Source organism: Pseudomonas sp. 1176_21, from assembly GCF_052850635.1.
The window spans coordinates 1-114,070 of record NZ_VXCV01000004.1; the positions used below are offsets into that span (position 1 = coordinate 1).

Annotated in this window: 100 protein-coding genes, 5 tRNA genes, 2 pseudogenes and 1 riboswitch (1 of these 108 cut by a window edge); of the genes and pseudogenes, 41 read left to right on the forward strand and 66 right to left on the reverse strand. The window is 63.8% G+C overall.

Annotated elements, in window-relative coordinates; genetic code table 11:
* Positions 1-56: 56 nt before the first annotated feature.
* From FW760_RS10755 to phnN, 3 genes are all read right to left on the reverse strand, one after another.
* On the reverse strand, positions 57-485 hold the full coding sequence (locus tag FW760_RS10755; RefSeq protein WP_054916581.1) for a GNAT family N-acetyltransferase: 429 nt from the start codon (positions 483-485) through the stop codon (positions 57-59).
* Between the two features lie 228 nt (positions 486-713).
* Positions 714-790: transfer RNA gene (locus tag FW760_RS10760), tRNA-Arg, on the reverse strand.
* A gap of 109 nt (positions 791-899) precedes the next feature.
* Entirely contained in the window at positions 900-1,490 is a 591-nt protein-coding gene (gene phnN, locus FW760_RS10765; protein WP_116053201.1) for a phosphonate metabolism protein/1,5-bisphosphokinase (PRPP-forming) PhnN, read from the reverse strand.
* Positions 1,491-1,834: 344 nt separating this feature from the next.
* Between phnN and FW760_RS10770 the strand changes: the two genes are divergently transcribed.
* Positions 1,835-2,161, forward strand: coding sequence for an Arc family DNA-binding protein (locus FW760_RS10770; RefSeq protein WP_003254499.1), 327 nt, complete (start codon positions 1,835-1,837; stop codon positions 2,159-2,161).
* 56 nt (positions 2,162-2,217) lie between these two features.
* Here FW760_RS10770 and mgtE read toward each other — a convergent pair whose 3' ends face one another.
* From mgtE to alaS, 8 genes are all read right to left on the reverse strand, one after another.
* Entirely contained in the window at positions 2,218-3,660 is a 1,443-nt protein-coding gene (gene mgtE / locus FW760_RS10775) for a magnesium transporter (protein WP_043860297.1), read from the reverse strand.
* A 382-nt stretch (positions 3,661-4,042) separates the two neighbouring features.
* Positions 4,043-4,119 (reverse strand) — tRNA-Arg (locus tag FW760_RS10780).
* Between the two features lie 77 nt (positions 4,120-4,196).
* Positions 4,197-4,273, reverse strand: a tRNA-Arg gene (locus FW760_RS10785).
* Between the two features lie 77 nt (positions 4,274-4,350).
* Positions 4,351-4,427: transfer RNA gene (locus tag FW760_RS10790), tRNA-Arg, on the reverse strand.
* A 108-nt stretch (positions 4,428-4,535) separates the two neighbouring features.
* Positions 4,536-4,626, reverse strand: a tRNA-Ser gene (locus tag FW760_RS10795).
* Between the two features lie 72 nt (positions 4,627-4,698).
* On the reverse strand, positions 4,699-4,887 hold the full coding sequence (gene csrA / locus FW760_RS10800; RefSeq protein WP_010226667.1) for a carbon storage regulator CsrA: 189 nt from the start codon (positions 4,885-4,887) through the stop codon (positions 4,699-4,701).
* Positions 4,888-5,070: 183 nt separating this feature from the next.
* A complete protein-coding gene (locus tag FW760_RS10805; RefSeq protein ID WP_043860296.1) occupies positions 5,071-6,306 on the reverse strand; it encodes an aspartate kinase in 1,236 nt (411 codons plus the stop codon).
* Positions 6,307-6,396: 90 nt separating this feature from the next.
* Positions 6,397-9,015, reverse strand: a complete 2,619-nt coding sequence (gene alaS / locus FW760_RS10810) for an alanine--tRNA ligase (RefSeq protein WP_043860295.1) — start codon at positions 9,013-9,015, stop codon at positions 6,397-6,399.
* Between the two features lie 213 nt (positions 9,016-9,228).
* Positions 9,229-9,380: riboswitch (FMN riboswitch) on the forward strand.
* A 93-nt stretch (positions 9,381-9,473) separates the two neighbouring features.
* Here alaS and FW760_RS10815 point away from each other — a divergent pair.
* Positions 9,474-9,980: a 6,7-dimethyl-8-ribityllumazine synthase gene (locus FW760_RS10815; RefSeq protein WP_043860294.1), complete on the forward strand. Its 507-nt coding sequence runs from the start codon at positions 9,474-9,476 to the stop codon at positions 9,978-9,980.
* An 89-nt stretch (positions 9,981-10,069) separates the two neighbouring features.
* On the opposite strand, the gene astE is transcribed toward FW760_RS10815, so the two are convergent.
* The 13 genes from astE to acs all read right to left on the reverse strand — a co-directional run bounded on the left by astE (position 10,070) and on the right by acs (position 24,686).
* Positions 10,070-11,080: a succinylglutamate desuccinylase gene (astE, locus tag FW760_RS10820; RefSeq protein ID WP_058540770.1), complete on the reverse strand. Its 1,011-nt coding sequence runs from the start codon at positions 11,078-11,080 to the stop codon at positions 10,070-10,072.
* Between the two features lie 12 nt (positions 11,081-11,092).
* Positions 11,093-11,383, reverse strand: a complete 291-nt coding sequence (locus FW760_RS10825; protein WP_043860292.1) for a hypothetical protein — start codon at positions 11,381-11,383, stop codon at positions 11,093-11,095.
* 14 nt (positions 11,384-11,397) lie between these two features.
* Entirely contained in the window at positions 11,398-12,747 is a 1,350-nt protein-coding gene (astB, locus tag FW760_RS10830; RefSeq protein ID WP_043860291.1) for an N-succinylarginine dihydrolase, read from the reverse strand.
* Between the two features lie 25 nt (positions 12,748-12,772).
* A complete protein-coding gene (gene astD, locus FW760_RS10835) occupies positions 12,773-14,239 on the reverse strand; it encodes a succinylglutamate-semialdehyde dehydrogenase (protein ID WP_178083073.1) in 1,467 nt (488 codons plus the stop codon).
* On the reverse strand, positions 14,236-15,264 hold the full coding sequence (astA, locus tag FW760_RS10840) for an arginine N-succinyltransferase (protein ID WP_043860289.1): 1,029 nt from the start codon (positions 15,262-15,264) through the stop codon (positions 14,236-14,238). Before astA ends, astD begins: the two co-directional genes overlap by 4 nt.
* Positions 15,265-15,326: 62 nt before the next feature.
* Positions 15,327-16,346: an arginine/ornithine succinyltransferase subunit alpha gene (gene aruF / locus FW760_RS10845; RefSeq protein WP_043860288.1), complete on the reverse strand. Its 1,020-nt coding sequence runs from the start codon at positions 16,344-16,346 to the stop codon at positions 15,327-15,329.
* A gap of 128 nt (positions 16,347-16,474) precedes the next feature.
* Positions 16,475-17,695, reverse strand: coding sequence for an aspartate aminotransferase family protein (locus FW760_RS10850; protein ID WP_043860287.1), 1,221 nt, complete (start codon positions 17,693-17,695; stop codon positions 16,475-16,477).
* Between the two features lie 318 nt (positions 17,696-18,013).
* Positions 18,014-18,994, reverse strand: coding sequence for a transcriptional regulator ArgR (argR, locus tag FW760_RS10855; protein WP_043860286.1), 981 nt, complete (start codon positions 18,992-18,994; stop codon positions 18,014-18,016).
* 107 nt (positions 18,995-19,101) lie between these two features.
* Positions 19,102-19,866, reverse strand: a complete 765-nt coding sequence (locus FW760_RS10860) for an ABC transporter ATP-binding protein (protein ID WP_043860285.1) — start codon at positions 19,864-19,866, stop codon at positions 19,102-19,104.
* Positions 19,867-19,931: 65 nt separating this feature from the next.
* Complete coding sequence (locus tag FW760_RS10865; protein WP_054916584.1) at positions 19,932-20,630, reverse strand: ABC transporter permease; 699 nt, start codon at positions 20,628-20,630, stop codon at positions 19,932-19,934.
* Complete coding sequence (locus FW760_RS10870) at positions 20,627-21,316, reverse strand: ABC transporter permease (protein WP_054916585.1); 690 nt, start codon at positions 21,314-21,316, stop codon at positions 20,627-20,629. Before FW760_RS10870 ends, FW760_RS10865 begins: the two co-directional genes overlap by 4 nt.
* A 90-nt stretch (positions 21,317-21,406) precedes the next feature.
* Positions 21,407-22,189: an ABC transporter substrate-binding protein gene (locus tag FW760_RS10875; RefSeq protein WP_043860283.1), complete on the reverse strand. Its 783-nt coding sequence runs from the start codon at positions 22,187-22,189 to the stop codon at positions 21,407-21,409.
* 535 nt (positions 22,190-22,724) lie between these two features.
* Positions 22,725-24,686: an acetate--CoA ligase gene (acs, locus tag FW760_RS10880; protein WP_043860282.1), complete on the reverse strand. Its 1,962-nt coding sequence runs from the start codon at positions 24,684-24,686 to the stop codon at positions 22,725-22,727.
* Between the two features lie 414 nt (positions 24,687-25,100).
* Between acs and FW760_RS10885 the strand changes: the two genes are divergently transcribed.
* Positions 25,101-25,361 (forward strand): DUF2790 domain-containing protein, encoded by a 261-nt coding sequence (locus FW760_RS10885; protein WP_043860281.1) that lies wholly within the window; start codon positions 25,101-25,103, stop codon positions 25,359-25,361.
* Between the two features lie 87 nt (positions 25,362-25,448).
* Here FW760_RS10885 and FW760_RS10890 read toward each other — a convergent pair whose 3' ends face one another.
* Positions 25,449-27,008, reverse strand: a complete 1,560-nt coding sequence (locus tag FW760_RS10890; protein WP_043860280.1) for a sigma-54-dependent phenylalanine hydroxylase transcriptional regulator PhhR — start codon at positions 27,006-27,008, stop codon at positions 25,449-25,451.
* A gap of 272 nt (positions 27,009-27,280) precedes the next feature.
* Here FW760_RS10890 and phhA point away from each other — a divergent pair, with 272 nt between their 5' ends.
* The 5 genes from phhA to FW760_RS10915 all read left to right on the forward strand — a co-directional run bounded on the left by phhA (position 27,281) and on the right by FW760_RS10915 (position 31,337).
* Complete coding sequence (gene phhA / locus FW760_RS10895) at positions 27,281-28,069, forward strand: phenylalanine 4-monooxygenase (protein WP_043860279.1); 789 nt, start codon at positions 27,281-27,283, stop codon at positions 28,067-28,069.
* Positions 28,070-28,113: 44 nt separating this feature from the next.
* Entirely contained in the window at positions 28,114-28,470 is a 357-nt protein-coding gene (locus FW760_RS10900) for a 4a-hydroxytetrahydrobiopterin dehydratase (RefSeq protein WP_036994257.1), read from the forward strand.
* The gene (locus FW760_RS10905; protein ID WP_116053193.1) at positions 28,470-29,663 is read left to right on the forward strand and encodes an amino acid aminotransferase; all 1,194 of its coding nucleotides are present in this window, start codon (positions 28,470-28,472) and stop codon (positions 29,661-29,663) included. Before FW760_RS10900 ends, FW760_RS10905 begins: the two co-directional genes overlap by 1 nt.
* A gap of 205 nt (positions 29,664-29,868) precedes the next feature.
* Positions 29,869-30,000 carry a hypothetical protein gene (locus tag FW760_RS10910; RefSeq protein ID WP_255002693.1) on the forward strand — a complete coding sequence of 44 codons (132 nt, stop codon included), beginning with the start codon at positions 29,869-29,871 and terminating at the stop codon, positions 29,998-30,000.
* 137 nt (positions 30,001-30,137) lie between these two features.
* Positions 30,138-31,337 carry an MFS transporter gene (locus tag FW760_RS10915; RefSeq protein ID WP_058540765.1) on the forward strand — a complete coding sequence of 400 codons (1,200 nt, stop codon included), beginning with the start codon at positions 30,138-30,140 and terminating at the stop codon, positions 31,335-31,337.
* Here FW760_RS10915 and arfB read toward each other — a convergent pair.
* The 7 genes from arfB to FW760_RS10950 all read right to left on the reverse strand — a co-directional run bounded on the left by arfB (position 31,331) and on the right by FW760_RS10950 (position 38,304).
* Positions 31,331-31,744 carry an alternative ribosome rescue aminoacyl-tRNA hydrolase ArfB gene (gene arfB, locus FW760_RS10920; RefSeq protein WP_043864296.1) on the reverse strand — a complete coding sequence of 138 codons (414 nt, stop codon included), beginning with the start codon at positions 31,742-31,744 and terminating at the stop codon, positions 31,331-31,333. The two genes, FW760_RS10915 and arfB, sit on opposite strands and share 7 nt — an antisense overlap.
* A gap of 100 nt (positions 31,745-31,844) precedes the next feature.
* On the reverse strand, positions 31,845-33,266 hold the full coding sequence (locus FW760_RS10925; protein ID WP_043864106.1) for an amino acid permease: 1,422 nt from the start codon (positions 33,264-33,266) through the stop codon (positions 31,845-31,847).
* A 703-nt stretch (positions 33,267-33,969) separates the two neighbouring features.
* Positions 33,970-35,034, reverse strand: coding sequence for a 23S rRNA pseudouridine(2605) synthase RluB (gene rluB, locus FW760_RS10930; protein WP_054916588.1), 1,065 nt, complete (start codon positions 35,032-35,034; stop codon positions 33,970-33,972).
* A gap of 153 nt (positions 35,035-35,187) precedes the next feature.
* Complete coding sequence (scpB, locus tag FW760_RS10935; RefSeq protein ID WP_116053190.1) at positions 35,188-35,952, reverse strand: SMC-Scp complex subunit ScpB; 765 nt, start codon at positions 35,950-35,952, stop codon at positions 35,188-35,190.
* 18 nt (positions 35,953-35,970) lie between these two features.
* Positions 35,971-36,669 carry a segregation and condensation protein A gene (locus FW760_RS10940; RefSeq protein ID WP_162484885.1) on the reverse strand — a complete coding sequence of 233 codons (699 nt, stop codon included), beginning with the start codon at positions 36,667-36,669 and terminating at the stop codon, positions 35,971-35,973.
* A gap of 128 nt (positions 36,670-36,797) precedes the next feature.
* Positions 36,798-37,427: an L-threonylcarbamoyladenylate synthase gene (locus FW760_RS10945; RefSeq protein WP_116055308.1), complete on the reverse strand. Its 630-nt coding sequence runs from the start codon at positions 37,425-37,427 to the stop codon at positions 36,798-36,800.
* Positions 37,428-37,440: 13 nt separating this feature from the next.
* Positions 37,441-38,304: a PHP domain-containing protein gene (locus FW760_RS10950; RefSeq protein ID WP_043864110.1), complete on the reverse strand. Its 864-nt coding sequence runs from the start codon at positions 38,302-38,304 to the stop codon at positions 37,441-37,443.
* A 66-nt stretch (positions 38,305-38,370) separates the two neighbouring features.
* Between FW760_RS10950 and FW760_RS10955 the strand changes: the two genes are divergently transcribed.
* The 6 genes from FW760_RS10955 to FW760_RS10980 all read left to right on the forward strand — a co-directional run bounded on the left by FW760_RS10955 (position 38,371) and on the right by FW760_RS10980 (position 42,532).
* On the forward strand, positions 38,371-38,967 hold the full coding sequence (locus tag FW760_RS10955; RefSeq protein ID WP_043864111.1) for a septation protein A: 597 nt from the start codon (positions 38,371-38,373) through the stop codon (positions 38,965-38,967).
* A 1-nt stretch (position 38,968) separates the two neighbouring features.
* The gene (locus tag FW760_RS10960; RefSeq protein ID WP_043864112.1) at positions 38,969-39,268 is read left to right on the forward strand and encodes a YciI family protein; all 300 of its coding nucleotides are present in this window, start codon (positions 38,969-38,971) and stop codon (positions 39,266-39,268) included.
* Between the two features lie 202 nt (positions 39,269-39,470).
* The gene (locus FW760_RS10965; protein ID WP_116053187.1) at positions 39,471-39,872 is read left to right on the forward strand and encodes a translation initiation factor 2; all 402 of its coding nucleotides are present in this window, start codon (positions 39,471-39,473) and stop codon (positions 39,870-39,872) included.
* A 7-nt stretch (positions 39,873-39,879) separates the two neighbouring features.
* Positions 39,880-40,557, forward strand: coding sequence for a response regulator transcription factor (locus tag FW760_RS10970; RefSeq protein ID WP_043864114.1), 678 nt, complete (start codon positions 39,880-39,882; stop codon positions 40,555-40,557).
* A 163-nt stretch (positions 40,558-40,720) separates the two neighbouring features.
* Positions 40,721-41,137: a Spy/CpxP family protein refolding chaperone gene (locus tag FW760_RS10975; RefSeq protein WP_043864115.1), complete on the forward strand. Its 417-nt coding sequence runs from the start codon at positions 40,721-40,723 to the stop codon at positions 41,135-41,137.
* 57 nt (positions 41,138-41,194) lie between these two features.
* The gene (locus FW760_RS10980; protein WP_043864116.1) at positions 41,195-42,532 is read left to right on the forward strand and encodes a sensor histidine kinase; all 1,338 of its coding nucleotides are present in this window, start codon (positions 41,195-41,197) and stop codon (positions 42,530-42,532) included.
* A 128-nt stretch (positions 42,533-42,660) separates the two neighbouring features.
* Here the strand turns inward: FW760_RS10980 and FW760_RS10985 are convergent, their stop codons facing one another.
* A complete protein-coding gene (locus FW760_RS10985) occupies positions 42,661-43,224 on the reverse strand; it encodes a nitroreductase family protein (protein ID WP_100634667.1) in 564 nt (187 codons plus the stop codon).
* A gap of 100 nt (positions 43,225-43,324) precedes the next feature.
* On the opposite strand from FW760_RS10985, the gene FW760_RS10990 reads away from it, so the two are divergent.
* Positions 43,325-44,779: a TrkH family potassium uptake protein gene (locus tag FW760_RS10990; protein WP_043864118.1), complete on the forward strand. Its 1,455-nt coding sequence runs from the start codon at positions 43,325-43,327 to the stop codon at positions 44,777-44,779.
* Here the strand turns inward: FW760_RS10990 and FW760_RS10995 are convergent.
* Positions 44,736-45,821: an AraC family transcriptional regulator gene (locus tag FW760_RS10995; protein WP_088514518.1), complete on the reverse strand. Its 1,086-nt coding sequence runs from the start codon at positions 45,819-45,821 to the stop codon at positions 44,736-44,738. The two genes, FW760_RS10990 and FW760_RS10995, sit on opposite strands and share 44 nt — an antisense overlap.
* A gap of 159 nt (positions 45,822-45,980) precedes the next feature.
* Here FW760_RS10995 and FW760_RS11000 point away from each other — a divergent pair, with 159 nt between their 5' ends.
* Positions 45,981-46,292, forward strand: coding sequence for a DUF962 domain-containing protein (locus FW760_RS11000; RefSeq protein ID WP_043864120.1), 312 nt, complete (start codon positions 45,981-45,983; stop codon positions 46,290-46,292).
* A 25-nt stretch (positions 46,293-46,317) separates the two neighbouring features.
* Here the strand turns inward: FW760_RS11000 and FW760_RS11005 are convergent, their stop codons facing one another.
* The gene (locus tag FW760_RS11005; RefSeq protein ID WP_054916590.1) at positions 46,318-47,136 is read right to left on the reverse strand and encodes a UDP-2,3-diacylglucosamine diphosphatase; all 819 of its coding nucleotides are present in this window, start codon (positions 47,134-47,136) and stop codon (positions 46,318-46,320) included.
* 139 nt (positions 47,137-47,275) lie between these two features.
* Here FW760_RS11005 and FW760_RS11010 point away from each other — a divergent pair, with 139 nt between their 5' ends.
* Positions 47,276-48,160 (forward strand): DMT family transporter, encoded by an 885-nt coding sequence (locus FW760_RS11010; RefSeq protein WP_116053184.1) that lies wholly within the window; start codon positions 47,276-47,278, stop codon positions 48,158-48,160.
* 1 nt (position 48,161) lies between these two features.
* Here the strand turns inward: FW760_RS11010 and FW760_RS11015 are convergent, their stop codons facing one another.
* Positions 48,162-48,446 (reverse strand): SelT/SelW/SelH family protein, encoded by a 285-nt coding sequence (locus tag FW760_RS11015; RefSeq protein ID WP_054916592.1) that lies wholly within the window; start codon positions 48,444-48,446, stop codon positions 48,162-48,164.
* Between the two features lie 70 nt (positions 48,447-48,516).
* On the opposite strand from FW760_RS11015, the gene FW760_RS11020 reads away from it, so the two are divergent.
* Positions 48,517-50,706 (forward strand): patatin-like phospholipase family protein, encoded by a 2,190-nt coding sequence (locus tag FW760_RS11020; RefSeq protein ID WP_043864124.1) that lies wholly within the window; start codon positions 48,517-48,519, stop codon positions 50,704-50,706.
* Here FW760_RS11020 and FW760_RS11025 read toward each other — a convergent pair.
* A complete protein-coding gene (locus FW760_RS11025) occupies positions 50,703-51,137 on the reverse strand; it encodes a MarR family transcriptional regulator (protein ID WP_043864125.1) in 435 nt (144 codons plus the stop codon). The genes FW760_RS11020 and FW760_RS11025 overlap by 4 nt on opposite strands.
* Before the next feature lie 118 nt (positions 51,138-51,255).
* Entirely contained in the window at positions 51,256-53,388 is a 2,133-nt protein-coding gene (gene recQ / locus FW760_RS11030) for a DNA helicase RecQ (protein ID WP_043864126.1), read from the reverse strand.
* A 245-nt stretch (positions 53,389-53,633) separates the two neighbouring features.
* Between recQ and FW760_RS11035 the strand changes: the two genes are divergently transcribed.
* Together FW760_RS11035 and FW760_RS11040 are read left to right on the forward strand one after the other, a co-directional pair.
* Positions 53,634-54,221: a UPF0149 family protein gene (locus tag FW760_RS11035; protein WP_054916593.1), complete on the forward strand. Its 588-nt coding sequence runs from the start codon at positions 53,634-53,636 to the stop codon at positions 54,219-54,221.
* Positions 54,175-54,597, forward strand: a complete 423-nt coding sequence (locus tag FW760_RS11040) for a YbaN family protein (RefSeq protein WP_370409172.1) — start codon at positions 54,175-54,177, stop codon at positions 54,595-54,597. Before FW760_RS11035 ends, FW760_RS11040 begins: the two co-directional genes overlap by 47 nt.
* Before the next feature lie 124 nt (positions 54,598-54,721).
* Here FW760_RS11040 and FW760_RS11045 read toward each other — a convergent pair whose 3' ends face one another.
* Entirely contained in the window at positions 54,722-61,843 is a 7,122-nt protein-coding gene (locus FW760_RS11045; RefSeq protein WP_446443788.1) for a retention module-containing protein, read from the reverse strand.
* Positions 61,844-62,353: 510 nt separating this feature from the next.
* Between FW760_RS11045 and FW760_RS11050 the strand changes: the two genes are divergently transcribed.
* The 3 genes from FW760_RS11050 to FW760_RS11060 are packed head-to-tail and all read left to right on the forward strand — an operon-like array spanning position 62,354 to position 67,276.
* On the forward strand, positions 62,354-63,727 hold the full coding sequence (locus FW760_RS11050; protein WP_043864130.1) for a TolC family outer membrane protein: 1,374 nt from the start codon (positions 62,354-62,356) through the stop codon (positions 63,725-63,727).
* Between the two features lie 28 nt (positions 63,728-63,755).
* Positions 63,756-65,909, forward strand: coding sequence for a type I secretion system permease/ATPase (locus FW760_RS11055; RefSeq protein ID WP_043864131.1), 2,154 nt, complete (start codon positions 63,756-63,758; stop codon positions 65,907-65,909).
* Positions 65,910-65,920: 11 nt separating this feature from the next.
* Entirely contained in the window at positions 65,921-67,276 is a 1,356-nt protein-coding gene (locus FW760_RS11060) for an HlyD family type I secretion periplasmic adaptor subunit (RefSeq protein ID WP_078481616.1), read from the forward strand.
* Between the two features lie 6 nt (positions 67,277-67,282).
* Here the strand turns inward: FW760_RS11060 and FW760_RS11065 are convergent, their stop codons facing one another.
* From FW760_RS11065 to FW760_RS11080, 4 genes and pseudogenes are all read right to left on the reverse strand, one after another.
* Entirely contained in the window at positions 67,283-67,876 is a 594-nt protein-coding gene (locus tag FW760_RS11065; protein ID WP_058541545.1) for a tRNA-uridine aminocarboxypropyltransferase, read from the reverse strand.
* Positions 67,877-67,952: 76 nt separating this feature from the next.
* A pseudogene (locus FW760_RS11070) lies at positions 67,953-68,450 on the reverse strand (methyl-accepting chemotaxis protein); the annotation flags it as partial.
* A 786-nt stretch (positions 68,451-69,236) separates the two neighbouring features.
* Positions 69,237-69,518, reverse strand: a pseudogene (locus FW760_RS11075) (PAS domain-containing protein); the annotation flags it as partial.
* 136 nt (positions 69,519-69,654) lie between these two features.
* Complete coding sequence (locus tag FW760_RS11080; protein ID WP_043864135.1) at positions 69,655-70,548, reverse strand: LysR family transcriptional regulator; 894 nt, start codon at positions 70,546-70,548, stop codon at positions 69,655-69,657.
* Between the two features lie 223 nt (positions 70,549-70,771).
* Here FW760_RS11080 and speB point away from each other — a divergent pair, with 223 nt between their 5' ends.
* Positions 70,772-71,722: an agmatinase gene (speB, locus tag FW760_RS11085; protein WP_043864136.1), complete on the forward strand. Its 951-nt coding sequence runs from the start codon at positions 70,772-70,774 to the stop codon at positions 71,720-71,722.
* Between the two features lie 138 nt (positions 71,723-71,860).
* Positions 71,861-73,240: a sodium:solute symporter gene (locus FW760_RS11090; RefSeq protein ID WP_116053176.1), complete on the forward strand. Its 1,380-nt coding sequence runs from the start codon at positions 71,861-71,863 to the stop codon at positions 73,238-73,240.
* A 388-nt stretch (positions 73,241-73,628) separates the two neighbouring features.
* Here FW760_RS11090 and FW760_RS11095 read toward each other — a convergent pair whose 3' ends face one another.
* From FW760_RS11095 to ptrR, 3 genes are all read right to left on the reverse strand, one after another.
* Positions 73,629-73,793, reverse strand: a complete 165-nt coding sequence (locus FW760_RS11095) for a hypothetical protein (RefSeq protein ID WP_446443789.1) — start codon at positions 73,791-73,793, stop codon at positions 73,629-73,631.
* Positions 73,794-73,814: 21 nt separating this feature from the next.
* Positions 73,815-73,940, reverse strand: coding sequence for a PA1414 family protein (locus FW760_RS11100; protein WP_446443790.1), 126 nt, complete (start codon positions 73,938-73,940; stop codon positions 73,815-73,817).
* Positions 73,941-74,051: 111 nt separating this feature from the next.
* Positions 74,052-74,951, reverse strand: a complete 900-nt coding sequence (gene ptrR, locus FW760_RS11105) for a putrescine utilization regulator PtrR (protein ID WP_116053174.1) — start codon at positions 74,949-74,951, stop codon at positions 74,052-74,054.
* 104 nt (positions 74,952-75,055) lie between these two features.
* Between ptrR and FW760_RS11110 the strand changes: the two genes are divergently transcribed.
* Complete coding sequence (locus FW760_RS11110; protein WP_116053171.1) at positions 75,056-76,231, forward strand: MFS transporter; 1,176 nt, start codon at positions 75,056-75,058, stop codon at positions 76,229-76,231.
* On the opposite strand, the gene FW760_RS11115 is transcribed toward FW760_RS11110, so the two are convergent.
* Positions 76,179-77,063, reverse strand: coding sequence for a DMT family transporter (locus tag FW760_RS11115; RefSeq protein ID WP_370409175.1), 885 nt, complete (start codon positions 77,061-77,063; stop codon positions 76,179-76,181). The two genes, FW760_RS11110 and FW760_RS11115, sit on opposite strands and share 53 nt — an antisense overlap.
* Before the next feature lie 143 nt (positions 77,064-77,206).
* Positions 77,207-77,602, reverse strand: a complete 396-nt coding sequence (locus FW760_RS11120) for a hypothetical protein (RefSeq protein WP_043864142.1) — start codon at positions 77,600-77,602, stop codon at positions 77,207-77,209.
* A 128-nt stretch (positions 77,603-77,730) separates the two neighbouring features.
* Here FW760_RS11120 and FW760_RS11125 point away from each other — a divergent pair, with 128 nt between their 5' ends.
* Positions 77,731-78,000, forward strand: a complete 270-nt coding sequence (locus FW760_RS11125) for a hypothetical protein (protein ID WP_043864143.1) — start codon at positions 77,731-77,733, stop codon at positions 77,998-78,000.
* Positions 78,001-78,074: 74 nt separating this feature from the next.
* Here the strand turns inward: FW760_RS11125 and FW760_RS11130 are convergent, their stop codons facing one another.
* On the reverse strand, positions 78,075-79,403 hold the full coding sequence (locus FW760_RS11130) for a DEAD/DEAH box helicase (protein WP_043864144.1): 1,329 nt from the start codon (positions 79,401-79,403) through the stop codon (positions 78,075-78,077).
* A gap of 142 nt (positions 79,404-79,545) precedes the next feature.
* On the opposite strand from FW760_RS11130, the gene FW760_RS11135 reads away from it, so the two are divergent.
* Entirely contained in the window at positions 79,546-80,847 is a 1,302-nt protein-coding gene (locus FW760_RS11135) for a mechanosensitive ion channel family protein (protein WP_058541541.1), read from the forward strand.
* Here FW760_RS11135 and FW760_RS11140 read toward each other — a convergent pair.
* The 5 genes from FW760_RS11140 to FW760_RS11160 form a co-directional block, all read right to left on the reverse strand.
* Positions 80,788-81,666 carry a carboxylate/amino acid/amine transporter gene (locus FW760_RS11140; RefSeq protein WP_116053168.1) on the reverse strand — a complete coding sequence of 293 codons (879 nt, stop codon included), beginning with the start codon at positions 81,664-81,666 and terminating at the stop codon, positions 80,788-80,790. The genes FW760_RS11135 and FW760_RS11140 overlap by 60 nt on opposite strands.
* Positions 81,667-81,759: 93 nt before the next feature.
* Positions 81,760-82,698 carry a hypothetical protein gene (locus tag FW760_RS11145; protein ID WP_054914938.1) on the reverse strand — a complete coding sequence of 313 codons (939 nt, stop codon included), beginning with the start codon at positions 82,696-82,698 and terminating at the stop codon, positions 81,760-81,762.
* Positions 82,699-82,743: 45 nt separating this feature from the next.
* A complete protein-coding gene (locus FW760_RS11150; protein WP_147303859.1) occupies positions 82,744-83,565 on the reverse strand; it encodes a hypothetical protein in 822 nt (273 codons plus the stop codon).
* 249 nt (positions 83,566-83,814) lie between these two features.
* Complete coding sequence (locus tag FW760_RS11155) at positions 83,815-84,414, reverse strand: FMN-dependent NADH-azoreductase (RefSeq protein WP_088514508.1); 600 nt, start codon at positions 84,412-84,414, stop codon at positions 83,815-83,817.
* A 107-nt stretch (positions 84,415-84,521) separates the two neighbouring features.
* A complete protein-coding gene (locus tag FW760_RS11160) occupies positions 84,522-84,836 on the reverse strand; it encodes a hypothetical protein (RefSeq protein WP_043864149.1) in 315 nt (104 codons plus the stop codon).
* A 50-nt stretch (positions 84,837-84,886) separates the two neighbouring features.
* On the opposite strand from FW760_RS11160, the gene FW760_RS11165 reads away from it, so the two are divergent.
* The 4 genes from FW760_RS11165 (at position 84,887) to FW760_RS11180 (ending at position 89,087) form a co-directional block, all read left to right on the forward strand.
* Positions 84,887-85,810 carry a LysR family transcriptional regulator gene (locus FW760_RS11165; protein ID WP_043864150.1) on the forward strand — a complete coding sequence of 308 codons (924 nt, stop codon included), beginning with the start codon at positions 84,887-84,889 and terminating at the stop codon, positions 85,808-85,810.
* Between the two features lie 12 nt (positions 85,811-85,822).
* Entirely contained in the window at positions 85,823-86,638 is an 816-nt protein-coding gene (locus FW760_RS11170; RefSeq protein ID WP_116053165.1) for an alpha/beta fold hydrolase, read from the forward strand.
* Positions 86,632-87,189 carry a peptidylprolyl isomerase gene (locus FW760_RS11175; protein WP_043864152.1) on the forward strand — a complete coding sequence of 186 codons (558 nt, stop codon included), beginning with the start codon at positions 86,632-86,634 and terminating at the stop codon, positions 87,187-87,189. Before FW760_RS11170 ends, FW760_RS11175 begins: the two co-directional genes overlap by 7 nt.
* A gap of 68 nt (positions 87,190-87,257) precedes the next feature.
* Entirely contained in the window at positions 87,258-89,087 is a 1,830-nt protein-coding gene (locus tag FW760_RS11180; RefSeq protein WP_116053162.1) for an ABC transporter ATP-binding protein, read from the forward strand.
* Positions 89,088-89,164: 77 nt separating this feature from the next.
* On the opposite strand, the gene FW760_RS11185 is transcribed toward FW760_RS11180, so the two are convergent.
* The 6 genes from FW760_RS11185 to hrpA form a co-directional block, all read right to left on the reverse strand.
* Positions 89,165-90,289, reverse strand: a complete 1,125-nt coding sequence (locus tag FW760_RS11185) for a GNAT family N-acetyltransferase (protein WP_088514506.1) — start codon at positions 90,287-90,289, stop codon at positions 89,165-89,167.
* A 94-nt stretch (positions 90,290-90,383) separates the two neighbouring features.
* Positions 90,384-91,697, reverse strand: coding sequence for an OprO/OprP family phosphate-selective porin (locus FW760_RS11190; RefSeq protein WP_043864155.1), 1,314 nt, complete (start codon positions 91,695-91,697; stop codon positions 90,384-90,386).
* A gap of 206 nt (positions 91,698-91,903) precedes the next feature.
* On the reverse strand, positions 91,904-92,137 hold the full coding sequence (locus FW760_RS11195) for an anti-sigma factor family protein (RefSeq protein WP_446443791.1): 234 nt from the start codon (positions 92,135-92,137) through the stop codon (positions 91,904-91,906).
* Positions 92,131-92,739: an RNA polymerase sigma factor gene (locus tag FW760_RS11200; RefSeq protein ID WP_116053160.1), complete on the reverse strand. Its 609-nt coding sequence runs from the start codon at positions 92,737-92,739 to the stop codon at positions 92,131-92,133. The genes FW760_RS11195 and FW760_RS11200 overlap by 7 nt, the downstream gene beginning before the upstream one ends.
* A gap of 12 nt (positions 92,740-92,751) precedes the next feature.
* Positions 92,752-93,873: a beta-ketoacyl-ACP synthase III gene (locus FW760_RS11205; protein ID WP_043864158.1), complete on the reverse strand. Its 1,122-nt coding sequence runs from the start codon at positions 93,871-93,873 to the stop codon at positions 92,752-92,754.
* Positions 93,874-94,067: 194 nt separating this feature from the next.
* Complete coding sequence (gene hrpA, locus FW760_RS11210; RefSeq protein WP_100634637.1) at positions 94,068-97,979, reverse strand: ATP-dependent RNA helicase HrpA; 3,912 nt, start codon at positions 97,977-97,979, stop codon at positions 94,068-94,070.
* A gap of 443 nt (positions 97,980-98,422) precedes the next feature.
* On the opposite strand from hrpA, the gene FW760_RS11215 reads away from it, so the two are divergent.
* Together FW760_RS11215 and FW760_RS11220 are read left to right on the forward strand one after the other, a co-directional pair.
* Positions 98,423-99,787, forward strand: a complete 1,365-nt coding sequence (locus FW760_RS11215) for a glutamine synthetase family protein (RefSeq protein ID WP_058541534.1) — start codon at positions 98,423-98,425, stop codon at positions 99,785-99,787.
* 27 nt (positions 99,788-99,814) lie between these two features.
* A complete protein-coding gene (locus tag FW760_RS11220) occupies positions 99,815-101,122 on the forward strand; it encodes an NAD(P)/FAD-dependent oxidoreductase (RefSeq protein WP_116053156.1) in 1,308 nt (435 codons plus the stop codon).
* Positions 101,123-101,212: 90 nt separating this feature from the next.
* On the opposite strand, the gene fadD1 is transcribed toward FW760_RS11220, so the two are convergent.
* Positions 101,213-102,910 (reverse strand): long-chain-fatty-acid--CoA ligase FadD1, encoded by a 1,698-nt coding sequence (fadD1, locus tag FW760_RS11225; RefSeq protein ID WP_043864162.1) that lies wholly within the window; start codon positions 102,908-102,910, stop codon positions 101,213-101,215.
* 283 nt (positions 102,911-103,193) lie between these two features.
* Positions 103,194-104,882: a long-chain-fatty-acid--CoA ligase FadD2 gene (gene fadD2 / locus FW760_RS11230; RefSeq protein ID WP_116053153.1), complete on the reverse strand. Its 1,689-nt coding sequence runs from the start codon at positions 104,880-104,882 to the stop codon at positions 103,194-103,196.
* Positions 104,883-105,083: 201 nt separating this feature from the next.
* On the opposite strand from fadD2, the gene FW760_RS11235 reads away from it, so the two are divergent.
* From FW760_RS11235 to FW760_RS11245, 3 genes are read left to right on the forward strand one after another with little or no spacing between them, the layout of a single operon-like run.
* A complete protein-coding gene (locus FW760_RS11235) occupies positions 105,084-106,028 on the forward strand; it encodes an alpha/beta hydrolase (RefSeq protein WP_088514503.1) in 945 nt (314 codons plus the stop codon).
* Positions 106,029-106,070: 42 nt separating this feature from the next.
* On the forward strand, positions 106,071-106,541 hold the full coding sequence (locus tag FW760_RS11240; protein ID WP_043864165.1) for a MaoC family dehydratase: 471 nt from the start codon (positions 106,071-106,073) through the stop codon (positions 106,539-106,541).
* 9 nt (positions 106,542-106,550) lie between these two features.
* Positions 106,551-107,330 (forward strand): helix-turn-helix domain-containing protein, encoded by a 780-nt coding sequence (locus tag FW760_RS11245; RefSeq protein WP_116053151.1) that lies wholly within the window; start codon positions 106,551-106,553, stop codon positions 107,328-107,330.
* 193 nt (positions 107,331-107,523) lie between these two features.
* Here FW760_RS11245 and FW760_RS11250 read toward each other — a convergent pair whose 3' ends face one another.
* Complete coding sequence (locus tag FW760_RS11250; RefSeq protein WP_116053148.1) at positions 107,524-108,183, reverse strand: LysE family translocator; 660 nt, start codon at positions 108,181-108,183, stop codon at positions 107,524-107,526.
* An 85-nt stretch (positions 108,184-108,268) separates the two neighbouring features.
* Positions 108,269-109,240 (reverse strand): threonine dehydratase, encoded by a 972-nt coding sequence (locus tag FW760_RS11255; protein ID WP_104572192.1) that lies wholly within the window; start codon positions 109,238-109,240, stop codon positions 108,269-108,271.
* Between the two features lie 88 nt (positions 109,241-109,328).
* On the opposite strand from FW760_RS11255, the gene FW760_RS11260 reads away from it, so the two are divergent.
* From FW760_RS11260 to ada, 3 genes are all read left to right on the forward strand, one after another.
* Positions 109,329-110,654: an aminotransferase-like domain-containing protein gene (locus FW760_RS11260; RefSeq protein ID WP_116053145.1), complete on the forward strand. Its 1,326-nt coding sequence runs from the start codon at positions 109,329-109,331 to the stop codon at positions 110,652-110,654.
* A 152-nt stretch (positions 110,655-110,806) separates the two neighbouring features.
* On the forward strand, positions 110,807-111,430 hold the full coding sequence (locus tag FW760_RS11265) for a DNA-3-methyladenine glycosylase family protein (RefSeq protein ID WP_054914952.1): 624 nt from the start codon (positions 110,807-110,809) through the stop codon (positions 111,428-111,430).
* Between the two features lie 93 nt (positions 111,431-111,523).
* A complete protein-coding gene (gene ada / locus FW760_RS11270) occupies positions 111,524-112,594 on the forward strand; it encodes a bifunctional DNA-binding transcriptional regulator/O6-methylguanine-DNA methyltransferase Ada (protein ID WP_043864172.1) in 1,071 nt (356 codons plus the stop codon).
* Between the two features lie 3 nt (positions 112,595-112,597).
* Here the strand turns inward: ada and FW760_RS11275 are convergent, their stop codons facing one another.
* Positions 112,598-112,855 (reverse strand): DUF2790 domain-containing protein, encoded by a 258-nt coding sequence (locus tag FW760_RS11275; RefSeq protein WP_043864173.1) that lies wholly within the window; start codon positions 112,853-112,855, stop codon positions 112,598-112,600.
* 282 nt (positions 112,856-113,137) lie between these two features.
* On the opposite strand from FW760_RS11275, the gene FW760_RS11280 reads away from it, so the two are divergent.
* Positions 113,138-113,590, forward strand: coding sequence for a GNAT family N-acetyltransferase (locus FW760_RS11280; protein WP_043864174.1), 453 nt, complete (start codon positions 113,138-113,140; stop codon positions 113,588-113,590).
* Here FW760_RS11280 and def read toward each other — a convergent pair.
* On the reverse strand, positions 113,542-114,070 hold the 3' portion of the coding sequence (def, locus tag FW760_RS11285) for a peptide deformylase (protein ID WP_043864175.1). Its footprint extends 11 nt past the window's final position; 529 of the gene's 540 nt are visible here — the last part of the coding sequence; its start codon lies off the right edge, out of view; its stop codon occupies positions 113,542-113,544. The genes FW760_RS11280 and def overlap by 49 nt on opposite strands.

The following is a 114,070-nucleotide window of genomic DNA, read 5'->3' on the forward strand; positions in this document are numbered from 1 at the left end:
TGTGCGTCAAGGGTTTATTTCAAAATAACCTCGGCACATAGGTCAGCATGAGCATTTCAAGACTGAAGCGTCTTTTTCAGGTAGTAGCGCTGATAACCAGGCGGGCAATCCTCCAGCATCCCCATGATGTGGTATCCCTGCTTCTGGTAGAAGTCAGGGGCCTGGAAGCTATAGGTATAAAGAAACAAACCGGTGCAGCCCCGCGCCCGCGCCTCCTCTTCGGCTCGCATCAGCAGTTCGCTGCCCAACCCATGACCGCGTGCGGCATCGCTCAACCAGAAGTAGTCGATATAGAGCCAACCCATTGCGAAATGACCGAACAGCCCACCTCTCACCTGGCCCCCGCCATCGCGGGCATACAGCTGGAAATCTTCATAGGTGTAAGGGCCGATCTGTTCGATGTTGAAGCGGCGCAGCCCTTCACGCACCACTGCCATGGCATCGGCGTCAGCGCCCAGGGTGAATCGGTAAGGGGCATCTGTCATAAGCTCTCCTGTGCGGCATTGGACTACATGAGTACGCTGCGAGCCTGCAGGCGCCGGCTCGCAGCGGATGTTAAATCGGATTTCGGGTTCACAGGTAGAAGGAGGCTCGCCAGGGGGCAGCACGAACGTCAGCCAAGGTAGCGAATCATGCGCAGAAACGAGGAGGGATGGATGGAGCAGAAGAAGAGAAGGTAAAGCGCAGGAAGCAGCCAGCCCTCGAACGAAGGATGGTGTCCCAGGCAGGGTTCGAACCTGCAACCTTCCCCTTAGGAGGGGGATGCTCTATCCAATTGAGCTACTGAGACATGCGTCTGGCGTACATGGCCCGCCATACGGAACGGCGAGCATGTTACCCAGCGAGCCAGGATTTGTCATGTCGTCTCTGCGCTTTTTACCAGTAGGTGGTTTCCAGCCTCAGGCACGTACGCCTGCCTCCTGCAAAACCATCAGCAGGCGGCGCACTGCATCGTCAAGACTGGTCGAGTTGTCCACCCGCCGGACCCGATCATCAACCTGTGTCATGGACTGTTGGTTGCGCGCCATTCGCTGCTCGATCTCGTGCTGCCCCTCCCTGCCCCGTTGAAGCAATCGCCCGCGCAATACCTGCGGATTCACACAAAGCAATATGGGCAACAGGTCCGGGTACTTCGCCTGCGCCACCGGCAGGTGCGCGCGCGACCCGTTGACCATCACGTGCCAGCCTTCGGCAAGCCACGCATCTATATAAGCAGGAACCCCATAAGCCAACCCATTGGCGCGCCACTGCAGGGCAAATTCGCCACGGTCAGCCATCTGCTCGTACTGCTGGACCGATACGGCGACTGCGTCCTCCCCCACCGCCTCGGCGGAGCGAGTGATGACACGCTTAGGAATGCGCACCTGGCTTGCCAGCAAAAGCTCACGCGCCGCATCCAGAAGACTGTCCTTGCCGGCACCGGACGGCCCCATCAAATAGATCACCCTGCCCGCCCCCGCCAAGGGAACGTCGCTTGCGTCATACTGCATAGCCACTATGCTCAGAGAAAGGAAAGCTCGCGCATTTTAGGCGCATTGCACGGTCTTTGCGCCTTTGCCGGTGATGAAAAGTCGAGCCGCCGAGGTGGCCAGGCCGAGCGCCAAATGAAAACTTTTCAAACCAGTGCGCATTTCTGATAATTGGTACTGGCATAACGCCTTTACCCAGTTCAATATTTGTCACAGAATTGACGCCAAGGAACTGGCGACACTGAGGCATGATGAAGACCTCATTCGTACTCCAGGTTGAACATTTTGTCTTAACGATGGTCGTAACACTCATCGTGCGGCCGATTTCGAGAACCGCTTCCCCCTGAACTAAACCGGTCAATTATATGCGCCCAATGAAACAGGCTATCTACTCAAGCCGCACCGCTGACAAATTTGTCGTCCGCCTGCCAGACGGAATGCGTGAGCGCATTGCCGAGGTTGCGCGTAACCACCACCGCAGCATGAACTCCGAGATCATTGCACGCCTGGAGCAGAGCCTTATTCAGGAAGGTGCACTGGGCGACGAGCTGAGCATGCGCCTGGACAGCCCAGAGCTGTCACTGCACGAACGTGAACTGCTGCAACGCTTCCGCCAGCTGTCCCATCGCCAGCAAAATGCTCTGGTCGCACTGATCGCCCATGACGTCGAGATGGCCGCAGACGCTTCCTGATTCCACCCACGCACAAAAAAGCCAGCTTTCGCTGGCTTTTTTTATGCCTTGCCTTTTTACAGCAAGAAGATCGTAGCAAGGCCCAGGAAGATGAAGAACCCGCCACTGTCGGTCATGGCAGTGATCATCACACTTGCGCCCATCGCAGGATCGCGCCCCATTCGAGCAAGCGTCATCGGGATAAGAACGCCCATCAGGGCCGCCAACAGCAGGTTCAGGGTCATCGCCGCAGTCATCACTACCCCCAGCGACCAGCTGCCATAGAGCAGGTAGGCCACAACGCCGATCACGCCCCCCCACACCAGGCCATTGATCAAGGCCACCGCAAGCTCCTTGCGCATCAATCGCGCAGTATTGCCCGGGCTGACCTGATCGAGCGCCATGGCACGTACGATCATGGTAATGGTCTGGTTGCCGGAGTTGCCCCCGATACCGGCCACGATGGGCATCAGTGCAGCCAACGCCACCAGCTTCTCGATCGACCCCTCGAACAGGCCGATCACTCGCGAAGCGACAAAGGCCGTGATCAGGTTGATTGCCAGCCATGCCCAACGGTTGCGAAGCGAACGCCAGACCGAGGCGAAGATGTCTTCCTCCTCACGCAGACCCGCCATGTTGAGGACTTCGTTCTCGCTTTCCTCACGGATCAGGTCGACCATTTCGTCGATGGTCAAACGGCCGATCAGGCGATCGCTCTTGTCCACCACCGGTGCCGAAATCAGGTCATAGCGCTCAAAGGCCTGTGCCGCATCGTAGGCGTCTTCATCGGGATGAAAACTGACCGGGTCACTGGCCATCACCTCGGCAACCTGCTTGTCGGGGTCGTTCACCAGCAGCCGCTTGATGGGCAACACACCCTTGAGCTTGCCGTCGTAATCGACCACGAACAGTTTGTCGGTATGGCTTGGCAGCTCCTTGAGCCGGCGCAGGTAACGCAACACCACCTCAAGGCTGACGTCCTCGCGGATGGTCACCATCTCGAAGTCCATCAAGGCACCGACCTGGTCCTCGTCATAGCTCAACGCGGAGCGTACGCGCTCACGCTGCTGGGCATCGAGGGTTTCCATCAGCTCATGCACGACGTCGCGCGGCAGCTCCGGCGCAAGGTCGGCCAGCTCGTCGGCGTCCATCTCCTTGGCAGCGGCAAGCAGCTCGTGATCGTCCATGTCGGCGATCAGGGTTTCCCGAACCGAATCGGATACCTCGAGCAGGATGTCACCATCACGCTCGGCCTTGACCAGTTGCCAGACCGTCAGACGATCATCCAGCGGCAGGGCTTCGAGAATGTAGGCAACGTCAGCGGAGTGCAGATCATCGAGCTTGCGTTGCAGCTCGACCAGATTCTGGCGGTGTACGAGATTTTCGACCCGATCGTTATGGTGCCCTTCCTGACGATGTGTCAGGTCTTCGACCACTCGTTGGCGCTGCAGCAATTCGACCACCTGGGCCAGGCGATCCTGCAGGCTTTCTTGCGATTTTTTTACTTCACTTTCGGTCATACGCGTACTCCACTCCCAGCAGCGGAGCACGCCAGGAGAATCAATCAGTCAGATCGTGATTGGCAAAACAAGCTATTGAGTAACTACTGGGTAAGTCCATGGTGGTATTCCACAAGCCCCGGCGGAGCTGACGGGCGCAATCATACACGGCTTGGGCTGCTCGGGCTGAAAATATTGGCCAGAACAATCGCTTGCGAGATAAAGCTGTGACAACGTACAGCTCTGACAGTGCGACGGCTGGCACACCCCAAAGAACACATTGAAGACGCAAAAGTTAGCAGAGGCCGGTAAACGCATCGATGACAGTTTATTCATCGCGCCTTACGGAAAAGTGAAAAGCCGAAAAGCAGAAGGCCCGCTTAAAAGCGGGCCTTCTGTTGTATGGTGCACTCGACAGGATTCGAACCTGTGACCGCTCGGTTCGTAGCCGAGTACTCTATCCAGCTGAGCTACGAGTGCAGGGTTGGCGCTTGATAGACCAGATCACCTCTGGTTGAAGCTGAAACAACTTCCAGACTGGAAACTGCTTCGTCGTATGGTGCACTCGACAGGATTCGAACCTGTGACCGCTCGGTTCGTAGCCGAGTACTCTATCCAGCTGAGCTACGAGTGCAGGGTTGGTACTTCATGGACCAGATCACCTCTGGTTGAAACTGAGGCAACTTCCAGACTGGAAACTACTTCGTCGTATGGTGCACTCGACAGGATTCGAACCTGTGACCGCTCGGTTCGTAGCCGAGTACTCTATCCAGCTGAGCTACGAGTGCATTTGTTGCCGCGCATTATAGACCGCTTAATCGATTTGCCAACCACTTTTTCGTTTAATTTCAACTACTTAGCGATTCAAGCAAGATTACAGCGCCCTACATGAATAATGGCGGAGAAGGGGGGATTCGAACCCCCGATACCCTTGTGAGGTATACTCCCTTAGCAGGGGAGCGCCTTCGGCCACTCGGCCACCTCTCCGCAACACGGGGCGTATAATAACCAGAGCCTTCCCCGTTTGCAAACCCTTTTTTGAAAAAATATCGATAAAAATTAATGGGTTGGTTCTTCGTCCTTCTCTTTCTTGATCCGCAGGTAGATTTCCTCACGGTGCACGGCCACTTCCTTGGGCGCGTTCACCCCAATCCGTACCTGGTTTCCTTTGACGCCGAGCACGGTCACGGTGATTTCGCCGTCGCCAATTATCAGGCTCTCTGCGCACCGACGAGTCAGAATCAACATACCTTTCTCCTCACGCAATTCAGTTCAGGGATAACAGTCTGCAAAAAAAGGGCTTCAACCCGCCGCCAGAACAGCGGCGGACCTACGCCTGAACGTTGACCGACACCCGACAACCCACAGGTTTCTTGTGCCGTTCAAAAACACGAAGGGCGCGGCCAGGCCGCGCCCCAGTGAGCACAACGCTTACTCGCCCTGACGGGAAGGCGCGTCGAGTTCGAAAGCGGTGTGCAAGGCACGCACAGCCAGTTCCAGGTACTTCTCTTCGATAACCACCGACACCTTGATTTCCGAAGTGGAGATCATCTGGATGTTGATGCTCTCCTTGGCCAGCGATTCGAACATGCGGCTGGCAACGCCCGCATGCGAGCGCATGCCCACACCCACGATCGATACCTTGGCGATCTTGGTATCACCCACCACTTCGCGGGCATTGAGCTTCAGGGCGGTTTCACCCAGTACCTTCTGCGCCTTTTCGTAATCGTTGCGGTGTACGGTGAAGGTGAAGTCGGTAGTGTTATCGTGCGAAACGTTCTGCACGATCATGTCGACTTCGATATTGGCTGCACTGATGGGGCCCAGAATCCCGAATGCCACGCCCGGGGTATCCGGCACACCGCGAATGGTCAGCTTGGCTTCATCGCGATTGAAGGCGATGCCGGAAATGATCGGCTGTTCCATGGATTCCTCTTCATCAATAGTAATGAGGGTACCCGGACCCTCCTGAAAACTGTGCAGTACACGCAGCGGTACGTTGTACTTGCCGGCAAACTCCACGGCCCGAATCTGCAGCACCTTGGACCCGAGGCTGGCCATTTCCAGCATCTCTTCGAAAGTGATCTTGTCCAGCCGCTGCGCCTGGGACACCACGCGCGGGTCGGTGGTATAGACACCATCGACGTCGGTGTAGATCTGGCACTCGTCAGCCTTCAATGCAGCCGCCAAAGCCACGCCGGTGGTATCGGAACCGCCACGCCCCAGCGTGGTGATGCTGCCGTGCTCGTCAACGCCCTGGAAACCGGCTACCACGACCACGCGACCTGCCTTGAGGTCGGCACGAATCTTCTGATCATCGATCTGCAGGATGCGCGCCTTGTTGTGCGCACTGTCGGTGAGAATACGCACCTGGTTGCCGGTGTAGGACACCGCAGGCACACCCCGCTTGATCAGCGCCATGGCCAGCAACGCGATGGTCACCTGCTCGCCGGTGGACACGATCACGTCCAGCTCGCGCGGAACCGGCTGATCGCTGATTTGCCTCGCCAGCTCGATCAGACGATTGGTTTCCCCGCTCATTGCCGACAGCACGACCACCAGGTCGTCGCCAGCCTCGCGGAACTTCTTCACCTTGTCGGCAACCTGTTCGATGCGCTCGACCGTGCCCACCGAGGTGCCGCCAAATTTCTGTACGATCAACGCCATTTCAAAGCCGCCTCAGCCCGTGAAGGGCACCCAATAAACACAATTACCCAACGCCAGGGCCCGCCATCGGATGGCGGGCCACCGGGCGCTTCAGACACCCTGTTCTACGAATGGCACGGTCAGAGCCAGTGCACCGTCCAGCGCTGCGGCATCCACGCCACCGCCTTGCGCCATGTCCGGACGACCACCGCCTTTGCCGCCCACCGCTGCAGCGGCTTGCTTCATCAGATCACCGGCTTTGAGTTGGCCGGTCAGGTCCTTGGTCACGCCTGCGACCAGTACGACCTTTTCTTCGTGGACACTGCCGAGCAGGATCACTGCGCGGCCGAGTTTGTTCTTCAACTGGTCGACCAGGGCCAGCAAGGCTTTGCCGTCCTGCCCGTCCAGACGTGCGGCCAGCACTTTGACGCCCTTGACGTCGACTGCGCTGGCAGACAGGTCATCGCCGGCAGCACTGGCGGCCTTGGCCTGCAGTTGCTCCAGTTGCTTTTCCAGCTGACGGTTGCGCTCGAGCACCGCCGACAGCTTGTCGACCAGGTTCTCGCGGCTGCCCTTGACCAGCTGGGCAGCTTCCTTGAGCTGCTCTTCGGCAGCGTTCAGGTAGGCCAGTGCGGCGGCGCCAGTGACCGCTTCGATACGACGCACCCCGGAGGCCACACCGCCTTCGCTGATGATCTTGAGCAGACCGATATCGCCGGTGCGCTTGGCATGGATGCCGCCGCACAGCTCGACGGAGAAATCACCGCCCATGCTCAGCACGCGCACGCTGTCGCCATACTTCTCGCCGAACAGCGCCATGGCGCCCTTCTGCTTGGCAGTCTCGATGTCGGTCTCTTCGGTCATGACCTCGGTGTTGTTGCGCACTTCGCGGTTGACGATGTCTTCCAGCGCCTTGAGCTGCTCTGGCTTGACCGCCTCGAAATGGCTGAAGTCAAAACGCAGGCGCTGGCTGTCGACCAGCGAGCCTTTCTGTTGTACGTGCTCGCCCAGCACCTGACGCAATGCCGCGTGCAGCAGGTGGGTGGCCGAGTGATTGAGCGAGGTGGCATGACGAACCTGCGCATCGACCCGGGTTTCAACCTGGGCACCGACGCTCAGCTTGCCGCTGGCAACCACACCGTGGTGCAGGAAGGCACCGCCGGTCTTGGTGGTGTCACGGACATCGAAGCGGACGGCACCGGCCTGCAGGTACCCGCAGTCACCCACCTGGCCGCCGGACTCGGCGTAGAACGGCGTGCGATCGAGGATCACCACACCCTCCTCGCCTTCACCCAGCTGCTCGACGGCCTTGCCGTCCTTGTACAGTGCAACGACGCTGGCAGCGCCTTCGGTGGTGGCATAACCGGTGAATTCGGTGGCCACATCGACCTTGACCAGGGTGTTGTAGTCCAGGCCGAAGGCGCTGGCCGAACGCGCGCGCTCACGCTGCGCCTCCATCTCGCGCTCGAAACCGACTTCGTCGATGGTCAGGCTGCGCTCACGGGCGATGTCGGCCGTCAGGTCCATCGGGAAACCGTAGGTGTCATACAGCTTGAACACCACGTCACCGGGCACCACGCTGCCCTTGAGTTCGGCCAGGTCCTGCTCGAGGATCTTCAGGCCCTGCTCCAGGGTCTTGGCAAACTGCTCTTCCTCGGCCTTGAGCACGCGCTCGATGTTGGCCTGCTGCTGCTTGAGTTCCGGGAACGCCTCGCCCATCTCGGCAACCAGCGCCGCAACGATCTTGTAGAAGAAGCTGCCGGTGGCACCGAGCTTGTTGCCGTGACGGCAGGCACGACGAATGATGCGACGCAGCACGTAGCCACGGCCTTCGTTGGAAGGCAGCACGCCATCAGCAATCAGGAAGCTGCACGAACGAATGTGGTCCGACACTACCTTGAGCGACGACTGGTCTTCGTTGCTGCAGCCGATGGCGGCAGCCGACGCGCTCAGCAGGTTCTTGAACAGGTCGATTTCATAGTTCGAATGCACATGCTGCATCACCGCACTGATGCGCTCCAGGCCCATGCCGGTGTCCACCGACGGTGCAGGCAGCGGGTGCAGCACGCCGTCGGCAGTGCGGTTGAACTGCATGAAGACGTTGTTCCAGATCTCGATGTAACGGTCACCGTCTTCTTCCGGCGAGCCTGGCGGGCCACCCCAGATGTCGGCGCCGTGGTCATAGAAGATCTCGGTGCAGGGGCCGCACGGGCCGGTATCGCCCATGGTCCAGAAGTTGTCCGAGGCGTAGGGCGCGCCCTTGTTGTCGCCAATGCGCACCATGCGCTCGGCCGGCACGCCGATGTGCTGGGTCCAGATGTCGTAGGCCTCGTCATCGGTGGCATACACGGTGACCCAGAGCTTTTCCTTGGGCAGTTGCAGCACGCCGGTGAGGAAGGTCCAGGCGTAGGTGATGGCATCACGCTTGAAATAGTCGCCGAAACTGAAGTTGCCCAGCATTTCGAAGAACGTATGGTGACGCGCGGTATACCCGACGTTTTCCAGGTCGCTGTTCTTGCCGCCGGCGCGCACGCACTTCTGGCTGCTGGTGGCGCGGGTGTACGCGCGCTTTTCCTGGCCAAGGAAGCAGTCCTTGAACTGGTTCATCCCCGCGTTGGTGAACAGCAGGGTCGGGTCGTTGCCCGGGATCAAGGAGCTGGAGGCAACTCGGGTATGGCCCTGCTCTTCGAAGAAGCGAAGGAAGGCTTCACGGATTTCTGCGCTTTTCATAGGTTCTTCCACGGAAACGGCGGCCTGCGTCAAATTGACGAAACGACGGCAAAGGGCCGCATTATATCGAGCCTTAACACGAGGTGCAGTGAGTTTATACATCGCCAACCGCCATTTGAGGATGAAATGACCTTCATCCGGCGCGGTTTGCTTAGCAGGCTATACGTTCTGCCGACATCTATGCTACAACGTGTGCGTCGCCAGCCACTGGCGGCACGTTCTCAGGGCGGGGTGCAATTCCCCACCGGCGGTAATTGCGCCCATTGCGCATAGCCCGCGAGCGCTTGCAGGCAACCCTGCAAGGTCAGCAGACCCGGTGTGATTCCGGGGCCGACGGTCATAGTCCGGATAAAGAGAGAGCGGGATAGGCACGCGAGTGCCTGCGTCTGCACATCTGCGCAACGACAATCCCCTTCGATCCACTGCCCTGTTTCTCATACAAACAGGAGTTCGTTTCAATGCAAGCTACCCCAATCGACAGCAAAGGCCATCACAACGATCGCATCGCCTTCGTCCAGGCCTGCTGGCACAAGGATATTGTTGACCAGAGCCGCAAGGGTTTCGTCGAAGAGATGGCCAAGCAAGGCTATCAGCTGAGCGATATCGACTTCTATGAAGTCGGCGGTGCCTTCGAAATCCCGCTGCACGCCAAGCTGCTGGCCCGCAGCGGCCGTTACGCCGGCATCGTGGCTGCAGGCCTGGTGGTGGACGGCGGCCTGTACCGCCATGAATTCGTCGCCCAGTCGGTGATCAGCGGCCTGATGCAGGTGCAGCTGGAAACCGAAGTGCCGGTGTTCTCGGTGGTACTGACCCCGCATCACTTCCATGCCGGCGACGAGCACCAGAAGTTCTTCTTCGATCACTTCGTGCACAAGGGCGCCGAAGCGGCAGTGACCTGCGCCGACACCCTGCTCAAGCTGCGCTCGCTGCGCCGCAATGAAGTACCGCAGAAGATGGCGGGCTGATTGCACTGCCCCTTTCGCCGGCAGGGCCGGCTGCTACGGGATGCGCGACACCTGTAGCAGCCGGCCTTGCCGGCGAAGGTGTTTCATCTTCAGACCAACTGCTCATCCGACGCAGGCACGATCAGCATCCCCGCACGCAGCCCGTTCTTCACCTTGGGGTTCGGGAAAATGATCCGCGCGCCCTCCTCCTCGACAACCCAGCGCGTCTCGGCCAGGTCCTCGGCCAGCAGATACCCTCTGGAAAGCTCGGAAAAGTTCTCGATATCCGCCGGCAGGTGCAGGTGGAAGCTGTCGCTGTGCTTGATGATCTCGCGCGCGACGCTGAACAGTTGCAGCCCGCCGATCCCTTCATCTTCAGCCGGCTCGTTACCCTCGATGATCGCCCTGAGCCGCGCTTCGAGCTTGCCGAGCTTGATCTCGCCGTTCTGGCCGAACGGCCGCGCCTTGCCCAGCTCGAGGGTGAACGCTTCGGCCCCCAGGGTTTCGTAGGTGAATGCGGTAAAGGTGATCGAAGGCTTGCTCTGCAGCAGCACAGCCTGCATGCCGGCGGCGCGCAAGCGAGCCAGTTCCCGACGCGAGTGCTGACGGCCTTCCTTGTAGGGATACAGCGCAAACTGCTCGATCTTGGAGCCGCGAATGGCGGTGTGCAGGTCATAGTGCAGGCGGGTACGGCCCTCTTTATAGAAAAAAAAGGCCGTTGCCAGACGCTCCAGCGCACAGGCACGCAATGCCTCGACACCACTGGACTGCTCATGACGCCGGTTGAACAGACGGTTGACGTCGTGCTCGATATACCGCGCGCCCGTGCGCATCGCCTCGGGGTTGCCGAACAGGAACAGCACACGCGCCCGCGGCTTGATCTCCCCCCTGGCAATGCCATGCAGGAGTTCGTCGAGCAACTCGATCGGTGCAGTCTCGTTGCCATGAATGCCCGCAGACAGCAGCAGGTCCATGCCATCGTCACGCCCCTCGGGCGGGGTCACTTCAAGCGCCCCCTCGTCGAGCCAGCGCATGCGCACGCCTTCGACAGTCAGCTGGGTCTTCTCTGCCGGTTCACGACCGGCAAGGGTCAGTTCAAGCAGTTTGCCGAGGGCGAGCATGGGCGGTGTTCCTTAGTGGTGATGCCCGCAATCGGGGCCATGGACGTGGTCGTCATCTTCGCCAGCATCGGCCGGCTCCATTTCCAGCTGCAGGCTCACCAGGTTGGTGGCCAGCGGGCGCAGCAGCAGGTTGGCATACTCGGCGTCGCCTTCTTCAACGTCGACACCGATCAGCAGCTGGCCGCGGCCATCCTGCTGAATCCACACTTCCTTGCCTTGCCACAGCACGGCAAAACGGGTGCAGGAAGTTTCCAGCTGGGTGCCATCTTCATCTTCGAGGATCAGCTGCAGGGCGTCGGACATAATCGAGTTCTCTTTCAAGGTTGGAGTTGGAACGGATACACCGAACCCAGCTTGAGGATCTGGGTCAGCTCATCCAGTGCCGTGCGACATTCCAGCAACAGCTGCGGGTCAGCCAGGTCGCGTTCGCTCAGGCTGTCGCGGTAGTGCCTGTCGACCCATTGGGTCAGGGTGTCGTACAGCGGCGCGGTCATGATAACCCCTGGGTTGACGGCCGCCAGTTCCGTTTCGTTGAGCGCCACGCGCAAACGCAGGCACGCGGGGCCGCCGCCATTCTGCATGCTCTGCTTGAGGTCGAAGACCTTGACCTCGGTCACCGGCCCGCCCTGGCCGGTCAAGGCCGACAGATAGGCCCAGACCCGCTCGTTGTTGCGGCATTCCTCCGGCACGATCAGCAGCATCGAACCGTCTTCACGGGACAGCAACTGACTGTTGAACAGATACGAACGCACGGCGTCCTCGACCGTCACCTGGGCCCGCGGCACGCAGATGGCCTTGAACTTGCCGCCACATCCGGCCAGTTTAGCCTGCAGCTCGGCCAGCACCGCTTCGGTGTCGAGGAAGGCATCCTCGTGATAGAACAGCACCTCGCCGTTGCCTACCGCGATCACATCGTTGTGAAACACGCCCTGGTCGATCACGGCAGGGTTCTGCTGAGCATAGACCACGCCGTCGGCACTCAGGCCATGCAGCCGGGCAACCGCCTGGGAAGCCTCCAGGGTCTGGCGGGCCGGGTATTTGTGCGGCGCCGGGTAGCGCGCATCGAATGCACTGCGCCCGAACACGAAGAACTCCACGCCCGGTTCGCCATAGGCACGGCAGAAGCGCGTGTGGTTGGCAGCACCTTCGTCACCGAACTGCGCCACCGCCGGCAACGCGGCATGGTGGGCAAAGTGCTGCGTATTGGCGAACATCGCGCCCAGCACACGACTGGTGGTCGGGTGCTCGATACTGCGGTGGTACTTGCAGTTCAGGTTGGCCGCCGTGAAGTGCACGCGTCCGTCGGCCGTATCGGCGCTCGGACTGACCGTGGCGGCGTTGGCCACCCACATGCTGGACGCAGAGCAACTGGCAACCAGCAACGGCATCGCCTCCCTGGCCGCCCGCTCGATGACCTGCGCATCGCTGCCGCCAAAGCCCAGGCGACGCAGCGCCGCCACATCCGGACGCTCCTGCGGGGCCAGTACGCCCTGCACAAAGCCCATCTCCATCAGCGCCTTCATCTTCGCCAGGCCCTGGCGCGCAGCTTCACGCGGGTTGGATGCCTGCTGGCTGTTGCTCTGCGAAGCAACGTTGCCGTAGGACAGCCCGCCGTAGTTGTGCGTCGGCCCCACCAGGCCATCAAAATTCACTTCAAATGATTTCATCGGCTAAGGCTCCGTGAAGCTGTTGTTATAGGGTGACGCCGGGCGTCAGCGTGGCGGGCAGCACAAGGCTGGATGCCTCCAGCGACGCCACCGGGTAGGCGCAGTAGTCGGCCGCGTAATAGGCGCTCGCCCGATGGTTGCCACTGGCCCCGACACCACCGAACGGTGCGCTGCTGGCGGCACCGGTCAGTTGCTTGTTCCAGTTGACGATACCGGCGCGGCTTTCCAGCCAGAACTGCTGGTAGCGCGCCTCGGAATCGGACAACAGCCCTGCGGCCAGGCCGTACTGGGTGTTGTTGGCTTCGCGGATCGCGGCATCGAAATCGCTGTAGCGGATAACCTGCAGCAGCGGCCCGAAGAACTCCTCGTCCGGGCGCTCGGCCACCGAGGTCACGTCGATGATGCCCGGGGTCAGCAACGCCGCATCGGCCTGTGGCTGGGTCATCGGCAGCAGCGACTGTGCGCCGCTGGCCAGCAAATGGGCCTGGGCATCGAGCAGCGCGCGGGCTGCCCCCAGGGAGATCACCGAGCCCATGAACGGCGCCGGCTGCTGATCGAACGCGCCCACCGAAATGTTCCGGCTGACGGCCACCAGCCGCGCCAGCAGGGTGTCGCCCCATTCGCCTTGGGGTACCAGCAGGCGGCGTGCACAGGTGCAGCGCTGGCCGGCGGAAATGAAGGCCGACTGGATGATGGTGTATACCGCAGCGTCCAGGTCCTGCACCTGATCGACCACCAGGGGGTTGTTGCCCCCCATCTCCAGGGCCAGGATCTTGTCCGGGCGCCCCGAAAACTGCTGGTGCAGCAGGTTGCCGGTGCGGCTGGAGCCGGTGAAGAACAGGCCGTCGATGCCGGGGTTGGCCGCCAGGGCCACGCCGGTTTCCCGCGCCCCCTGCACCAGGTTGAGCACGCCAGCCGGCAGCCCGGCCTCGATCCAGCACCTGAGCGTCAGCTCGGCCACTTTCGGCGTGAGCTCGCTGGGCTTGAACACCACGCTGTTACCGGCCAGCAGCGCCGGCACGATATGCCCGTTGGGCAGGTGGCCCGGGAAGTTGTACGGGCCGAACACCGCCACCACACCGTGGGGCTTGTGCCGCAGTACCGCCGTGGCGTCAGCCAGCGGGCCGCTCTTCTCGCCGGTACGTTCGCGGTAGCTCTGCACCGAAATGGCCACTTTATTGACCATGCTGGTCACTTCGGTGGTGGCCTCCCACAGCGGCTTGCCGGTTTCTTCGCCGATGCAGCGGGCCAGTTCATCGGCGTGGGCCTTGAGGCTCGCGGCAAAGGCTTCGAGCACGCTGATACGCCCCTCCAGCGGTTGGCGAGCCCAGTCAGCAAAGGCTTCACGCGCAGCCTGTACCGCGGCCTCGACCTGCCCCGCGTCGGCGCCCTGGCCCTGCCAGATCACCTGCTGGCTGACCGGGTTCAGCGACTGCAGGGCCTCGCCCTGGCCGGCCTGCCATGTACCGGCAATGTAGTGCGTGGTCATTATTTGGCCTCCCGTGCTGCGGACAGTGGCACCGCACGTACCTGGTCACCGGCGCTCAGGCGCAGGCGCTTGGCCGTAAGCGGGTCGACCACCAGGGTGCCCGCAGCCAAGCGCGCGGGCGCTGCGGTGATACGGCAGTCCTCGCGCTTGCGGTTGTGGATGATGAAAGGGGTGGCATCGTCGCCCGGCGTGCCGATCGCCAGCACCAGGGCCTGGCTGTCGTGCACCGCGCGAATCTTGCTGGTCTGGCACTCGACCGCCGGGCCCGCGTCGAAGATGTCGACGTAGCCCTGATAGCTGAAGCCTTCGCTCTGCAGCATGGCCAGCGCCGGTTCGGTATCGGTGTGCACGCGCCCGATCACATTGCGCGCCGCCTCGGACAGAAAGCAGGTGTACAGCGGGAACTTGGGCATCAGCTCGGCGATGAACGCCTTGTTGCCGACCCCGGTCAGGTAGTCGGCCTGGCTGAACTCCATCTTGAAGAAGTGTCGGCCCAGGCTCTCCCAGAAGGGCGAACGGCCCTGCTCGTCGGACATGCCGCGCATTTCGGCAATGATCTTGTTGCCGAACAGTTCGCTGAATTCGGCAATGAACAGCAGGCGAGCCTTGGCCAGCAGGCGACCATTGAGGCCACTGCGGTAGTCGCTGCGCAGAAACAGGGAGCACAACTCGGAGTTGCCGGTCAGGTCGTTGGCCAGAAACAGCGTGGGGATCTCGCGGTAGATGTCCAGTTCCTGGGACGCGCTGACGGTCAGGCCCACCCGGTAGTTGTACCAGGGTTCACGCAGCCCAACGGCACCGGCGATGGCCGAAATGCCCACCACTTCGCCTTCGTCGTTCTCGAGCACGAACAGGTAGTCGGCATCGCCACGCTCGGCTTCGCCGCGGAAGGTCTTCTCGGCCCAGCCCACCCGGTGGGCCAGGCGCTCTTCGTTGGCCGGCAGAGTGGTCAGGCCGGTGGTGCCGGTGCTGCGCGCCAGCTCGATCAGCGCCGGTAGGTCGCTGCTGCGTACGGGACGAACAATCATGCTATCTCCTCGGGCAGGTGCCTGCTGGCCCCTGCGAAACTCGACCTGGGGTAGCCAGGCAATCAGACCGCGACCAGGCGCACGCTGGCGCCCTCACCCACTCCCAGCGCCTCGGCGGCGGCCAGGTCCAGCTGCACCGGCTTGCCAGGGGCCCAGTCCAGCTCCAGCATCACGGCGCGGTAATCCTGCAACTGGCCGTTGGATACCAGGTACGGGCGCCCACCCTTGACGGCCTGCTCCTGCAGCTTGACCGGCACCAGCCGGCTCTGGGCGATGGAGCGGATGCCGGACACCCGCGCATGCAGGGTCGGCCCACCGTCGAAGATATCGATGTAGTGATCGGTCTCGAAGCCTTCGCGCATCAGGATGTCGAAGGTGATCTGCGCGCGCGGGTGCACCTGGCCCATGGCCTCCTGCGCGGCATCCGGCAGCAGGGGCACATAGATGGGGTAATGCGGCATCAGCTCGGCAAGGAAGGTACGGCTCTTGAGCCCGCACAGGCGCTCGGCGGCAGCGTAGTTGAGGTCGAAGAAGTTGCGCCCGATGGCATCCCAGAACGGCGAGTCGCCGTGCTCGTCGCTGTAGCCGACGATCTCGGTCACCACCGAATCGGCAAACCGCTCCGGGTGCGCTGCCATGAACAGCAGCCGGCCGCGGGAATTGAGCTCGGCCCAGCCGGTGCCCACCAGTTCGGGCAGCACGTAGAAGCTGGTCAGCAGGCTGTTGCCGGTCAGGTCGTGACACTGCGACAGCACATGGATCTTGTTGTGGATCTTCAGCTCGCGCGAGGCGTGCACGAAGGTCTCGTTGCGAAAACTGTAGAACGGCTCGGAATAGCCGGCCGAGGCCACGATGGCCGAACAGCCGACCAGCTTGCCGGTCTCGCTGTCTTCGAGCACGAAGAAGTAGCTCTCCTCGCCATTGAAGCTGACTTCGGCGGCAAAGGAGGTTTCGGACGCGGCGATCTTGTCGCCCAGGCGACCGGCATCATCCGGCAGGGACGTGACACCGATGGGACTGTCCGCGGCCAGACGCTGCACTTCACCCAGGTCAGCCATTTGCGCGGGGCGCATCACCAGCATGGTGTCACTCCTTTAGGGAAAATCGGGCCGACAGCTGCCGGCGCAGAAGAAGCGGCACGTGCCACGGGCACGGGCCACCAGAATCGGTTCGCTGGCCACCGGGGCCAGCGAAGGACCGCAGGCCGGTATCAGGCCTTGGTCAGTGCAGCGGCAGCGCGTTCGAAGCGGTCCAGGCCTTCATCGATGTCGGCATCTTCCACCACCAGGCTGGGGGCGAAACGCACCACGTCCGGGCCGGCCTGCAAAACCATCAGGCCTTCTTTCTCGGCAGCATTGAACACGTCCTTTGCCTTGCCCTTCCAGGCATCGGACAACACGCAACCGATCAGTAGGCCCAGGCCGCGGACCTGGGTGAACAGGCCGTACTGCTGGCCGATCTTCTCCAGGCGCGCCTTGAAGCGCTCGTGCTTGGCCTTGACGCCCGCCAGCACTTCGGGGGTGTTGACCACATCCAGCACCGCAGAGGCCACGGCGCAGCCCAACGGGTTGCCGCCATAGGTGGTGCCGTGGGTGCCCACGGCCAGGTGCTTGGCCAGCGCTTCGGTGGTCAGCATCGCGGCAATCGGGAAGCCGCCGCCCAGGCTCTTGGCGCTGGTCAGGATGTCGGGGGTCACGCCGTAGTGCATGTAGGCGAACAGCTCGCCGGTACGGCCGACGCCGGTCTGCACTTCGTCGAAGATCAGCAGCGCGTTGTGCTTGTCGCACAGCTCGCGCGCGCCTTGCAGATAGGCCTTGTCGGCCGGCACCACGCCGCTCTCGCCCTGGATCGGCTCGATCACCACCGCGCAGGTCTTGTCGCTGATCTGCGCCTTGAGCGCTTCGAGGTCGTTGTACGGCACATGGCTGATGCCGGTGATCTTAGGGCCGAAGCCGTCGGAGTACTTGGGCTGGCCACCGACGCTCACGGTGAACAGGGTGCGACCGTGGAAGCTGTTCACGGTAGCGATGATCTCGTGCTTTTCAGGGCCGAAGCGGTCGTGGGCGACACGACGGGCCAGCTTGAAGGCGGCCTCGTTGGCCTCGGCGCCGGAGTTGCAGAAGAACGCACGCTCGGCAAAGGTGGCGTCGACCAGCTTGTGGGCCAGACGCAGGGCTGGCTCGTTGGTGAACACGTTGGACACGTGCCACAGCTTGTTGGCCTGCTCGGTCAGCGCACCGACCAGCGCCGGGTGGGCGTGCCCCAGGACGTTTACGGCGATGCCGCCAGCGAAATCGATCAGCTCGCGCCCCGCCTGGTCCCATACACGGGAGCCCTGGCCACGCACGGGGATGAAAGCGGCCGGCGCATAGTTGGGGACCATTACCTGGTCGAAATCGGCGCGTTGCACCGGAGCTTGCTCAACGGACATCGGAGTCTCCTGAAGAGGAACGCCTGCCTGGAACTGGCGAGCGATGGGGGGATTGTAAGGACTGATGAACGCCCGGCCTTGCCGCCAAGCGACAACTTCTTATAGCGCCAAACCCTGTTTTGCCAAGGCTTTCGGCAATGCGACAAATAGGGTCGCAAAGGCGCAGTTTAAACGGTGCGCGGTGCTGGCGGGGAGATTGTGTCACGCACGGATTTGCGGGGGCTTCTTCGCTGGCAAGCCAGCGCCCTCGGGCCGGTGCAGCCCCCTTCGACGCTGCGGGCGCTGGTTTGCCGCCGAAGGTCGCGCTGCGCTACCGAATCAGCCGCGCTCGGCAGGCGCCGACGACAACTCGAACGGGCTGTTGCTGCGGCGCTGGTTGCGGTCTTCGCGTGGCGTTGCGCCAAAGAAGTTGCGGTACGCGCTGGAAAAATGCGGCCCCGACGAGAACCCGCACGACAGGCCGATCTGGATGATCGACTTGCTGGTCTGCATCAGCATCTGGCGCGCCTTGTTCAAGCGCAGCTCCAGGTAATACTGGCTGGGCACCCGATTGAGGTACTGCTTGAAGATCCGCTCCAGCTGCCGGCGCGATACGCACACATGCTGGGCAATCTCGTCGGTGGTCAACGGCTCTTCGATATTGGCCTCCATCAGCAGCACCGCCTGGGTCAGCTTCGGATGGCTGGAGCCCAGGCGATTCTGCAGCGGGATGCGCTGACGCTCGCCCCCCTCGCGAATGCGCTCGACCACCAGCTCTTCGGAAACCGCACCGGCAAGCTCGGCGCCATGGTCACGGGCCAGCACGGCCAGCAGCAGGTCCAGTACCGACATGCCACCACAGGCGGTCAGCCGATCGCGATCCCAGTCGAACAGGTGGCTGGTGGCGATGACCTTGGGGAAGCGCTCGGCGAAGTCATCCTGCCAGCGCCAGTGCACCGCGGCGCGATAACCATCCAGCAGGCCCAGCTGGGCCAGCGGATACACACCTGCCGAAAGACCACCCACCACGCACCCCGAGCGCACCAGTTGCTTGAGCGCGCTGCCCAGCGCCGCGCCTACCGCCTGCGGCGGCTCATCGGCCAGCAGAAACAGCTTCTGGCAACCTTCCAGCCGCCCCACCCAGGCTTCGCCAGGCAAGCGCCAGGCGCCCTCCGGCGCAGGTTCGGCCTGCAGGAACAGCAACTCGTAGACCACTTCGGGGTGCACCTTCTGGGCCACCCGCAAGACCTCTTCGGCCAGCGCCAGGGTCAAGGCCTTGGTGCTGGGCCAGAGGAGAAAACCGATTCGCTGGGTGGTCATTGGGTAAGGTCCGAAACCTGAGAGGAGTCTGGGAGAAAAGCCTCGATCGAGGCGCAGCATGCCCTATTCTGGTGCAAAGCGGCAGCCTCGAACTGTAGCACGGTCGATTATTTCAGGCTGCCGGACAGGAACTGCTGCAACCGCTCGGACTGCGGGTTGACCAGCACTTCACGCGGGTTGCCGCTCTCTTCGACCACACCCTTGTGCAGGAACACCAGCTGGTTGGACACCTCGCGGGCGAAGCCCATCTCGTGGGTCACCACCACCATGGTGCGGCCTTCCTGGGCCAGCGCCTGCATCACCTTGAGCACATCGCCCACCAGCTCCGGGTCCAGCGCCGAGGTCGGCTCGTCGAACAGCATCACTTCAGGCTCCATCGCCAGTGCACGGGCAATCGCCACACGCTGCTGCTCACCACCGGACATATGGCCCGGGTAGGCATCCTTGCGATGGGACACACCGACCTTGGCCAGGTAGTGCTCGGCCTTTTCCAGCGCGTCCTTGCGGCTCATGCCCAGCACGTGCACCGGTGCCTCGATGATGTTCTCCAGCGCAGTCATGTGCGACCACAGGTTGAAGTGCTGGAACACCATCGACAGACGCGAGCGCATGCGCTGCAACTGCTTGGGGTCGGCCGCCTTCAGCGCGCCGTCCTTGTTCGCCACCAGCTTCAACTCTTCGTTGTTGAGCAGGATCTTGCCGGCATGCGGCTGCTCGAGCAGGTTGATGCAGCGCAGGAAGGTGCTCTTGCCCGAGCCGCTGGAGCCGATGATGCTGATCACATCGCCCGCCTTGGCCGCCAGGGACACACCCTTGAGCACTTCGTGACTGCCATAGCGTTTGTGCAGGTCTTGGACTTCGAGTTTGTACATGCTGTCGGTTCTCACAAAGCGTCAGTCCCGGGCCTGCGCCCGGGGCGAAAAAGTTGCCGCCGGGCTCAGCCCTTGCGCGGCGCCAGGTAGCCGAGCCAGCGGCGTTCAGCCAGCTTGAACAGGCGCACCAGAATGAAGGTCAGGCACAGGTAGAACACACCGGCGGTGATGTACGCCTCGAACGGCAGGTAGTACTGGGCATTGACCGTGCGCGCCGCACCGGTGATGTCGATCAGGGTCACGATCGACGCCAGGCTGGTGGTCTGCAGCATCATGATCACTTCATTGCTGTACTGCGGCAGCGCCCGGCGCAGGGCCGAGGGCAGCAGGATGCGGCGGTACATCTTGACCCGCGACATGCCCATCGCCTTGGCCGCTTCGATCTCGCCGTGGGGCGTGGCCTTGAGGCTGCCAGCGATGATCTCGGCGGTGTAGGCACTGGTATTGATGGCAAAGGCCAGGCACGCACAGAAGGTCGCACTGGACAGCCACGGCCACAGGAAGCTCTCGCGCACCGCCTCGAACTGGGCCAGCCCGTAATAGATCAGAAACAGCTGCACCAGCATCGGCGTGCCGCGAATCACGTAGGTGTAGAGCCAGGCGCTCATGTTCACCAGCGGCTGCTTGGACACCCGCATCAGGCCCAGCGGCACTGCCACCAGCAAGCCGAACAGCAACGACAGCGCCAGCAGCTTGAGCGTGGTCAGCATGCCGCTCAGGTACAGCGGCATGGCTTCCCAGATGACGTTGTAATCGAAAATCATAGATCAGCCGCCTTTACGCCAACCGAGTAGCGTTTCTCGAGGTAACGCAGGGCCAGCAACGAGACGCTGGTGATCACCAGGTACAACGCCGCGACCGCCAGGAAGAACGTGAACGGCTCGCGGGTCGCGTCCGCCGCCTGCTTGGCCTTGAACATCATGTCTTGCAGGCCCACCACCGAAATCAGTGCGGTGGCCTTGGTCAGTACCAGCCAGTTGTTGGTGAAGCCAGGGATCGCCAGGCGAATCATCTGCGGCACCAGCACCCGGAAGAAGATCTGCAGCCCGCTCATGCCATAGGCCATGCCGGCTTCGGCCTGCCCCTTGGGGATGGCCATGAAAGCGCCGCGGAAGGTTTCGGACAGGTATGCACCAAAGATGAAGCCCAGGGTACCGATACCCGCCATCAGCGGATTGAGGTCGATGTAATCGTCGAAACCGAGCAAGGGTGCGACGCGGTTGAGCAGGTCCTGACCGCCGTAGAAGATCAGCAGGATCAGCACCAGGTCGGGGATCCCGCGGATCACCGTGGCGTACAGGTCGCCCAGCCAGGCCAGCCAGCGCACCGGCGACAGCCGCAGCGCCACGCCGATCAGGCCCAGTACGATGGCCAGGGCCATGGACGACAAGGCGAGCTGTAGCGTCAGCCATGCTCCATCGAGGATGACTGCCCCGTAGCCTTTCAACATGTTGAGGTCCTCGACCTTAGGGATGAAAAAATGGTGCAAACCTCAGCGCTTCTGCTGCTTGCACCATTGAACAGGTGAAACGTCGACGGATTACTGCGCGTCAGGGCCGTAGATGTCGAAGTTGAAATACTTGTCCTGGATCTTCTTGTACTCGCCATTGGCACGGATGCCGTCGATGGCGGTGTTGATCTTGTCCTTCAGGGCGTCGCCCTTGCGCACGGCGATACCGATACCGTCACCGAAGTACTTGGCGTCGGTGAAGGACGGGCCTACGAATGCATAGCCCTTGCCGGCGTCGGTCTTGAGGAAACCGTCTTCGAGCAGGGTCGCATCGGCCACGGTGCCATCCAGACGACCGGCGGCAACGTCCAGGTAGATTTCGTTCTGGGTGCCGTAGGGAACAATGGTGGCGCCTTTGGGGGCCAGCACTTCCTTGGCGAAACGGTCGTGGATCGAGCCACGCTGAACGCCGATCTTCTTGCCCTTGAGTTCGTCCAGGCTGTCGCTGACGGTGGTACCGTCCTTCATCACCAGGCGGGCCGGCGTGAGGTAGTAGCGCTTGGTGAAGTCCACGGACTTCTTGCGATCATCGGTGATCGACATGGACGACAGGATGGCGTCGATCTTGCGCACCTTGAGCGCCGGGATCAGGCCGTCGAATTCCTGCTCGACCCAAACGCACTTGACCTTCATCTCTGCACACAGCGCGTTGCCGATGTCGTAGTCGAAGCCCACGATGCTGCCGTCCGGCGCCTTGGAAGCGAACGGTGGGTAGGCGGCCTCGATGCCGATCTTCAGTGGTTTTTCATCAGCCAGCGATGCCAGGGAAAACACGGACAGCGCCAGGGCGCCAAGCAGTGCGAGTTTCTTCATCTGGGAACTCCATCGGTAAAGGGCAATACGTGACAGGCCGATTGGCCGTCGACGTTGCGAATGGGTACAACGCGAGCTGCGCAGGGCTCGACGAAACAGGGTCGAGGCATCACGAGCGAGTGATTGGCATTTTAGCGACAGCTCCGAACCCGATATTTCTTCAATGCGACAACTAGTTACAGAAGCGCCGGAAGTCAGGGCCGGAGATATTGACAGCTTTCGCGGAATATGCAAAAGCGAGAGACAAATAACCTATCAATCAAGCAATAACCGCGCCCATTATTGGCAAAGCCTTGTAATCCGGCAAGTGCAGCGTGGCAGCCATGCAAAATTGGCGTGGTGGATGCGCCCGGATCGGGCGGCGGCGTTTCCCAATGCCCCGTTTGTGTGCGAAACCGGTGACAGAAAAGGTTACCGATGAAAGTCGGCGTAACAGGCATGAAAAAGCCCCGCAGTGCGGGGCTTTGTGCTGACAGCCAACCGGCCCTATCGCCGGCAGGTCGCCCCCTACAAGGGCCGGCCTGCCGGCGATGACTCAGGCCGACGCCAGGTTCATCGACTTGTGCGTGTCGATCAGGTGCTGCACCACACCCGGGTCGGCCAGCGTCGAGATGTCGCCCAGGCCGTCGTACTCGGCCGTGGCGATCTTGCGCAGGATACGGCGCATGATCTTGCCCGAGCGGGTTTTAGGCAGCCCTGGTGCCCACTGGATCACGTCTGGCGAGGCGATCGGCCCGATCTCCTTGCGCACCCAGTTCTTCAGCTCCAGACGCAATGCTTCGCTCGGCTCCTCGCCACCGTTGAGCGTGACGTAGACATAGATGCCCTGCCCCTTCAGATCATGCGGCACACCGACGACCGCCGCCTCGGCGACCTTCGGGTGCGCAACCATGGCGCTCTCGATCTCGGCGGTCCCCATGCGGTGGCCCGAGACGTTGAGTACGTCGTCGACCCGGCCGGTGATCCAGTAGTAGCCGTCTTCGTCGCGGCGCGCGCCGTCACCGGTGAAGTACATGCCGCGGAAGGTCTTGAAGTAGGTGTCGACGAAACGGTCGTGATCGCCGTACAGCGAACGCGACTGGCCCGGCCACGAATCGAGGATCACCAGGTTGCCCTCGGCGGCGCCGTCGATCAGGTTGCCCAGGTTGTCCACCAGCGCCGGCACCACGCCGAAGAACGGACGGGTGGCCGAGCCCGGCTTGAGCGCAGTGGCGCCCGGCAGCGGGCTGATCAGGATGCCGCCGGTCTCGGTCTGCCACCAGGTGTCGACGATCGGGCAACGCTCCTTGCCCACGGTGGTGTGGTACCAGTTCCAGGCTTCAGGGTTGATCGGCTCGCCCACCGAGCCCAGCAGGCGCAGGCTCGAACCGTCGGCATCCTTCATGGCCGCCTGACCTTCGGCCATCATCGCGCGAATGGCGGTGGGCGCGGTGTAGAGGATGTTGACCTTGTGCTTGTCGACGATCTTCGCCACACGGGTGATGTCCGGGTAGTTCGGCACGCCTTCGAACAGCAGGGTGGTGGCGCCGTTGGCCAGCGGGCCATAGACGATGTAGCTGTGACCGGTTACCCAGCCCACGTCGGCGGTGCACCAGTACACGTCACCAGGGCGATAGTCGAACACGCGCTCATGGGTCAGCGAGGCGTACACCAGGTAGCCGCCAGTGGTGTGCAGCACGCCCTTGGGCTTGCCGGTGGAGCCGGAGGTATAGAGGATGAACAGCGCTTCTTCGGCGCCCATCTCTTTCGGCGCGCAATGGGCAGAAGCCACTTTCATCAGGTCTTCGTACCAGATGTCGCGGTGCTGGTGCCAGGCAATGTCGCCACCGGTGCGCTTGCACACGATGATCTTCTGCACGCTGGCGGTTTCCGGGTTGGTCAGCGCCAGGTCGACGTTGGCCTTGAGTGCGGTACGACGCCCGCCACGCAGCCCTTCGTCGGCGGTGATCACGACCTTGGACTTGCAGTCGATGATGCGCCCGGCCAGCGCCTCGGGCGAGAAGCCGCCGAACACCACCGAGTGGATCGCGCCGATACGCGCGCACGCCAGCATGGCGACCACGGCTTCGGGAATCATCGGCATGTAGATGGTCACCACGTCGCCGCGGTGCACGTCCTGGCCACGCAGGGCGTTGGCGAACTTGCAGACCTGCTCGTGCAGTTCGCGATAGGTGATGTTGCGATGCTCGGAAGGGTCGTCGCCTTCCCAGATGATCGCCAGCTGATCGCCACGCTCGGCCAGGTGACGGTCCAGGCAGTTGTAGGAAACGTTCAGAGTGCCGTCGGCAAACCACTTGATGTCGACATGGTGGTCGTCGAACGAGGTCTGCTTGACCTTGGTGAAGGGCTTGATCCACTCGAGGCGCTGAGCTTGCTCGCGCCAGAAGCCGTCAGGGTTGATCACCGACTGCTGGTACATGGCCTTGTAGGTCGCCTCGTCGGTCAGCGTGTTGGCCGCAACCTCGGGACGCACGGGATACAGGGGAGCCGCACTCATCTTTGTTACCTCGGTGTAATAGTTGTTTTTGTATGACCTCGTTTTAACTGTACCAGAGCGCCAAGGGCCATTCGACGTTGGTAGTAACGGGACCTGCATTTGGTCCAACACTGCGCGTCGACCGCTCTGGCACGGGCGTTCCAGCGCGGCAACAGATAGAAAAATAAATCCCGGGGTGAAATTTCAACTGATTGTTACAGTTTCCGCCAACAGTGTTTATCAAAACGGGCTCTGTTTCGGGGCCCGCCACACTCCTAGAATTCACCTCGCCAGCAACGGCAACGCGAATTAACTGGTAACAGCCCCCACGAAGGCATGTTAATCCCGCGATAACCCTGAAAGTTTCAACTTGCTGCACACGCCGCGCCACAAGCGCAGCGTGACCCCTTACGACCTTAGACAGGTAACTTGAAGATGAAAGCTTTACTGGTATTGGCACTCGGTAGTTTTTGCGCATCGGCCATGGCGGCTGAAGTTGCAGATGTTTCCGCCGAGCAGATTCCGGTTGAACAATACAGTTACTCGCAACATCTGGACATCGCCAAAGTCATTTCCATGACCGAAGTCCCGAACGTCTGCGAAGTGGTTCCGGCCCGCATGACCTACGAGGACTCCCAAGGCCAGAAGCACATTCTCGAATACCGCGTCATGGGTAACGGGTGCTCCAACGGCTGATAGAGCACACTGACGGTAGTTGCGCCTCGGGCCTTGTGTCGACGAGGCGCACCCTCGCTGCAAACAGTAACTTCCCCGCCTTTCAAGTCACTCCACAACTTTGCCGATTGCGTAATCACGCAACTTGTTGGCAATGGTGGTATGCGAAACGCCCAGGCGTTTACCCAGTGCTCTGCTACTGGGGAATTCACCCTGCAAACTTTCAAGTACGGCTTTTTCGAAACGACCGACTATTTGCGACAAGTCACCTTCCAGGGAAAACTCGCCCAAAGGTTGGCGCGCGCCATAATCGGGCAGGCGAATATGCTCGGCCTTGACCACCCCGCCGTCGCACAATGAAACCGCCTGGAACAGTACGTTCTCCAGTTGCCGCACGTTGCCCGGCCAATGGTATTGGCTCAGGCGCTCCATCGCCGCCGGTGCCAGGCTCGGCAACGGGCAGCCGATCTGGCGGCTGGCCTGGTCGAGAAAATGCTCCACCAGCGGCGCCAGGCCGTCCAGGCATTCGCGCAGCGGTGGAATGTGCAGCGACAGCACGTTGAGGCGGTGATACAGGTCCTGGCGAAACTCGCCGCGGGCGCACAACTCCGACAAGTCCACCTGGGTCGCGCAGATCACCCGCACATCCAGGTACACCTCCTCGTCACTGCCCACCCGGCGAAAGCAACCGTCCTGCAGAAAGCGCAACAGCTTCACCTGCAGGCGCGGGCTCATCTCACCCACGCCGTCGAGAAACAGCGTGCCGCCCGCGGTCAGTTCCAGCAGGCCAAGCTTGCCCTCGGCGCGGGCGCCTTCGAACGCCCCCGGCCCGTAGCCGAACAGCTCGGTCTCGGCCATCGACTCGGGCAGCCCGGCACAGTTGAGCGCCATCAGCGGCGCCTGCCCACGCGGACTGGCCAGGTGGCAGGCACGGGCCAGCAACTCCTTGCCGGTACCGGTCTCGCCCTCGATCAGCAGTGGCGCATCCAGCGGCGCCATGCGACGTGCCTCGCGCACCACCGCCGCCATCACCCTGGAGCTCTGGAAAATGCTGTCGAACCCACGCAGCTCCTGCTTGCGCACGTTGTAGATGCGTTCGCCGATTCGGTCAGCCCGGTGCAGGGTCAGCACGGCCCCTGCCAGCGCCTCGCTGTCATCGTGCTCGGACTGCAGCGGTGCGATATCGGCCAGGAACACATCGCCTTTGATCTTCACCCGCAAGCCGTTGATGCGTGACTTGTTGGCCCGCACCAACTCCGGCAGGTCGAAATCCTCGGCATACCGCGACAATGCAATGCCCGGCACTTCGTCCACCCGCACCCCGAGCAACTGCGCCGCCGAACGGTTGGCCGCGACGATCGAGCCCCCCATGTCGATCGACAGCACGGGAAAATCCAGCGCACCCAGCAAGGCATTGAGCTCCATGTGCCGGCGCTCGCTGGGCATCAGGCCCACCCGCTTGACCCCGAACACGCCGGTAATGGCTTCGAACTTGGGGCGCAGCGCCTGGAACTGCAGGTTGATCAGGTTCGGGCAGTGCAGGTAGATGGCATTGCCATGCTCGCCCCCCACCTCGCCGCGGGCCACGTTGATCCCGTACTCGACCAGCAGGTTGAGCATGTCGCGCAAGATACCGATGCGGTTCTGGCAGTGCACTTTGATACGCATGAAAGGTCCTACAAACAAGAAGACGAGGCCAACTATCTGCACAACGGCATGAACTCTCGTAAAGAATACGTTACAAAAAGGCGGATTCACAGCTACCAGCACCTGCGTTTTCTCGGCACTTCGGCACCACCGTAAAATCTGCGTTACAAAAATACGGTTGAACGGCCCGCCGGGCACGAGGCAACGGGATGCAAACACCAGGGTGAGGGGGTATTCCTAGGGCATGGCGAAAGCCACCCTATAACAATAAAGGCCCTCATCAGGAGAGCAGCATGAAACAGACGCACTACGTGGCCCGCGAGCCCGATGCGCAGGGTTTTATCGATTACCCGCCGCAGGAACATGCGGTGTGGAATACCCTGATCACCCGCCAGCTGAAGGTGATCGAGGGGCGCGCGTGCCAGGAGTACCTGGACGGCATCGAACAACTGAACCTGCCTCATGACCGCATTCCGCAACTGAGCGAGATCAACCAGGTACTGGGCGCCACCACCGGCTGGCAAGTTGCCCGCGTGCCGGCCCTGATCCCCTTCCAGACCTTCTTCGAACTGCTGGCCAGCAAGCGCTTTCCGGTGGCCACCTTCATTCGCACCGAAGAAGAACTCGACTATCTGCAAGAGCCCGACATCTTTCACGAGATCTTCGGCCACTGCCCGCTGCTGACCAACCCCTGGTTTGCCGAATTCACCCACACCTACGGCAAACTCGGCCTGGCCGCGACCAAGGAACAGCGCGTCTACCTGGCCCGCCTGTACTGGATGACCATCGAGTTCGGCCTGGTGGACACCCCGCAGGGCCGCAGGATCTACGGCGGCGGCATCCTCTCCTCGCCCAAGGAAACCGTCTACAGCCTGTCCGACGAACCGGAACACCAGGCCTTCGATCCGCTCGAGGCCATGCGCACGCCGTATCGCATCGATATCCTGCAGCCGGTGTACTTCGCCCTGCCGCAGCTCAAGCGCTTGTTCGACCTGGCCCACGAAGACATCATGGGCATGGTTCAACGCGCCATGCAGCTGGGCCTGCACGCCCCCAAATTCCCCCCCAAGGTGGCCGCTTGAGCCACCCTGTACACCTATAACAACCACTTGCGGAAGAATCACCTATGAACGCCTTGAACCAAGCCCATTGCGAAGCCTGCCGTGCCGACGCCCCACAGGTCAGCGACGAAGAACTGCCGGTACTGATCAAGCAGATCCCGGATTGGAACATCGAAGTGCGCGACGGCATCATGCAGCTGGAAAAAGTGTTCCTGTTCAAGAATTTCAAACATGCCCTGGCGTTCACCAACGCAGTGGGCGAAATCTCCGAAGCCGAAGGCCATCACCCTGGCCTGCTGACCGAGTGGGGCAAGGTCACCGTGACCTGGTGGAGCCACTCGATCAAGGGCCTGCACCGCAACGACTTCATCATGGCCGCGCGCACCGATGAGGTCGCCAGCACCGCAGAAGGTCGCAAGTAATGCACTTCGGCGCCATCGCGCGCGTGCCAGGCGACCCGATTCTGGGGCTGATGGAGGCGTACGCCAGGGACACCAACCCCGACAGGTTCGACCTGGGGGTTGGCGTGTTCAAGGACGCCCAGGGCCTTACCCCGGTGCCCAGGGCGGTCAAGCTGGCCGAACAGCGCCTGCTCGACGACCAGACCAGCAAGAGCTACGTAGGCGGTCACGGGGATGCAGCCTTCGGACAACTGATCGCGCAACTGGTACTTGGTGACGACGCGCCACTGCTCGCAGCCCGGCGCGCAGGCGCCACGCAAACCCCGGGCGGCACCGGCGCACTGCGACTGGCGGCGGAGTTCATCCGCCAGTGCCTGCCAGGGCGTGGCATCTGGCTGAGCGACCCGACCTGGCCGATCCACGAAACGCTGTTCGCCAGTGCCGGCCTGAAGGTCAGCCACTACCCCTATGTGGGCGCAGACAACCGCCTGAACGTGACCGGCATGCTCGCGGCACTGGAATCGGTGCCCACGGGCGATGTGGTGCTGCTGCACGCCTGCTGCCACAACCCCACCGGCTTCGACCTGTCGCAGCAGGACTGGCAGGCGGTGCTGGAAGTGGTCAAGCGCCGCGAACTGCTGCCGCTGATCGACTTCGCCTACCAGGGCTTCGGTGACGGGCTGGAGCAGGATGCCTGGGCCGTGAGGCTGTTTGCCCAGGCCCTGCCGGAGCTGCTGGTGACCAGTTCGTGCTCGAAGAACTTCGGCCTGTACCGCGAGCGCACCGGTGCGCTGCTGGTATGCGCCGACAGCGCCGAAAAGCTGCAGGATGTGCGCAGTCAGCTGGCATCGATTGCACGCAACCTGTGGTCGACGCCGCCAGACCATGGCGCGGCGGTGGTGGCGACGATTCTTGGCGATCCGGCGCTCAAGCGCCTGTGGGCCGACGAAGTCGACGCCATGCGCCAGCGCATCGCCATGCTGCGGGTCGGCCTGGTCCAGGCGCTGCAGCCCCATGGGCTGAGCGAGCGGTTCGCGCATATCGCCGCGCAACGCGGAATGTTCTCCTACACCGGCCTCTCACCGCAGCAAGTGACGCAACTGCGGGAGAAGCACAGTGTGTACATGGTCGGTACCGGGCGGGCGAACATCGCCGGGGCGGATGCGGCCAGGCTGCAGGTGCTGGCGGCGGCCATCGCGGACGTCTGTCGCTGAACCCTTCGTCGGCAAGGCCGGCTCCTACAGGGACGACGTCGATCCGTGTAGGCGCTGGCCTTGCCGGCGAAGCGTCGCTGAAGGCCACCAATCAGCAGGAAAATTCATACTGTCATCCAGACTCCTGTATCCTGCCCAGGCTTTATCGAAGCCAAGCGCGCCTTGCGCAGCCTTTCCACCTTATAAACTTGCGAGGAACGACGAGATGCATGAAATCCCGAATCTTCCCTTCCCAAGCCTGAACCAAGCCGAGCAGCCTGCTGCTCCTCTCAGCGCCGAACCTGCCCACGTGGCAGATTCCGATGGCGACGAAACCCCGAGCGCCGAACAGGAATAAACCGCGCACTACCCGGCGTGTGAAAACCACTACGACAGGGGACGACCCCGGCAACGGGTTTTCACACCGCCAAGAACCCTCCCCGCGCTCCACAGGTCTATGATAGGCACTCCAGCCCGTCACCTCCCGGACCTTCCATGCCTGTCACACCGCGCCCCCTGGCGGTCACCCTGCAAGTCGTCTCCATCGTGCTGTTCACCTTCATCGGCTACCTCAACATCGGCATTCCCCTGGCCGTGCTGCCCGGCTTCGTGCACGACACCCTGGGGTTCGGCGCCGTGGTCGCCGGCCTGGTGATCAGCGTGCAATACCTCGCCACCCTGCTCAGCCGCCCCTATGCCAGCCGCCTCATCGACAATCAGGGCTGCAAGCGTGCGGTGATGTACGGCCTGGCCGGCTGCGGCCTGAGCGGCGTGTTCATGTTGCTGGCCGCCTGGCTGCAGGCCACGCCCTGGATGAGCCTGACCAGCCTGCTGGTGGGGCGCCTGGTGCTGGGCAGCGCCGAAAGTCTGGTGGGTTCGGGCGCCATCGGCTGGGGCATCGGCCGGGTGGGCGCGCAGCACACCGCCAAGGTGATCTCCTGGAACGGCATCGCCAGCTACGGCGCGCTGGCCATCGGCGCACCGCTGGGGGTGGTGCTGGTACAGCAGCTGGGGCTGTGGAGCATGGGCGTGAGCATCCTGCTGCTGTGCGCGGCAGGCCTGGCGCTGGCCTGGCCCAAGCAGGCGGCGCCGATCGTCAGTGGCGTGCGCATGCCGTTTCTGCATGTGCTGGGGCGGGTGTTCGGGCATGGCTCGGGGCTGGCGCTGGGCTCGATCGGCTTTGGCACCATCGCCACCTTCATTACCCTGTACTACGCCAGCCAGTCCTGGCACAACGCCGCCTTGTGCCTGAGCCTGTTCGGTGCCAGCTTCATCAGCGCACGCCTGCTGTTCGGCAACCTGATCAACCGTCTGGGCGGCTACCGTGTCGCCATTGCTTGCCTGAGCGTGGAGACGATCGGCCTGTTGCTGCTGTGGCTGGCCCCCAGCGCCGAACTGGCACTGGCCGGTGCGGCACTGAGCGGCTTCGGCTTTTCGCTGGTATTCCCGGCGCTGGGGGTAGAGGCGGTCAATCTGGTGCCGGCGGCCAACCGCGGTGCCGCGGTGGGGGCCTACTCACTGTTCATCGACCTGTCGCTGGGTATCACTGGACCACTGGCGGGGGCCGTGGCGGCAGGTTTCGGCTTTGCCTCGATCTTTCTGTTTGCGGCAATCGCCGCCTTGTGCGGCCTGCTGCTCAGCCTTTACCTGTACCGCCAGGCACGACTGAACCCGGTACGCCACACGCTTCAGTAGTCGATCTTGCCGCGCCCGGCCTTGATCGCCCCGCGCTTGCTCTTTGACTCCAGGCGACGGGTCTTGGAGCCCAGGGTCGGGCGCGTAGGCCGCCGCGCCTTCTCGACCTTCACCGCCGCCAGAATCAGTTCGCGCAAGCGCTCCAGGGCGTCGGCCCGGTTCTGCTCCTGGGTACGGTATTGCTGGGCCTTGAGCACGATCACCCCGTCGCTGGTGATCCGGCTGTCACGCAGGCCCAGCAACCGTTCCTTGTGAAACGGCGGCAGTGACGAGGCATTGATGTCAAAACGCAGGTGCACGGCGCTGGAGACCTTGTTGACGTTCTGCCCACCGGCGCCCTGGGCGCGAATGGCGTTCAATTCGATCTCGTCATCGGGAATGTGCACGGCGTTGGAAATGATCAGCATGGGCCTGGCTTTGCGCGAATTGGCCTTCAGGATACCCGCCCTGGTGCACAAAACCAAAAAGCCCGGCACAAGGCCGGGCTTTCATTGCAGCATCCTGCGCTTACTTGAGGGCGGCGCTCGGCACTGCAGGGGCGCCGTTGGCGCTGCGCTTGCTCTTGAGCCAGTAGAAGCCCCACATCACCACCAGCCATACCGGAATCGCGTACACCGATACACGGATGCCCGGCATCAGCAGCATGATGCCCAGGATGAACACCACGAACGCCAGGCAGAGGTAGTTGCCGTAGGGGTAGATCAGCGCGCGGAACAGCGACTTCTGACCGGTACGGTCCATGTGCTGGCGGAACTTGAGGTGCGAGTAGCTGATCATCGCCCAGTTGATCACCAGGGTCGCCACCACCAGCGACATCAGCAGCTCCAGGGCGCTGTGCGGCATCAGGTAGTTGAGCAGCACCGCCACCACGGTAACGGCTGCCGACGCCAGAATCGAGCGTACCGGCACGCCACGCTTGTCGATCTTGGCCAGGCTGGCCGGCGCATCACCCTGCTCGGCCATGCCGTAGAGCATGCGCGCGTTGCAGTAGGTACCACTGTTGTACACCGACAGCGCCGCGGTCAGCACCACGAAGTTGAGGATATGCGCTGCGGTGTTGCTGCCCAGCAGCGAGAACACCTGCACGAACGGGCTGGCGCTGTAGGCATCGCCCGAGCTGGTCAGGCTGCTGACCAGGCTGTCCCACGGGGTCAGCGACAGCAGTACCACCAGGGCACCGATGTAGAAGATCAGGATGCGGTAGATGACCTGGTTGATCGCCTTGGGGATCACGGTCTTCGGCTTGTCGGCCTCGGCTGCGGTGAACCCGAGCATTTCCAGGCCGCCGAAGGAGAACATGATGATCGCCATGGCCATCACCAGGCCGCCGACGCCGTGCGGGAAGAAACCGCCGTGGGCCCACAGGTTGGTGACCGAGGCTTCAGGGCCGCCGCTGCCACTGACCAGCAGGTAGCTGCCCAGGCCGATCATGCCGACGATGGCCAGCACCTTGATGATCGCGAACCAGAACTCCGCCTCGCCGAACACCTTCACGTTGGCCAGGTTGATCGCGTTGATGAGGATGAAGAATGCGGCTGCCGAGGCCCAGGTGGGGATCTCCGGCCACCAGTAGTGGACATACTTGCCGACCGCGGTCAGCTCCGACATCCCCACCAGGATGTACAGCACCCAGCAGTTCCAGCCCGACAGGAAGCCGGCGAAACCGCCCCAGTACTTGTGGGCGAAGTGGGCGAAGGAGCCGGCCACCGGCTCTTCGACGATCATCTCGCCCAGCTGGCGCATGATCAGGAAGGCAATGAAGCCGCAGATCGCATAGCCCAGGATCATCGACGGGCCGGCCGATTGCATCACCCCGGCCGACCCCAGGAACAGGCCGGTGCCGATAGCGCCACCGAGGGCGATCAGCTGGATGTGGCGGTTTTTCAGGCCACGCTTGAGCTCACCTGAATGCGAGTTTTGTCCACTCATGAACGGAGTCACCTGTTTGTTTTTATCTGTGACGGAATCGGACCCACCGCGCTCGTGGCGCAGCGGAATTAACAAGGTGGTATACCTTGAGGAGTCTTGGACCAGAGCCTTCGGTACGGGCGGCAGCCCGAGGCGAATCAGCCCGGAGTCAGCAAGGTTGCGCGGTACGCAGTTGGGTCACAGTTAAAACGCGGCGCATTGTATACCCTTGCTTTGGCGCAGGGGTCAACACGTTGCGTGACTGTCGGATGACAAGACGCAGCGGTCCGGCGGGGGTTCTGAAGCCTGGGGGAGTGTACGGCGTGCATGGCGCCTCCATTTCTTGTTATGGCTTGCCCAGCTCTGCGGCGGGGCTTTTGCACTTGGCAATGGCGGCTATCACACCGTGGTTGCGGGGGTTGGGCAAGAGGTTGACGTGGACAGAAGGTGAGGGTCGCCGACGTTTTCGGCAAGGTTTGTTTACAGCCTGAAGAATGGGCTGGCTTGCCCAATCAGTACGCCACAAGTCGTAACGAATTATTTACGACGTGGTTCAAAAAGTTTCCACTGGTTGCCTTGGAGTGTCTGCGCCGGCCCTCCGCCGGCAACGCCGACTCCTACACTGCGAGTGCAATGCCTGTAGGAGCCGGCCTTGCCGGCGAAGGGCACGTGAAAACACCACAGGCACAAAAAAGCCAACCCGAAGGTTGGCTTGTGTGAGCGCTTACTCAGCCCGCGGCGGCTTGCCACGGCTGCTGCCCGGCCGCTTGGGTGCGGAGCCGGCCGGCTTGCGCTTGTTCATGTCGCTCGGACGCTCGGCCACGGTGCTGCGGCCCTTGCGTGGCGAGTCGTCACGCGGCTGGCGCGCTGCGCGCTCGGTGGTCGCGCCACCTTCCTTGGCCGGGCGCAGGGTGCGCACGCGCTCGCCACGGCCCACCGGCTTGGACGACTTGCGCTGCATGCGCTCGAGCTTGTCCTTGACCTTGGCCTTCATCGCCGGCATTGCCACCGGCTTGAGCCCCACTTCGGCAGCCAGGATGTCCACTTCGCCCTGGCTCATTTCGCGCCAGCGGCCCATCGGCAGGTCGCTGTTGAGGAACACCGGGCCAAAGCGCACACGCTTCAGGCGGCTGACCACCAGGCCCTGGGATTCCCACAGGCGACGCACCTCACGGTTGCGGCCTTCCATCACCACGCAGTGGTACCAGTGGTTGAAACCTTCACCGCCCGGGGCTTCCTGGATATCGGTGAAACGCGCCGGACCGTCTTCGAGCACCACGCCCGCCTTCAGGCGCGCGATCATGTCTTCGTCCACTTCGCCGCGTACACGCACTGCGTATTCACGGTCCATTTCGGACGACGGGTGCATCAGGCGGTTGGCCAGCTCACCATCGGTGGTGAACATCAGCAGGCCGGTGGTGTTGATGTCCAGACGACCGACGTTGATCCAGCGGCCCTCTTTCGGGCGCGGCAGGCGATCGAACACGGTCGGGCGACCTTCCGGGTCGTCACGGGTGCAGATCTCGCCGTCGGGCTTGTTGTACATGATGACGCGGCGCACGGTCTCGGCGGCTTCTTCACGCTTGATCAGGCGGCCGTCGACCGAAATCGCGTCGTGCATGTCGACGCGCTGGCCAAGGGTGGCGTCCACGCCATTGACCTTGATGCGACCCTGGCTGATCCAGGCCTCGACGTCGCGGCGCGAACCCACGCCGATGCGCGCGAGTACCTTTTGCAGTTTTTCGCCGGCTGGACGCGGCGGGCTATCGTGCAGATCCTGTTCACTCATCTGGGCACCTCCCGGTGTAGTGCTGCTGAAAATCATTGAATTGGCCAAACAAGCGCCAAAAAAGGTCGCGAATCATACGCCGAACCGACGACAAACGCACCACAGACTAGCCGATATTGCACCCCAGGACGCTGTTTTCCGCTCGAAGGCCGCTCAGCCCTGCGGCGAACCGGGCGCTGCCTGGCCCTCATCGGGTTCATCGGCTTGCTCGAGCAGGTCGTCGAAGTCGGTCTTGAGCCCCTGCTCCATCGAGTCCAGCTCCAGCAACAGGCTGTGAAAGCTGGTCTCCTCGACCGGGGCTTCTGGCTCGGCGCTCTCGTCGGCCAGGGCCTGCAGGTGGGCCGGCACCGGTGCATCATCCACTTCCAGCAATGGCTCGGGCTCCATCTCGCGCAACTCGGCCAGCGAGGGCAGCTCGTCGAGGTTCTTCAGGTTGAAGTGGTCGAGAAAGGCCTTGGTGGTAGCGAACATCGCCGGTTTGCCGGGCACTTCGCGGTAGCCCACGATGCGCACCCACTCGCGCTCGAGCAGGGTCTTGATGATATTGGTGTTCACCGCCACGCCCCGCACATCCTCGATCTCGCCACGGGTGATCGGCTGGCGATAGGCGATCAGCGCAATGGTTTCGAGCAACGCACGCGAATAGCGCTGCGGCCGTTCTTCCCACAGCCGCCCGACCCAGGGCGCGTAGTCCTCGCGGATCTGCAGGCGGTAGCCCGAGGCCACTTCCTTGAGCTCGAACGCGCGCCCGGCACAGGACTTGCGCAGCACCTCGAGGGCCTTCTTGAACACGCCGGGCTCAGGGCGCTCGGCCTCTTCGAACAGCTCGTACAGGCGCTCCAGCGATTGCGCCTTGCCAGAGGCGAGCAGGAAGGCTTCCAGCAGCGACGCCAGGTCACGGGGGTCGGTCAGGTTCATTGGGGTGCTCGTGTACGGTTATTCGGCCCGGGCGCGGACATGGATGGGAGCGAAGGGCTCATTCTGCACCAGTTCGACGAGAGATTCCTTGACCAGTTCGAGGATGGCCATGAAGGTCACCACCACCCCCAGCTTGCCCTCCTCGGCCGTGAACAGCTCGACGAAGGGCACGAAGCCGCCGCCCTTGAGGCGCTCGAGCACATCGCTCATGCGCTCGCGGGTCGACAGCGCCTCGCGGCTGACCTGATGGCTCTCGAACATGTCACCGCGGCGCAGCACCTCGGCCATCGACATCAGCACCTCTTCCAGCGCAACGTCGGGCAACAGCTTGCGCGCCTTGGCCTGGGGTGCCTCCAGGCGCGGTACGATCACCTCGCGGCCAACCCGGCTCAGGCCGTCGATGCCTTCGGCGGCGGCCTTGAAACGTTCGTACTCCTGCAGCCGGCGAATCAGTTCGGCACGCGGATCGTCCTCTTCCTGCTCCACTTCGGCAGAGCGCGGCAGCAGCATGCGCGACTTGATCTCGGCCAGCATCGCGGCCATCACCAGGTACTCGGCGGCCAGTTCCAGGCGTACGGTCTTCATCAGCTCGACATAGCCCATGTACTGGCGCGTGATCTCCGCCACCGGGATGTCGAGAATATCCACGTTCTGCTTGCGAATCAGGTACAGCAGCAGGTCGAGCGGGCCCTCGAAGGCTTCGAGGAACACTTCCAGCGCATCGGGCGGGATGTACAGGTCCACCGGCATCTCGGTCATGGCTTCGCCATACACCATCACCAGTGGCAGCTCCTGCTGGGCGCCGGCCTGTGGGTCCAGGGCCGGCTCGACCGCAGCGACCTGGTTCACGCTTCGGCCATGAAGGGCGCAGGGTCGCCGCAGCCTTCACGCACCAGCACCGCCTCCTCCCCGGTCAGGTCGATGATGGTGGAGGCCTTGAGGTCGCCGTAACCGCCGTCGATGATCAGGTCGACCTGTTTTTCCAGGCGCTGACGGATCTCGTACGGGTCGGTCATGGGTTCGTCGTCGCCTGGCAGGATCAGGCTGACGCTCATCAACGGCTCGCCCAGCTCTTCGAGCAAGGCCAGAAGAATGGGGTTTTGCGGCACGCGCAGGCCGATGGTGCGGCGCTTCTCGTGCAACAGCAGGCGCGGTACTTCGCGGGTGCCATTGAGGATGAAGGTATAGGGCCCCGGCACATGCGCCTTGAGCAGGCGGAACGTGGCGGTGTCGATCTTGGCGAACAGGCCCATCTGCGACAGGTCGCAGCAGATCAGCGTGAAGTTGTGGCTCTTGTCCAGCCCGCGCAAGCGGCGCACGCGCTCCACGGCAGACTTGTCGCCGATCTGGCAACCCATGGCGTAGGACGAATCGGTAGGGTAGACCACCACCCCACCCTTGCGGATGATCTCGACGGCCTGCTTGATCAGGCGCGGTTGCGGGTTTCCCGCATGAATCTGGAAAAATTGACTCACGTTTTCTACCTGTTCAGACGGGTGCAGTGGGCTGCTCATGTTTGAATCGACGCCACAGGGGTGGCAGGTCCTCCGGCAACGGCCGGTAGACACCGATCTCAGACCAGGCGCCCGGGCCATGGAAATCGCTGCCGGCGCTGGCCAGCAGACCGAACTCACGGGCCAGGATCGACATCGTGCCCACCTGTTCGGCGGGCATCATCCCGTTCACCACTTCCAGCGCCTGGCCACCTGCTTGAATATAGTCGGCAATCAGGCGTCGACGCTTGCTGCGGGTTAATTCGTAGTGCATCGGGTGGGCAAGGCTGACCCATGCGTGGGACTGGCGCAGGGTCTGCACGGTGTCTTCCAGGCTTGGCCAGTGCAGCTTCACATCCCCCAGCTTGCCGGCGCCCAGCCACTTGCGAAAGGCTTCGCCGCGGTCCTTGACGTGGCCGGCACGCACCAGGTACTCGGCAAAGTGCGGACGGGCCGGCGCATTGCCGCTGTCACCCAGCTCCTGCTGGATGGCACGGGCGCCGTCCAGCGCGCCGGGCATGCCCTTGAGCGCCAGCCGCCGGTCGATTTCCTCGGAGCGCAGCCAGCGTCCACGGTGCAGCGACTCGACGGCGCGCTGCAGCGGTTCGGCATCGAGCGGGAAGTTGTAGCCCAGGATGTGAATCGTCGCCCCGCCCCAGGTGCAGGACAGCTCGACCCCGCTGACCCACTGCATGTCCAGCGCCTGGGTGGCAGCCTGGGCTTCGAGCTGGCCTTCGAGGGTGTCGTGGTCGGTCAGCGAAAGCATCCGCACGCCGTGTTCGTGGGCGCGAGCGACCAGCGCCGTGGGCGACAGGGCGCCATCGGAAGCGGTGCTGTGGCAGTGCAGATCAACATTCATAGGTGGCGCATACGCTCTCATTGATGTTTGTTATTATGCCGTCACATCCTGCTTCTGGCTGCCACTGTGAAACAATTCATCGATTTCATCCCGTTGTTCCTGTTTTTCATCGTCTACAAGCTCGACCCGCGCACGGTCGACGTTGCCGGCCAGTCGTTCGAGCTGGGCGGCATCTACAGCGCCACGGCGGTGCTGATCATCAGCTCGCTGGTGGTGTATGGCGCATTGCTGATCCGCCAGCGCAAGCTGGAGAAGGGCCAGTGGCTGACCCTGGTGGCATGCCTGGTATTTGGCGGCCTGACCCTGGCCTTCCACAGCGAGACCTTCCTCAAGTGGAAGGCCCCGGCGGTGAACTGGCTGTTCGCCACCGCTTTTGCGGGCAGTCACTTCATTGGTGACCGTGTATTGATCAAGCGCATCATGGGCCATGCGCTGACCTTGCCCGAGCCGGTGTGGACGCGCCTGAACCTGGCGTGGATCGCGTTCTTCCTGTTCTGCGGCGCGGCCAACCTGTTCGTTGCCTTCACCTTCCAGGACATCTGGGTGGACTTCAAGGTATTCGGCAGCCTGGGCATGACCGTACTGTTCCTGGTGGGCCAGGGTGTCTACCTGTCCCGCCACCTGCACGACAGCGACCCTACTACCCCCAAGACCGAGGACTGACATGCTCTACGCCATCATCGCCACAGACGTTGCCGATTCGCTGCAAGCCCGCCTGGCTGCACGCCCGGCGCACCTTGAGCGCCTGCAGCAGCTCAAGGCCGAAGGCCGCATCGTACTGGCCGGCCCGCACCCGGCGATCGACAGCAACGACCCTGGCGCGGCCGGGTTCAGTGGCAGCCTGATCGTCGCCGAGTTCGACTCGCTCGAGGCTGCCAAGGCCTGGGCAGATGCGGATCCTTACATTGCGGCGGGTGTATATGCCGAAGTGCTGGTGAAGCCGTTCAAGCAGGTCCTGCCGTAACCTGATCGGCGCGACGAGCCCGTCGTCGCGCCGGTTCGCCTCACCTTCTGGGCACCTTCGCACACACTCGCTGCTCCCCTTCCTGGCTTTGCCCACTACAGCGGGCCTGTAGTGCTACGCCTTAAAATCCACTCGAATGTTCATCATTCTCGTCCACCTGCCGACAACCTACGCAACACCCGATTGGAATCAAGGAGTTCCGATGCGTCAAGGTCCGTTGTCCATGCTGCTGTGCCTGTTGCTGCTGACCCCGCTCGCCAAGGCCGCCGAAGCCTCCGCCAGCACCCCTTTGTCGTTGAGTGCGGGTAGCCAGATCACCGAGCTGCAGCAACGCCTCAAGGAAAGTGAGCGCCAGCACGAAGCGCTCAAGCAGCAGCTGAAGAATGTCGAGAACGAACGCGAAAGCGCCCAGCTGACCCGCCTGCGCCAGGAGAACCAACGCCTGAAGCAGCAGCTCGAGCAACACCAGGCCAACCCGCTGCCCAAGCTGCTCACCGATCAGCAGCAATGGTTCGTGATTGGCGCCGGAGTTGCCCTGTTGGCCGTGCTCTGCGGTATCTTTGCCAGTGGCAGCCACAGACGGCGCCGGCAATGGTTGAATTGAGTGAGACATGAGCGAGCTGCTACTGATTGATGATGACCAGGAACTGTGCGAGCTGCTGAGCAGCTGGCTGACCCAGGAAGGCTTTCAGGTGCGTGCCTGCCATGATGGCCAGAGCGCCCGCAAGGCCCTGGCCGAGCACGCCCCGGCAGCGGTGGTGCTGGATGTGATGCTGCCCGACGGCAGCGGCCTGGAACTGCTCAAGCAATTGCGCAGCGACCACGCCGAACTGCCAGTGCTGATGCTGTCTGCTCGCGGCGAGCCGCTGGACCGTATCCTGGGCCTGGAACTGGGCGCCGACGACTACCTGGCCAAGCCCTGCGACCCCCGCGAGCTCACCGCGCGGCTGCGCGCCGTGCTGCGCCGCAGCCACCCGGCCGCCACACCCACCCAGATGGAAGTGGGCGACCTGCGCTTCAGCCCCGCCCGTGGCGTGGTCGACATCGACGAACGCGAGCTGACCCTGACCCTTTCCGAAAGCCGCATTCTCGAAGCCCTGCTGGGCCAGCCGGGTGAGCCGCTGGACAAACAGGAACTGGCGCAGCTCGCCCTGGGCCGCAAGCTGACCCTGTACGACCGTAGCCTGGACATGCACGTCAGCAACCTGCGCAAGAAGATCGGCCCGCATCCCGATGGCAGGCCGCGCATCGTCGCCCTGCGCAGCCGCGGCTATTACTACAGCCTGTAGGCGCCAGCCTTGCTGGCAAAGGGGCGCACGCCAACGCCCCACCGTGTAAACACCCTCGCCCACCGTCTTTACCCAAGCTTTACCCTTGCCTGACCGCCGCTGACCTTGATCTCCCTAGACTGGGCACATCCGGTAACGACCGGCCTCAACAAGGAGAGTCACCATGCGCAAGACCCTTATCGCCCTGATGTTCGCTGCCGCCCTGCCAACCGTAGCCATGGCCATGCCCGACGGCGGCCCCCGTCACGGCGCCGAGCACCAACGCGGTGGAGCGCCTTTCGCCCAGCTGGACCTGACCCGCGAGCAGCGCCAGCAGATCCGTCAACTGATGGGCGAGCAGATGAAGAGCCGCCACGAAATCACCCAGCGCTACCTGGCCAAGCTGCCGGCAGCCGACCAGAAGGCACTCAAGGACGAACTCAAGGCAAGCCACGACAAGGTCGACACCCAGATCCGCGGCATGCTCAAGCCAGAGCAGCAGAAGCAGTTCGATGAAATGAAGAAGAAGCAGGCAGAGCGCAAGGCCGAGTGGGCCGAGTTCAAAGCCTGGAAAGCTGAAAAAGCCAGCAAGGCCCAGTAAGCTGTCCACACCCCGCCCGACCTGCCCCCGCAGGTCGGGCTTCTTTCGTTTGAGGTAATGCCCTTGCGTTCACTGTTCTGGCGCATTCTGGCCAGCTTCTGGCTGGCCATCACCCTGGTTGCCGGGCTGTCGATCCTGCTCGGCCACATGCTCAATCAGGACGCCTGGATCCTCAGCCGCCACCCGGGGCTCAATACCCTGGCCATGAACTGGTCGGCGCGCTACGAACAGCAAGGGCCCGAGGCCGCGCAGCGTTATCTGGAGCTGCGCAAGCGACGCTACAACATCGACGTGCAGGTGCTCAACGAAAGCGGCGAGGCCGTGGTGCCAGGCACGTTCCCGCGCCGCGCAGCAGCCTTCGAGGCGCGCCGGCACAACGGCGAGCCGCTGCCCTGGCGACGCCTCACCGAGGAGTACACCAGCCCCGGCACGGGCGACACCTACCTGCTGATCTACCGCATCCCTCACCCCGAACTCGACGCCTGGCACCGCGACAGCCTGCTGTGGCCGCTGAGTGCATTGGGCATTGCCCTGGTGGTACTGACCCTGTTCAGCCTGCTGGTGACCCTGTCGATCACCCGCCCCCTCAGTCGCCTGCGTGGCGCGGTACATGACCTGGGGCAGACCACCTACCAGCAGAACAGCCTGGCACGCCTGGCCAACCGGCGCGACGAGTTCGGTGTGCTGGCCAATGACTTCAACCGCATGGGCGCGCGCCTGCAGAGCCTGATTGCCAGCCAGCGCCAACTGCTGCGTGACGTGTCCCATGAACTGCGCTCACCGCTGGCACGCCTGCGGATCGCCCTGGCCCTGGCCGAGCGGGCAGAGCCTGCACAGCAGCAGGCCTACTGGCCGCGCCTGACCCGCGAGTGCGACCGCCTCGAGGCGTTGATCAGTGAAATCCTGGTGTTGGCGCGGGTGGATGCCGAAAGCGCCAGCGCAGAACCGGTCGACCTCAATGCGCTGCTGGCCAGCGTGCGCAAGGATGCTCAGCTCGCAGCGCCGGAACAGGACATCCAGCTGCACGACACGCCTGGGCTGAGCCTGCAGGGCTGGCCGACACTGATCGAACGTGCGCTGGACAACCTGCTGCGCAATGCCGTGCGCTTCAATCCGCCGGGGCAACCGATCGAGATGAGTGCACAGCGTGAAGGCGAGCGTATCGTGCTGACGGTGCGCGACCACGGGCCGGGGGTGGCCGACGAGCACCTGGCGCAGTTGGGCGAGCCGTTTTTCCGCGCCCCGGGGCAGACCACGGCCGGGCATGGCCTGGGCCTTGCGATCGCGCGCAAGGCGGCGGAACGTCATGGTGGCAGCCTGGTGCTGGGCAACCATGCGCAGGGCGGGTTCGTGGCGACGCTGGAGTTGCCGGTGGCGGGGCCGGCTAGCGCCTGAATAAAGACGGGTGTTGGCTTCTTCGCTGGCAAGCCGGCCCCCACAGGCTTGTCACCGTCCTCAGGGGCCGTTGCGCACCTGTGGGAGCTGGCTTTGCCAGCGAAAGGGCCATCTGATGCCTGTATAGCTTAGCGGGGCTGCTCCCAGGCGCTGACAAACGCCTCGACAGACACCACTGGCGCCGTACGCGCCGGGTTAAGCGGCGTGCCCACATACAGGAAGCCGATCAGCTCTTCGGTATCCGCCAGCCCGAGGCCCTTGGCCACCTGCGGGCTGTAGGACAACTCGCCGGTGCGCCACACCGCGCCGATCCCCTGGGCATATGCCGCCAGCAGAATGGCATGCGCCGCACACGCGGCCGCCAGCCGCTGCTCGGACTTGGGCACCTTGACGTGATCCTGCACGTTCGCGATCACCACAATCAGCAACGGCGCCCGCAGCGGCATGGCATGGGCCTTTTCCAGCGCTGCCTCGGTGGCTTCGCCCTGCGCCTGCACCGCCTCGGCCAGCAGCGCCCCCAATTGCTCGCGGGCCGCGCCTTCGATGGTCAGGAACCGCCAGGGCCGCAATTGGCCATGGTCCGGCGCACGCGAGGCCGCCCGAAACAGCAACTCGCGCTGCGCAGCATCAGGTGCCGGCTCTACCAGGCGAGGAACGGAAACACGGTTGAGCAATGCGTCGAGAGCCTCCATCGGCTACCCCCTGTCGAGAAATGTGCGGCTATTCTACCGTTTACTTAAAGAGGCCCATAGGTAGAATGGCGCCCCTCCGTTTCAACCCAGAGCAGATCACATGGCGTTGCCGACCTTAAGGATCATCGGTTTCATTATCGGCATCTTCCTGATTACCCTGGCGATCAGCATGACCGTGCCCATGGCCACCCTGGTCATCTACGAGCGCACCGGCGACCTGCCGTCGTTTCTGTGGGCCAGCCTGATCACCTTCATTGCCGGCCTGGCCCTGGTCATACCCGGGCGCCCCGAGCACGTGCACCTGCGCCCGCGCGACATGTACCTGCTCACCGTGAGCAGCTGGCTGGTGGTGTGCATCTTCGCCGCCCTGCCGTTCCTGCTGACCCAGCACATCAGCTACACCGATGCCTTCTTCGAGAGCATGTCGGGCATCACCGCCACCGGCGCCACCGTGCTCAGTGGCCTGGACAGCATGTCGCCGGGCATCCTGATATGGCGCTCGCTGCTGCACTGGCTGGGCGGCATCGGCTTCATCGGCATGGCGGTTGCGATCCTGCCGCTGCTGCGCATCGGCGGCATGCGCCTGTTCCAGACCGAGTCCTCGGACCGCTCCGAAAAGGTCATGCCCCGCTCGCACATGGTCGCCAAGTCGATCGTGGCGGTGTACGTGGGCATCACCACCATCGGCGGGCTGGGGTTCTGGCTGGCCGGCATGAGCCCGTTCGATGCCATCAACCACGCCATGTCGGCGATTTCCACCGGCGGTTTCTCCACCTCCGACCAGTCGCTGGCCAAGTGGGACCAGCCGGCCGTGCACTGGGTGGCGGTGGTGGTGATGATCCTGGGCAGTGTGCCGTTCACCCTCTACGTGGCCACGATGCGTGGCAACCGCAAGGCACTGATCAAGGACCAGCAGGTACAGGGCCTGCTCGGCCTTCTGGTGGCCACCTGGGTGGTGCTGGGTACCTGGTACTGGGCCACCACCAGCCTGCCGTGGTTCGATGCCTTGCGCCACGTGGCGCTGAACGTGACCTCGGTGGTCACCACCACCGGCTTCGCCCTGGGCGACTACAGCCTGTGGGGCAACTTTTCGCTGATGCTGTTCTTCTACCTGGGTTTCATCGGCGGCTGTTCGGGCTCGACCGCGGGCGGGATCAAGATCTTCCGCTTCCAGGTAGCCTACATTCTGCTCAAGGCCAGCCTCAACCAGCTGATTCACCCGCGTGCGGTGATCAAGCAGAAATACAACGGTCACCGCCTCGACGAAGAGATCGTGCGGTCGATCCTGACCTTCTCGTTCTTCTTCGCCATCACCATCTGCATCATCGCGCTGCTGCTTTCGTTGCTGGGCGTGGACTGGATGACTGCCCTGACCGGCGCGGCCAGCACCGTATCCGGCGTAGGCCCGGGCCTGGGCGAAACCATCGGCCCGGCAGGCAACTTCGCCACCCTGCCCGACGCCGCCAAGTGGATCCTGGCCGGCGGCATGCTGCTGGGCCGCCTGGAGATCATTACGGTGCTGGTTCTGTGCATGCCGGCGTTCTGGCGACACTGACGCCCTGGGCCGACGCCTCGGGGCCGGCACTGCGCGCCAGCTCCATACGGGTGCGGTATTCCCCGGGGGTGAGGTCGAACCAGCGCCGGAAGGCCCGGAAGAAGTTGCTCGGGTCGGCAAAACCCAGCAGGTAGGCAGCCTCCAGCAATGTCATGTTCGGCTGCGCAAGGTACTGCTCGGCAAGTTCGCGACGGGTATCGTCGAGCAGGGTCTGAAAGCTGGTGCCCTCCTCCTGCAGGCGCCGCTGCAGCGTGCGCTGCGACAGGTGCAGGGCCTGGGCGACCATTTCGCGCTTGGGTTCGCCCTGGGGCAGCATGCGGCACAGCACCTGACGTGCACGGTGGGTCACCCGGCTTTCGGAAAAACGCGCCAGGTACTCGCCGGCAAAACGGTCGTGCAGAATCGCCATGGCCTCGTTGGCCGTGGGCAACGGCGCCTCCATGTCGGCGCGCTCGAACACCAGCGCATCGTGGGGCGCACCAAACACCAGCGGGGCACGAAACGCCTGCTTGTAGGGTTCTATATCCTGAGGCTGCGGGCCTTGTACCAGCACCCGGCGCAGCTGGATGGTGCGCCCGCTCAACCAGCAGCACAGCGCCAGGGCGCAGGCCAGCGAGGCCTCGGCGCTGTGCCGGGTGGGCGGCAGGTGATCGCCATGCACGGTCAGCACCAGCGAGTAGCCTTCCGGCCCCAGGCGAAAGCTCAGGTCGGAACTCTCCGCGATAATGCGCTGGTAACGCACCAGGCGCTCGAACCCCTCGGCCAGGGTGCGGCTGGACATCAAGGCATAGCCGACCACGTGAAACGATGCCGGGCGCACCACCCGCGCCATGTTCAGGCCGATGGCACGGTTGCCCGACAACTCTTCGGCCAGTTGCCACAAACGGGTCATGGAGTCCTGGGTGAAACGTGCGTCGGGGTCGTCCAGCGCGGCGAAGTCCAGGCCGAGCTGCTTGAACAGCGCAGGGCAATCGAGCCCTTCGAATTCAAGTGCCTTGACGATCCCCGAGGCCCAGCTTGCTGACGTGGTTCTTTCGCTCATGGCTGGCTTCTTTTGGGTAAGACCGCTCCTGCGGTGAACGCAAAGGATACTAAAGTGGCGCTTATTGTCACTGACTGATACTGCGACACAATTCTAGACTCGGTTCAGGCTCCACGCCGTGCATGTTTCGCCACCTTCGACCGATACGGGAGCGACGCAGTGAACAGCCCCCCACGCTTCAACAGCTTTGCCGAGTTCTATCCGTATTATTTGGGTGAGCATAGCAACCCTGTCTGCCGCCGCCTGCACTTCGTCGGCACCAGCCTGGTGATCGCCCTGCTGGCCTACGCCCTGGCCAGTGCCAACGGCTGGCTGCTGCTGGCGGTCCCGGTGGCCGGCTACGGCTTTGCCTGGGCAGGCCACTTCTTTTTCGAGAAGAACCGCCCCGCCACCTTCACCTACCCCTTCTACAGCCTGCTGGGCGATTTTGTCCTGTACCGCGACATGCTGCGCGGCAAGGTGCAGTTCTGACCATCGCCCGCCCCCTGCGCGTGGCCTAGAGGCTGGGCTCACCCACCGCCCGGGCCTGGCGCAGGGCCTCACGGGCCTGGGCGTCGGCCAGGCGGTACAGCTCGATCGTGCCGTCCCAGTGCTCGATCAAGGCAGTGCACGACTCCACCCAGTCGCCGCAATTGAGGTAGTCCACCTCCCCCACCTTGCGGATTTCGGCGTGGTGGATGTGCCCGCACACCACCCCGTGAAACCCTCGCTTGACGCATTCGCGTGCAATCGCCTCCTCGAAGTCGCTGATAAAGCTCACCGCCGTCTTGACCTTGTGCTTGAGGTAGGCCGACAGCGACCAGTAGCCATAGCCATACCGCGCGCGCCAGTGGTTGAGCCAGCGGTTGAGGGTGAGGGTCAGTTCATAGGCCCAGTCACCCAGGAAGGCCAGCCAGCGGTGATAACGGGTTATCACGTCGAACTGGTCGCCATGGATCACCAGTAGCCGCCTGCCGTCGACGGTGAGGTGCTCGGCCTGGTCCACCAGCTGGATATTGCCCAGCACCAGCTTGGAGTAGCGACGCAGGAACTCGTCGTGGTTGCCGGTCACATAGATTACCTCGGTGCCGCGCTTGCTCATGGTCAGCAGGCGCCGGATCACGTTGGTATGGGCCTGGGGCCAGTACATGCCACCCCGCAGCTTCCAGCCGTCGATGATGTCGCCCACCAGGTAGATGCGATCGGCCTGGTAGCCCTTGAGAAACTGCGACAGATGCTCGGCCTGGCAGTCGCGGGTGCCAAGGTGCACGTCCGAGATCCACAGCGTGCGCACGCGCTGCTTGCGCGAAGGTTTGCCAAGCTCGGCATGGGTCATGGGCAGGCTCCGGGAGAGTTTGTGCGAGCTTGCCTGTGGGCAGTGAATCGACCATGAACGTTGTGCGGCAGTCCTGTGACAGGCCGTCGGCGCATGTACACTGCGTGGCCTGTACCCCGATCCAAGGCAACCGCCCGCCATGACCCCTCGTACCGCCCTGGGCGCCCTGCATGCAGGCGCGCTGTTGTTCGGCCTGACCGGCGTGTTCGGCAAACTGGCCAGTGCCGGCCCGTCGGTCATCGTGTTCGGCCGTGCGGCCTTCGCCGTGCTGGCCCTGGCCATCTTCGTCGGCGTTGCCCGACAACACTGGCAACCCCTGAAGGCACGGGACTGGCGCGGACTGACATTGGCCGGGATGTTGCTGGCCGGCCATTGGGTCAGCTTTTTCGTCGCGGTCAAGGTGGCCGGCGTGGCCATCGCGACCCTGGGCTTTGCCAGCTTCCCGGCGTTCACGGTCATTCTGGAAGGGCTGTTGTTCCGTGAACGCATCCGTCGCAACGAAGCCTTGTTGGTAGTGCTGGTGAGCATCGGCCTGGTGCTGGTGACGCCCGACTTCGACCTCGCCAGCCAGGCCACCAGCGGGCTGCTGTGGGCGTTGTTCTCCGGGTTGCTGTTCGCCCTGCTGTCACTGCTCAACCGTGCAGGCTCCCGGCACATTCCGGCGGTACAGGCGGCGCTGTGCCAGAACGCCGTGGTGGCACTGTGTCTGCTGCCGGTGGCGGGCCCGCTGCTGCCTTCGGTGAGCGCGCTGGACTGGCTGTGGCTGGGGCTGCTGGGGGTGTTCTGCACCGGCGTGGCACACAGCCTGTTCGTGGCCAGCCTGGCGGTGATCAAGGCCCGCACCGCCGCCGTGGTGTTTGCCATGGAGCCGGTCTATGGCATCGCCATGGCCTGGGTGATCTTCGCCGAGCAGCCCACCTTGCGCATGCTGATGGGCGGGGTGCTGATCATTCTGGCCATCGTGATTTCAAGCCGTCTGGCCGCCGGCGCACCACGCACCGCACCCGCCACCTCCGGCGGCTGAGTCAGGCGCGGTCGTTGTGGCCCAGGTCGCGCTGCGGGTCGATCTGGTCGCGGACCCGCTGCTTGAGCACCTTGGCCTCGGGGAAACCGCCATCGGCCTTGCGTTCCCAGATCTGCACGCCATCGCAGGTGATGCGAAAGTTGCCGCCCGTTGCCGGTTCCAGGGCCACCCGGGCCAGGTCGTCACTGAAGGTGCTCAGCAGTTCCTGGGCCAGCCAGGCGGCGCGCAGCAGCCATTGGCACTGCGTGCAATAGGTGATGACAATTTCGGGTTTGGATACGGACATGGGGCAACGGTCTCCTGATAGGTGGTCGCGCTTATACTAGCCACCTTTAGCCTTTGCTCCGAGAGCCGCGATGCGTCGTCTGCTGTTGTGCCTGTTGCTGTCCCTTACCTCCCTTGCCCTCTGCGCCGCCGAGGCAGCCCGGCCCAAGGTCGGCCTGGTGCTGTCCGGCGGCGCGGCGCGCGGCCTGGCCCACATCGGTGTGCTCAAGGCGCTGGAAGAACAGGGGGTGAAGATCGACGCCATCGCCGGCACCAGCATGGGCGCGGTGATCGGCGGGTTGTACGCCTCGGGCTACAAGATCGACGAGCTGGAGAAGCTGGCCCTGGCCATCGACTGGCAGCAGGCGTTGTCCGATGCACCGCCGCGCAAGGACATCCCCTTCAGGCGCAAGCAGGACGACCGCGACTTCCTGGTCAAACAGCGCCTGAGCTTTCGCGACGACGGCAGCCTGGGCCTGCCGTTGGGGGTGATCCAGGGGCAGAACCTGGCGCTGCTGCTCGAAAGCCTGCTGGCCCACGCCAGTGACACCCGTGACTTCGACAAGCTGCCGATCCCGTTCCGCGCAGTGGCCACCGATATCGCCAGCGGCGAGAAAGTGGTGTTTCGCAAGGGCCACCTGCCCCAGGTGATCCGCGCCAGCATGTCGATCCCGGCGGTGTTCGCCCCGGTCGAGCTGGACGGCCGCCTGCTGGTCGACGGCGGCATGGTCGACAACATCCCGCTGGATATCGTGCGTGAGATGGGTGTGGACATGGCGATCGTCGTCGATATCGGCACGCCGCTGCGCAATCGCAAGCAGTTGGCCACGGTGGTCGATGTGCTCAACCAGTCGATCACCCTGATGACCCGGCGCAACTCCGAAGAGCAACTGGCCTCGCTGCACCGCGACGACATCCTGGTACAGCCGCCGCTGTCGAGCTTTGGCGTCACCGACTTCGGCCGGGCCCAGGACATGATCGACGCCGGCTACCGCGCCACCCGCCTGCTCGACCCGCGCCTGGCCAGCCTGCGCCGGGTCAACGACACGGCGGTGCAACTGGCCGAGGCGCGCTCGGCCGGGCAACGCACCCCGGTGATCACCGCCATCAAGGTCGAGAACGACTCCAAGGTCAGTGACGACGTGATCCGCTACTACATTCGCCAGCCCATCGGCGAACCGCTGGAGCTCGACCGCCTGCGCACCGACATGGGCACCCTGTACGGCCTGGACTACTTCGACCGGGTGCAGTACCGCGTGGTGCACAAGGGCGACGAGAACACCCTGGTGATCAACGCCCGGGGCCGACGTGGCGGCACCGACTATCTGCGGCTGGGGCTGAACCTGTCCGATGACCTGCGTGGCGACAGCGCCTTCAACCTGGGCGCCAGCTACCGCGTCAACGGCATCAACCGCCTGGGCGCCGAGTGGCTCACCCGGGCCCAGATCGGCGACAAGCAGGAGCTCTACAGCGAGTTCTACCAGCCGCTGGATACCGGGTCGCGCTACTTCGTGGCGCCCTACCTGGACATCGGCTCGCAGAACATCGAGGCCACCCTGGACAACGACCCCATCGCCGAGTACCGCCTCGAACGCTATGGCTTCGGGCTCAACCTGGGCCGCCAGATCGGCAACAACGGCGAAGTGCGCCTGGGGGTGGGCCAGGCCTGGGGGCAGGCCGAGGTACGCATCGGCGAACAGGGCCTGCCCAAGGTGAACTTCAACGAAGGCTTCTATGACCTCAAGTATTCGTTCGACACCCTGGACAATGTCTACTTCCCCCACAGCGGCGAAGACGTCAGCCTGACCCTGCGCCAGTTCGAGCCGGGCCTGGGCTCCGACCAGCGCTATCGCCAATGGGACATGAAACTGGACAAGGCCCTGAGCAGCGGGCCGAACACCTGGGTATTCGGCGGTCGCTATGCGCGGACTCTGGATGATGCCGAGGTGGTCACCTCGAGCTTCGTGATGGGCGGCGCCCGGCAGCTGTCGGGCTTTCGCCAGGACTCGGTGTCAGGCCAGAACCTGAGCCTGATGCGCATGGTCTACTACCGGCGCCTGACCCCGCGCTCCTACCTGCCGCTGGACTTCCCGCTGTATCTGGGCGGCTCGCTGGAACGCGGCCGCGCCTGGAACAACGACAACGAGTTCGACAGCGGCTACATCAACGCCGCGAGCATCTTCCTGGGCTTCGAAACGCCGCTGGGGCCGCTGAACTTCAGCTACGGCATGAACACCGAGAACCAGAAGGCCTTCTACCTCAACCTGGGGCAGACCTTCTAGGACTTCTCCAGGTTGCCCAGGATGCGCGCGTGCACCCGCATGCACACGCGCAGCTCTTCTTCGTCGATGCCTTCGAACAGCTCGACGCGCAAGGCGTTGGCAATGGTCTCGATCTGGTCGATCAACGGCTTGGCGGGCGGGCACAACACGATCTTCTTGGCGCGCCGGTCCTCCAGCACGGCCTGGCGCTTGACCAGGCCCTGGGCCTCGAGGCTGTCGAGCAGACGGGCCAGGGTCGGCCCTTCAACCCCCACGCTCTGCGCCAGTTCACGCTGGGTGGGGGCCTCGTCGAAGCGCGCCAGGTGCAGCAGCACCAGCCAGCGCGCCTGCGACAGGTTGAGCCCGGCCAGGCGGCGGTCCAGCTCGGCGCGCCAACCCCGGGACATATGGGCCAACTGCATCCCGAAACGGTGGTGATCGGTCAACGGCATAGGAAACTCATCATCAGAACTAATTAATAGGCAGCTAATCATGCCCTTGGGCCTTAGGCAAGGCTCATGCCGTCGGCAGGCGCTGCATAATCGTCATAAATGATGACAAACAACCTTTCTACATCTCGAACTCGGCCGCCAGTGCGGCGCGCACGCAATACAGCACGCCCTCAGGCACGCGTCCGCCAAACTGCTCGATGATCGCCGACACCGGCGGCAACTCGCCTTCGCCGTCGAGGAACGCGTCCTGGATCTCGCCCATCAGGTCCTCGGGCAGGTCCAGCGCCTGTTCCAGTGACAGCTGTTGGCGACCGATGGCCTCGGCCAGCAGGCTGTAAACGTTCTTTTCACTGCATTGCAGCTGGCCGGCGATCTGCAGCGGAGTCATGCCCGCGCGGGCCAGGCTGATCAGCTCGTGGCGCAGGTCGGCGACCGGGGCCGGGGCCTCTGCAGCGCCGCCCAGCACCTCGAGGAAGGCCTGACCGTAGCGCTCCAGCTTGCGTGCCCCCACGCCACTGACCTGGGCCATCTCGCTGAGGCTGCCGGGCTGACTGCGCAGCATCTCCAGCAGGGTCGAGTCGGGGAAGATGACATACGGCGGCACGCCATGCTCCTCGGCCAGCTTGCGCCGCAGGGCGCGCAAGGCGTCCCACTGTTCGCGTTCCTCACCGCGCACCAGCTGGCTGGCCGGGCTGCCCGAGCTGCTGCTCTTGCTGCTGGTCTGCGGCTTGAGGTCGCGGCGCAGCTCAAGGGTGACTTCGCCACGCAGCAAGGGCCGGCACGTATCGGACAGGCGCAGCCCGCCATAGCCTTCCAGGTCGATATCGGCCAGGCCACGCGCCACCAGCTGGCGGAACAGCGAACGCCACTCGCCTTCTGCGCGAGCCTTGCCCACGCCATACACGGCAAGCTTCTCGTGCCCGAAGCTGCGGATCTTCTCGTTGTCCTTGCCCAGCAGCACGTCCACCAGATGGCCCACGCCGTAGCGCTGGCCAGTACGATAGATGGCCGACAGCGCCTGGCGCGCAGGCTCGGTGGCGTCCCAGGTCTGCACGCCGTCGACGCAGTTGTCGCAGTGCCCGCAGGGCTGGGGCAGTTCTTCATCGAAATAGTTGAGCAGGGTCTGGCGACGGCAGCGGGTCTCTTCGCACAGTGCCAGCATGGCATCGAGCTTGTGCTGCTCGACCCGTTTGTGACGCTCGTCACCTTCGGAGTTCTGCAGCATCTGCTTGAGCATCACCATGTCCTGCAGGCCGTAGGCCATCCAGGCATCGGCGGGCAGGCCGTCACGGCCGGCGCGACCGGTTTCCTGGTAGTAGGCTTCCAGCGACTTGGGCAGGTCCAGGTGGGCCACGAAACGCACGTTGGGCTTGTCGATGCCCATGCCGAAGGCGATGGTCGCGACCATGATCAGGCCTTCCTCGTTGAGGAAGCGGCGCTGATTGCTGGCGCGGGTCTCGGCAGGCAGGCCGGCGTGATAGGGCAGCGCCGGGAACCCCTGCTCGCACAAAAACGCGGCCACATCGTCGACCTTCTTGCGCGACAGGCAATAGACGATGCCGGCGTTGCCGCGCCGCTCGTTGAGGAACGCCAGCAACTGCTTGCGCGGCTGTTCCTTGGGCACGATGCGATAGAAGATGTTCGGCCGGTCGAAACTCGACAGAAAGCGCTCGGCGTTCTGCAGGTGCAGGCGGGTGACGATCTCTTCGCGGGTACGCATGTCCGCGGTGGCGGTCAGGGCAATGCGCGGCACGTTGGGGAAGAGTTCGGCCAGTTGCCCCAGTTGCAGGTATTCAGGGCGGAAGTCATGGCCCCATTGCGACACGCAGTGCGCCTCGTCGATGGCGAACAGCGCGATGTCCAGGCTGCGCAGAAAATCCAGCATGCGTGGCTGCACCAGGCGTTCCGGGGCCAGGTACAGCATCTTGAGCTCGCCGCGACGAATGCGCATGGCCAGTTCGCGCTGCTGGTCGGCGCTCATCGTGGAGTTCAGCGAAGCCGCGGCGACACCCAGCTCGTCGAGGGTCGCCACCTGGTCGTCCATCAGCGCGATCAGCGGCGACACCACCACTGCCAGGCCTTCGCGCAGCAGCCCCGGAACCTGGAAGCACAGCGACTTGCCGCCGCCGGTGGGCATCAGTACCAGCGCATCGCCGCCTTTGGCTACGCATTCGATGATCGCCCCCTGGCGCCCGCGAAAGCTGTCGTAGCCGAAGATGTCCTTGAGGACGCGCTGAGCCTGTTCGAGCATAAAAACTCCATAAATCGCAGAACCATCCTGACCACAGGCTGGATGAAAAGCTTCCCCGCCACACCTGAAATTGCGTAAGCGGCTTTTGCCGGGGCCGCATGCTGGCGTGACCGGGCGCAAAAGCCGGGCATTATACCGGACACGGCGCCCGTGCAGGGGGCTCTGCGATAGGCGTCATCCTTTGCCTCGCAGGCGCCGCAAGATGCTAGAATTCCAGCATCGTTTATTCCCAAGGTAGCCCTGTAATGTCCTTCGCTGAGCAATTAACCCGCCTGCAAGCCTTCCTCGACGCTGACGAGCTGCACGAAGAAGCGCTGGACTACGTTGCCGCACACGGCTACCTGACCGCGCTGTCGATCTGCTCCGAAGCCGTTCCCGAGCGTGAATGGATCGACGCCCTGTTCGCCGAGCCGCCGCACTACAAGGACGAGGCCCAGCGCGAAGAAATCGAAAGCACACTGATCAAGCTCAAGGATCACATCGCCCGCCAACTGGCCAGCGATGAGGAGTTCGAGCTGCCGTGCGACCTGGACCTTGGCGACGAGCCGGACGACTCCGAGCTGCGCGGCTGGTGCATCGGCTTCATGGAAGGGGTGTTCCTGCGTGAAGCGGCCTGGTTCGAAAGCGCCGAGGAAGAAGTCAGCGAAATGCTGCTGCCGATCATGGTCGGTTCCGGCCTGTTCGACGAAGAGGCCGAGTTCGCCGACATCGCCAGCGACGCCAACCTGATGGACGACATGATCGTGCAGATCCCCGAGGCGCTGACGGCCTTGTACCTGCTGTGCCATGCCCCGGACGAGAAACCTGCGCTGCTCAAGCCTCGCCACCACTGAGTCTGCATCCATGCGCTACCTGCTGCTGGCCATCGGCTGGCTCAGCGTCGCGCTGGGGGTGATCGGCATCTTCCTCCCGGTGCTGCCGACCACCCCTTTTCTGTTATTGGCGGCAGCCTGCTTTGCGCGCAGCTCGCCCCGCTTTCACGCATGGCTGGTCAATCACCCGCGGCTTGGGCCGTGGATTCGCGACTACCTGGGCGGTGAGGGCATTCCGCTCAAGGCCAAGGTATACGCCATCGGGCTGATGTGGCTGAGCATAGGTTTTTCGTGCTACCTGGTGCCCTTGCCGTGGGCACGCGGGTTCATGCTCACCAGTGCGGTACTGGTGACCGTGTACATCGCGCGGCAGAAGACCTTGCGCAAGCGTACCTAGGCGCAACCACGCGCCCACCCCATCGCGGGCCAAGCCCGCTCCCACAGCTACTTCATTGCTCTTGTGGGAGCGGGCTTGGCCCGCGATGGCGGCGGCAGGTCAGCTGCGCCATCTACGCCTCATGTCACACCGTATCCACCTTCAACGAATGATCATTGAGCATCCCGTTGATCACCGTGGCTGTATCCGCCCCCGCCGAGATGACCCCACCCGCGCCCGCCGTCACCCCATAGTGATGGGCAAGGTCCACGCCGGCCAGTTCGATGGTCTGGGTCGGCGCCGCGCCGGCCACCGCACTCACCTGGATGGTCGATATCACGCCGTTGCCCGTGCCCGTCACCGTGAAGTGCAGGTAATCGTCCAGCGACGCCGACGTCGCGTTCTCGCCCTGCAGCAATTGCGAGAGGTCCAGCCGATCGGTACCCGGGGTAAAGTCGGTCACCTTGTCGTGGCCAGTATTGCCCTGTTGCCACAGGAAGGTATCGCTGCCCGCGCCACCGGTCAGGGTATTGTTGCCCGGCCCGCCGATCAGCAGATCGTCACCACCGCCCCCGATCAGGATGTCGTTGCCAAGGCCGCCGATCAGCGTGTTGGCGTTGTCGTCGCCGGTCAGCTTGTCGTCGTGGTCGGAGCCGATCAGGTTCTCGATCGACACCAGCTTGTCGAGCCCGGCGCCGATCGTGTTCTGCTCACCGGTCAGCGCCAGGCTCACCGTCACCCCAGCGCTCGCCCCGGCGTAGCTGGCGGTGTCGTTGCCAGCGCCACCGTCGAGCAGATCGTTGCCGTTGCCGCCGATCAACAGGTCGTTGCCCTCCCCCCCGTAGAGCTTGTCGTTGCCATCGCCGCCAATCAGCACGTCGTTGCCTGCACCGCCATTGAGAACGTCATCACCGCTCCCGGCCAGCAGCACGTCGTCGTGGCTGGTGCCTTCCAGGGTACTGCCGGCCTGGTAGGTGATGTCCACCGCCCCCGTGGCGCTGCCGCCATGGCCGTCGCTGACGGTATAGGTGCCGTTGTAGGTGGGCGTGTAGTCATGCGCCCCGGCGTAGTTGATCGACATGTTCAGCTGGTAGCTTTCTGCGCCCTTGCCGCCGTCGTCATTGACCTGGTTGACCAGATGGATGCTGTACACCCCATCATGGCTGGCGGTGAAACTGCCGCCATCGGCGATGGTGTGGTAGGTGCCACCCTCATCCTTCCACTGCATCAGCAAGTTGCGATCAGCGGTGCGGTTGTGGTCCAGGGTTAGGGTTTCGCCCTCGCGCAGGCTTACCTTGATCACGTCTTCGTCATTGCCATTGGCAGCACTCACCGCCCCCAGGTAGCCACTGACCACCAGCGCCGCGGTCATCGACCCGGCTGCGCCGGTAAAGGCACTGCGCGCCAGAACCCGCTCCTGATTGGCCAGCGTGTCGTCCTGGCCGGTGAAGGTGATGACCGTCTTGCCGTTGCCGGCCGTGAAATCCGCCCCCTTGGTCCAGCCGGTGTTGAAGGTGATCGGCGCCGCACTCAGGCGATCGTGGTTGGCGTCGCTGTCGTTGGCCAGCAAGGCGGCGGCCGGCACGCTGATGCTCGGCGCAAGGATATTGGTGATGACATGATCGGCACCGGCCACCGGCGCAGCATTGGTGTTGACGTTGATCACCAGGTTGGCACCGCTCAGGTCGCCGTCGTTGTCGCTGGCCACGAAGCGGATGGTCTCCACCTGATTGCTGCCGCTGTCCTTGGGCGGCGTATAGGTGAACTGGCCGTTGTCCATGTCCACCACCAGCGTCCCGCCCAGCGCGGTCTTGACCGTGATGCTGTGGGTGCTCGCGTCGAAGGTGCCGCGGTCTGCGCCGCCACTGGCTGCATAGCTGGGCTGGTTGGCGTTGCCTTTGGGGTCGAAGGTGTAAGTAGTGCCGTCGATCAACAGCGACTTGATGAAGCCACCATCGGCACCGAAGTCGCCACCGCTCATCAGGCTGCCGGTGATCGGCGCGCCCTGCACGGTGCCCGACAGCACGTTGTCCAGTTGCGCCAGGTCGGTGACCACCACCGAGTTGGTATTGGTGTGGGTACTGCCGTCATAGGCAGCCGGGTTGAGATTGCCGGTGTTGACGCCGCTGCCCAGCCCGATCGCATACGACTTGATGCCGTTGTCGCCCAGGAAGTTCTCCCAGTTGCCGGTGCGCGTTTCGGTCAGGGCATGCCCCGAGGTCGGCGCACCGTCCGAGAAGAAGTAGCTGACGCTCTGCGCCCCCTCCAGCTTGCCCGGCGTCTGGTAGGCCGTCTGCGCCACGTTGACTGCCGAGTCGTAATAGGTCGAGCCACCCGGGGTCAGGTCCTTGATCAGGGCCTTGGCCTCGGCCACCGTCACCCACACGTCGGTGCGATCACTGGCACCGGTGGAGAACGTGACGACCTGCACCTTCACATCGCCCATGTCGTCGTACTTGTCCAGCAGTGCGCCGATGGCCTCCTTGGCCAGCTCCAGGCGCGACAGGCCGCGCACCCCGGAATTGTCGGCCATGCTGCCGGACACATCGATGATCAGCATGACGTTGGTGTCCACCTGCCCCGGCGTGGTCGAGCGCACGGCGTCAGCCGTTGTGGGCACGTCATCGACGATATTGATCACGATGTTGCTGGTGGTCGAGTTGCCGGCCGCATCGGTGGCCTTGTAGACGAAGGTCTCGCTGGTGACCACGTTGGGGCCGTCGTTGAGCCCGCCTGCGGTTTTGGGTGCGGACGTGAGGGTGTACTTGAAGCTGCCGTCGGCGTTGAGCTGAATCTGCCCATAGGCGCCCGTGCTGCTGCCCACCAGCGTATAGGTGATCGCGCCGCTGGCTCCGCTGACCGAGCCCACCAGGCTGCCGGTCGCGGTTTCACCCGTTGAGCCGGGGTCGCTGCCGGTCACGGTGCCGGGGGCGAGGTCGTTCGGGTCCTGGCTAAGGTCCAGGGCCTTCTCGTACACCGTGACCTCGTTGTTGGGGCAGGCGACGATCTTGCTGTCGGTGACATTGATGGTGATGGTGGTGGTGCTTTCGTCGCCGTCCGCGTCACGAATGGTGTAGGTGAAGGTGTCCTGGGCACCGTCCTGCGTCACCGCATTGGGGTTGGCCTTGTACTCGGCCTCGCCGTTGGCATGCAGGATGAGGGTGCCATAGGTGCCGGCGATGCCCACGCCCAGCGAGCCGATGGCCGAGGTCGAGGTGTCGGCGCCGAACCGCACACCCACCACCGCCCCGCCCTGGGCCGGGCCGTCTGCCCCCAATGTGTCGTTATCCAGCACATTGCCGGTGACCGTACCGCCCTCCACCACCGTGGTGCTGTCGGACTCCGCCCTTGGCACGTCATCCACGATCTTGATCACGATGGTGCTGGTGACGCTGTTGCCCAGTTGGTCGGTCGCCTTGTAGGTAAAGGTCTCGGACGTGACGATATTCGCCCCGTCGTCGCCGTTGCCGATGTGCGGCGCCGAGGTCAGGGTGTACTTGTAGCTGCCGTCGGCATTGAGCTGAATCTGCCCATAGGCACCTGTAGTGCTGCCCACCAGCGTGTAGGTGAGCGCGCCGGAACCGCCCGTGACCGAGCCGACCAGGGTGCCGGTACCCGTCTCGCCAGGCGAGGTAGGGTTGCTGCCCACCACCGTGCCCGGGGCCAGGTCCTGCGGGTCCTGAGTCAGGTCCAGCGCTTTTTCGTAGACTTTCACCTCGGTATCGGCGCAGGCCACCAGCTTGCTGTCGGTGACGTTGATGGTGATGGTCGTGGTGCTTTCATCGCCGTCCGCATCGCGGATGGTGTAGGTGAACACGTCCTTGGCGCCGGTTGGCGCTACCGAGTTGGGGTCGGCCTTGTAGATCGCCTCGCCATTGGCATTCAGGATCAACGTGCCGTAGGTGCCGGCGATGCTCACGCCCAGCGAGCCAATGGCCGAGGTGGAGGTGTCGGCGCCCGCCCGCACACCCACCACCGCACCGCCCTGGGTTGCACCGTCTGCACCCAGGATGTCGTTGAGCAGCACGTTGCCGGTGACCGTTCCGCCTTCCATCACCGTGGCGCTGTCCGATTCGGCGATGGGCATGTCGTCGACGATATGGATCACGATGGTACTGGTAACGCTGTTGCCCAGCGCATCGGTGGCCTTGTAGGTGAAGGTCTCGGTGCTCACGACGTTGGCGCCGTCGTTGCCGTTGCCGATATGCGGCGCCGAGGTCAGGGTGTACTTGTAGCTGCCGTCGGCATTGATCTGAATCTGCCCGTAGTTACCGATGGCGCTGCCTTCCAGGCTGTAGGTCAGGGCACCGGAGCCACCGCCCACCCGGCCTTGAAGGTTGCCGACCGAGGTTTCCGTGGCCCTGGTCGGCGCGCTGCCTTCTACCGTGCCAGGCGCCAGGTCCCAGGCGTCCTGCACCAGGTCCAGCCCGCGCTCGTACACCTTGATGTCATCGTCCGGGCAGGCGACGAGCTTGCTGTCGGTGACATTGATGGTGATGGTCGTGGTGCTTTCGTCACCGTCCGCGTCGCGGATGGTGTAGGTGAACACGTCCTTGGCGCCGGTTGGCGCTACCGAGTTGGGGTCGGCCTTGTAGATCGCCTCGCCATTGGCATTCAGGATCAGCGTGCCGTAGGTGCCGGCGATGCTCACGCCCAGCGAGCCAATGGCCGAGGTGGAGGTGTCGGCGCCCGCCCGCACACCCACCACCGCACCGCCCTGGGCTGCACCGTCTGCACCCAGGATGTCGTTGAGCAGCACGTTGCCGGTGACCGTTCCGCCTTCCATCACCGTGGCGCTGTCCGATTCGGCGATGGGCATGTCGTCGACGATATGGATCACGATGGTGCTGGTAACGCTGTTGCCCAGCTCATCGGTGGCCTTGTAGGTGAAGGTCTCGGTGCTCACGACGTTGGCGCCGTCGTTGCCGTTGCCGATGTGCGGCGCCGAGGTCAGGGTGTACTTGTAGCTGCCGTCGGCGTTGATCTGAATCTGCCCGTAGTTACCGATGGCGCTGCCTTCCAGGCTGTAGGTCAGGGCACCGGAGCCACCGCCCACCCGGCCTTGAAGGTTGCCCACCGAGGTTTCCGTGGCCCTGGTCGGCGCGCTGCCTTCTACCGTGCCAGGCGCCAGGTCCCAGGCGTCCTGCACCAGGTCCAGCCCGCGCTCGTACACCTTGATGTCATCGTCCGGGCAAGCGACGAGCTTGCTGTCGGTGACGTTGATGGTGATGGTCGTGGTGCTTTCGTCACCGTCCGCATCGCGGATGGTGTAGGTGAACACGTCCTTGGCGCCGGTTGGCGCTACCGAGTTGGGGTCGGCCTTGTAGATCGCCTCGCCATTGGCGTTCAGGATCAGCGTGCCGTAGGTGCCGGCGATGCTCACGCCCAGCGAACCGATGGCCGAGGTGGAGGTGTCGGCGCCCGCCCGCACACCCACCACCGCACCGCCCTGGGCTGCGCCGTCTGCACCCAGCGTGTCGTTGTCCAATACGTTGCCGGTGACCGTACCGCCCTCCACCACCGTGGTGCTGTCCGACTCTGCCCGTGGCACATCGTCCACGATCTTGATCACGATGGTGCTGGTGACGCTGTTGCCCAGCGCGTCGGTAGCCTTGTAGGTGAAGGTTTCGGAGGTGACCACATTGGCCCCGTCGTTGCCACCGCCCACCTGCGGCGCGGACGTCAGGGTGTACTTGTAGCTGCCGTCGGCATTGATCTGGATCTGCCCGTAGGCGCCGGTGCTGCTGCCCACCAGCGTGAAGGTCAGCGCGCCGGAGCCACCACCGACCGAGCCGGCCAGCGTTCCGGTCGCGGTCTCGCCCGCCGAGCCCGGGTTGCTGCCCACCACTGTGCCCGGCGCAAGGTCTTGCGGGTCCTGGACCAGGTCCAGGGCCTTTTCATACACGGTGACGCTGTCCGGGCAGGCGACGAGCTTGCTGTCGGTGACGTTGATGGTGATGGTCGTGGTGCTTTCGTCACCGTCCGCATCGCGGATGGTGTAGGTGAACACATCGGTCGCGCCCGCTGGCGGCACGGCGTTGGGGTCGGCCTTGTACACCGCCTCGCCGTTGGCGTTGAGCACCAGCGTGCCGTAGGTACCCGCAATGTTCACGCCCAGCGAGCCGATGGCCGATGTCGAGGTATCGGAGCCGGCCCGCACACCGACTACCGTGTGCTCGACCGGCGGGCGATCGGCGCCCAGGCTGTCATTGTGCAGCACGTTGCCGGTGACGGTACCGCCTTCGACCACCGAGGCGCTGTCGGGCCTGGCCTGCGGCACGTCATCGACAATGTTCACGTCCAGGCTGCCGGTGGCCTTGCTGCCATCGGTGTCGATGGCCACCACGCTGAAGCTCTCACCGATGTTGTTGATGCCCTGACCAGCGGGATGAGCTTCGTTGTCGAGCAAGGTGTAGCTGTAGCTCACCACGCCTGTGGCGGGGTTGTAGCCGGTGATGGTGAGGGTATTGCCCAGCCCCGTGGTGATCGATTGCGGAAAACCACTGACCACCCCGCCGATCACCACGTTGATGCCCCCGACGGTAAGCGTGTGCAGGCCATCGGGGGCATGCACGGTAAAGCTGCCGCTCTGGGTCAGCGCGCCATTATCGGGGCTTGAGCCATCGGCCAGGTTCTTCTCGTACACGGTCAGTTCACCGCCATTCACCTCCAGCCCGTCCAGTGTCACCGGGTGATCGATGGGCGGCTCAACCGGCGGGATCACCGGCGGCACGAAACCGCCAGGGCCCTGGTCATCACCCCGCGCGCCAATCCAGGGTTCGGGAATCTCGGGGATGCTGTTGAAACCCGCCGTCGGAAAGCCGATCACCGGGTCCAGGTGCCCTCCCACCTCGGTGAGCTGCACGAACGAATGGCCGCCGCCCAATGCGCTTGGCGAACCGCCGTTGCCGGGGCCCGCCGCCGGAGCTTCGCCCTCCTGGCTGGGGTCGGCGCCCGCCGCAATGGCCTGCTGCAGTTTCTCCACATCGGTCAGTTGTGCCTGGCTGGGCGTCACCGTCTCGGGCGCGTTCACGTGCGAGGCATGGTTGGCCAGCAGGTCGGGAGACAGCTGCAGGCTGCTGTCACGGCCCAGGGTCAGCTCGGCACCGTTTTCCAGGTGCACCGCCACTGCCCCGGCCGCGCCGGTTTCCAGTTGTTCCCCGGCATAAAGGCGGTCGCCTTCCACCAGGGCACGTCGACCGCCATCGGCCGCTACCGCGAATACCTGGCCGACAACCTTGCTGACCACACCGATTAAATTAGCCATGAGCATGCCTCCATTGCCGAAGGTTTTCGCAAACACGTGCCGGGGTATCGCGAAACCTGGCGCGGGCAATGCCCGGCCGACTCGGAGAACAACCTTGCGACCGCACGCACCGATCTCAACGAAATCAATGCATTCGGCCTGCCCATGCTCCGGTTAAGTCACGCTGCGATCTGGCAATCGGCCATGAGCCAAAATTTTGTCGCCATATTTCGCCGCGTTGACCTCCCCTCCGCTCACTCCATACCCAATGCTGCAAAAAACGAGGAACTTTATCGGACGCCCTGACAGGCCAACATCTGCGCCTGTTTTCGAGCTATCTGAAGAGAACAATGTCTTGCTTTGAGCACAGCGCATAAGTTTTTTTTCGCATATCGGTTATGAGAAATACTTCTTAGGTTGGCCGTTAAATGTTCTTAGCTCTGTTGTTACAAGCCTGAAACGGTTTGACCTCCATTTTTCGTCATTTTTTTGGCGATTGAGAGACCACAAGAAATCAGGGAGATGTCATCCATGCGCGTTTTGACCCCCATCAGCAGCGCGATTCTGTTCGCCATGATCTGTGCCAACGCGCAGGCCATGTCCTTGTCACAAGCCGTGCAGAGCGCCGTGGACTACCACCCGGAGAACAAGGCCGGGATCAATAGCCGGCTGTCCGCCGACGAGGATGTGAAGGTGGCCAGAGGGGGCTACTTTCCCACCGTCGACCTGGTGGCCGGCTACGGACGCGAACGTTCAGACAACACCAACACCCGCGGCTTCAACGCCGACGGCAGCCGCAATCACAACAAGGAAACCCTGAACTACACCCAGTCCGAACTGCGCCTGCGCCAGATGCTGTTCGACGGCTTCAACACCGCCAATGAAGTGGGCCGCACCGAGGCCGTGGTCAATTCACGCGCCTACTACGTGCAGGCCACCTCCGAGACCATCGCCCTGCGCGCCATCGAGGTGTACCTGGAAGTGCTCAAGCGCCGCGAGCTGGTGACCCTGGCCAAGAACAACCTGCAGGCACACCTGCGCGTCAACGACCAGATCGGCCTGCGCAGCGAGCGCGGCGTGGGCAGCAATGCCGACCTCGACCAGTCCACCGCACGCCGGGCGCTGGCCGACAATAACCTGTACACCGCCCAGGTCGACCTGGCCGATGCCGAAGCCAACTTCATCAGCGTGGTCGGGCGTGCCCCCGACGAGCTGGAAACCCCGGTGTCGATCAAGGGCGAGATGCCCGGCGACCTGACCCAGGCGCGCCAGGCCATGCTGCAGAACAACCCTTACCTCAAGTCGGCCCAGGCCGACATCCAGGCCGCCGAGCAACAGTACGAAGTGGCCAAGTCGCCGTTCTACCCGCGCCTGGATGCAGAGCTCGCCACCGGCGCCAACAACAACATCGCCGGTGAACCCGGGCATGCCAACAGCGATTGGCGAGCCGGCGTGGTGATGAGCTACAACCTGTTCAAGGGCGGCAGCGACAAGGCCCGCCTGCAGTCGGATGCGCACAAGATCAACCAGGCCATGGACATCCGCAACAACGCCTTGCGCACCCTCAACGAAAACCTCGCGCTGTCGTGGAACGCCATGACCAACGCGCGCCTGCAAACCCCGACCGCACGCGAATACGCCGACACCACCACCCGTGTGCGCGCCGCCTACCAGGATCAGTTCGGCCTGGGCCAACGCACCCTACTCGACCTGCTCGACAGCGAGAACGAGCTGTACAACGCCAACCGTCGCTACACCGAAGTGCGCTACACCGAGGAGTTCTCGATGTACCGGGTGCTGGCCAACATGGGCGAGTTGCTGAGCAAACAGAAGATCTCGCTGCCACCGGAGGCCATTGCACGCAGCGAAGTCAGAAGCGACGCCACGCTGCCGGACCTGCGTTGAACACGTTCGACCGCCCGAGGAGCCGCCCATGACCAGCATGCAGCCGGCCGGCACCGCCGACCCGCGCCAGAGCTTCGATGACCCGTTGCTCGACGGGCTGCTGATACTGTGCAAGCTGCACGGCGCTGCGGTCAGTCGCAGCAGCCTGTGTGCCGGCCTGCCGCTGGCCGAACAGCGCATGAGCCTCGACCTGCTGCCGCGCGCAGCGGCCAGGGCCGGCCTGCAGGCACGGGTACTGCGCCGCGAGCTGGGCGCGATCTCGGCGCTCAACCTGCCGGTGCTGCTGTTGCTTGCCGATGGCCGCAGCGCCGTGCTGCGGCGCTGGGGCGAGAACGACCAGGCCCTGATACTGCCCAGTGAAGCCGAAGGCGGCGAGCAGTGGGTCAGCCGCCAGGAGCTGGCCGACGTCTACAGCGGCCAGGCCCTGTTCGCACGCCCGCGCCACGAGGTCGAAGACCTGCGCACACCGCTGCTGCCCAGGGTCAACGCCTGGTTCCGTGACACCCTCAAGCAGTCGCGCTGGCTCTACAGCGACGCCTTGCTGGCCAGCCTGCTGATCAACCTGCTGGGCCTGATGGTGCCGCTGTTCGTGATGCAGACCTACGACCGGGTGGTGCCCAACCAGGCCACCTCCACCTTGTGGGTACTGGTCATCGGCCTGATGCTCGGCACCCTGTTCGAGCTGGTGCTGCGCGTGGTGCGTGCGCACCTGCTGGACCAGGCCGGCAAGAAGACCGACCTGATCCTGTCGGCCACCCTGTTCGAGCGCATCACCGGCATGTCGATGAAGGCCCGCCCGGCCACCATCGGCGGCTTCGCCCAGAGCATCCACGACTTCCAGGGCCTGCGCGAATTCCTCACGGCGGTGACCCTGACCAGCGTCATCGACCTGCCCTTCGTGGTGCTGATGCTGCTGGTGATCGGCCTGCTGGGCGGCTGGCTGGTGGTGATTCCGCTGGTGGCCTTTCCGATCACCATCGCCTTTGCGCTGTTCATCCAGGCACGCCTGCGCGATACCGTGGAAAAAAGCCTGAGCCTGGGCGCGCTGCGCCAGGCGCTGCTGATCGAGACCCTGGGCGGCCTGGAAACCCTCAAGGCCTGCGGGGCCGAAAGCGAGCGCCAGCACCAGTGGGAAAGCACCCACGGCGCCCTCACCCGCCTCGACGTACAGGCGCGCAACCTTTCGGCACTGGCCACCAACGGCACCCTGTTCATCCAGCAGCTGTGCGGCATGGCCACCATCGTCGCCGGGGTGTACAGCATCATTGCCGGCAACCTCAGCGTGGGTGCCCTGGTGGCCAGCTACATGCTCGGCAGCCGCGTGCTCGCACCATTGGGCCAGATCGCCGGGCTGATCACCCGCTACCAGCAGGCCCAGCTGACCATGCACAGCACCGACGCGCTGATGGCCCTGCCCCAGGAACGCCCTGCCGGCCAGCAGACCCTGGAGCGCACCCAGTTGCACGGCGCGCTGCAGGTCAGCCAGGTGACCTTCCGCTACAACGGGCAGAACGCCGCAGCGCTGGACAACGTGAGCTTCACGGTCAAGCCGGGCGAGCGCATCGGCATCATCGGTCGCAGCGGCTCGGGCAAGAGCACCCTGGCACGCCTGCTGATGGGCTTCTACGAACCCGAAGAGGGGCAGATCCTGCTCGACAACCTCGACCTGCGCCAGCTCGACATCGCCGACCTGCGCCAGCAGCTCGGCTACGTGGCCCATGACCTGCCGCTGCTGGCCGGCAGCCTGCGCGACAACCTGACCCTGGGCGCACGCTACGTCAGCGATGCGCGCATGCTCGAAGTGGCCGAGATGACCGGCGTGAGCGAACTGGCCCGCCAGCACCCGCAAGGCTTCGAACGGCCGGTGGGCGAGCGCGGCATGCTGCTCTCCGGCGGCCAGCGCCAGACCGTGCTGCTGGCCCGCGCGATGCTGCTGGAACCGCCGATCCTGATCCTCGACGAGCCCACCAGCCATATGGACAACAGCAGCGAAGACCAGCTGCGCCAGCGCCTGCACGGCTGGGTGCAGGGCAAGACCCTGCTGCTGGTCACCCACCGCACCTCGATGCTCAGCCTGGTCGACCGCCTGGTGGTGCTGGACAACGGCAAGGTGGTGGCCGACGGGCCCAAGGACGCGGTCATCGATGCACTGCGCAAGGGCCGTGTCGGCTCTGCACTCTGAGGGGTATCAGCATGTCTGCATTGTCCGGCCTGGGCGATTACATCCGCAGCTTCGGCAAGACTGCCGAACGCGAGTACATGCCGGACCTGGCCGGCGCGACGCTGCAGGACTCGCCCCGCCTGTCGCGCATCACCGTGTGGCTTGCGGCAGGCTTGCTGCTGGTGGCACTGGTGTGGGCCAAATTCGCGGTGCTCGATGAAGTCACCATGGGCGAAGGCAAGGCCATCCCGTCGAGCAAGGTGCAGGTGATCCAGAACCTGGAGGGCGGCATCGTCACCGAGATCTTCGTGCGCGAGGGGCAGATGGTGAACAAGGGCGACACCCTGCTGCGCCTGGACGACACGCGCTTTCTGTCGAACAAGGGCGAAAGCGAAGCCGACCGCTATGCCCTGACCGCGCAGGTCGAGCGCCTGTCCGCCGAGGCCGAGGGTCGCCCCTTCCAGCTTTCGGAGGTGGTACGCAGCAAGGCCCCGCAGGTGGCCGAGGACGAACTGTCGCTGTACCAGTCGCGCCAGCGCCGCCTCACCAGCGAGAAACAGACGCTCAACGAGCAACTGCGGCAGAAAACCCAGGAGCTGGCCGAGTTTCGCTCCAAACTGGAGCAGTACCGCTCGGGCCTGGCATTGCTGCAGGAAGAGCTGAACATGTCCACGCCGCTGGTGGGCACCGGCGCGATTTCGCCGGTGGAGATCCTGCGCCTCAAGCGCAGCGCGGTGGAGGCTCGCGGCTCGCTGAACGCCACCAGCCTGGCGATTCCGCGGGCCGAAGCGGCGGCGGCGGAGATCCGCAGCAAGATCGAGGAATCCGAGGCAGGCTTTCGCTCGGAGGCGGCCAAGGAACTCAACGACAAGCGCACCGAGCTTTCGAAGATCACCGCCACCAGCATCGCCATCGACGACCGTGTCACCCGCACCACCGTGGTGTCGCCGGTGCACGGCATCATCAAGCTGCTCAAGGTCAACACCATTGGCGGTGTGGTGCAGCCGGGCAGCGACCTGCTGGAGATCGTGCCGCTGGAAGACAACCTGCTGATCGAGGCCAAGGTGCGCCCACAGGATGTGGCCTTTCTGCACCCCGGGCAGACCGCGATGGTCAAGTTCAGTGCGTACGACTACACGATCTATGGTGGCCTGAAGGCCAAGCTGGAACTGATCGGCGCCGACACGGTGACGGACGACAAGGGCAACGCGTTCTACCTGATCCAGGTGCGCACCGACAAGAACCACCTGGGCGGGGACAACAAACCGTTGCTGATCATCCCGGGCATGACCGCCACGGTGGACATCATCACCGGGCACAAGAGCGTGCTGGATTACCTGCTCAAGCCGGTGCTCAAGGCACGCACCGAGGCGTTGCGCGAGCGCTAGCGCCCATCAACGCAGGTGGTTGCGCTCGTAGGTCTGTTGCCCCATCGCCGCAATCTGCCCCTCGATCAGGGCATCGAACGGCCGCAGCAGCGCATCGAACAGCGCCGGCGCCTCCAGCACGTTCAACGCCTGTGTCACTGCCTCGATGGTCGACAAGGCGCCCTCCCCGGGTGCCTTGCGCAACCGGTAGCGCGACGGCTGCAACGCGCCCAGCGTGACCCGTGGCAACGTTGCCAGCAAAGGGTTCACATGCAGCAACTTGCGCGCCTTGCGCCAGGTGCCGTCGGGCACCACCAGCAACCACGGTCGCTCATCGCCAGCATAAGCCTGCAGCGCCTGCGCGCCCTCACCCGGGAACAACAGGCCGGTGCGATACCCCGGCTGCGTCAGCCACTGCTCGAGATCCTCGAACACCTCGCCCACCCGCAACTCGGCATTGCGCAGGCCAAGCGCGGCCAGCCTGGCGGTGTTCAAGGCATGGTTCACTTCGCTGGGATGCTGCAGCAGCAGTACACGGGTGCGGCTGTCCAGGCGGGGGATCAACGCGCAAAGGCAATGGGTTTGTGGGCGCAGGCAGCGCTCGCAGTGAATTCTGGACATCGGGTTCTCCTGGGGCGCGAAGTGTGCCACAGCAGGCCCGCGAAATACCTCACCGCCCTGGGTCAAACGCGCGGATTCAGCGATTGAAGCGTTCGGCCAGGCTGTACAGGTAGTCGGCCATGCGCTGCAGGTCCTGGCTGATCTCGGCGCCCTGCTTGGCCTGCCCGGCGCTGTGGTCGCACAGCTGGGCGATGCGCGTGATCTGCTGGTTGATGTCTTCGGCCACATGACTCTGCTGTTCCGACGCCGTGGCCATCTGCTGGCTCATGCCGGTGATGCGGCTGACCGCCTGGCTGATGCCCACCAGCGCGGTCTGCACGGCCTCGACACTGTGCACGCTGTCACGCGAGATCTGCTCGCCTCGGCTGGCACTGCTCACCGCCCGCTCGGCCCCGGCACGCAGGCTGGCGATGATCTGGTGGATTTCCTCGGTCGAGACCCGCGTGCGCTGCGCCAGCGACCGCACCTCGTCGGCCACCACGGCAAAACCGCGGCCCTGCTCGCCGGCCCGCGCCGCCTCGATGGCGGCATTGAGCGCCAGCAGGTTGGTCTGCTCGGCGATCGAGGTGATCACATCCACCACGCTGCCGATGGACTGGGTTTGCCCGGCCAGTTCGTTCACCGCCTGGCCGATCTCGGTCACCGCATCGGCCATGCTGCCCATTGCCTGCAGGCTTCGTTGTGCCAGGTCGCTGCCCTGGCGGGCCAACTGGTCGGCATCGGACGCCGCCGTGGCGGTGTCCTGCACGTTGTGGGTGACCTGCTGGATGGTTGCCGCCATCTGCGCAATGGCGGCCGCCGACTGGTCGGTCTCGCAGCGCTGGCGGTCGAGCATCTGCGCCTGGGCCCCGGACAGGTCGCTCGATTGCGTGGCCCGTGCCTTGACCCCGACGCCGGCGTCCACCAGCCGCGTGAGCGCGGTCTGCAGGCGCGCTTCCTCGCTGATGATCGCCAGGTCCAACTGCCCCTGCAGGCCCCGGTTGTCACTGTAGGTCAGCGCTACCAGCGGGCTGGTGAAGGCCCTGGGGTGCTCGGCCAGGGTACGCCGGATCATCCGGTCGTGATGGGCCTCGATCAGGTACCAGGCACTGAGCAGGCTGGCCATCAACACGCCCAGCGCCGCGTACTGGGGCAGCCACAGGTAGCCGGCGGCCGACAGCAGCGCCGCCCCTACCAGCGGCCAGCCCAGCTCCAGTTGCACCGCTGCACGCGCGGCCCAGGACATGGCGCCCCGGCCCTGGCGCAAGCGTGCATACAACGCCGTGGCTCGACGGATCTGGTCCGGGGTGGGCACCGAGCGCACCGACTCGTAGCCACTGATACGGCCATCCTCGTAGATGGCCGTCACGTAGGCACTGACCCAGTAGAAATCGCCGTTCTTCGCGCGGTTCTTGACCACCCCCATCCAGGGCTTGCCTTGCTTGAGGGTGTCCCACATGTGCCCGAACACCGCGGGCGGCATGTCCGGGTGGCGTACAAGGTTATGGGGCTGGCCCACCAGTTCGTCGTAGGTAAAACCGCTGATGCTGACGAAGGCGTCGTTGCAGTAGGTGATGCGGCTGTTGAGGTCGGTGGTGGATATCAGGCGCTGATCGCTCGGGAAGGTTCTTTCATGCTCAGTGACGGGCAGATTCGTACGCATCTCGGCGATCCCTGCTTGGAAGATGTTGGGAATTTTCAACAAGCAAGAACAGGTTTAGCAGAGCATTTACGGGCTTGTAGGGCTTGTCTGAAGGATTTTTCTTCTATTTGCGCAAAAGATTTTCATGCGCATCCGATCAGGCTGGCGTGAGCTGCGCCTTGAGGCGGTCGCGAAAGGTCTGGATCAAGGGTTCGCGGCTGCGACCCCGGCGAATGATCAGCGAGAACGGCGCCTGATAGCCGAAGGTCGCCGGCGACAGCACCCGCAGGTCGCCCTTGTCCACCCAGGCCTGGGCATAGTGTTCAGGCAGGTAGCCGATGTAGGCCCCCGACAGTACCAGGATCAGCTGTGCCTCCATGCTCTCGACCGTGGCGGCGCTGTGCTTGAAGCCGTGGCGGGCCAGTTCGGCCTGGCTCCAGTAGCCGCGACCGACCATGCGCTGCTGGGTGATCACCTGTTCGGGAATGCGCCGCTCGGTGAACAGCGAATGCCGGTTGCTGCAGTACAGCCAATGCTGCTCGCGGTACAACGGCTGATACACCAGCCCGCTCATGCGCGTGGAGAAAGCGCCGATGGCCAGGTCCAGGCGGTTGTCCTGCACCCCCAGTTGCAGTTCGTAGGGGCTGGACACCGACAGGTGCAGGTGCACGGCCGGGTGTTCGAGGCTATAGGCACCGATGGCGTCGGCCAGCGGCAATGCGCGATCGCCGACCGTGGAGTCGATCACCCCCAGGTTCAGGGTGCCGCGCAGCTCGCCCTTGAGCGCCGCCGCGTACTGCTCGAAACCGTCCATTTCGGCCAGCAGGCGCAGGGTCTCCTGATGGAAGAGTTCGCCCTTGCTGGTGAGGCTGAAGCCGCCGCGCCCACGGTGGCACAGCACGATACCCAGCGCCGACTCCAGCTGGCTCATGTAGGTACTGATGGCGGACGTGGACAGGTTCAGCTCGCGCTGGGCATTGGCGAAGCCCTGGTGGCGTACCACGCTGACGAAGATGCGCAGCAATTTCAGATCAGGCAGGGCCGAGGCCATGGCAAGGGCTCCAACAGGGCAACGAATACGCGCCAGTCTACCCGCTGATCGCCATTAGTTCATGAAAACCTGAAGTAAGTATTTGCCTGTAGCGATTCTCTTGGGGCACTACCTTTTGCAGACTCTGCGCCAATGCACCTGTCCTCGCGCATTGCTGCACCTGTTCGCAGGGTGGCCGGACAGGTTCCAACAACTAGAACAATCCAAACCGTGAGGCCCGACCGTGGACAAGATTCTTCACCAACCACTGGGCGGCAACGAAATGCCGCGTTTCGGCGGCATCGCCACCATGCTGCGTCTTCCCCACCTGCCCAGCGCCGCCGGCCTGGACGCTGCCTTCATCGGCATCCCGCTGGACATCGGCACCTCGCTGCGTTCCGGCACCCGCTTCGGCCCGCGCCAGATCCGTGCCGAATCCGTGATGATCCGCCCGTACAACATGGCCACCGGCGCCGCCCCGTTCGACTCGCTGTCGGTCGCCGACATCGGCGACGTGGCAATCAACACCTTCAACCTGCTGGACGCAGTGCGCATCATCGAAGAGGCCTACGACGAGATCCTCGAGCACGACGTGATCCCCATGACCCTGGGCGGCGACCACACCATCACCCTGCCGATCCTGCGCGCGATCCACAAGAAGCACGGCAAGGTCGGGCTGGTGCACATCGATGCCCATGCCGACGTCAACGATCACATGTTCGGCGAGAAGATCGCCCACGGCACCACCTTCCGTCGCGCCGTCGAAGAAGGCCTGCTGGACTGCGACCGCGTGGTGCAGATCGGCCTGCGCGCCCAGGGCTACACCGCCGAAGACTTCAACTGGAGCCGCAAGCAGGGCTTTCGCGTGGTGCAGGCCGAGGAGTGCTGGCACAAGTCGCTGGAGCCACTGATGGCCGAAGTGCGTGAAAAGGTCGGTGGTGGTCCGGTTTACCTGAGCTTCGACATCGACGGCATCGATCCGGCCTGGGCACCGGGCACCGGCACCCCGGAAATCGGTGGCCTGACCACCATCCAGGCGATGGAGATCATCCGTGGCTGCCAGGGGCTGGACCTGATCGGTTGCGATCTGGTGGAGGTCTCGCCGCCCTACGACACCACCGGCAACACCTCGTTGCTCGGCGCCAACCTGTTGTACGAAATGCTGTGTGTTCTGCCTGGCGTAGCGCATCGCTAACGGCCATCGGCCTGGAGTTTCACCCCCGGATGGAGCCTTTCGGCGGGCCGTACACGCGGCCCGCTTGCGGATGAATGACGCCTGGCGCACGCCACCGGCGATCGATCTCACCATAATAAAGATAATCGGAGACACCCCATGGCCTTGGACATATTCGTTGTACTGATATACGCCGCCGGCATGCTGGTACTGGGCTGGTTCGGCATGCGCCGCGCGAAGACCCACGAAGACTACCTGGTGGCCGGGCGCAACCTGGGCCCAAGCCTGTATATGGGCACCATGGCCGCCACCGTGCTGGGCGGCGCCTCTACCGTCGGCACCGTGAAGCTGGGCTATGTGCACGGCATTTCCGGCTTCTGGCTGTGCGCCGCGCTGGGCCTGGGCATCATTGCCCTGAACCTGTTCCTGGCCAAGCCGCTGCTGCGCCTGCGCATCTTCACCGTGACCCAGGTGCTGGAAAAGCGCTACAACCCCATGGCCCGCCAGGCCAGCGCCGTGATCATGCTGGCCTACGCCCTGATGATCGCCGTGACCTCTACCCTGGCCATCGGCACCGTGCTGCAGGTGCTGTTCGACCTGCCGTTCTGGGGCGCCATCCTGCTCGGTGGTGGCGTGGTGGTGGTCTACTCGACCATTGGCGGCATGTGGTCGCTGACCCTGACCGACATTGTGCAGTTCGTGATCAAGACCGTGGGCCTGATGTTCATCCTGCTGCCGATCTGCCTGTACCGGGTGGGCGGCTGGGACGAACTGGTGGCCAAGCTGCCGGCTGCCAGCTTCAACCTGACCACCATCGGTTGGGACACCATCATCACCTACTTCCTGATCTACTTCTTCGGCATCCTGATCGGCCAGGACATCTGGCAGCGCGTGTTCACTGCCCGTGACGAAAAAGTCGCCCAACGGGCCGGTACCACGGCCGGTGTGTACTGCGTGATCTACGGCCTGGTGTGTGCCCTGATCGGCATGTGTGCGCATGTGCTGCTGCCTGACCTGGGCAATGCCAACAATGCGTTTGCGGCAATCGTGAAGTCAGCGTTGCCCGACGGCATCCGTGGGCTGGTGATTGCCGCGGCCCTGGCGGCGATGATGTCCACCGCCAGTGCCGGCTTGCTGGCTGCCTCCACGGTGCTGACCGAAGACCTGCTGCCCAAGCTGCGTGGCGGCAAGCAGTCGAGCCTTGGCATCAACCGGTTGTTTACCTTGCTTACGGGTATTGCGGTGCTGGGGATCGCGCTGGTGGTAGTGGATGTGATCAGTGCATTGACCCTGGCGTACAACCTGCTGGTGGGCGGCATGCTGGTGCCGTTGATCGGGGCGATCTACTGGAAGCGTGCAACCACGGCCGGGGCAATCACCAGCATGGGGCTGGGGTTCGTGACGGCGCTGGTGTTCATGTTCAAGGATGGGATGGATGCCAATACGCCGATCTACTACAGCCTGGCGATCGGGTTGGTGAGTTTTGTGGTGGTGAGTTTGATGTCGCGTCGGCCGGTGGGCACGGTGAATCTGGCATAGGACGCCCCGCCCGGGTAGCGGGGCGGAGGGTCATGGACGACCTGTAGGAGCGGGCCTTGCCCCGCGAAGGCAGCAACGCGCCTGGGTCAGCAATAGGCTCTGTAACATCGGCAAGCGCAGGCCTATCCAGCATGGATGCAGCCAGCAAGGGCCCCTTCCGCTCTTACAGCGGCTTACTTTTTTCTTGGAAAAAGTAAGCAAAACCGCTCCCGTCCATCATCCGGCCCTACGCTTCGCTACGGGTCCCCTCATTCCACCCACGCTCCGTGGGGCCACGCCGAACGGGCATCCCTGCCCGTCGGCGCTTTACGGGCCATCCATGGCCCTCCACCCCACTACGCGCAGGTTCCATTCGGCCTCCTGGGGGACGGGAAGATCAAGATCAAGATCAAGAACTAAAGCCAAAGCCAAAGCCAAAGCCAAAGCCAAAGCCAAAGCCAAAGCCAAAGCCAAAGCCAAAGCCAAAGCCAAAGCCAAAGCCAAAGCCTTTCAGGGATTTTGTGGGAATGGGGACGGCTGAAAAATCGCAAAAGAATACCGACGCATTGCGCAATGCGTCGGTTTCAGCAGCACGCTAGCGCCGAGGTTGGCGTTTGCGTTGCTCCTCATCGGCAGGGATCGGTACAGGCTGCATGGGTGGCGGGACAAGCCCCAATGCCACAGCCAGGTCGTGGAGCCAGTTGAACAGATCGTTTCTCATAACTCCCCCTCACGGGTCATCTGCGCGCGAAGTACGGCGGCGGCGCTACAAACTCATCATAGCCCCATGTGCAGCATCACGCCCGGGTAAAAACTTCTCTATTGATTTCAGTCAGGCACGCAGGGCCACATCGGCATCATCGCTCACCCGCCCCTTCACCGCTTCCTGCACCGCTATCCAGGCACTCAGGTTGGCCCCGCACATGCCCTTGCGCCACATCAGCCAGGTGGTGGTCTGGTCGAACGGCGACTGCAACGGGTGCACCGTGACCCGTTCCCGGCCCGGCAGGCTTTCAAGCATCGAGGTCGCCATCAACGCCACACCCGCCCCGGCGATCACACAGGCCAGCATGCTGGGATACGATTCGATTTCCATCACCCGCCCCATCGCCGCACGATCATGGGCGTACCAGGCCTCCAGCCGCATGCGGTACGAGCATCCCTGGCGAAACGTGAACACCGCACGCCCAGCCACATCCCGGGCACTGTGCACCGGCGGGTGGTCGGCCTCGGTGAGCAGCACCAGGGTCTCCTCGCACAAGGGCACCCCGTCGAGCCCGGCCAGGGCCAGCGGTCCATCCACCAGCGCCGCGTCGAGACGCCCGCTGAGCAGGCCTTCGAGCAATTCGCCGCTGGGGGCGGTCTGCACCTGCAGGTTCACCGCCGGGTAAGCTCGGTGATAGCGCGCCAGCAGCTCAGGCAGATGAATGGCCGCTGAACTGTACATGCTGCCCAGCACGAAATTCCCCGCCGGCTCGCCCCCCTGAACCGCCGCAAAGGCTTCGTCATGCAACGCCAGCATGCGTGCGCTGTAGTCCAGCAGCACCTTGCCAGCCGGCGACAGCTGCAGGCGCTGGCGCTCTCGTCGAAACAGCTCCACACCCAGTTGCTCTTCCAGCTGTCGCAGGCGCGTGGACAGGTTGGAGGGCACGCGGTGCAGGCGCTCGGCCGCGCGGGTGATCGACCCCTCTTCGGCGACCGCCTGAAAGATGCGCAGTTGACTCAGCTCCACGGTAATTCTCCAAAGCAGAACAAGTTCCTCATCATTATTCAATTTTTATGAAAGTCAACCCGCAGTAGCCTGACGGTCAACGCTCATCGCACAGGAACCCCACCATGTCCTCGACAATGCGCCTGCTGGCCAGCTTCGTTGCCCTGATGATGGCCATGGGCATCGGCCGATTCGCCCTCACCCCGCAACTGCCGCACCTGATCAGCGAAGGCCAGATCAGCCTGACCGCCGCCGGGCTGGTAGCTGCCGCCAATTACCTGGGCTACCTGCTCGGCGCCCTCGACGCGATGTTCGCGCACCGCCCCGCCCAGGTGCGCAAACGCCTGCTGGCCGGGTTGTGGCTGTGTGTGCTGCTGACCCTGGCCTCGTTCTGGGCCCACGGGTTCTGGCCGCATATCGCGCTGCGCCTGGGCACCGGCATCGCCAGTGCGTGGGTGGTGGTGACGCTCACCGGCATGACTCAACACCTGGCCGCTCAAAGCCGGCAACCGCGCCTTGGCGCACTGGTGTTCGCCGGCCCTGGCATGGGTATCCTGCTCACGGGGATGCTGGCACTGGGCGCCAATCTGCAGGGCCTGGGTTCGGCACCGCTGTGGCTGATCTACGCCGCCGTGGCGCTGCTGATGCTGCTGGTGATCCAGCCCGCGCTGCCACACCCGCAACCAGTGCCCGCGCACAAGGCCACCGCGCAGGGTGCGACACCCGGCATCGGGCGGCTGGGGCTGATCTATGCACTGTACGGGGTGGGATACATCATTCCGGCCACTTTCATGTCACAGATGGCCAGCGCACGTTTTCACGGCCAGTGGCTGGCCGACCTGTTCTGGCCGGCCTTCGGCCTGGCTGCCGCCATGGGTGTGGTGCTGGTCAGCCTGCGCCGCCCGCACCACGGCAGCACGGCGCGCTGGCTGATGGCAACGTTGTGGCTGCAGGCCGCCGGGGTACTGGCCTGCCTGCTGGGCAGCGGCGCCGGCCTGGCGCTGGGTGTACTGCTGTGCGGCACGCCGTTTCTGGCCTGCATGCAGTTGGTGATGCAGCGCTCGCGCGAACTGGCCCCCCACGCCACCCACCGCAATGCCGGCCTGCTGACCACCTGCTTCGCCCTCGGCCAGCTCAGCGGCCCGCTGCTGGCGGCGTTGAGCAATCAGTTCAGCGCCAGCCTGCAACCGGCGCTGGTAGTGGCCGCCAGCGGCCTGATCATCGCCGGGGCCCTGCTGTTGCGCCCGGCTACTGGCCGAGCAGGCGCCGCAGACGCCTGCGTACCCACTGCTCGGCACTGACCAGGGTAATGCCCAGCAACACGCAGACGGCGCCCAGGATGAAGTTCAGGCTCAACGGCTCGCCCAGCAGCAACACGCCGAACGTCACCCCGAACAACGGGGTGATGAACGAGAACACCGCCAGGTTGGACGCCAGGTAGCGACGCAGCAGCCAGAACCAGGTCAGGTAGCTGAAGAACGACACCACCACCGCCTGGAACAGCACGCTGCTGATCGATGTGGCGGTCAGCGTCACATGGCCGACCTGCCCGGTCAGCACCGCGATCAGCAGCAGGCCGACGAAGCCGACCATCAGCTGGTAGAACAGGGTCAGGGTAGCCGGCGCCTCCGACAGGCGCGAAGCCCGCACCACGACGGTGGTCGCGCCCCAGGCCATGCCGGCCATCACGCCCATCGCATCGCCCAGCAGCATGCGCCCATCGAGGTTGTCCAGCGATAGTCCGCCGGCAAAAGCCACGGCAATACCGGCGAACGCCAGCAGGATGCCGAGCCACTGCAGCGGGCGCAGGCGCTCGCTGGGCAGCATGAAGTGCAGCCCCAGCGCAGTAAACACCGGCGCGGTGTAGAGGAACACCGACATGTGCGCCGCGGACGTCAGTTGCAGCCCTTCGGCTATCAGCAGAAACTCCAGGCCGAACAGCGAACCGGCCAGCAGACCGCCCTTCCAGGTGGTGCCCAGCTGTTCCCAGCCACCCCGCCAGCACATCAGCAACGCGACCATCAGTGCCGAGATGCCCGAGCGCGCGGCGGCCTGCATCACCGGTGCAATGTCCGGCGCGGCCCACTTGATCATGACCTGCTGGATGCCCCAGATCAGGCACAGGCCCAGCATGACCTGCAGAGCGAAGGTGTCGGTATTCTTACGAAGGGCGCTCAAGGGCGACCCCCATTATCGCGGCACGGCATGGCAGGCTCTCGGCAATAGTGGATCCAGCGCCGATTATCAGGGCCTGCTGCCAGCGATTACCAGCCCGATCAGGCGATTTGTGCCTTTGACGCCACTTCGTCGAAGGTCGCCTCATCCAGTGCATCAGCCTGCTCGTTCAACACCTGGCGCGGATGATCATTGCCCGGGATTGCGCTGTCGATAAGGCTGAGCAGGCGCGAGCCTCGTTGGGTAAGGACGAAGTTCTCGCCATTGCCCCCTTCCTCTTCAGGGCGCGTCTCGATAAAGCCGCGCTCGAACAACAGCTTCTCGTATTCGCAGGCCTTGGTCTTCAGATGATCAAGCTCCGGCACTGCATCGCCTTTGGCAGCCAGGCCGGCAGCATGCTGCTCGGCATACGGGCGCGGGGTAAAGCTGTGGCCGGCGCCGTTCTGCACTTCGTGCAGCAGGCGCTCCATCAGGTCCCAGTCATAGGTAGTGCTCATCGGTCCAACCTCCAGCAAGGGGATGTAAGGGTGTGACAGGCGCGCGCGGCAGCGGTTCGACTGAACTTTCCGGCCGGCACAGCCCTCCACCGAACACCTTCGCCCGTAATGGAACACGAGGTCCGACCATGAAAACGCTGATGAGCATCACCGCTGCCGCTGCCCTTCTATTTGCCGTGCCCACCTGGGCCTGCACGCTGGAAGAGGCCACGCAGAAGCGCGAGGAGCTGGCCAAGGAGGTCAGCAAACTGACGGAGCAGAACCCGCAGAAGGCCAAGGAGATCAATGAAGAATTACAGGGGATGAAGCTGGGAACCGAGAGCAAGGACCTGCCGGACAAATGCCAGCTGATCGACAAGCGCATGCAGGAACTGAAGGCGGCAGAGAAGAAAGTCTGAATCGAGGATGACGCGTTCGCTGGCAAGACAGCTCCTGTAGGAGCCGGCCTTGCCGGCGAATAGGCCCTGCAACCTTACTCGGCAGCCGGTGCCGGCTTGCGCTTCTTCAGCGGTGCCATGCCGTCCTGGCTCACCAGGGAGGGAGCATTGGGCTTGGGCTTGGCGGTCGGCTTGCGTTTGGCCACCACCTTCTTGTCGGTCTTCTTGTCGGTCTTTTTCTTCTTGACCCCGGCGGCCTTGCCCGACGCCTTGACCTTCTTCGGCCCGGTATAGGTGCCTTTGACTTCCTTGATGGTGCGGCGCTCGAAGCTCTGCTTGAGGTAGCGCTCGATGCTCGACATCAGGTTCCAGTCACCATGGCAGATCAGCGACACTGCCAGGCCTTCGTTGCCGGCGCGCCCGGTACGACCGATACGGTGTACATATTCGTCGCCGCTGCGCGGCATGTCGAAGTTGATCACCAGGTCCAGGCCGTCCACGTCCAGGCCACGGGCCGCGACGTCGGTCGCCACCAGCACCTTGGCGCCGCCCTGCTTGAGGCGCTCGATGGCCAGCTTGCGGTCCTTCTGGTCCTTGTCGCCGTGCAGCACGAATGCCTTGATGTCCTTGGCAACCAGGTGACCGTAGATACGGTCGGCCATCACCCGGGTATTGGTGAAGATGATTGCCTTCTGGTAGGTCTCGTTGGCCAGCAGCCACTGCACGATCTGTTCTTTGTGCTGGTTGTGGTCGGCGGTGATGATCTGCTGGCGGGTGCCGTCGTTGAGTTGGCTGACGGTGTTGAGCATCAGGTGCTCGGGGTCTTTGAGTACCTTGCCGATCATGTCGCGCAGGCCGGCACCGCCAGTGGTAGCCGAGAACAGCAGGGTCTGCTCGCGGTTCGCGCACTCGTTGCACAGACGCTCGACGTCTTCGGAAAAGCCCATGTCGAGCATGCGGTCGGCTTCGTCAAGCACCACCGCCTGCACATGTTCAAGGTGCAGGTTGCCGGCATTGAGGTGTTCGAGCATGCGCCCCGGGGTGCCGACCAGGATGTCCGGCACCTTGCGCAGCATGGCGGCCTGTTCCTTGAAGTCTTCACCACCGGTGATCATGCCGGCCTTGATGTAGGTGAACTGGGCGAAACGCTCGATTTCCTTGAGGGTCTGCTGGGCCAGCTCGCGGGTCGGCAGCAGCACCAGGGCACGGATCTCGACACGGCTCTGCTTCAGGTCCACCAGGCGGTTGAGCACGGGCAGCATGAAGGCGGCGGTCTTGCCGCTACCGGTTTTCGCCGTCACCCGCAGGTCACGCCCTTGCAGCGCCAGGGGGATGGCCGCCGCCTGCACAGGCGTGGGCTCGACAAAGTTCAGTGCGGCCACGGCTTTGAGCAGGCGTTCGTGCAGGGCGAATTGGGAAAACACGGGTGTACCTCGGGCAAGTGCAGAAATTCAGCCATATAGGGTAACGTTTTCCGGCGCTCACGCCGAATTTCTTTTGGCATTGTCACGACTTTCCGCGTTCTAATTGCACTTCCACTCTTTTTGCGGACACCTTTACTAAGGCATGGATATTCAATTGTTCTGGCAAAACGCCCTGGATCTGTGGGGCACCCTCGATCAGCACCCGCTGCTGCACGCCGGCCTGGGCCTGGCGGTACTGCTGCTGGCCGCCCTGGTACTGGGGCGTGTGGCACGCTTCATGATCCTGCACGCCGTCCGGCTGCTGAGCCGCCAGCCGGCCCTGCACTGGCTCAACGACCTTCTGCACAACAAGGTGTTCCAGCGCCTGGCGCAGATGGTGCCCTCGCTGGTGGTGCAGTTCGGCCTCAAGCTGGTGCCGGAGCTCAGCGCCACCAGCCAGCATTTTCTGGGCAACGTGGCGCTGGCGTTCACCATCCTGTTCCTGGTGCTGGCCATCAGTGCACTGCTCGATGCCCTGCTCGATATCTATGCCCGCACCGAACATGCGCGTACCCGTTCGATCAAGGGCTATGTGCAACTGGCCAAGATGGTGCTGTTCGTGTTCGGCGCGATCATCATCGTCGCCACCCTGATCGACCGCTCGCCGTTGTTGCTGCTGTCGGGCCTGGGTGCGATGTCGGCGGTGATCCTGCTGGTGTACAAGGACACCCTGCTGTCGTTCGTGGCCAGCGTGCAACTGACCAGCAACGACATGCTGCGCGTCGGCGACTGGATCGAGATGCCCCAGGTGGGCGCCGACGGCGACGTGGTGGACATCACCCTGCACACGGTCAAGGTGCAGAACTTCGACAAGACCATTGTCTCGATCCCCACCTGGCGCTTGATGTCCGAATCGTTCAAGAACTGGCGTGGCATGCAGCAGGCCGGCGGTCGGCGCATTAAGCGCAGCCTGTTCATCGATGCTGGCGGCGTGCGCTTTCTGACCGATGAAGAAGAGCAACGCCTGAGCAAGGTGCGCCTGCTCACCGACTACATGACCCGCAAGCGCAGCGAACTGCAGGCCTGGAACGAAGCCCAGGGCCCTGTGGCAGCACTGTCGGCCAACCGCCGGCGCATGACCAACATCGGCACCTTCCGCGCCTATGCCCTGGCGTACCTGAAAAGCCACCCGGACATCCAGCCGAACATGACCTGCATGGTGCGTCAGATGCAGACCACCGCCCAGGGCGTGCCCCTGGAAATCTACTGCTTCACCCGCACTACCGCCTGGGCCGATTATGAACGTATCCAGGGCGATATCTTCGACTACCTGCTGGCCGTGATGCCCGAGTTCGGTCTGGGCCTGTACCAGCAACCCAGCGGCAGCGACCTGCGCGCCGGGCTGCTACCGGCCGGTGCCGTTCGCGAGCAACGGGCGTTGAGCACCGAGTCGGCTGAGCCATAGCGAGGCCAGTATCACCGCACCACCGATGAGCAGCCGGCCCAGAGGCTCGTGCTGGTTCCAGATCAGCAGGTTGAGCAACAGCCCGACCGGCACATGCAGGTTGTTCACCACCGCCAGGGTGCCGCCTGAAACCAGGCAGGCGCCCTTGTTCCACCAGTACAGCCCCAGCGCCGTCGGGCACAATCCCAGAAACAGCAGCACCAGCCACTGCACGTCGGTGCTGGGCAGATGCTGCGCGTTGCCGAACAGCAGGAAGGCCGGCAGCACCACCAGCAGGGCGCCCAGGTAGAAGTAGCCGAAGCGTCGGTAGTGCGGCAGGTCACTGGGGTAACGGGCAACCAGGTGCTTGTACAGCACCTGACCGGCGGCATAGGTGAAGTTGGCCAGTTGCAGCAGCACAAAGCCCATGAAGAAGTCCGGGCTGATGCGGTCGAAGCGAATCACCGCTGCGCCCCCCACCGCCACCAGTGCGGCCACCAGTGCCCACGGGTTGAAGCGCCGGTTCAGGGCATCCTCGATCAGGGTCACGTGCAAGGGTGTAAGAATGGTGAACAGCAGCACTTCGGGCACGCTCAGCACACGAAAGCTCAAATACAGGCACACATAGGTGATGCCGAACTGCAACGCGCCGATCAGCAGCATGGCCCGCATGAAGCGCGGCTCGACCTTGCGCCAGCGGGTCAACGGCAAAAACACCAGGCCGGCCAGCAGTACCCGCGCCAGCACCGCGAAGTAGCTGTCGACATGCCCGGCCAGGTATTCGCCGATCAGGCTGAAGGAAAACGCCTGGATCAGCGCGACGATCAATAAGTACCCCATGTATGCCCCCTGATATGCAGGCGGCGACCTTAGCGGTTGACCAACGGGCCGGCAACCGCTTTTGAAACGCCTGCACTCAAGATGCCAGCAGGCTCAACGGGTCTGATCGGCCGTGATGAACTGGAACCGTGCGGGGGTGGCGCCAGAGGGCAAGGTCACCGCGATGATCGGCACCAGGATGCCCGTCTGGCTGAAGAAGTCCCGCTGATCCGCCTGCGCCCCCGCCCTTCCGCTCGCGCTCCCGCCAATATAGAAGAAGGCTTCCATCGGCAATTGCCGACCGATGTTCTGCGGCCACAGGGCCATGCGCACTTCGTTCTGGATGCCGCCAAGGTTGGCGCCGGGCAGGTTTCTGGCACGCAGGCTCTGATAGAACGCGATGGCGCCTTCTTTGTTGAGTTCATCGCGAACATTGAAGCCGCACTGGCGTGCATTGATCCGGTTGGCGTTGTAATGCGCCAGCCATTGTTCGGCTGTACCGATGCCCTGCGCCCTGCACTCGCGACTCACCGTGGGATAACCGACATTCTGCCCGCACCCCTGCGATTCTCGCCTGTTGGAATCGGCGTCCACAGGAAACGAGCACAACACACGGGGCTTGTATTGATTGTTGGCGTACAAGATAGGCACGAAGATGAAGCCGTTAGTGTACCCATAGGCCAACCGACTGAACGCAGAGTCGGCGCGCAGGTAGGAGAACGACACGCCCGAGGCGGTAGGGTTCGGGTTCCACGAATGAAACGCCGGGCTGTTCTGCGTAGCGCGCATGAGGATGCCGCTGCACAGAAAGGCCGGCGCGCTGGAGGCGTTACAGTTCTGCCGGGTGTCGCGGTAACGTTCCTGCAGGTGGCGTGCAACCGTGGCTCCGGAAACAGCCGCCGTACCTGCACGGGACTGCAACGCAGCGGCCTGGACCGTTGGCGGCACCGAGCTTGCCTGCGCAACCTCGTCATTGGCAGGCTGCACCGGCGCCCGGTTGGCGCAGGCTGTCATCAGGCTGATCAACAGCAACAGTGTGAACGTGTTCAACATGGTGCCTCCCTGCGCTCGCGCCGGCTTTGAACCCTTGCTTGCGGGTCACGCCTTGCTTGGCGGGCGTTTCGCAGGTTTGCCAGGCACTTTCGCAGGTGCCTCTGACGCCTTCGCAGGTTTTTTCACCGGCACTTTCGCAGGGCCCTCAGGCGCCTTCGCAGATGCCGGGGGCACCTCCAGGCTCGGGATATAAAGCAGCCTGGAAAATTGGTAGTCCGAGCCCGTAACCGCTTCAAGCGCATAATTGAGCCACACTTGTTTGCCTCTGTTCTGCTGAAACCAGCTCAGTGGAATTTCAAACTGGGCAGTACCACCCGTCATGGGTTTCCACCCCAGGTCCTCATGCCCTGTCATGGTGAAACCTCTTAGACGAACCTTGTGTGAAGGTTGCCATTGGGGATAGGTAATCTGGACCCAGCGAGAACCGCGATCAAGTCTTGGCCGGGTCAATGGATCTAAACTTTGGCGTTCCACCGAAAAGTAACGACTCTGCGAAACCACCCAGGGTCCGCCATCCCTGCTCAGCGCGAAATTTACCTGTGCCGTTTGACCGGAACTGCTGTACATCAGCGCTTTTGGACAAGAAGAGTACAGCGCTTGCGGCGGGTTTTTGATGACTTGCACGGGCAAATCGAAGATGATACCGGAAGGTTCGACAATTCTTACCCTGACCCTGTCACCGGCGTACATGCCGGCTGATATGAGCGTCCTGACTGACAAAAAATCCGTATTGCTGCCGCAGTTGTAGATCCCCCTTATCAGGAAATACCTTCTCGACGGGTCTTGGGGGTAATCGGGATGTTCAATCGAACAGTCGATCGTCGGGGCATCCCAGGCATATAGCTTGGACTCAATTTTAGCAGGCATAGGTACGCATCCTTATATCCGCGAGGCAAGTTACAAACTTTCACTGCGGAAAGTCTGTCCGTCACCTGTATATAAACAGCTAGGCATTCAAGCGCGCACCTGACAAAACTGTCAGTTCTCTATAAACAATCAACCTGGCAATGACAAGTTTTATAACCACCCACAAAAAAGCCCGGTCAAACCAGTGTCTGACCGGGCAGGTACACCCAAAGGAGCAAAGGTGTCAGGCGGGGGGAAAATCGGTACGGCTCAAGCTACCGCAGCCAGCAGCGCCTTGGCCTGGTTCAGGCCTTTTTCGTGGAAGTCGCCGCCCATGTTCAGGCCCTCGGCGTGAATGAACGTCACCTCGTGAATGCCGATGAAGGCCATCACCTGGCGCAGGTAGGGCTCCTGATGGTCGCTACCGGCCCCGGCGTGGATACCGCCGCGGGCCGTCAGCACATAGGCGCGCTTGCCGGTCAGCAAGCCCTGCGGGCCGGTCGGGGTGTATTTGAAGGTGACGCCGGCACGCAGCACATGGTCGAGCCAGGCCTTCAGCGTACTGGGGATGGTGAAGTTGTACATCGGCGCCGCCAGCACCAGTACATCGGCGGCCAGCACTTCGTCGGTCAGTTCGTTGGAACGTGTTAGTGCCTGCACTTCTTCGGCGCTGCGCTGGGCTTCGGGCTTCATCCAGCCACCCAGCAGATGGCTGTCCAGGTGGGGTACCGGGTTCAATGCCAGGTCGCGCACGCTGATCTGATCGGCCGGGTTGGCCGCCTGCCACTGGCTGATGAAATCACGGGTCAGCTGACGAGACACGGAGTCCTGCAGGCGGGCGCTGCTTTCGATGATCAGTACGCGGGACATGGGTTGCCTCCATCGGCAAGTTCGCTAAGTCGATGGAGGCAAGATTAGAGATTGACCTATCGATAAAAAAGCGTAAAAACTGGGTTAAATCTATCAGTTAACCTGTTTTATTGCGGCTTGCAGTCCAGCGCGATGCGCAGCTTGAGGATTTCGCGGTTGAATTTGGCCGTCACGTCGACGCTCTTTTTCGCCGGTACCTGTATGCGCCGTACCCTGGGGGCCTCCGGGCCGTTGCGGAAGGTGACCTTGCACGTCGCTGCCACATCGCCGTAGTTGTTCAGGCTGATCGAGCCGATGTCACGGTCGGTGTCGTAGGTGGTGTAGTCAAGCTTCACCCCATCGGTGTTCTTGGTCACGTCGATGGGGTAGGCCAGGGCCGTCAGCGGCAGCAGGGCCAGCAGTGCAACACAGATTTTCTTCATAACGGCGCTCTCCATGAAAGTGCGCCAGCTTAGGACAACAGGAGCCGAAGATGAAAGCGCCGCGCGTTACCCTGGATCAGTGGCGGACTCTGCAGGCGGTGGTCGACCACGGCGGCTTTGCCCAGGCCGCCGAAGCCCTGCACCGCTCCCAATCGTCGGTGAGCTATACCGTGGCCCGCATGCAGGACCAGCTCGGCGTGCCGTTGCTGCGCATCGACGGGCGCAAGGCGGTGCTCACCGATGCCGGCAGCGTGCTGCTGCGCCGCTCGCGCCAACTGGTCAAGCAGGCCAGCCAGCTCGAAGACCTCGCCCATCACATGGAGCAGGGTTGGGAAGCCGAGGTGCGCCTGGTGGTCGATGCCGCCTACCCCAATGCCCGACTGGTACGTGCCCTGAGTGCGTTCATGCCGCAAAGTCGCGGCTGCCGGGTTCGGCTGCGCGAGGAGGTGCTGTCAGGGGTCGAGGAAGTGCTGCACGAGGGGGTGGCGGACCTTGCCATCAGCGGCTTCAGCATCCCCGGCTACCTGGGCACCGAATTGAGCGCGGTGGAGTTCGTGGCCGTTGCACACCCCGAGCACAGCCTGCACCGCCTGGGCCGCGAGCTCAGTTTCCAGGACCTGGAGAGCCAGTTGCAGGTGGTGATCCGCGACTCTGGCCGGGCACAACCGCGGGATGTGGGCTGGCTGGGCGCCGAACAGCGCTGGACGGTCGGCAGCCTGGCCACCGCCGCCACCTTCGTCAGCAGCGGCCTGGGCTTTGCCTGGCTGCCACGCCACCTGATCGAGCGCGAACTGCGCGAAGGCGTGCTCAAGCCACTGCCGCTGGACCAGGGTGGCAGCCGTCACCCGCTGTTCTACCTTTACTCGAACAAGGACAAACCCCTGGGCCCGGCCACGCAGATCCTCATCGAGTTGCTGCGCAACTTCGACACTGCGCCGCTGGACGTGCCCTTCGCCGCCCCCGCCCAAGCCTGACAGGTAACGCCCATGGCCTATTTCGAACATGAAGGTTGCACCCTGCATTACGAGGAATATGGCCAGGGCGAGCCCCTGGTACTGCTGCACGGCCTGGGCTCGAGCTGCCAGGACTGGGAATACCAGGTACCGGAGCTGGCCCGTCATTACCGCGTGATCCTGCTCGATGTGCGCGGCCACGGGCGCTCCGACAAGCCTCGCGAGCGCTACAGCATCGCCGGCTTCAGCGCCGACCTGCTGGCCCTGCTGGAGCACCTGAACACCGGCCCGGTGCACCTGGCTGGCCTGTCGATGGGCGGCATGATCGGCTTCCAGTTTGCCGTCGACCATCCCCACCGGTTGCGCAGCCTGTGCATCGTCAACAGCGCACCCGAGGTCAAGCTACGCAGCCGCGACGATTACTGGCAATGGTTCAAGCGCTGGAGCCTGGCCCGCCTGCTGAGCCTGGAGACCATCGGCAAAGGCCTGGCCGCACGCCTGTTTCCCAAGCCGGAGCAGGCCGAGTTGCGACGCAAGATGGCCGAGCGCTGGGCGCGCAACGACAAGCGTGCGTACCTGGCCAGCTTCGATGCCATCGTCGGCTGGGGGGTACAGGAACGCCTGGGCCAGATCCGCTGTCCTACGCTGGTCATCAGCGCCGACCACGATTACACCCCGATACAGCTCAAGCAGCGCTACGTCGCGCTTATTCCTCAAGCACGACTGGCGGTCATCGAAGATTCACGGCACGCTACACCGCTGGATCAACCCCGGCTGTTCAACCAGACCCTGCTGCAGTTTCTGGCAACGGCTTCAACCACTTCTCAAGGATCATTGAGTTCATGCTGAAAAAACTTCTGCTTGGCGCCTGCTCGGTCGTCTTCGCCACCAGCCTGATGGCTGCCGAAAAAGCCCCGCACGTACTGCTCGACACCAGCTTCGGCCAGATCGAAGTGGAACTGGACCCGGTCAAGGCGCCCATCTCGACCAAGAACTTCCTCGAGTATGTCGACAGCGGCTTCTACACCAACACCATCTTCCACCGCGTGATCCCGGGCTTCATGGTCCAGGGCGGCGGCTTCACCGCGCAGATGCAACAGAAGTCGACCAAGGATCCGATCCGCAACGAGGCCAGCAACGGCCTGCACAACACCCGCGGCACCCTGTCGATGGCCCGCACATCCAACCCGAACTCGGCCACCAGCCAGTTCTTCATCAACGTGGCCGACAACGCCTTCCTCGATCCGGGCCGCGATGCCGGCTACGCCGTGTTCGCCAAGGTGGTCAAAGGTATGGACGTGGTCGACCAGATCGTCAACTCGCCTACCACGCGCAAGAACGGCATGGCCGATGTACCGGTCGATCCCGTGCTGATCAAGTCCGCCAAACGCATTGACTGAGCCCGTGTTCACAGGGACGTGAACCACGACCGGCCCGGTCGAGTCAGACAGGAGTTAGAGTTTTGAGGTTGTATCGCTATTTCGAAAAGCTGATCGACATCTTTCGCGAAGCACCGACCGCATCGCCGCCGGGCAAGGTCCTGCCGTTCTATTTCTACTACCTGCGCCAGGTGTGGCCCAGCTTTGCCGCACTGCTGGTGGTGGGGCTGGTGGCTTCGCTCATCGAAGTGGCGCTGTTCAGTTACCTGAGCCGCATCATCGACCTGGCCCAGGGCGCGCCAAACCCCGATTTCTTCAGCGATCACGCCAGCGAGCTGATCTGGATGGTGGTGGTCACGCTGCTGCTGCGCCCGCTGTTCTTCGGCCTGCACGACCTGCTGGTGCACCAGACCATCAGCCCGGGCATGACCAGCATGATCCGCTGGCAGAACCACACCCATGTGCTCAAGCAGAGCCTCAATTTCTTCCAGAGCGATTTTGCCGGGCGCATCGCCCAGCGCATCATGCAGACCGGCAACTCGCTGCGCGATTCGGCCGTGCAGGCGGTGGACGCCCTGTGGCACGTGCTGATCTACGCGATCAGCTCGCTGGTGCTGTTCGCCGAGGCCGACTGGCGCCTGGTGCTGCCCCTGACCGTATGGATCTTCGCCTACATCGGCGCACTGTGCTATTTCGTGCCCAGGGTCAAGGAACGCTCGGTGGTGTCATCGGATGCGCGCTCCAAGCTGATGGGCCGCATTGTCGATGGCTACACCAACATCGCCACCCTCAAGCTGTTCGCCCACACCGACTTCGAGCGCCAGTACGCCCGCGAAGCGATTCGCGAGCAGACCGAAAAGACCCAGCTGGCCTCGCGGGTGATCACCAGCATGGATGTGGTCATCACCAGCCTCAACGGGCTGCTGATCGTCACCACCACCGGCCTGGCGCTGTGGCTGTGGAGCCAGTCGCTGATCACCGTGGGCGCCATCGCCCTGGCCACCGGCCTGGTGATCCGCATCGTCAACATGTCGGGCTGGATCATGTGGGTGGTCAACGGCATCTTCGAGAACATCGGCATGGTGCAGGATGGCCTCAAGACCATCGCCCAGCCGGTCACCGTCACCGATCCGCCAGATGCTCCGGCGCTCAAGGTCGATCGCGGCGCGGTGCGCTTCGACAACGTCGACTTTCATTACGGTCAGGGCAGCCGGATCATCAGCAACCTGACCCTGGACATTCGCCCCGGCGAGAAGATCGGCCTGATCGGCCCCTCGGGCGCCGGCAAGTCCACCCTGGTCAACCTGCTGCTGCGCCTGTACGACCTGGAAAGTGGCCGTATCCTGATCGACGGCCAGGACATTGCCCAGGTGAGCCAGGCCAGCCTGCGCGCACAGATCGGCATGATCACCCAGGACACCTCGCTGCTGCACCGCTCGATTCGCGACAACCTGCTGTATGGCCGGCCGGATGCGACAGAAGAGGAGTTGTGGGAGGCGGTGCGCCGGGCGCGGGCCGATGAGTTCATCCCTCAGCTGTCCGATGCCCAGGGGCGCACCGGTTTCGATGCGCATGTGGGCGAGCGTGGCGTGAAACTGTCCGGCGGCCAGCGCCAGCGCATCGCGATTGCGCGGGTGCTGCTCAAGAATGCGCCGATCCTGATCATGGACGAAGCCACTTCGGCGCTGGATTCGGAAGTGGAGGCAGCCATCCAGGAGAGCCTGGAGACCCTGATGCAGGGCAAGACGGTGATCGCCATTGCGCACCGCCTGTCGACCATCGCGCGGATGGACCGGCTGGTGGTGCTGGAGCAGGGGCGGATTGCCGAGATGGGCACCCATGCCGAACTGCTGGCGCACCAGGGGCTGTACGCACGGTTGTGGCATCACCAGACGGGTGGGTTTGTCGGGGTCGATTGAACACCGCGGCGACGGTATCGCGGGTCAAGCCCGCTCCCACAGGGATTTCACTGCGCCTGCGGGAGCGGGCTTGGCGTTCAGACTTGCCTGAAGGGCAGCGCCGTACGCGCCTCCTCGGCATACCCCAGCACCCCCACCCGCTCCTGCGCCAGAAAGTCCTGCACGGCCGCCTTCAACCCCGGATGCAGCAGGTAATGCCAGGACCGCGTGATCACCGGTTCGAACCCGCGAATCAGCTTGTGCTCGCCCTGCGCCCCGGCATCAAAACGCTGCAACCCTTCGGCAATGGCAACGTCCATGCCCTGATAGAAGCACGTCTCGAAATGCAACCGATCGAACTCCGCCAGGCAGCCCCAGTAGCGCCCATACAGGCTGTCACCGCCCACCAGGCTGAACGCCATCGCCACCGCCCGCCCGCCCTGATGCGCCATCACCACGCGGATCGACGCGGGCATGCGTTCGGCCAGCAGGCTGAAAAACGCCCGGGTAAGGTACGGGGCACGGCGGCGCACGGCGTAGGTGTTGGCATAGCATGCGTACACGAAATCCCACTGCGCCTCACTCAGCTCATGGCCGTGGTACCACTGAAACTCGATACCCTGCCCCGCCACCTGCTCGCGTTCCTTGCGCATCTGCTTGCGCTTGCGCGAACTGAGGCTGTCGAGAAAATCCTGGAAGTCCCGATAACCCTGGTTGCGCCAGTGAAACTGACACCCCAGGCGCTCCATCCAGCCCGCACGCCCACGCAATACTTCGTCGCTGGCCGGGTCGGTGAAGTTCACGTGCAGGCCCGACAGCCCCTGTTCGAGCAAAGCATCGCTGACGCCGTCGATCAGCTCACCCGCCGCCTGCGCGTCACCCAGCAGGCGCGCGCCGCTGACCGGTGAAAACGGCACCGCGCACAGCAGCTTGGGGTAATAGTCGATACCGGCGCGGTCGCAGGCGTCGGCCCAGCCGTGATCGAACACGTACTCGCCGAACGAATGGGTCTTCACGTAGGCCGGCATGGCCGCCCGCACCTGGCCCTGAGTGTCCGTCAGGACCTGGTGGGCCGGTGCCCAGCCGGTGCGCGGGGTGACGCTGGCGCTGTCTTCCAGGCTGCGCAGGAAGGCATGGCGCAGGAACGGCTGGGCATCCGGCACCAGGGCATCCCAGGTGGCGGCGTCGATATCGGCAAGGTGCGGCAGAATTGAGATGGGCATGCGCGCAGTCTGCCCCCTCGTGCGAGCAAAAAAAAGCCCCGCAGGTGCGGGGCGAAGATCTAACGGATGAAGGAGTGTGTTGCAGGGGTAACGCTTAGAACACGTACTGCGCGCGCATCACGAAACCGTCGCCGCTGTCGTCGCCGGCAGCGTTCTGCGCGTTGTCGGTCTTGGCCTTGACGTACACGCCGCTGAGCTTGATCGACTCGTTGGCGTACCAGTTCACACCCAGGTTGTGCACTTTGGCTTCCACGTCACCGATGTCGGCAAATGCGCCGTTGTTGTCGTCGACGCTCAGGTGGTCGTAGCGGTAGAACACTTCCCACGCACCAATCTGCTTGTTGGAAGGCTTGATGCTGTCGAACTTGCCGAGTTTGTAGCCACGCGCTTCACCGGTGATGGTGTAGGCCACCTGGCCGTAGTAACCCTTGGCCTTGATGTCGGAGAAGGCCGAGTCGTCTGCCTGAACATCACGCTTGATGTACTCGCCCTGCACCGAGAACGGGCCCAGAGCGTAGGCGGCTTCCAGGCCCCAGGCCTTGTCGGTGTCGTAGGCACCGGCCGGGGTGGTGGCGTTGCCGCCCAGCACCAGGCGGTTGCCGTTGTTGCCGGCGTCCTGGCCACCGTCGGTGCTCACCCCACGCATGCCCAGGCGGCTGCGGATACGGCCGTCGAACGCGGTGTCGGAAAGGTCGCGCTGGGCGTAGTTCAGGCCAACGTGCAGTACGTTGCCGGCCTCGTGCATCGGTGCGAACACACCGCGCAGGTTGAACTGCTTGGAGCTGTCGCCGTCCTTGTCCTGGTTGGTGGCGTCCTTGGCGAACAGGCCGGCCGAACCGTACAGCGAGTCACCGGCGTTACCCGATGCCTGGATACCGAAGCCGCCGTTGTGCGAGTTGGTCCAGTCCACCAGATCGTAGGCAGCGGTTCGCTCCTGGGCAGTCACCCACTTGGAGCTGGTGGCTTTTTCCAGGCCGAACTCGGGGTCGAAGCGACCGACCTTGATCGATACCGGCTTGAAGCCGTTGTAGGCCAGCGACGCTTCGTCGAAGTAACCGTCTTCGGAACGGTTGTCGCCACCGGAGTTATGCGAGAAGTCGTAGGCGATCTGGTAGGCCCAGTCGGTGTACATCACACCGCCCAGTTCCAGGTAGGCACGGCGGAAGTAGCCCGCATCGGCGGTATCGCCGTTCTTGGTGTAGAAACCGTCGAAGCGGCTGTAGTCGGCCTGGACCCGGCCACCCAGCTTGAAGCTGAATTCCTTGTCAGCGGTAGCGACCTCCAGGCCACCCTTGGTCTTGACTACGATATCGGCGCCGTCAGTAGTCACGGTGCCCGCGAAAGCCTGGGCGGTAACGGCCATTGCCAAGGCGCTGGCTGCGAAACCTGCGAAGTGCTTACGGATCATCGAAGGAACTCCCCTACGTTCATAACGTTTATGGTCTTGATTACGTTGAAAAAACACGCGGCTCAGGCCACTTGTGCTGGGGACGAATCTTGGCGGGGGGTTATTTCAGATCAGTGGCTGTTAGATAAATATTTAGTGACAGGGGAACTTTTTACTTCGAATGTGAATAAGACAATCAGCCCCGTTGCAGGGCTGGTTGCGGGGTTTCAGCGCGTTGCCCGGCGCTCGGCGGCCAGCCGCGCCGCAAGGGCATCGGCCCCCTCAACAGGCGCCGGCTGCAGCGCCTTGAGGGTTGCCTGGGCCAGGCGCAACTGCTTGATGAAGCGACGACAATTGCGACAGAACAGCAGGTGCTGGCGCGTCATCAGGCGCTCGCCCAGGGTCAGTTGCCCGTCCAGGTAATCACTGGAGCAGGCGACCAGTTGCTTGCAGGTCAGCATTGGCCGGTGTCCTCGAAATGTTCCAGGGTCGCGAAGACCTTGAGGCGTGCACGGTGCAGCAGCACACGCACATTGGAGAGCGACAGGTCGAGCAGATTACAGATCTCCACCAGTTCGAGGCCCTGGCGCTCACGCAACAGCAGCACACTGCTCTGCAGCTGCGACAGGCTGAGCAGGGTGTGCTCCAGGCATTCGCGCAACTGCTCCTGGCTGAGCAGGGCCTCGGGGCTGTCTTCGTGCCAAGCCGAAGGCGCCAGCAGCCAGTGACCGTCGCTGGCGAAACGCGCGTCGTCGATGCTGCCATGGGGGGCCGGCAGGTCGTCGAGCAGCACCTCGCGGCGGTTTTGCCGGTAACGGGTCTTGGCCGTATTGGCGGTGATGGTCAGCAGCCAGGTCTTGAGGCTGGAGCGGCGCTGGAAGCCCGCCAGACCGCGTACCGCCGCCAGCCAGGCATCCTGCACCACCTCGTCGGCACCACGTTCGCCGACGATGGCATAGGCCACCGCGCGCATCGCGCCCTGGCAGGTCTGAACCAGTTCGGCGAACGCGCGCTGCTCTCCCGCCAGCAGGCGGTCGAGCAAGCGCTGTTCGTCATCCGTCACTGGCGTGGGCGATCAACGTTTGCGCAGGATCACACTGCCGATCGAGTAGCCGGCACCGAACGAACTGAGCACCCCGAGGGCACCCTTGGGCAGGTCGTCCTGGTGCTTGTGCAGCGCGATCACCGAGCCGGCCGAACTGGTGTTGGCGTAGGTATCGAGAATCACCGGGGCCTCCTCGACCAGCGCGTCGCGGCCCAGCAGCTTCTTGACGATCAGGTGGTTCATGCTCAGGTTGGCCTGGTGCAGCCAGAAGCGCTTGACGTCACTGACGTTGAGGTTGTTTTCGCTCAGGTGCTGGCCGATCAGCTCGGCCACCATCGGGCACACCTCGCGGAACACCTTGCGGCCTTCCTGCACGAACAGCTTGTCCGGCGCACCGATACCCTCTTCCGCCGCGCGGTTGAGGAAGCCGAAGTTGTTGCGGATGTTGTTGGAGAACTGGGTCAGCAGCTTGGTGCTGACGATATCGAACTGGTGCGCCGAGGTAGCGAGGTCGGCACGTTCGACCAGCACCGCCGTGGCGGCGTCGCCGAAGATGAAGTGGCTGTCACGGTCACGGAAGTTCAGGTGGCCGGTGCAGATCTCGGGGCTGATCACCAGCACCGAACGGGCCTGACCCAGTTGCACGCTGTTGCAGGCGACCTGAATGCCGAAGGTCGCCGACGAACACGCCACGTTCATGTCGAAACCGAAACCGGCGATGCCCAAAGCCTGCTGCACTTCGATGGCGATGGCCGGGTAAGGGCGCTGCAGGTTGGAGCAGGCGACGATGACCGCGTCGACATCGGCTGCGGTGCGCCCGGCACGCGCCAGGGCCTGTTCGGCGGCTGCCACGCCCATCTGGCAGAGGATCGACGGCTCGTCGTTGCTGCGCTCCGGCAGGCGCGGCTTCATGCGCTGCGGATCGAGGATGCCGGCCTTGTCCATCACGAAGCGGCTCTTGATGCCCGAGGCCTTCTCGATGAACGCAGCGCTCGACTCGGCCAGTGCCTGCACTTCGCCCCGTTCGATGGCAGCGGCGTTGTCGGCGTTGAACTGCTGCACATAGGTGTTGAAAGACTCGACCAGCTCTTCGTTGGAAATGCTGTTGGCCGGGGTGTACAGGCCGGTGCCGCTGATGACGACGTTATGCACGGTCGTTCCTCTGTTCGGGGCCGCTGCCTGCCGGGCAACGGCCTGTTCTGTCGGTCAAATGGCACGAAAGTACCAATTAATACAGGCAATGCACCCGGCAAGCGGGGCAGTACGCTGTGCTGCATTCTGTAGCTACCGTGGCAGGTACCTGACACGGTAGCGAAGTTCGCCAAGTGTGCCACAAGTTCCGGGGATTAGGCTTCCACCAGACTCCATTGCTTGGCCAGGCGCTTGTCGGAAATCGGTACCTTGGTACCCAACTGCTGGGCAAACAGCGACACGCGGTATTCCTCGATCCACCAGCGGTACAGCACCAGTTGCTCGTCGCGCTTGCCCTCCTGGGCATGCTTGTCGGCACGCGCCTTGTACTGTGCCCACAGACCGCTCAGCTCGCCGCTCCACACGCGGTCCTTCTGCACCTGCGAACCGAGTTTTTCCAGACGCAGCTCCACTGCCTTGAGGTAGCGCGGCAGTTCCTTGAGCCAGATGCCCGGGGTTTCCCGCACAAAACCCGGGTACACCAGGTTGGCCAGTTGCTGCTTGATGTCGTTGAGCGCCACGGCCTGGGCCAGGTCGATCTTGCCCTTGAAGCGCTTCTGCAGACCGTGCCAGAGCTTGAGTATCTCGAGGGTCAGGCGGGCCAGGCGCTCGGCGTGATCGGCCCAGTGGCCGCGCTTGCGTTCGGCCAGCGAAGCAAGCCCGGCACCGTCGCGCGGCAGGCTGCTCTCGCCGTCGAGGATGCAGGTGTCCAGGCTGGCCAGCAGGATGTCCTCGACCAGCGCATCGACACGCCCCAGCTCGCGGTACAGCAGGCCCAGTTCGGTCAGCCCCGGCAGCTTGCCGCGCAGGAACTTCGCCGGCTCGGCCAGTTGCTGCAGCAGCAGCCGCTGCAAGGCTCGGCGGTGCTGGAACTCGGCTTCGGCCTGGGTCGAGAAGCGCCCTTCCTTGACCGTACCGCCCTCTTCCACCAGCGCCGGGTACACCGTCATCGACAGCCCGGCGATCTTCTGCTGGGCGGTCTGGGCCACCTCGGCAAACACCTTGGCTTGCACCGGCTGCTGGGCCTTGGCCGATTGCGGCACGGCCAGCGCGGCCTGGCTGGCAGCAACGAAGCGCGCCGTCAGCTCGGTCAGGTCGCGGCCTTCACCCAGGAACTTGCCCTGGGCATCGACCACTTCGATGTTCATGCGCAAGTGGCCTTCCACCTGCGCAGCCGCCTCGGCCCAGGCCTCGTCGCTGACCCGCGCACCGGTCATGCGCAGCAGTTCGCGGCCCAGCGCCTGGGGCAGCGAGCCGTCGGCGAAGGTCATGCGCTGCAAGGCGGCCTTGACGAAGTCGGGCACCGGCACGAAGTTCTTGCGCAAGGCCTTGGGCAGGTTGCGTACCAACGCAATGCACTTGGCTTCCAGCAACCCCGGCACCAGCCATTCCAGGCGCTCGCCCGGCAGGCTGGGCAGCAGCGGCGCCGGCACCCGCACGGTAACGCCGTCGCGGGGGTGGTTGGGTTCGAAGTGATAGCTCAGCGCCAGGCTCAGGTCGCCGATGCGCAGGGTATCGGGGTACTGCGTGGCGGTGACTTCACTGGCCTCGCGGGCCAGCACGTCCTCTTCGCGCATGATCAGCAACTGCGGGTCTTTCTGGCTGGTGACGCGGTACCAGCTGTCGAAGGTCGCGGTCTGGTGGATCTCGGCCGGCAGGCGCGCCTCGTAGTAGGCGTACAGGGTCTCTTCATCAGCCAGGATGTCGCGCCGGCGGGCCTTGGCCTCCAGCTCGTCGAGCTGCTCGAGCAGGCGCGTGTTGGCCGCCAGGCACTTGGCCCGCGACTGGATCTCACCGCCCACCAGGGCCTGACGGATAAACAGCTCGCGCGAGGCCTGCGGGTCGATCGGCCCGTAGTGCACCGGGCGCCGGCCGACCACGATCATGCCGTACAGCGTGACCTGCTCGAAGGCCACCACCTGGCCGCGCTTCTTCTCCCAGTGCGGTTCGAAGTGGTTCTTCTTGATCAGGTGCCCGGCCAGCGGCTCGATCCAGTCCGGCTCGATCTTGGCCACCATGCGCGCATACAGCTTGGTGGTCTCGACCAGTTCGGCGGTCATCAGCCATTGCGGGCGTTTCTTGCCCAGGCCCGAGGACGGGTGTACCCAGAAGCGCCGCTGGCGCGCGCCCAGGTAGTCGCCGTCCTCGGTCTTCTGGCCGATCTGGCTGAGCAGCCCGGACAGAATCGCCTTGTGCAGGCGCGGGTAGTCGGCCGGCTCCTTGTTGATGCTCAACTGCAGGTCGCGGCAGATCAGGCTCAGTTGCCGGTGTGCATCGCGCCATTCGCGCAGACGCAGGTAATTCAGGAAATTCTTGCGGCACCAGTTGCGCAGCGGGCTGGCCGTCAGGGCCTGGCGCTGTTCTTCGAAGCCGCGCCACAGGTTGACCAGCGCGGCGAAATCCGAGTCGCTGTCCTTCCACTGCGCATGGGCCTGGTCGGCAGCCTGCTGGCGCTCGGGCGGACGCTCGCGGGGGTCCTGCACCGACAGTGCACTTGCCACGATCAGCAGCTCCTGCAGGCTGCCCTGCTTGGCGCCTTCGAGCAGCATGCGGCCCAGACGCGGGTCCACCGGCAGGCGCGCCAGCTGGCGGCCCAGCGGGGTCAGCTGGTTCTCGCGATTGACTGCCGAGAGTTCCTGCAGCAGGTTGAAGCCGTCGCTGATGGCCTTGCCATCCGGCGGCTCGATGAACGGGAAGGCGTCGATCTCGCCCAGGCGCAGGTGCAGCATCTGCAGGATCACCGCAGCCAGGTTGGTGCGCAGGATCTCGGGGTCGGTAAAGGCGGGCCGACCATTGAAGTCGTCCTCGCTGTACAGGCGCACGCAGATGCCCGGTTCGACCCGCCCGCAACGGCCCTTGCGCTGGTTGGCACTGGCCTGGGACACCGCCTCGATGGGCAGGCGCTGCACCTTGGCACGGTAGCTGTAGCGGCTGATGCGCGCCGTGCCGCTGTCGATCACGTAGCGAATGCCCGGTACGGTCAGCGAGGTTTCCGCAACGTTGGTGGCCAGCACCACGCGCCGCCCCGGATGGGACTGGAAGATCTTCTGCTGCTCGGCCGGCGACAGCCGTGCATACAGCGGCAGGATTTCGGTGTGGCGTAGCTGTGCCTTGCGCAGCATCTCGGCGGCATCGCGAATTTCGCGCTCGCCGGGCAGGAACACCAGCACGTCGCCCGGGCCCTTGCCGATGCTGCGCTCATGGGCGGCAATCTCGTCGAGGGTGGCCAGGATCGCCTGGTCGACGGTCAGATCGTCCTCGACGCGGTTGCCCTCCTCGTCCTGCTCGCTGGTCAGCGGCCGGTACCAGGTCTCGACCGGGTAGGTACGCCCGGACACCTCGATGATCGGCGCATCGTTGAAGTGCCTGGAAAAGCGCTCCAGGTCGATGGTCGCGGAGGTGATGATGACCTTGAGGTCGGGGCGCCGCGGCAGCAGGGTCTTGAGGTAGCCGAGCAGGAAGTCGATGTTCAGGCTGCGTTCGTGGGCTTCGTCGACGATGATCGTGTCGTAGCGCTCCAGAAAGCGGTCGTGCTGGGTTTCGGCCAGCAGGATGCCGTCGGTCATCAGCTTGACCAGGGTGTTGGCATCGCTCTGGTCTTCGAAGCGCACCTGGTAGCCGACCAGAGCGCCCAGCGGCGTACCCAGCTCTTCGGCCACGCGGGTGGCCACGCTGCGCGCGGCAATCCGGCGCGGCTGGGTGTGGGCGATCTGGCCATGCTGGCCGCGGCCCAGTTCCAGGCAGATCTTGGGCAACTGGGTGGTCTTGCCCGAGCCGGTTTCGCCCGCGATGATCAGCACCTGGTGGGCGGCCAGCACCTTCTTGATTTCGTCACGCTTGGCCGCGATCGGCAGGCTGTCGTCGTAGCGGATGCGCGGCACGCTGGCCTTGCGCGCGGCGACCTGATCGCAGGAGGCCTGTACCCGGGCGGCCCACTGGGCCAGCTTGGCCTCGTCGGGGCGCTTGCGCAGGTCATGCAGTTGCCGACGCAGGCGATGGCGCTCGGCGATCATGGCGTGGTCAAGGTTTTTCAGCAGTTGCTCGATGGCGGCGTTCTGGTCAGTCATGACGTCTTTTTAATAATGCAGGTGAGCCTGCTTTCACATGATCGGCGTAGTTTGGTCGGGGATTGTCGCAGATTTGCCCTGCCACGGCACGGTTCGCCATGCAGGGCCATTGTTTAGCCATTGATTAACTGAAGGTATACAAAGGCCGATTTAATGAACCTTCCCACGCGTGGGAGTATCCGTGCATGACTTTGCCAGCGTGTACGCCCCGCCCCCTGATGCGCCCTTCGTTCCCGAAGGTGCGGGCGCGCCCCGGTGAAAATCCGCTGTTCAATAGCATCCTCGCGTTCTGGGCCTTGTGGCATTGCCGCCATGCCCGCCCACCAGATACCGCCCTCGCACCCCACTGATACCGCTGGCCCGGTTGCGGCCACCCTGTCGACCGATCGACGTGCCCACTGGCACGCGATCCTGTACGCCGCCACGGCGTAAGCGAGTGCACCATGCAGTTTGCCCCTGTTTCCGAGGCCGAGGATTTCCTGGCCGCCAACCCCGATATCGAGATGATCGAGTTGTTCATCCTCGACGCCAACGGCGTGCCCCGCGGCAAGCTGCTGCACCGCGAGGAACTGCTGGCCGTGTATGAAAGCGGGCGGCCGCTACCCAGCACCATCCTCGGCCTGACCCTCAATGGCGACGATGTGGAGAACTCGGGGCTGGTGTGGGACGTGGGCGATATCGACTGCCGCGCATACCCGCTGGCCGGCAGCCTGGTGCGCATGCCGTGGCGGCAGATCCCCACGGCGGCAGTGCAGGTGAGCATGCACCCCAGCGAAGGCCTGCCGGCCACCGTCGCCGATCCACGCCAACTGCTGGCCAAGGTGATCGACGCGCTCAAGGCCGATGGCTATGAGCCGGTAATGGCCTGCGAACTGGAGTTCTACCTGCTCGACCAGAAGCGCGATCACCTGGGCCACCCGCAACCGGCACTGGATACCGACGGCGGTCGCCCCCGCGCCACCCAGGTATACGGCCTGCGCGAGCTGGAGCAGATCGAACCGTTTCTGGCCGACCTGTACAGCGCCTGCAAGGCCCAGGGCATCCCTGCGCGTACCGCGATTTCCGAATACGCCCCCGGCCAGGTGGAGATCACCCTGGAGCACGGCGACGCCTTGCTGGCCATGGACCAGGCGGTGCGCTACAAGCGCCTGGTCAAGGGCGTGGCACACAAGCACGGCATGCAGGCCTGCTTCATGGCCAAGCCGTTCGAGCACCTGGCCGGCACCGGCATGCACATGCACGTGAGCCTGGCCGACGCCGCCGGCCACAACCTGTACGCCAGCGAAGACAAGGCCGGCACGCCCCTGCTGCGCCAGTCGGTGGGCGGCATGCTGGCCATGCTGCTCGACTCGCTGCTGCTGTTCTGCCCCAACGCCAACTCCTATCGCCGCTTCCAGGCCAACAGCTATGCACCGCTGGCGCCGACCTGGGGTGTGGACAACCGTACCGTGAGCCTGCGCGTGCCCGGCGGGCCGGCCAATACCCGACATATCGAACACCGCATCTGCGGCGCCGATGCCAACCCGTACCTGGCAGCCGCAGCCATTCTGGCCAGCATCCACCATGGCATCCGCCAGCAACTGGACCCCGGCGCCCCGGTGCAGGGCAACGGCTACGCCCAGGCCAAGACGCTGCTGCCCACCGACTGGCTGACCTCGCTGACCGCGCTGGAGCGCTCCAGCTGGGCGCGCGAAGCGTTCGGCGAGGCCTTCCTCGGGGTGTACCTGGCGGTCAAGCGCGCCGAGTACCGCCAGTTCATGGCCGAGGTCGGCGAGCAGGACTGGCGCTGGTACCTGACCCAGGCCTGAGCCCCCTATTCTTCAAGGAACACACCCATGAATGCAGCCCTCAACCACGGCACCGCCCAGCGCAGCGCCTCCTACTACACCGCCAGCCTGAACGACACCACCCAGTACCCGACCCTGCAGGGCACGGTCGAGGTCGACGTGGTGATCATCGGTGGCGGCTTCACCGGCGTGGCCAGCGCGGTGGAACTGGCCGAGCGCGGCCTGAAGGTGGCCATCGTCGAAACCAACCGTATCGGCTGGGGCGCCAGCGGGCGCAACGGCGGCCAGGTCACCGGCAGCCTGTCGGGTGACGAGGCCATGCGCAAACAGATGCGCAAGCGCCTGGGCGATGACGTGGACGATTTCATCTGGCAACTGCGCTTTCGCGGCCACGACATCATCCAGCAACGGGTCGAACGCTACGCCATCGACTGCGACCTCAAGCACGGCCACCTGCACGCGGCCATGAAGCCTGCGCACATGACCGAACTGCAGGCCTTCGCCGACGAAGCCCAGCGGCGCGGCATGGGCGAGCAGGTGCAGATGCTCGACCGCGAGGCGGTGCACCAGCACCTGGACAGCCCGTTGTACCTGGGCGCGCTGAAGAACCTGCGCAACCTGCACCTGCACCCGCTCAACCTGTGCCTGGGCGAGGCGCGGGCGGCGCACCAGCTGGGCGCGCTGATCTTCGAAAACTCCGAAGTGCTGGAGATCGTGCATGGCGACAAACCTGCGGTTGTCACGGCCAAGGGCCGGGTCAACGCACGCCAGGTGATGCTGGCCGGCGACGTGTACCACAAGCTGGAAAAGCCCCAGCTCAAGGGCAAGATCTTCCCGGCCATGGGCGGCATCGTGACCACCACGCCACTGGGCGAGCTGGCCCGCAAGCTCAACCCGCAGGACCTGGCGGTGTACGACTGCCGCTTCGTGCTCGACTATTACCGCATGACCGCAGACGGGCGCCTGCTGTTCGGTGGCGGGGCCAATTATTCGGGACGTGATTCGCGGGATATCGCGGGGGAGCTGCGCCCGTGCATCGAGGCGACCTTTCCGGCGCTCAAGGGCGTGCCGATCGAATTCCAGTGGAGCTGCGCGATGGGCATCGTGGTCAACCGCATTCCGCAGTTGGGCAAGCTGTCGGACAACGTGTGGTACTGCCAGGGGTATTCGGGGCATGGCATTGCCACCAGCCACATCATGGGCGAGATCATGGCCGAAGCGATCACCGGCACATTGAGCCGATTCGATACCTTTGCCGGCTGCAGCCACATCAAGGTGCCGATGGGCGATGTGCTGGGCAACCCATTGCTGGCGGCGGGGATGTGGTACTACCAGATGCTTGAGAAACTGCGTTGAAAACATCGCGGGTCAAGCCCGCTCCCACAGGGATCACTACTGTCCTTGTGGGAGCGGGCTTGACCCGCGATGAGGCCCGAAGGTTAAACCTCAGGCGATCTTCTTGAGGCCCAGCTTCTTCAACTCTTCATCGCGCAACTCGCGCCGCAGGATCTTGCCCACGTTGGTGGTCGGCAAGGCATCGCGGAACTCGATCAGGCGCGGCACCTTGTACGCCGTGACATTGGCGCGCATGTGCTCCATCACCTGGTCCTTGGTCAGGGTCACACCCGGCCGCGCCACGATGAAGATCTTGATCAGTTCGCCCGATTTCTCGTCCGGCACGCCAATGGCGGCGCACTGCAACACGCCCGGCAGGGTCGCCAGCACGTCTTCGAGTTCGTTCGGGTAAACGTTGAAGCCGGACACCAGAATCATGTCCTTCTTGCGGTCGACGATGCGCATGTAGCCATCGGTCTGGATCACCGCGATATCACCGGTCTTGAGCCAGCCGTCGGCATCCAGGATCTCGGTGGTCGCCTCTTCGCGCTGCCAGTAGCCCTTCATCACCTGCGGGCCCTTGATGCACAGCTCGCCGATCTCGCCCAGCGCCAGCTCCTTGCCATTGTCGTCGATCACCTTGCACAGGGTCGACGGCAGCGGAATGCCGATGGTACCGATCTGGTTGTGCTCGGCCGGGTTGACCGCCGCCACCGGGCTGGTCTCGGTCATGCCGTAGCCTTCGCAGATGGAGCAACCGGTGACGCTCTTCCAGCGCTCGGCCACCGCCACCTGCAGGGCCATGCCGCCCGACAGGGTGAGCTTGAGCCCCGAGAAGTCCATCTTGCGGAAGGTCTCGTTGTTGCACAGGGCCACGAACAGGGTGTTCAGGCCGACGAAGCCGGTGAACTTCCACTTGGACAGTTCCTTGACCATCGCCGGCAGGTCGCGCGGGTTGCTGATCAGGATGTTGTGGCTGCCGATCAGCATCATCGCCATGCAATGGAAGGTGAAGGCATAGATGTGGTACAGCGGCAGCGGCGTGATCAGGACCTCGCAGCCCTCGCCCAGGTTCGAGCCCATCAGCGCACGGCATTGCAGCATGTTGGCCACCAGGTTGCGGTGGGTCAGCATCGCACCCTTGGCCACACCCGTGGTGCCACCGGTGTACTGCAGCACGGCGACATCGCCGCTGTCGGGGCTGACTTCGTTGACCGCCTTGCCCTGCCCCTTGGCCAGCGCATCGTTGAACTTGACGGCCTTGGGCAGGTGGTAGGCCGGCACCATCTTTTTCACGTACTTGATCACACTATTGATCAGCAGACGCTTGAGCGGTGGCAGCAGGTCGGCCACTTCGGTGACAATGATGTGCTTGACCTGGGTCTTGGGAACGACCTTTTCGGCCAGGTGGGCCATGTTGGCCAGGCACACCAGCGCCTTGGCACCGGAATCGTTGAACTGGTGTTCCAGCTCCCGCGCGGTGTACAGCGGGTTGGTGTTGACCACGATGAGCCCGGCGCGCATCGCACCGAAGACGGCCACGGGGTATTGCAATACGTTTGGCAGTTGTACCGCGATGCGGTCACCGGGCTGCAGGTCGGTATGCTGCTGCAGGTAGGCGGCAAACGCCCCCGACAGCTCATACAGCTCGCCATAGGTGAGGGTCTTGCCCAGGTTGCTGAACGCCGGCTTGTCGGCGAAACGCTGGCAGGACTGCTTCAATACCGCTTGAATGTTCGGATACTCATCAGGATTGATTTGCGAGGCAACCCCGGCTGGGTACTTATCCTTCCAAAAGTGTTCGATCATGGAAGCCCACTCCTCCAGCAACAGCGAAATCTACTCCGCAGTCGACGCGATTATTATTGATATGTGATGACGGATTGCTACAAACCGAAGCATCAGAAGCGCGCCGAGAGTAGCAGCTTTGCCAGAGGGCGCCTAGAGCCAAAGTGGGCCGCAAAGTCACATAAATGACTAACGAATACCCAGTAGTCATTTTTAGAGTAAAGGGTCTATTCAGCAAAAGCTTCGCCGGCAAGGCCGGCTCCTACACGGCAAAGTAGGAGCCAGCCTGGCCGGCGAATGGCTTTCAGGCGATATCGCGCAATTCCCGGCGCAGGATCTTGCCCACCGGGGTCATCGGCAGCGAATTACGCAGCACGATCTGCTTGGGCACCTTGTAGCCAGTGAAGTTGGCCTTGCAGTAGGCCTTGAGCTCCTCGACGCTCACGCCGCCATCGCGTGGCACCACGAACAGTTTCACCGCCTCGCCGGAACGCTCGTCCGGCACACCGATGGCCGCGCAGTTGGCCACCTTGGGGTGCGCCATCACCACGTCCTCGATCTCGTTGGGGTACACGTTGAAGCCCGACACGATGATCATGTCCTTCTTGCGGTCGACGATGCGCGTGAAGCCGTCCGGGTCGATCACTGCAATATCGCCGGTCTTGAGCCAGCCCTGCGCATCGAGCACCTCGGCGGTGGCGTCCGGACGCTGCCAGTAGCCCTTCATCACCTGCGGCCCCTTGATGCACAGCTCGCCGCGCTCGCCCAGGGCCAGCTCGTTGCCGTCATCATCGATCACCTTGTACGCGGTATCGGGCAGCGGTATGCCGACCGTACCCAGGCGCGCCTGCTGGCCGTAGGGGTTGGTGCTGGCCACCGGCGAGGTTTCGGTCAGGCCATAGCCTTCGACGATGCGACACCCCGTGATGCTCTCCCAGCGCTCGGCAGTGGCCTTGACCAGCGCCGTGCCGCCGGAGTTGGTGACCTTCAGCGAGGAGAAGTCCAGGTGCTTGAAATCCGGATTTTCCATCAGTGCCACGAACAGCGTGTTCAGGCCCAGCAATGCCGAGAAGCGCCACTTTTTCAGCTCTTTGACAAAGCCCGGTATGTCGCGCGGGTTGGTGATCAGCACGTTGTGATTGCCGGTGACCATCATGCACATGCAGTTCGCGGTGAAGGCATAGATGTGATACAGCGGTAGCGGCGCGATCATCACCTCCTGGCCTTCCTTGATCATCCTCTGCCCGTCCGGCCCCAACTGCGAAAAGCACGCCAGCACCTGCAGCATGTTGGCCACCAGGTTGCCGTGGGTGAGCATCGCGCCCTTGGGCAGGCCGGTGGTGCCGCCGGTGTACTGCAGCACCGCCACGTCATCGAGCGTCACCTGCACCGGCTTGAGCGCATGGCCACGGCCCTGGCGCATCACCTGCCGGAACGGCACCGCCTGGGGCAGGTGATACGCCGGCACCATCTTCTTGACCCGTGCCACAACGGTGTTCACCAGCCAGCCCTTGGCCAGCGGCAGCAGGTCGCCCATCTTCGCCTCGATCAGCACCTCGATGCCGGTATCGGGCAGCACCTCCTGCACCAGCTTGCCGAACATGTTCAGGTACACCAGGGCACGGGCGCCGGAGTCCTTGAACTGGTGGCGCATCTCGCGCGCGGTGTACAGCGGGTTGGTGTTGACCACGATCAGCCCGGCGCGCATCGCGCCGAACACGGCAATCGGGTACTGCAGCACGTTGGGCATCTGCACCGCGATGCGATCACCCGGCACCAGGTCGGTGTGCTGTTGCAGGTAGCCGGCAAAGGCCGCGGACTGGCGATCCAGATCGGCGTAGGTCAGGGTGACGCCCAGGTTGGTGAACGCCGGGCGGTCGGCGAAGCGCTTGCAGGAGCGCTCGAACACCTCCAGCACCGACTTGTAGACAGTCAGGTCGATATGTGAGGGCACGCCCGCGGGGCGCTTGTCATTCCAGAAGTCAGCTTGCATTTATTCTTGTCCTCATTCCTGAGCCTGTGGGCTGCCTGCATGCAGAAAATCGCATCGTGTGCCGACGTTAGCAGTTAAGCCGCAGGGGGCAAACATGCCAAGACCTGTCATTAACATTCTGAATCTTGTTGCCATCATCCGTTCAATTACACAAATGGGCTATACACTTGCAGGATCAGCCACTTGCGCAAGGGAACCGCCATGAACCACGACGTGTTCTGGCTGCCGGCCAGCAACCATTGCAGCCTGCATGTGTATCAATGGCTGCCCGCCGCGCCGATCCGGGCCGTGGTGCTGCTGGCCCATGGCATGGCCGAGCATGCCGGGCGCTACCAGCGCCTCGGGCAGGCCCTGAGCGCTGCCGGCTTCGCGCTGTATGCCCACGACCAGCGCGGCCACGGGCGCACCGCCGAACACGGCACCCTGGGGCTGTTCGCAAGCCACCAGGGCTGGGACAGCGTGGTCAACGACCTGGCCAGCCTGGCCCAGCACATCGGCCAGCAGCACCCGGGCGCCCCGCTGTTCCTGTTCGGCCACAGCATGGGCAGCTACATCGTCCAGGCCTACCTGCTGCACCACAGCGCCAGCCTGCAGGGGGCGGTGCTCAGCGGCTCCAACTTCCAGCCACCGGCGCTGTACCGCGCGGCCTGCGTGATCGCCCGCCTCGAAGCCTGGCGCCAGGGCCCGCTGGGACGCAGCGCCCTGATCGACTGGCTGTCGTTCGGTTCGTTCAACAAGGCGTTCAAGCCCAACCGCACGGCCTTCGACTGGCTCAGCCGCGACAGCGCCGAGGTCGACGCCTACGTGGCCGACCCGCTGTGCGGGTTTCGCTGCACCAACCGCCTGTGGGTCGACCTGCTGATGGGCCTGGAACACATCAGCCAGCCGCGGCACCTGGCACAGATCGATCCCAACCTGCCGATCCTGGTGATGGGCGGCGAATGTGATCCGGTGAGCGCCGGCAAGCGTCTGAAGGATCTGGTCGGCGCCCTGCGCCTTGCCGGCAATCAGCGCGTGCAATTGCAGCTCTACCCGCAGGCACGCCATGAACTGCTCAACGAAACCAACCGTGACGAGGTGACGGCGGCGCTCATCGCCTGGCTCGAGCAGGGGCTGACCCAGGGCCGCCCTGCCCGCAGCGAGTGATACAGTACGCACCTTGTCCGAACCTTGAAGGAAACAGCCTGCATGACCCAGGTCACCAACACGCCTTACGAAGCCCTCGAAGTGGGCCAGACCGCCAGCTTCAGCAAGACGGTCGAAGAACGCGACATCCAGCTGTTCGCCGCGATGTCCGGTGACCACAACCCGGTGCACCTGGATGCCGAATTCGCGGCCAGGAGCATGTTCAAGGAACGCATTGCCCACGGCATGTTCAGCGGCGCGCTGATCAGTGCCGCAGTGGCCTGCGAACTGCCCGGCCCCGGCACCATCTACCTGGGCCAGCAGATGAGCTTCCAGAAGCCGGTGAAGATCGGCGACACCCTGACCGTACGCCTGGAAATCCTCGAGAAGCTGCCCAAGTTCCGAGTGCGCATTGCCACCCGCGTGTTCAACCAGCACGACGAACTGGTGGTGGACGGCGAAGCCGAGATCCTCGCCCCGCGCAAGCAGCAGAGCGTCGACCTGGTGAGCCCGCCGCCGATCACCATCGGCTGATAGCGGCCCATGGCGCTGGTTACCGAGCACCTGCAGGCGGGCGGCCTGGTCGAGGCCTACTGGGTCAGGGCCAGCGCCGCCAGCTTTCCGCGTCATGCCCATGACGAGTATGTGCTGGGCGTTAACCTGAGCGGTTGCGAGCAGATCTGGCTGGACGGACGTGAGCTGCAGGCGGCGCCGGGTCAGGTGACCCTGTACAACCCGCTGGCGGTGCAGGCCTCCACCTTCGACCCGGCAGGCGTGGAGTACATCAGCCTGCACATGGCGCCCGAGGCGATAGCCCGGTTGGTCAGCCAGAACAACCTGAACAGCCCGCTGTTCGAGCAAGGCGTGTTCGACCAGCCTGCGCTGTGCCAGGCTATCGTGGCCTTCGCCCGTGCGCCGGCACACTCCGGCCATCAGGAAGAAGCCTTGTTGGCCCTGCTGGCGCAATGGCTGGAGCAGTCGCCCGGCAGGCCCGGCGAATACAGCCATGCATTGGCCCAGGCGCTGCAGTTCATGCGCCAGCACCTGGGGCACAAGCTTGAGCTGGACGAGCTTGCGCAGGTGGCCGGGTTGAGCAAGTACCACTTCGTGCGCAGCTTCAAGAAGGCCACAGGGCTGGCACCCCTGCAGTACCACATGCAACTGCGCCTGATCGAGGCACGCCGTTGCCTGCGCGCCGGCCGGCACCCGCTGGACGTGGCCCAGCTTCTGGGCTTCTACGACCAGAGCCATTTCATCAACAGTTTTCGCCGGGTAATGGGCGCCACGCCCCATCATTACTGGCAGGCGGTCAAGCCTTCATAAGCAAAAGAGCTGCTGGCGCAGCCCTGACCGGTCAATGCGGCAAAAAGCCTGCCGTCCCGTCCTTGGAACGTTTTGCCGTGCGTTTTTCCTTGGCGGTTTTGGCGGGTTTCTTCTTGACCGATTTTTTCGCATCCAGACCTTTCATGACAGGCCCTCCGCTGAGCGCGACACCTGCTTGCCGGTGACCGACTGATTATAGACCCGCCCCGGCGACCGGCGCGGCGAGGATGAATTCGCGGTAGCCCGATACGATCACGTACACCGCGAAATAGCAGAAGATGCCCGCCGAGGCCAGGTACGACCAGGTCAGCAGACGGTCGCCCAGCAGGCGCCCGCCGTGGCTGGCCAAGGTGCACAGCGACGCGCACCACAGCAGCCCGGCAATGAAGAACCCGCTGAGAAACAACCCGGCCTCGAGCATGCCGCCTGCGCCGGAGCGCGAGATCAGCACCCCGCCGACCGCGGCAAACCACAGGATCGCGCTGGGCGAAGACATGGCCAGAAAGATGCCGCGCAGAAACTCGCGCCAGGGCGATTCGCGCACCACCTGCTGGCTGGTGTCCATATGCCCATTGCCGCGCCAGGCGGCCAGCAGCATCTTCAGTGCAAACCACACCAGCAAAAGCGAACCGCCCACCCACAACACCCAGCGCACGCTGGTGAACTGCAGCAGCACGGTCATGCCGAGCAATGCCGCCACGGCATAGATCAGATCCCCCACACAGGTGCCCAGCCCCAGCCAGAAACCCTGCAGAAAGCCGCGCTGCATGGCCAGGGTGATCATGGCGATATTGGCCACGCCGATATCCAGGCACAACGACAGGCTGAGAAGAAATCCGTTGGAAAATGGCATGAACGCTCGACTACCGACGATGAAGGGCAGGCGTCATTAGACTCAGTGAGGGAGGGTGGTGTATTGGAAGAAATTGCCATCAGGCTCATTCGAACCGTTCAACATTCCCAGCCAGCACCTGCGCATACCGCTCCCGGTCGATATTGGCGCCACTGAGCACCACTGCCACCTTGCGCCCCTGCTGGCGCTCGCGCTCCTGCAGCAACGCCGCCAGCCCCGCCGCACCGGCGCCTTCGGCGGTGTTGTGCGTGTCTTCGTGGAAGATGCGCATGGCGTTGGCGATTTCAGGGTCGCTGACGCGCACCACCCGCGCCGCGCCCTGGCGGATGATCTCGAACGCCTCGGGCAAGGGCATACGGCATGCCATGCCGTCGGCGAAGGTGTTGGCGGTTTCGGTGGTGACGATGCGGTTCTGCTCGAAACTCGAAGCAAAGGCATCGGCCTCGGTGGACACCACCCCAACGATCTCGGTGTGCAGCCCCAGCAGGTCACGGGTACGAATCAGCCCGCAGATGCCCGAGCCCATGCCGATCGGCACGTACACGCAGTCCAGCGCCGGTACGGCCTCGAACAGCTCCAGCGCGTAGGTGGCCACGCCGCGGATCAGGTCCGGGTGGAACGGCGGCACGCTTTCATAGCCGTGCACCTGCGCCAGTCGCGCCGCCTCGGCCCGTGCCAGGTCGAAATCGGCGCCATGCTCCACCAACTGCGCACCCAGCGCGCGCATGGCGGCATTCTTTTCCCGCGAGTTGCCCTCGGGCACCACGATGATGATCGGCAACCCGGCACTGCGCGCCGCCAGCGCCAGGCTCTGCCCGTGGTTGCCACGGGTGGCGGTGACCAGCCCGCGCACCGTGGGTGAGCGCGCCAGCAGCGCCTGCACGTAAAGCAGCCCGCCGCGAACCTTGAAGGCACCGGTGGGCGCGTGATTCTCGTGCTTGACCCACACCTGGCAGCCCACGCGTTCGGCCAGGCGCGGCCAGGCGTACTGGGGCGTGGCAGGAACGCGGGTGTGTACCAGGCGGGCAGCGTCGCGCAGGGCGGACAGGTCGAACATGAGGCACCTCGATGGCCAGGGGAATTGACCTGATCCTAGTCGCGCCGCATTGTATGGGTGAACCCTTATATTGCATGGCCAACAATAAATGTGGACCCCCACCCTAGGCGACACCTCCCTGCCCCGCTACCTCGAACTGGTCGAGGCGATTGCGCGGGCGATCGAAAGCGGCGAGCTGAAAGTGGGCGAGCGCCTGCCGCCGCAGCGGCGCCTGGCCTGGAACCTGGGCCTGAACCCCAGCACCACCCAGCAGGCGTACCGCGAGGCAGCGGCCCGGCATCTGGTGTCCGGGGAGGTAGGGCGAGGCACCTACGTGCTGGCGGGCAGCAAGGAAGCAACGCTGTTCCGCCTCAAGCAACCCGGCCAGCAAGCGACGCAGATCGACCTGTCGACCAATGTGCCGGTGGCCGAGGACAGCAACCCCGACCTGGCGCATGCCTTGCGCCATCTGCTGGAACAAGGCCCTGCCGGCCAGCTCGAGCATTACCTGGGTGCCGAACAGTTGCTGCGCGGGCGCCTTCAGGGCGCCGCCTGGCTGCGCCGGCGCGGCCTGCAACTGGACGAGCGCCAGGTGCTGCTGTGCGGCGGTGCCCAGCTGGGGTTGTTCAACGTGCTGCTTTCGCTGTGCCAGCCCGGAGACGCCGTGATGGTCGAGGCCTTGACCGCACCCGGTATCAAGGCGGCCTGTCGACAGTTGCGCCTGCCGTTGCACGAGGTTGCGCTGGACGGCCAGGGCATCCTGCCCGACGACCTGGACCGTGTCGCACGTGCCACCGGCGCGCGGGTCGTGGTGCTGACGCCGACCCTGCAGAACCCCACCGGCGCCTGCATGGGCGCTGCGCGCCAGGCCGCCATTGCCGCAGTGATCGAGCGCCATGCCCTGACCTTGATCGAAGATGATGTCTACGGTGCCCTGGCCGATACCCCGGCGCTGCTGGCACAGGTGGGCGGGCGCGGCGTGCTGGTCACCAGCCTGTCGAAGAGCGTCGCGGCCGGTTTGCGCCTGGGCTGGATCGTCGGCAGCGCCGAGTTGCTGGCGCGCATCGACCCGCATGCCCAGGCAACACACTGGCCGGTGTCGCCGCTGGACCTGGAGATCGCCTGCCGCTGGATCGATGACGGCACCGCGACGCGACGCGTGGCCTGGCAGCGTGAAGAAGTGGGTCAGCGCTGGCGGATGGCCAGGCGGATACTGGGCAAGGCATTGGTGGGGGATGTGCCTTCGCCGCATGTCTGGGTCAACGGTGTGCGCGCCACAGCGTGCCGTGATGCCGGCGTGGCAGTGGTGCCAGCCGAGGTGTTCGCGGTGCGCCAGGGCGACCGGGCAGCGGTGCGCATCAGCCTGTCGGCGGCGCAGAGCCGGGCGCAGTTGAAGCAGGCGCTGGAAAGGGTGGCGGCAGTGGTTTCAGGGTGAGCGGGCTGCCCCTTCGCCGGCAAGACCGGCTCCTGCAGAGAACGCGGTACCGGTGCCGGCGAAGAGGCCCTCCAATTCAATCGCAACATCCGGAGTGAAACCCCAGTCACCTTTTCTACACTGAACCTGCTCCCTTACCCACGGAAACCGGCATGAACCCGCTGTTCTACACCCAGGCCTGCGCCCACCTGGCCAGCCTCGACCCGAAGTGGGCCGCACATATCGAGCGCATCGGCCCATGCCTGCACCAAACGCTGCCCACCCGCGACCCGTATCAGGCGCTGGTCAGGTCGATTGCCTACCAGCAATTGCACGCCAGGGCCGCCGAAGCGATCCTGCGGCGGTTCCTGGCGCTGTACCCCGGGCAGGCCTTCCCCAGCCCCGAGCAACTGCTGGCCACCGCGCCCGAGCAACTGCGTGCCTGCGGGTTTTCCGCGAGCAAGCTGGCCACTATCCAGGGCATCGCCCAGGCTCGCCTCGACGGCCTGGTACCCGACCATGAGCTGGCCCGCCGTCTCGACGAAACCAGCCTGATCGAGCGCCTGACGCAACTGCGCGGGGTTGGACGCTGGACCGTGGAGATGCTGCTGATCTACACCCTTGAACACATGGACACCCTGCCCGCCGATGACTTCGGCGTGCGCGAAGGCTACCGTCGCCTGTTCGCCCTGCCCGCCCAGCCCACGCGCAAACAGATGCTGGAACTGGGCGCCCCGTGGAGCCCGTATCGCACCGTGGCCGCCTGGTACCTGTGGCGCGTACCCGCCACCGGCTGAAATCCGGGCGAATTCCACCGCAAGACCCGGAGTGCCGCCCCGCACGGCACCACCTACCCTCACCACATCGCCCTCAGCCAAGAGCCACTCGCCATGCCCCGCACACCTTCGATCGATGTCAACGACCCACGCTGGCAAGCCGTGCTGGCCCGCGACGCCGCAGCGGATGATGATTTCGTCTATGGGGTTCGCACCACCGGGGTCTACTGCCGCGCCTCCAGCCCGTCACGGTTGCCGCGCCCGGAGAACGTCGAGTTCTTCGACACTGCCGCCCAGGCCGAGGCCGCCGGCTATCGCCCCAGCCGGCACTACGCCGCCGACCCGCGCCAACTGGCCGAGCAGCATGCCACCCAGGTCACCCGGGCCTGCCAGCTGATCGAAACGGCCGAGGTCGAGCCCAGCCTCAAGCAAGTGGCTGCCCATGTCGGCATGAGCCCGTATCACTTCCACCGGGTGTTCAAGGCCGCGACCGGCCTCACCCCCAAGGCCTACGCCAATGCCAGACGCGCGCACAAGGTACGCCGGCAGCTTGAGCAGCCGGGCTCGATCACCGACGCCCTGTACAAGGCTGGCTACAACTCCAACAGCCGTTTCTACGAAGACAGCAACGCCCGGCTGGGCATGACCCCGGCCGCCTATCGCGCGGGCGGCGCCAATGCCTCGATCCGCTTTGCCATTGCCCAGTGCTCACTCGGCGCGCTGTTGGTGGCCCAAAGCGAGCGCGGGGTGTGCGCCATCCTGCTGGGCGACGACCCCGAGGCGTTGCTGCACGACCTGCAGGACAAGTTTCCCAAAGCCGAACTGATTGGCGCCGACGCCGAATTCGAGCAGTGGGTGGCCAAGGTGGTGGGGTTCATAGAAGCGCCCGCCCTGGGCCTGGACCTGCCGCTGGACCTGCGCGGCACGGCCTTCCAGGAGCGGGTGTGGCAGGCGTTGCGCAGCATCCCGGCAGGCAGCACCGCCAGCTACGCCGAGATCGCCCAGCGCATTGGCGCGCCCAGGGCAGTCAGGGCGGTGGCCCAGGCGTGCGCCGCCAACAGCCTGGCGGTGGCAGTGCCCTGTCATCGGGTCGTACGCAGTGATGGCAACCTGTCCGGCTACCGCTGGGGCGTGGAGCGCAAGCAGGCGCTCCTGGCCCGGGAACAACAGCCCAGTGACCTGTAATGATCAGCCCTGGCTGCAGCCGTCGCCCATGGCGCGGTATTCGATGGTGTGGCGCTGGCCCTGATGGTCTTCATAGGTCATGGTGGCCGGCACCACTTCGCAGACATTGGGCAGGGTCGAGAGGCTGATCACCCGGGCGATGTCCAGGTTGGTCGAATAGTCATATTGCTCGACCACCGGCTGCGCAGCAGCGGTCTTGACCTCGTCCGCCAGGGCAAACGAAGAGACACCCACCAATACAAGTGCAAGTAAGGTTTTCATGGTATTAGGCCTGCAAAGCAATCAAACGAAGTGTTTGACTTCATCAGCCGAGTTGGCGCGGAGAAGTTGTCATATCAACGAATGGACATAACACGAAGTACCGATCCCGTTACGCTTCTAGTGGCTGGGATGGGTCAAGTTTATAAGGTTGCGAAGGTGGTTGAAGCCCGAAGCCGGACATTCACTGTTACCGCCTCGGTAACAATAACCGCACGGCAAGCCCTCGACAGCCTACCCAAGCCCGTGTAAAAGCCCGTGCCAGAGCCCTTGCTGGAAACCGCCGTGAGTGAAATACGCTACAGCCTGCTAAGCGCTGCCGAGCGCCCTTTGCTGAACAAATTCTATCGCGCCGAAGGTACGGCCATGCGTGCCAGTGCCAAGGGCGAGGCCTGGGTGGCGCGTGCGGGTGAGCTTGTCGCCGCAGTGAACATGAGCGCGGTACCCGAGGGGTTCTGGCTGACCGGCTTGCTGGTGGCACCCGCCTGGCGCGGCCGGCGCATTGCACGACAACTGATCGAGCATGCCTGCGCCGGCAAGCCGGGCACGGTGTGGCTGTTCTGCCACCCGGACCTGCTGGCCTTCTACCAGCCACTGGGGTTCAGCCCTGCCGGCGCACTGCCGCTGCAGCTCAATGAGCGTCTGGCGCGCTATCAGCGCAGCAAATCGTTGATCGCGTTGGCGCGGGATCAGTCGTCGCTGGCCGGGTCCAGCCCCGGGAACAGCACCTCGGTATAACCGAACTTGCTGAAGTCATGAATGCGCGAGGGGTACAGGCGACCGATCAGGTGATCGCATTCGTGCTGCACCACCCGCGCATGAAAACCCTCTGCCGAGCGCTCGATGGGCTGGCCCTGCGGGTCGACCCCGCTGTAGCGAATGTGCCGGTAGCGGCTGACCACGCCGCGCAGGCCGGGCACCGACAGGCAGCCCTCCCAGCCATCCTCGACCTCGGTGCCCACCGGGGTGATCACCGGGTTGAGCAGAATGGTCTGCGGCACGGGCTCGGCATCCGGGTAGCGCTCGCTACGCTCGAAGCCGAAGATCACCAGTTGCAGGTCGACCCCGATCTGCGGCGCCGCCAGCCCCACGCCGCCCACGTGCTGCATGGTGTCGAACATGTCGGCAATCAGCTGCTCCAGCTCGGCAGTGCCGAACAGGCGGGCCGGTACGGGCGGTGCAACACGCAACAGGCGCTCGTCGCCCATCTTCAGGATG

What these genes read in the sequence shown, in the direction of transcription:
- FW760_RS10755 (WP_054916581.1), bottom strand. Translation starts at nt 485, where the DNA reads ATGACAGATGCCCCTTACCGATTCACCCTGGGCGCTGACGCCGATGCC.
- phnN (WP_116053201.1), bottom strand. Translation starts at nt 1,490, where the DNA reads ATGCAGTATGACGCAAGCGACGTTCCCTTGGCGGGGGCGGGCAGGGTG.
- FW760_RS10770 (WP_003254499.1), top strand. Translation starts at nt 1,835, where the DNA reads ATGCGCCCAATGAAACAGGCTATCTACTCAAGCCGCACCGCTGACAAA.
- mgtE (WP_043860297.1), bottom strand. Translation starts at nt 3,660, where the DNA reads ATGACCGAAAGTGAAGTAAAAAAATCGCAAGAAAGCCTGCAGGATCGC.
- csrA (WP_010226667.1), bottom strand. Translation starts at nt 4,887, where the DNA reads ATGTTGATTCTGACTCGTCGGTGCGCAGAGAGCCTGATAATTGGCGAC.
- FW760_RS10805 (WP_043860296.1), bottom strand. Translation starts at nt 6,306, where the DNA reads ATGGCGTTGATCGTACAGAAATTTGGCGGCACCTCGGTGGGCACGGTC.
- alaS (WP_043860295.1), bottom strand. Translation starts at nt 9,015, where the DNA reads ATGAAAAGCGCAGAAATCCGTGAAGCCTTCCTTCGCTTCTTCGAAGAG.
- FW760_RS10815 (WP_043860294.1), top strand. Translation starts at nt 9,474, where the DNA reads ATGCAAGCTACCCCAATCGACAGCAAAGGCCATCACAACGATCGCATC.
- astE (WP_058540770.1), bottom strand. Translation starts at nt 11,080, where the DNA reads ATGCTCGCCCTCGGCAAACTGCTTGAACTGACCCTTGCCGGTCGTGAA.
- FW760_RS10825 (WP_043860292.1), bottom strand. Translation starts at nt 11,383, where the DNA reads ATGTCCGACGCCCTGCAGCTGATCCTCGAAGATGAAGATGGCACCCAG.
- astB (WP_043860291.1), bottom strand. Translation starts at nt 12,747, where the DNA reads ATGAAATCATTTGAAGTGAATTTTGATGGCCTGGTGGGGCCGACGCAC.
- astA (WP_043860289.1), bottom strand. Translation starts at nt 15,264, where the DNA reads ATGATTGTTCGTCCCGTACGCAGCAGCGACCTACCGGCGCTGATCGAG.
- aruF (WP_043860288.1), bottom strand. Translation starts at nt 16,346, where the DNA reads ATGCTGGTGATGCGCCCCGCGCAAATGGCTGACCTGGGTGAAGTGCAG.
- FW760_RS10850 (WP_043860287.1), bottom strand. Translation starts at nt 17,695, where the DNA reads ATGTCCGTTGAGCAAGCTCCGGTGCAACGCGCCGATTTCGACCAGGTA.
- argR (WP_043860286.1), bottom strand. Translation starts at nt 18,994, where the DNA reads ATGACCACCCAGCGAATCGGTTTTCTCCTCTGGCCCAGCACCAAGGCC.
- FW760_RS10860 (WP_043860285.1), bottom strand. Translation starts at nt 19,866, where the DNA reads ATGTACAAACTCGAAGTCCAAGACCTGCACAAACGCTATGGCAGTCAC.
- FW760_RS10865 (WP_054916584.1), bottom strand. Translation starts at nt 20,630, where the DNA reads ATGATTTTCGATTACAACGTCATCTGGGAAGCCATGCCGCTGTACCTG.
- FW760_RS10870 (WP_054916585.1), bottom strand. Translation starts at nt 21,316, where the DNA reads ATGTTGAAAGGCTACGGGGCAGTCATCCTCGATGGAGCATGGCTGACG.
- FW760_RS10875 (WP_043860283.1), bottom strand. Translation starts at nt 22,189, where the DNA reads ATGAAGAAACTCGCACTGCTTGGCGCCCTGGCGCTGTCCGTGTTTTCC.
- acs (WP_043860282.1), bottom strand. Translation starts at nt 24,686, where the DNA reads ATGAGTGCGGCTCCCCTGTATCCCGTGCGTCCCGAGGTTGCGGCCAAC.
- FW760_RS10885 (WP_043860281.1), top strand. Translation starts at nt 25,101, where the DNA reads ATGAAAGCTTTACTGGTATTGGCACTCGGTAGTTTTTGCGCATCGGCC.
- FW760_RS10890 (WP_043860280.1), bottom strand. Translation starts at nt 27,008, where the DNA reads ATGCGTATCAAAGTGCACTGCCAGAACCGCATCGGTATCTTGCGCGAC.
- phhA (WP_043860279.1), top strand. Translation starts at nt 27,281, where the DNA reads ATGAAACAGACGCACTACGTGGCCCGCGAGCCCGATGCGCAGGGTTTT.
- FW760_RS10900 (WP_036994257.1), top strand. Translation starts at nt 28,114, where the DNA reads ATGAACGCCTTGAACCAAGCCCATTGCGAAGCCTGCCGTGCCGACGCC.
- FW760_RS10905 (WP_116053193.1), top strand. Translation starts at nt 28,470, where the DNA reads ATGCACTTCGGCGCCATCGCGCGCGTGCCAGGCGACCCGATTCTGGGG.
- FW760_RS10910 (WP_255002693.1), top strand. Translation starts at nt 29,869, where the DNA reads ATGCATGAAATCCCGAATCTTCCCTTCCCAAGCCTGAACCAAGCCGAG.
- FW760_RS10915 (WP_058540765.1), top strand. Translation starts at nt 30,138, where the DNA reads ATGCCTGTCACACCGCGCCCCCTGGCGGTCACCCTGCAAGTCGTCTCC.
- arfB (WP_043864296.1), bottom strand. Translation starts at nt 31,744, where the DNA reads ATGCTGATCATTTCCAACGCCGTGCACATTCCCGATGACGAGATCGAA.
- FW760_RS10925 (WP_043864106.1), bottom strand. Translation starts at nt 33,266, where the DNA reads ATGAGTGGACAAAACTCGCATTCAGGTGAGCTCAAGCGTGGCCTGAAA.
- rluB (WP_054916588.1), bottom strand. Translation starts at nt 35,034, where the DNA reads ATGAGTGAACAGGATCTGCACGATAGCCCGCCGCGTCCAGCCGGCGAA.
- scpB (WP_116053190.1), bottom strand. Translation starts at nt 35,952, where the DNA reads ATGAACCTGACCGACCCCCGTGACCTGGCGTCGCTGCTGGAAGCCTTC.
- FW760_RS10950 (WP_043864110.1), bottom strand. Translation starts at nt 38,304, where the DNA reads ATGAATGTTGATCTGCACTGCCACAGCACCGCTTCCGATGGCGCCCTG.
- FW760_RS10960 (WP_043864112.1), top strand. Translation starts at nt 38,969, where the DNA reads ATGCTCTACGCCATCATCGCCACAGACGTTGCCGATTCGCTGCAAGCC.
- FW760_RS10965 (WP_116053187.1), top strand. Translation starts at nt 39,471, where the DNA reads ATGCGTCAAGGTCCGTTGTCCATGCTGCTGTGCCTGTTGCTGCTGACC.
- FW760_RS10970 (WP_043864114.1), top strand. Translation starts at nt 39,880, where the DNA reads ATGAGCGAGCTGCTACTGATTGATGATGACCAGGAACTGTGCGAGCTG.
- FW760_RS10975 (WP_043864115.1), top strand. Translation starts at nt 40,721, where the DNA reads ATGCGCAAGACCCTTATCGCCCTGATGTTCGCTGCCGCCCTGCCAACC.
- FW760_RS10980 (WP_043864116.1), top strand. Translation starts at nt 41,195, where the DNA reads ATGCCCTTGCGTTCACTGTTCTGGCGCATTCTGGCCAGCTTCTGGCTG.
- FW760_RS10985 (WP_100634667.1), bottom strand. Translation starts at nt 43,224, where the DNA reads ATGGAGGCTCTCGACGCATTGCTCAACCGTGTTTCCGTTCCTCGCCTG.
- FW760_RS10990 (WP_043864118.1), top strand. Translation starts at nt 43,325, where the DNA reads ATGGCGTTGCCGACCTTAAGGATCATCGGTTTCATTATCGGCATCTTC.
- FW760_RS10995 (WP_088514518.1), bottom strand. Translation starts at nt 45,821, where the DNA reads ATGAGCGAAAGAACCACGTCAGCAAGCTGGGCCTCGGGGATCGTCAAG.
- FW760_RS11005 (WP_054916590.1), bottom strand. Translation starts at nt 47,136, where the DNA reads ATGACCCATGCCGAGCTTGGCAAACCTTCGCGCAAGCAGCGCGTGCGC.
- FW760_RS11010 (WP_116053184.1), top strand. Translation starts at nt 47,276, where the DNA reads ATGACCCCTCGTACCGCCCTGGGCGCCCTGCATGCAGGCGCGCTGTTG.
- FW760_RS11015 (WP_054916592.1), bottom strand. Translation starts at nt 48,446, where the DNA reads ATGTCCGTATCCAAACCCGAAATTGTCATCACCTATTGCACGCAGTGC.
- FW760_RS11020 (WP_043864124.1), top strand. Translation starts at nt 48,517, where the DNA reads ATGCGTCGTCTGCTGTTGTGCCTGTTGCTGTCCCTTACCTCCCTTGCC.
- FW760_RS11025 (WP_043864125.1), bottom strand. Translation starts at nt 51,137, where the DNA reads ATGCCGTTGACCGATCACCACCGTTTCGGGATGCAGTTGGCCCATATG.
- recQ (WP_043864126.1), bottom strand. Translation starts at nt 53,388, where the DNA reads ATGCTCGAACAGGCTCAGCGCGTCCTCAAGGACATCTTCGGCTACGAC.
- FW760_RS11035 (WP_054916593.1), top strand. Translation starts at nt 53,634, where the DNA reads ATGTCCTTCGCTGAGCAATTAACCCGCCTGCAAGCCTTCCTCGACGCT.
- FW760_RS11040 (WP_370409172.1), top strand. Translation starts at nt 54,175, where the DNA reads ATGCCCCGGACGAGAAACCTGCGCTGCTCAAGCCTCGCCACCACTGAG.
- FW760_RS11045 (WP_446443788.1), bottom strand. Translation starts at nt 61,843, where the DNA reads ATGGCTAATTTAATCGGTGTGGTCAGCAAGGTTGTCGGCCAGGTATTC.
- FW760_RS11050 (WP_043864130.1), top strand. Translation starts at nt 62,354, where the DNA reads ATGCGCGTTTTGACCCCCATCAGCAGCGCGATTCTGTTCGCCATGATC.
- FW760_RS11055 (WP_043864131.1), top strand. Translation starts at nt 63,756, where the DNA reads ATGACCAGCATGCAGCCGGCCGGCACCGCCGACCCGCGCCAGAGCTTC.
- FW760_RS11060 (WP_078481616.1), top strand. Translation starts at nt 65,921, where the DNA reads ATGTCTGCATTGTCCGGCCTGGGCGATTACATCCGCAGCTTCGGCAAG.
- FW760_RS11065 (WP_058541545.1), bottom strand. Translation starts at nt 67,876, where the DNA reads ATGTCCAGAATTCACTGCGAGCGCTGCCTGCGCCCACAAACCCATTGC.
- FW760_RS11080 (WP_043864135.1), bottom strand. Translation starts at nt 70,548, where the DNA reads ATGGCCTCGGCCCTGCCTGATCTGAAATTGCTGCGCATCTTCGTCAGC.
- FW760_RS11090 (WP_116053176.1), top strand. Translation starts at nt 71,861, where the DNA reads ATGGCCTTGGACATATTCGTTGTACTGATATACGCCGCCGGCATGCTG.
- FW760_RS11100 (WP_446443790.1), bottom strand. Translation starts at nt 73,940, where the DNA reads ATGAGAAACGATCTGTTCAACTGGCTCCACGACCTGGCTGTGGCATTG.
- FW760_RS11110 (WP_116053171.1), top strand. Translation starts at nt 75,056, where the DNA reads ATGTCCTCGACAATGCGCCTGCTGGCCAGCTTCGTTGCCCTGATGATG.
- FW760_RS11115 (WP_370409175.1), bottom strand. Translation starts at nt 77,063, where the DNA reads ATGCTGGGCCTGTGCCTGATCTGGGGCATCCAGCAGGTCATGATCAAG.
- FW760_RS11120 (WP_043864142.1), bottom strand. Translation starts at nt 77,602, where the DNA reads ATGAGCACTACCTATGACTGGGACCTGATGGAGCGCCTGCTGCACGAA.
- FW760_RS11125 (WP_043864143.1), top strand. Translation starts at nt 77,731, where the DNA reads ATGAAAACGCTGATGAGCATCACCGCTGCCGCTGCCCTTCTATTTGCC.
- FW760_RS11135 (WP_058541541.1), top strand. Translation starts at nt 79,546, where the DNA reads ATGGATATTCAATTGTTCTGGCAAAACGCCCTGGATCTGTGGGGCACC.
- FW760_RS11140 (WP_116053168.1), bottom strand. Translation starts at nt 81,666, where the DNA reads ATGGGGTACTTATTGATCGTCGCGCTGATCCAGGCGTTTTCCTTCAGC.
- FW760_RS11145 (WP_054914938.1), bottom strand. Translation starts at nt 82,698, where the DNA reads ATGTTGAACACGTTCACACTGTTGCTGTTGATCAGCCTGATGACAGCC.
- FW760_RS11150 (WP_147303859.1), bottom strand. Translation starts at nt 83,565, where the DNA reads ATGCCTGCTAAAATTGAGTCCAAGCTATATGCCTGGGATGCCCCGACG.
- FW760_RS11155 (WP_088514508.1), bottom strand. Translation starts at nt 84,414, where the DNA reads ATGTCCCGCGTACTGATCATCGAAAGCAGCGCCCGCCTGCAGGACTCC.
- FW760_RS11160 (WP_043864149.1), bottom strand. Translation starts at nt 84,836, where the DNA reads ATGAAGAAAATCTGTGTTGCACTGCTGGCCCTGCTGCCGCTGACGGCC.
- FW760_RS11165 (WP_043864150.1), top strand. Translation starts at nt 84,887, where the DNA reads ATGAAAGCGCCGCGCGTTACCCTGGATCAGTGGCGGACTCTGCAGGCG.
- FW760_RS11170 (WP_116053165.1), top strand. Translation starts at nt 85,823, where the DNA reads ATGGCCTATTTCGAACATGAAGGTTGCACCCTGCATTACGAGGAATAT.
- FW760_RS11175 (WP_043864152.1), top strand. Translation starts at nt 86,632, where the DNA reads ATGCTGAAAAAACTTCTGCTTGGCGCCTGCTCGGTCGTCTTCGCCACC.
- FW760_RS11185 (WP_088514506.1), bottom strand. Translation starts at nt 90,289, where the DNA reads ATGCCCATCTCAATTCTGCCGCACCTTGCCGATATCGACGCCGCCACC.
- FW760_RS11190 (WP_043864155.1), bottom strand. Translation starts at nt 91,697, where the DNA reads ATGATCCGTAAGCACTTCGCAGGTTTCGCAGCCAGCGCCTTGGCAATG.
- FW760_RS11195 (WP_446443791.1), bottom strand. Translation starts at nt 92,137, where the DNA reads ATGCTGACCTGCAAGCAACTGGTCGCCTGCTCCAGTGATTACCTGGAC.
- hrpA (WP_100634637.1), bottom strand. Translation starts at nt 97,979, where the DNA reads ATGACTGACCAGAACGCCGCCATCGAGCAACTGCTGAAAAACCTTGAC.
- FW760_RS11215 (WP_058541534.1), top strand. Translation starts at nt 98,423, where the DNA reads ATGCAGTTTGCCCCTGTTTCCGAGGCCGAGGATTTCCTGGCCGCCAAC.
- FW760_RS11220 (WP_116053156.1), top strand. Translation starts at nt 99,815, where the DNA reads ATGAATGCAGCCCTCAACCACGGCACCGCCCAGCGCAGCGCCTCCTAC.
- fadD1 (WP_043864162.1), bottom strand. Translation starts at nt 102,910, where the DNA reads ATGATCGAACACTTTTGGAAGGATAAGTACCCAGCCGGGGTTGCCTCG.
- fadD2 (WP_116053153.1), bottom strand. Translation starts at nt 104,882, where the DNA reads ATGCAAGCTGACTTCTGGAATGACAAGCGCCCCGCGGGCGTGCCCTCA.
- FW760_RS11235 (WP_088514503.1), top strand. Translation starts at nt 105,084, where the DNA reads ATGAACCACGACGTGTTCTGGCTGCCGGCCAGCAACCATTGCAGCCTG.
- FW760_RS11240 (WP_043864165.1), top strand. Translation starts at nt 106,071, where the DNA reads ATGACCCAGGTCACCAACACGCCTTACGAAGCCCTCGAAGTGGGCCAG.
- FW760_RS11245 (WP_116053151.1), top strand. Translation starts at nt 106,551, where the DNA reads ATGGCGCTGGTTACCGAGCACCTGCAGGCGGGCGGCCTGGTCGAGGCC.
- FW760_RS11250 (WP_116053148.1), bottom strand. Translation starts at nt 108,183, where the DNA reads ATGCCATTTTCCAACGGATTTCTTCTCAGCCTGTCGTTGTGCCTGGAT.
- FW760_RS11255 (WP_104572192.1), bottom strand. Translation starts at nt 109,240, where the DNA reads ATGTTCGACCTGTCCGCCCTGCGCGACGCTGCCCGCCTGGTACACACC.
- FW760_RS11260 (WP_116053145.1), top strand. Translation starts at nt 109,329, where the DNA reads ATGTGGACCCCCACCCTAGGCGACACCTCCCTGCCCCGCTACCTCGAA.
- FW760_RS11265 (WP_054914952.1), top strand. Translation starts at nt 110,807, where the DNA reads ATGAACCCGCTGTTCTACACCCAGGCCTGCGCCCACCTGGCCAGCCTC.
- ada (WP_043864172.1), top strand. Translation starts at nt 111,524, where the DNA reads ATGCCCCGCACACCTTCGATCGATGTCAACGACCCACGCTGGCAAGCC.
- FW760_RS11275 (WP_043864173.1), bottom strand. Translation starts at nt 112,855, where the DNA reads ATGAAAACCTTACTTGCACTTGTATTGGTGGGTGTCTCTTCGTTTGCC.